The following is a 115,343-nucleotide window of genomic DNA, read 5'->3' as shown; positions in this document are numbered from 1 at the left end:
CAGTTAAAGTTTTACCTGAAATTCGATAAACTTCCAATGCCCTTGATAGTCTTTGAGGGTCATTTGGGTGGATTCTCTGTGCCGATACGGGATCAAGATCTCGTAATTGCTGATGAAGGGTGTCCCAACCTAACGTTAAGGCCTCCTCTTCGATTTGCTTACGAATATCTTGATCCGCCGCAGGGAGAGGAGAAAGCCCTTCTAATAGAGCCTTATAATAGAGCATAGTTCCCCCTACAAGCAGAGGAATTTTACCTTCAGAAACAATATCACTCATTTGCTGCAAGGCATCTCGTCGGAAATCCGCAGCAGAGTACGCATCTATTGGGTCGAGAATATCGATCAATCGATGTGGGGCGAGTGCTAACTCACGCGCATCCGGTTTAGCCGTACCAATATCCATACCTTTATAGATAAGAGCAGAATCAACGCTAATAATTTCAACTGGAAATTTCTGCCTTAATTTTATCGCCAATTCTGTTTTACCAGATGCGGTTGGCCCCATCAAAAATAGAGCTAAAGGTAATTCATTCTTCATTTTCAAAATATGTTCATCAGTGAGTGCGAGTTATAGATCCGTTTCAAATAGCGAAACTTTGTAATTGTTAACAATTAGCTTTTAACAAACATCGAAATCGTGTCCTTAAAATTAACCGTTTGGACAAAAGTTGAGTCATGTAGAGGTAATATTCCGTTCCATAACTGTTCTAATTCGGACAACAGTTGTATACCTTCAGATAAAGTGTAGCTACTTTTAACCAGAGTAATCTGATCCGCGAGCCAATTCGCAACGTCAGTAGTGGATGAAGCACTCTCCATCAAGGTTAAGAACGATAACAGTTCTGGTATGATCTTTTGTAAGTTTTGTTGTCGTAGAGGTTGAGGGACTGCCATAACCAATATGCTCGAACTGTTTTTCTCTTTAAGTTGTATCGCAAACGAATCTAACAGGTCTTGATACTTTTTATACGCTGTTAAGTCTTGCTTGGTAATCTTTATTGACAACGGAACCAACAATGGCTGCGGAGTCAAAAAATGCTTGTCTGTTTGTAGCTGTCCAAGTATCCGATACCACTCGGCTTTCATAAGCGAGATCAATACTTCACCGATATCTGATTGCGTGAGTAAAAACTGTTGTCCTACAATCGAAAACGCCTTACCTATAGAGCTCACTTGCGTTTCAATTGGCACTGAGATGACTTGTGGCTCAACCAAGGCCCGCTTTATTGGCTCTATATGTGGCGTAGCCAACAAATCATTGTAATTTTTTACCTCTCGCTTTGACGGTTTCGGCTCCGGTTTGTGATTCTCTGACCGCGAACGATCAGTTTTAACACGTGCCGCTTTTAAAGGCTCAGCCCAGTTTGTATTGGAATCCTCTTGAGAGGCGAGACTATCCCTCTCTTTTGTTTTACCTAATTCAACACTAGCTGCATAGTCTGGTCTTCCCGGGTATGCCGGAACATGATTAACCGCTTCCATCACCTGATTCTGAGTGTTATCAACTGGCTCGGTATGATATGCCGACTCTAACGTCTTGGGCTCATCAACACGAAAGCTTTGCGACAGCGAATCTGCTAACGCTTGATAAATAAAATCATGCACCAAACGCCCCTGATGAAAACGAACCTCATGCTTAGCCGGATGGACGTTAACATCGACTTGGTGGGGGTCAATTTCAATAAAAAGCACATAGCTGGCAAACTGTTCTGGGCGCAGACTGCTTGCATAGCTTTGGCGGATAGCATGATTAATCAATTTATCGCGCATCATTCGCCCATTAACGTAGCAGTACTGAAGATCGCTTTGTTGTCTTGCGCCTTCAGGTGAAGTAATCCAACCATGCAAGCGCAAACCATTATGTTCTAGCTCAATGTTCAACATATGACGAACAAAGTTCGAACCACATACTGCTGTAATTCTTTTTTGAGTTTGAACACTATTTTTTGCGGTACGGTATTGGCGTGCTAATTTACCGTTATGTTTTAAATTGATAGTGACATCAAATCGACTTAATGCGATACGTTTAAGAAGCTCGTCAATATGTGTAAATTCAGTTTTATCCGTTCGTAAAAACTTACGACGCGCAGGTGTATTAAAAAATAAGTCTAAAACCTCTACAGTAGAGCCAATAGGATGCGCCGTTGGTTGAAGTTTTACCTCCATGTCACGACCTTCACTATAAGCAGACCATGCTTGCTCTTGAGTTGCCGTACGAGAAGTCAACGTTAATCGTGATACGGCGCTGATACTTGCTAAGGCTTCACCACGAAACCCTAGGCTCATTATCGCTTCGAGGTCATCAAGTGTATGTATTTTTGATGTAGCGTGACGGCTAAGCGCCAGCGCCAATTCATCTTTAACAATACCTTTACCATTATCACGAACACGAATTAACTTACTGCCACCTTTCTCTATATCGATATCGATTCGAGTCGCACCAGAGTCTAAGCTATTTTCTACTAACTCTTTTACGACTGAAGCTGGTCTTTCAACCACTTCTCCTGCCGCGATTTGGTTTGCCAGGCGGGCTGGCAGAATTTTTATCGTCATTTATTTGGTATTAACAATATTTGTCCAACCGCTAAGGTATCTGAGCGTAACTTATTCGTTTTTCTTATGCTGTCGATCGTGACACCATACTTTTTAGCTATCTTACTCAAAAACTCACCCCGCTTCACTTTGTGTTTCCGAACCGGTAGATCTTTTAGCTTCACCGTAATCTTTAATTTTTGTCCAACCCACAGGGTTTCGCGTTTCAGACTATTTTGTTGTTTGATACTCGCAACTGACACTTTGTATTTACTGGCAATCTTGCCCAAATACTCACCAGATTTTACGGTATGAGTGACCTCTTCTGTTTCTATAGGGTTGCTCGCTTTAGCGATGGCTATCGGTTTACTGCTACCCGGTATTATCAGCGCTTGCCCAATTTTTAACCCTGAACTCTTTAGGTTATTCGCTTTCATTATCGCTTGTGTAGAGGAGCCATATTGTTTCGCAATGGCTGAAAGAGAATCACCTCTGACTACTCTGTGCTTTTTAGCGGTTTTGCGTTGTGCAAACAACGTCCCTTCTGGTGGGTTTTGTTCAAAATACTGAACTATCGATTTAGATAGCGCTCTAGCCAACTTGTCTTGATGGCTTCTCTGGAACAATAGTTTCTCTTCAGTTGGATTCGAAATAAAGCCAGTTTCAACTAGGACAGAGGGTATATCCGGTGATTTTAGAACCGCTAAGCTCGCGTGAACAGGTTCTTTTTTGTGCAGACGAGTAACTTTACCCATCTCTTTGAGTATATTCGTTGCAACTTTATAGCCTTCTTTTTGAGAATGACTAAATTGCAGATCGAGCAATGTTTGACTGACATTTTTATCGGTATTGGTTTTTGCCAATACTTCACCTGCCCCACCGAGTAATTCTGACTGTTCTTCATGTTTCTCTACCCATCTCGAAATTTCGGTATTGGCTCTGCGAGTATTGAGCACAAACACAGAACCACCTCTCGGTTTAGCGGATCGAAAACTATCAGCGTGTATAGAAACGAGTAAATGTGCTTTGCTGCTTCTAGCAATATCAGAACGTTTATTAAGATTAACAAAATAGTCTCCCTTTCGAGTCATTACTGCCTTAACTCCAGGAACACTATTGAGTTGCTCTGCTATCTTTCTAGAGATACTCAATGTCGCATGTTTTTCGTATTTTCTAGTGGGGCCTATAGAACCGGGATCTTCACCACCATGTCCAGCATCTATCGCGACAATAATGTCTGCATTTCCAGCCAATTGGGATGCATCTTTACTGACTGCTGTTGCAGAGGCGTTGCTTACTGGTTGATTCGGTTTTGAACTAGATTTTGACGAATGCGGCAAATCAACAACAAGACGATGACCATATTGTCCACCAGGTGTGGGCTTGAGTTTGAATAGATTTGGGGTGACTTTTGCTTTTAATTCAAAGACCAATCGGTATGTGCCTTTAGACGGCGCAGTGCTGCTTCTAATTTTCGCGAGTATCTTACTATCTTTAACTAAGACAGGTAGTTTAGCGGTAAGGTTGGTATTTTTTAAGTCAACCACCACTCTATATGGGCTAGATAGCGTAAAGTAACTGAAATCCACTTCGGATTTCAGATCGACGACGACTCGAGTTTCATCTGGCGAAGGCCAAACACGCACGCTTTCCAGTTCATTAGAAAAGGCATTTGATGTCACCATTAATAATAAACTGGTGATGAACACATAAAAGGCTCTGATTTGCTTACAGATCAAAACAACTCCAAACGATTAAGCAACATATTTCCATAGTCATTATTTGCTATCAAAAGTGCAGTTCTTTGCTCTCCTAGATAGCGTAATTCAATGTCCAAATCTGCTTTGGGCAATAAACCTTCACCTTTTTCAGGCCACTCAACCAAACAGATAGCGTCTGGTGTGAAATAATCTCTAATTCCCATAAACTCCAATTCTTCCGGATCCGCTAATCGATATAGATCAAAGTGATAAACTTGCCAATCCTGTAATTGATAAGGTTCGACCAACGTATAGGTAGGACTTTTCACATGACCTTGATGTCCAAGCGCTTTAACAAAACCACGGCTGAATGTCGTTTTACCCGCACCTAAATCACCATGTAAATAAATAGTGGTCTGTTTTGAACATAGCTGTGCGAGTTCGCTTCCCATTTTGATGGTAGCTTGTTCGTCTATTAAGTTAAATTGTTTTGTATTCATATTACACATTAAGCCACTGGTGATGATGGTAGTATTTTATCCTAATGAACGCCATTTCCAGCCTAGTTAGGAATAGTTTTTCAACTATTTATAAATCAAAAGTCACTATATATAAATCAAAAGTCACTGTATATAAATCAAAATTCAACTATATAAAAATCAAAAGGTTCAGAAAAGTAAATCGTGTTTGATTTGAGAGACAAGACCTGAAAGGAAAAAATGGTAAGCTTTGTTATATTTACTCACCTTTACCTTAACCCACGGAATAGCTCTATCACGCTAATTCAGGTAAAATTACTACTCCTTCATCTATCTAACTATCCTTATGAACTACCTAGCTTTAGCAGAAAAAATTAAACAATGGGGCAAAGAGCTTGGTTTTCAACAAATTGGTATTTGTGATGTTGACCTATCTCAGCATGAAGAGGCAATGCTTAATTGGTTAAAGGCAGGATATCATGGAGAGATGGAATGGATGTCACGCCATGGCACAATGCGTTCTCGCCCAGACGAACTTCTTCCGGGAACAGTCCGAGTAATCAGCGTTCGCATGGACTATCTTCCTCCAGAAGCCCAGTTTGCGAGTAACCTTAATAACCCTACGCAAGGGTACATTAGCCGGTATTCTTTAGGGCGCGATTATCACAAATTGGTAAGAAATAAGTTAAACCAATTAGGTAAGATGATAGAAATTGAAGTTGGCACTATGGGGTATCGCCCCTTTGTCGACTCCGCACCAATATTAGAACGACCTTTAGCCGAAAAAGCAGGCATCGGTTGGACAGGAAAGCACTCCCTCATTATTAATCGCACTGCGGGTTCGTGGTTTTTCCTAGGTGAACTTCTTGTCGATATCCCGCTACCTGTCGATGATGTAGTCGAAAATGAATGTGGTAAGTGTAATGCGTGTATCACTTCTTGTCCGACTCAAGCCATTATTGAGGATGGCGTTGTGGATGCTAGAAAATGTATCTCATATCTTACTATCGAATATGACGGCATTATTCCTACAGAGTATCGAAAGGCCATAGGTAATCGCATCTATGGTTGTGATGATTGTCAGCTTGTCTGCCCATGGAACCGTTTTTCAGATCTAACGCAACAAAAAGATTTTCATCGTCGAACCTATTTTTCGTCGCCCGATTTATTAACGCTGTTCTCTTGGAACGAAAAAGAGTTCCTTAAAAATATGGAAGGTTCCGCGATACGCCGAATTGGGCACACTCAATGGTTGCGTAATATTTCTATTGCCTTAGGCAACGCCCCATACTCCCAAGACATTGTTTGGGCATTGGAAGACAAACTGGGACTCACATCGACACTGGATGAGCATGTGAACTGGGCGATAGCAGAACAGATGAAACACGTACCAAGTGGAAATACGAATAGTGAACACTTATCAACCCTGTCCAATAAAACAAAACGCCTGATTAGAGTAGTACAAAAAGGATTGCCCAGAGATGCGTAGCTTAAGGGACTTGATTGATATCGTTCGCAAAGCTGAGAATGTGGAAAAAACCTTTTGCTTCCCCTCAAAACATTTCAATTAAAAAAGTTAAACACAAATCAAAGAAATGACGAAGATCAATAAACAACAAGTTAATGATCCTTTCTTTTTTTACCTTGATCTCGCCAAACTAACTAATAAACCTTATAAAACATACTCTTGCGGTAAAATAAGAAGATATGCAACTCTGTGTGGCAGATAGAGGATCTTGCGGAGTATTTGCTTTTTTTTAGTCGATCTGACTTTTACTCACTAGGTTATCCACAGAAAAAAATAAGTGGATAAGTCTGTTGATTATTTTTCTTAAATGATAGGAAACGTCCATTCCGCTTGAGTTTAAGCGGTGGAAAAGCTAGCAGTATAAAACTAGTGAGGTACATTTTCATGGGGAGTAATGCTTCACAGCATTAGGAAAAGAGCGTTTGAAATAAACTATTTAATAACAACTTGAAGGTTATGAAAATAACGCTTTCACATTGTTTAAAATTGGTTGCGGGGGCTGGATTTGAACCAACGACCTTCGGGTTATGAGCCCGACGAGCTACCAAACTGCTCCACCCCGCGTCCGTATACTTTTTGCAAAACTAAGCATCACCGTTAAAGTACCGTGAGAACTTGAAAATGGTTGCGGGGGCTGGATTTGAACCAACGACCTTCGGGTTATGAGCCCGACGAGCTACCAAACTGCTCCACCCCGCGTCCGTATACTTCTTACTTATAAAACTAAGCATCACCGTTAAGTACCGTGAGAACTTGAAATTGGTTGCGGGGGCTGGATTTGAACCAACGACCTTCGGGTTATGAGCCCGACGAGCTACCAAACTGCTCCACCCCGCGTCCGTATACTTCTTACTTATAAAAAACTAAGCATCACCGTTAAGTACCGTGAGAACTGTATTATCTATTTTTAACAACAAATAATTTGGAGCGACACATCGGGTTCGAACCGATGACCTCAACCTTGGCAAGGTTGCGCTCTACCAACTGAGCTAGTGTCGCAATGATAACCTGAACATATTCAAATCATCTAAAATTGGTTGCGGGGGCTGGATTTGAACCAACGACCTTCGGGTTATGAGCCCGACGAGCTACCAAACTGCTCCACCCCGCGTCCGTATACTTCTTACTTATAAAAAACTAAGCATCACCGTTAAGTACCGTGAGAACTGTATTATCTATTTTTAACAACAAATAATTTGGAGCGACACATCGGGTTCGAACCGATGACCTCAACCTTGGCAAGGTTGCGCTCTACCAACTGAGCTAGTGTCGCATTGATAACCTGAAAATATTCAAGCCATCTAAAATTGGTTGCGGGGGCTGGATTTGAACCAACGACCTTCGGGTTATGAGCCCGACGAGCTACCAAACTGCTCCACCCCGCGTCCGTATACTTCTTACTTATAAAACTAAGCATCACCGTTAAGTACCGTGAGAACTAATTACCTGAGACTGAAAGATTTTGGAGCGACACATCGGGTTCGAACCGATGACCTCAACCTTGGCAAGGTTGCGCTCTACCAACTGAGCTAGTGTCGCATTCTGTACGTCTTTCATCGTTCAGGGCTGCGAATTATAAGAGCATTTTTTTGTGATGCAAGTCCTTATTACAAAAATAATTCATTTTCTTGCTGTTTGATGAAAAATGAACCAATAAAAACAGAAATGCATCAATAATCACGATAAGCAAATTATATATTCATAAATTGCAACGTAAAAAACAGCTTAACGACGCCATTTTTGCATTAAAAATTGGGGTCGTTAAAACAATATCAATTTGTTAGATAGAGAAAATCGTACTTCTGTAATATTTTAGTTCCGCAATAGATTCTTTAATATCATCTAAAGCTAAATGGCTTCCGGTTTTCTCAAAACCATCCAATACTTCGGGTTTCCAGCGACGAGTCAGCTCTTTCAATGTACTCACATCGACATAACGATAGTGGAAATATTCTTCGAGTAAAGGCATGTGTTTGTATAAAAAACGTCGATCTTGCCCAATACTATTTCCACAAATAGGCGACTTACCTTTCGGTACCCATTTTTCTAAGAAAGTGATGGTTTGCTTTATTGCTTCGCTTTCATCAATGTCGCTCGCTTTTACACGGGTAACTAATCCGCTATTGGTGTGTGTATTTGTGCACCAATCGTCCATTTTCTCTAATTCTTGATCCGATTGATGGATTGCAAGGACAGGGCCTTGAGCAAGAATGTTTAACTCGCTATCAGTAACAATTGTCGCTATTTCAATGATCTTGTGTTGCTCCGGGTCTAAACCCGTCATTTCAAGATCGACCCAAATTAAGTTTTGATCGCTGAATGACATAGATGAATTGCCTATTTTGCCTGTAAAAGAGGTATCATACTCGTCCAACAGATAGTGATAAAGCCTAGAATGAGCTAAAGGTAAACGTGACTAAGAAGAATAAGCTAACCAAAGGTCAGGTTCGACGTGTTCGTTCCAACCAGAGCAAAAGACTAAAGCAAGAAAAAACCATCCAGTGGGATGAAGAGATGCTAGGCACTACGAAAGTAGGCTTGGTCATCACTCGCTTTGGCCAACATGCTGATATTGAAGACCTAGAAACAAAAGAAATTCATCGCTGTAATTTGCGTCGAGGAATTGAAAGCTTAGTTTCTGGTGACAAGGTTATTTGGCGCGCTGGACTTGAATCTATGGCTGGCATTTCAGGTGTCGTAGAAGCGGTCGAGCCAAGAGTGTCTGTTTTAACTCGACCAGATTACTATGATGGCCTAAAGCCAGTCGCCGCCAACGTTGACCAGATGGTTATTGTATCTTCTGTTTTACCTGAATTGTCTCTCAATATTATTGACCGATATTTGATCGCTTCTGAAACACTAAAAATATCGCCTTTAATCGTACTGAACAAGATTGATCTTCTAAACGAAGAACAGATAAAAGAGTATGCAATTCAGCTACAAACCTACGAAAAGATCGGCTATAAAGTGCTCTTTGTCAGTAAAGAAACTGGCTATGGTATCGACGCTTTTGAGGCTGAACTACAAAATAGAATTAACGTTTTCGTCGGCCAATCAGGGGTTGGTAAATCCAGCTTAGTCAACGCACTAATGCCAGAGGTTGATATAGAGGAAGGGGCTGTCTCTACTAACTCTGGATTAGGTCAACACACGACGACAGCTGCACGCTTGTACCATATATCAACAGGTGGTGACCTTATTGATTCACCTGGCATCAGAGAGTTTGGATTATGGCACCTCGAAGCAGATGAAGTTACCCAAGCCTTTGTTGAATTTAAGTCTCGCTTAGGTGAATGCAAATTTAGAGATTGCAAACATCTTGATGATCCCGGCTGCATGCTCAAAAAAGCGGTAGAGGCAGGCGAAATAAGTCGTGAACGATTTAACAGCTATCACCGAATAATTGACAGCATGGGTGAAAACAAAGCCAACCGCCAATACTCTCGAAACAAAAAAGCAGATTAATAAGTATTGTCTATACTCTGCACGTTACGTTTTAGATACAAATACCATGGCACGATGTGACATCGCAGAAATACTGACAATTTCTCATAAATTGAGTAACATCTGCGTCTAAACAATGAGTTTTTAAATTAGATATGACTTTATCAGACAAAATTAAAATTTGGTTTCAATTGTGGGCACCAAAACACGCGATCACTCGAGTAGTAGGTAAATTGGCATCGGCCAAATTAGGTCGTGTTACGACCGCAGTGATCACCATGTTTATTAAACAATACAAAATAAATATGGATGAGGCGCTGCATTCCGATCCCGCTTACTTTAAAACATTCAATGATTTCTTTGTACGTGAACTTAAAACAGACGCACGTCCCTTGAATGATGATGCACAGGTAATAACGCATCCAGCAGATGCTTGTGTCAGTCAGTTCGGTCCTATCGAAAATGGCCAGATAATCCAAGCTAAATCCCATAATTTTTCAGCACTAGAACTCCTAGGTGGAGATACAGCGCTGTATGATGAATTTGAAGACGGTAGCTTTGCGACTCTTTATCTTTCTCCTAGCGATTATCACCGTGTTCATATGCCCTGCGACGGCGTACTGCGCAAAATGATCTATGTACCGGGTGACTTATATTCCGTAAACCCATTAACCGCTGAAAACATCCCAAATTTATTTGCTCGTAATGAACGGGTTGTCTGTATTTTTGACACCAAATTCGGCCCGTTAGCACAGGTATTAGTTGGCGCCACGATTGTTGGTAGCATTGAGCTCATTTGGGCAGGAACGGTCACTCCACCAAGGGGCAACACTGTATATTGCTGGGATTATCCCGCAAATGGTAATACCTCAGTCGCTCTGAAGAAAGGAGATGAAATGGGTCGATTTAAACTTGGCTCTACTGTAATCAACTTATTCAGCAAAGATGCTATCGACTTTGACGCTAGCATGGGCAATGGTATTTCAACGAAGTTGGGTACGGCGTACGCCAACATCAAATAGATGCAAAATCACCTGAATGTCGGGTTACGTGCAATAATGTAACCTGACACCTACTTCATTATTAATACCTACTGTACCCCCGTTACAAAACCTGACTAAAATTCGTCTTATAATTTGACTAAAAACACATCCCTTACAAAAAATCTATTTTCATTTTCAAAACACCAAGCTGATCTTAGTAACAAAAAACCGCTTACTTTATGCTAGGTTGCAGACACTTTTAACTTTCTGCCTTAGGCTACGTCGCGAAATAGAAATATGAGAATGCAAACTTAGCTGCTGGGTCACACTTATGGGGTTGTATGTAAGATGAAGAAAAAATTTGATATTGGGATTTTGATCAAGCTACTCATTTGCTTTGCCATACCTTCGCTTGTTCTCATGCTACCAATAGATTCGATTCCGATAGATAACCTTACCCTTATTCAACATCGGTTACTTGCCATATTTCTTCTAGCCGCTCTACTTTGGGTGTTGGAACCTGTACCTGTATTTGCAACCTCTATATTAATCATTGCCCTAGAACTGATCATGATTTCAAATAAAGGTTTGCATCTATTTCGAACCCCTCCTGAAGGTCATGAACTAGGAGAGTTGATGAAATACACCGATATTTTTAGTGCATTTTCATCACCAATCATCATCCTTTTTATGGGTGGATTCGCACTAGCGATTGCGGCGTCCAAATACGAGCTTGATAACAACCTAGCGCGTGTTTTATTAAAACCATTTGGAACAGAACCTCGCTTCATCATGCTTGGTTTAATGCTTATTACCGCTGTTTTCTCCATGTTTATGTCCAACACAGCAACAACCGTAATGATGCTCGCATTGCTAGGTCCTATTGTTGCGTCAGCGCCTAAAGGGGACTTAGGCATTAAAGCCCTCGTTCTATGTGTACCGATTGCTGCCAATACAGGTGGTATCGCGACACCGATCGGCACCCCACCAAACGCCATAGCGCTTCAGTACCTCACTGGAGAGAACAGTATTGATTTCTTATCCTGGATGATGATGGGCTTACCGTTTGTCGTTATCCAGTTAACACTGGCTTGGTTCTTATTACAGAAGTTTTTTCCTTCATCGCAGAAAACAATGGTTCTCAAATTGGATGGTACGTTTAAAAAAAGTTGGCGAGCTATCGTCGTTTACATCACCTTTGCTGCGACAATATTACTTTGGATGACCACCAAGCTTCACGGCATGAATACGTACGTGGTCTCTATTATTCCGTTGGCCGTATTTACGCTAACAGGCATCATGGGTAAACAAGAACTTAAACAGATTAACTGGGATGTACTGTGGTTAGTAGCAGGGGGTATTGCTATCGGTATTGGCTTAGATAAGACAGGTCTTGCCGTGGCACTTGCTCATGCTATTGACTATAGCGCATTGTCGCCCTTTGCTGTTGTTATCACGCTTTCTCTTGTCTGTTGGCTCATGGCTAACTTTATGTCCAATACCGCAACAGCTAACCTGCTTATGCCTATCGCCGCGGCTATCGGTGCCTCTATGGAGAGCTTATCTGCAATAGGCGGAATACAAGGCCTGCTCGTCGTCGTCGCGTTCTCTGCGTCACTCGGTATGATACTGCCGGTTTCTACCCCACCTAACTCGCTTGCTTATTCCACAGGACTTATTGAAAGTAAGGATATGGCAAAAATGGGGATTATTATGGGGATAGTCGGGTTGCTTATTGTTTATGTCGCCGTACTCATTATGACTTAGAGTCTTTTAGTAGTCGACAGACGAAGCCAGTAGCAAACATCTACTGGCTTCGTCTATTTTATCTGCTGTATTGTAAGGAATGGTTCATACCTATTTGCGTCTATAATCCATTTTGCGCTTAAACACATTCTCCTTAAAACTAAAACTATTACTCACTCGGATCTAGTTGTGGCGTGATTTTTACGGCATAGTTGGTCCATTCAATATAATGCTTAGAAATCACTATGTCATATGAGTGGCTAGCCCTAGCCGCAGCTTTTTTGTGGGCAATCTCCAGTATCATCTCTGTCGTCCCAGCCCGCCACTTGGGTGCGTTTTCTTATAGTCGATGGCGTATGGGTTGTACGGCCATAATTTTAACTATTATGGCTTCCTTTACTGGTGGCTGGTTCACAGTAACATCGGTTCATATTACCCCCATGGTTTTGTCTGGATTGATTGGTATTTTTATCGGAGATACCGCACTATTTGCCTGTATGAATAGAATGGGGCCAAGGCAAGCCGGGCTATTATTCGCCTGTCACGCCGTATTCTCTTCTATTCTCGGCTATTTTCTTTTCAGCGAAACGATGAGTACCATTGAATTTGTAGGGGCAAGTTTAGTTTTCGCTGGCGTTCTTACCGCTATATTCTTTGGTAAGAAAAAACAAGGTCAGCACGACTGGGAAGCGATTAAAGGCAATGTATGGATTGGTGTTTCTCTTGGCTTACTCGCGGCAATTTGTCAGGCTCTTGGTGGTATCATTGCCAAACCCGTTATGCAAACCGCCATTGATCCTGTTGCTGCATCCGCCATCCGAATGATCGCTGCGTTTATAGCGCATGCATTATTTAGGGCGACAGGATCTAAAATAGCGAGGTCAAGTAAACCAATAACGGTAAGGGTATTGGGAGTGACTTTTATCAGCGGCTTCTTAGCGATGGCGATTGGAATGACGCTCATTCTTTATGCGCTAAGAGACGGCAATGTAGGAATGGTCGCCTTACTCTCTTCAACGACCCCGATTATGATTCTACCCATCTTATGGCTCTATCTAAGACAGAGACCAAATCGATTCGCATGGTTAGGTGCCATTTTGGCCGTTGTAGGCACAGGAATACTAGTAAGTTAGCCCTAAGATGATTGAACGATGCGCTTTCACGATCTTATATCTATCATCAGGCTCTTGGAAAAGAAAACGCGGTTACTTCGTCAATATGTTCCTTTCCCTGAGCGAGCATCAGTAGCCTATCAATACCCAATGCAACGCCAGCACAAGCTGGCAAACCTGCCTTTAATGCATCAATAAGATGATAATCAATAGGCTGCATTTCTAAACCTTGTTCTCTACGTTTTTGATTATCTTCTATGAACCTAGAGAGTTGCTCTTGTGGGTCGTCCAATTCATGAAAACCGTTCGCTAATTCAACACCTTTAAAATAAACCTCAAACCGATCAGCGACCCTAGGATCACTTGGATTAATTTTGGCCAAAGCTGCTTGTGTAGCAGGGAAATCATAAACAAATACGGGACTTTGCAAACCAATTTTAGATTCAACACCTAAGCTAAACAGCAACTGTAATAAGGTGTCTCTGTTTTGTTCAGGGCCCGCAATATCACCTAAACCCAATGTAGCTGCTGCCTCTTTTAGTTCCTGCATAGAGGCTTCAAGCGGACACACCTCTAAAGTACTCAAAAACGCTTGTTGATAAGTAATCCGAACCGATTTCCCAGTATTCAATACAAGCTGTAATAACTCGTCCATTTCATCCATTAAATCGTGATGATCAAACCCTACTCGATACCATTCCAACATGGTGAATTCCGGATTATGATAGCGCCCATTTTCCTCATTTCGAAAAGACTTACACATCTGATAAATAGAGCCACTGCCCGCCGCTAATAACCTTTTCATATGAAATTCTGGGCTTGTCATTAGATATAATGCTTGCCCACCGGCATAACCAGGACCAATAAAGTCGGTTTTAAAGGTATGTAAATGTATATCCGTCACGGTCGCATGACTGATTGCTGGCGTATCCACTTCAAGTACGCCCCTAGTGACAAAGAAATGTCGAATATCAGCAATCAATTTCGCTCTTAATTTGAGCGAATCGATACTCGCACTAGGTTGCCAGCTCTCGTTATTCATATTTCGAAGTCCGTGTAAGTGATTGGTATGTATTCAAAGCCAAATGACACACGTTGAAAATTAAATTCATAAAACGCATCTCAGTGATGAGCATCACACATTCAATAAATGCCAAGTTTGCTGTCATATTTCTACGATAAAAAACCGCCAATATCAATTTATTCCTGACATCGCTCCCGTAAACTAGTTTCAGGTCAAAAAATAATTTAAAACTAAATACGCATCGCATACAGTGATGGGCTTAAGTTCATCTCTATTACTTTGCAAATACACACACTGGAGGATAACTGTGCAAATAATTACCACAGATATCGCAGTGATCGGCGCCGGTGGCGCTGGTCTTCGAACTGCAATCGCAGCGGCTGAAGCAAATCCTGAGCTAGAAGTAGCCCTGATTTCTAAAGTCTACCCAATGCGTTCACATACTGTCGCCGCTGAAGGTGGCTCTGCCGCCGTCATCAAAGATGAAGATTCACTTGATAACCACTTCAACGATACGGTTGGTGGTGGTGACTGGTTATGTGAACAGAATGTCGTTGAATATTTTGTTGAAAACGCAACAAAAGAAATGATCCAAATGGAGCAATGGGGTTGTCCATGGAGCCGGAAAGAAAACGGTGAAGTGAACGTCCGTCGCTTTGGCGGAATGAAAGTAGAACGCACATGGTTTGCCGCCGATAAAACGGGCTTCCATATGTTGCATACGCTTTTCCAAACCTCTATCAAGTACAATCAAATCAAACGCTTTGATGAGTACTTCGTGGTTGACCTACTGGTTGAAAACGACGAGATTCAGGGTCTGGTTGCGATTCACATGTCCGAAGGCGAGCTTGTTACGATTAAAGCGAAGTCTGTTGTACTGGCGACAGGTGGCGCGGGACGGGTTTATAACACCAACACCAACGGCGGCATTGTTACCGGCGACGGTATGGCATTAGCGTATCGCCACGGTGTTCCTTTGCGTGATATGGAATTTGTTCAATATCACCCAACCGGCCTTCCTGGTACAGGTATCTTGATGACCGAAGGTTGTCGTGGCGAAGGCGGCATCATCGTCAACAAAAATGGCTACCGTTATCTGCAAGATTACGGCATGGGACCGGAAACCCCGGTTGGAGAGCCGAAAAACAAATATATGGAATTGGGTCCTCGAGACAAAGTTTCTCAAGCGTTTTGGCACGAGCAGCAAAAAGGCAACACCATCGACCATCCCCTTGGCGATGTGGTGCATCTAGACCTGAGACACTTAGGTGAAGAATACCTTCAAGAGCGTCTGCCGTTTATTTGTGAGCTGTCGAAGGCGTATGTTAACGTCGATCCGGCAAAAGAGCCGATCCCAATTCGTCCAACGGTTCACTACACCATGGGTGGGATTGAAACCGATCCGAGTTGCGAAACGAAAATCAAAGGTCTCTTCGCCGTGGGTGAATGTGCCTCTTCTGGTCTACATGGTGCAAACCGCTTAGGCTCAAACTCGCTGGCGGAGTTCGTGGTATTTGGTCGCGTGGCGGGCGAAAGTGCGGTGAAACGCGCGGAAACGTTTACCGGCTGGAACGACGACGCGATTGAAAAACAAGTGAAAGCGGTCGAAGCACGTATCCAAGGCTTGATGGACCAAGAAGGCGATGAAAGCTGGTCGACCATTCGAACAGAAATGGGCCACTCTATGGAAGCGGGCTGTGGTATTTACCGCCGCGAAGACCTCATTCAAGAGACCATGAATAAGCTGACCGAGCTGAAAGAGCGTTATAAGAAAATCAGCATTAAAGACCGAGGAAAGGTGTTCAACACCGATCTTCTTTATGCCATTGAGATTGGTTATGGCCTTGAAGTGGCAGAAGCAATGGCTCACTCGGCTATTCTTCGTCGTGAATCTCGCGGGGCGCATCAACGTTTAGATGAAGGCTGTACCGAACGTGATGATGTGAACTACTTGAAACACTCACTGGCGCTCTTCAACGAAGGACGCGCACCAACGATTGAATACAGTGATGTTACTATCACGAAATCTCAACCTAAAGCTCGCCTGTATGGGGCAGCAGCAGAAGAAGCGGCGGCGAAAGAAGCCGCAGACGCACAAGCCGCAGAGGAGCAGAAGTAATGACGGGTACTAGAATTCAAAAAGTCGATATTCTGCGTTACGATCCAGAAAAAGACGCCGAGCCTTATAAACAAACCTTCGAAGTTCCTTTCGATGACACAATGTCCGTGCTTGACGCACTGGGTTACATCAAAGATAACCTAGATAAAGACCTGTCCTATCGCTGGTCTTGTCGTATGGCTATCTGTGGCTCATGTGGCATGATGGTGAACAACTATCCTAAGCTGGCCTGCAAAACGTTCTTACGTGATTACCCTGATGGCCTTTTGATTGAGCCGTTAGCCAACTTCCCTATCGAGAAAGACTTAATCGTCGACATGACGCCGTTCATCGAACGTCTTGAAGCACTTAAGCCTTATATTATCGGTAATGACCGCACACCGGAAGATGGTCCAAACAACCAAACACCACAGCAAATGGCAAAATATAAGCAGTTTGCTGCTTGTATCAACTGTGGCCTTTGTTACGCCGCCTGTCCTCAGTTTGGTCTGAATCCAGAGTTCCTTGGCCCTGCGGCCATCGCACTTGCTCATCGCTACAACCTAGATAGCCGTGACAATGGTAAAGAAGAGCGCATGGAACTGCTTAACGGTGACAATGGCGTGTGGGGCTGTACGTTTGTCGGCTTCTGCTCTGATGTCTGTCCGAAGAGTGTTGATCCTGCCGCGGCGGTAAACCAAGGTAAAGTTGAGTCTTCTAAAGACTTTGTGATTGCTATGCTTAAACCTCAGGAGAACTAAGGATGAGTAACCGTAAACCTTACGTTCGCGAAATGAAAGCAACATGGTGGCAGAAGAGCAATTTCTACCGCATGTACATGATCCGTGAAGCGACTGTATTACCCATTATATTTTTCACACTGTGCCTAACTTTCGGGCTAGGCAGCTTAGTTAAGGGCCCCGAATCATGGGACGCTTGGCTAACCTTTATGGCAAACCCTGTTGTCGTGGCGATCAATATCGTCTCGTTAGCCGGGAGCCTGTACCACGCACACACATTCTTTACGATGTTCCCACAAGTAATGCCGATTCGATTGAAAGGCAAACTCGTGGACACGAAGATCATTGTGCTTGGTCAGTGGGCAGCCGTTGCTGCTATCTCATTAATCGTACTCATCATCGTATAAGGAGCTCATTGTGGTTAATAAACATCCAAAACGTTCAGACGAGCCCGTATGGTGGGGTCTATTCGGTGCCGGCGGTACCTGGTTTGCTATGATCACCCCCATTACCGTATTGGTGATAGGTATCCTTGCGCCCCTCGGTATTATTGATGCAGAAGCGATGAGCTATGAGCGCGTTGCCGATTTTGCAACCAGCTTTATTGGCGCTCTCTTTATCATCGGAACGCTGGCCCTTCCAATGTGGCATGCCATGCACCGTGTTCACCACGGTATGCATGACCTGAAACTGCACACTGGTGTGGTTGGTAAGATTGTTTGCTACTTTATCGCTGGTTTGATTTCAGCATTGAGTGTGATTTTTATCTTTATGATTTAAATCTTATGACGATAAAAAAGGGATTGATGTTTTACCATCAATCCCTTTTTTCTTTCTAAAAACCCGCTTACTTAACGCGTCCTACATATTCACCAGAACGAGTATCAACTTTAATTATTTCACCAATTTGGATAAATAAAGGAACACGAACGACGGCACCTGTAATGAGTGTTGCAGGTTTACCACCCGTACCAGCAGTATCACCTTTAAGGCCGGGATCGGTTTCAGTGACTTCTAGTTCAACGAAGTTAGGTGGCGTTATCGTGATAGGATTGCCATTCCATAAAGTAACCATACAAGTGTTGTTCTCAACCAACCATTTAGCGCTATCACCAACTGCTTTTACATCTGCCGCAGTTTGTTCGAATGTTTCTGCGTCCATAAAGTGATAGAATTCACCATCTGAGTACAAGTAGTCTAGATCAATATCCATCACGTCTGCTTGTTCAAAACTTTCGCCAGACTTAAATGTTTTCTCTAGCACCTTACCAGAAAGAAGTTTACGAATTTTCACACGGTTAAATGCTTGTCCTTTACCCGGTTTTACGTATTCGTTTTCAAGGATTACACTAGGCTCGTTATCAAGCATTAGCTTAAGACCGCCTTTGAATTCATTAGTGCTAACTGTAGCCATTTTGTCCTCTTAAATTTTCTTCGAGTTAAACTTTAATGTCGCATATCATACCCCTAAAAACCGTCGCTGTTGAGAAAAACTGGCTGATTGAATTAACGAATGCGATCTCCGATCCTGAAATATTACTTAAAAAGCTTGGAATCCCTCAATCTCAGTGGCCTAAAGATAAAAATGGCCAGATAAACTTCACCGCAAGAAAGCAGTTCTCACAAAGAATTCCTCAAAGCTTTGTCGACAAAATGGAGAAAGGAAATATCCATGATCCACTTCTTCGCCAAGTTCTGCCCGTTAGTGAAGAGTTAGAGATTCATGATGGTTACTCTTCTGATCCGTTGGAAGAGCAGGGAAATGAAAATCCAGGCATTTTACACAAGTACCGTAACCGAGCCTTACTGATACTAAAAGGTGGCTGCGCGATTAACTGTCGATATTGTTTTAGACGACATTTTCCTTACAGCGACAATAAAGGAAACAAAGTTGTCTGGCAGCAAAGCCTTAACTATATAGCCAAGCATACAGAACTTAACGAAGTGATATTATCTGGTGGCGACCCATTGATGGCAAAAGACCATGAATTAGAGTGGCTCATTGATGCACTAGGGGAGTTCAAGCATATCAAGCGTTTGAGAATTCACTCCCGTTTGCCTGTTGTCATCCCTTCCCGAATCACCGAAAAGCTCTGCCAAATTTTTCGCAATACAAGATTACAGGTTGTCTTTGTTTCTCATATTAATCATGCCAATGAGATCGATGAACCACTCGCTAATGCCTTAGGTAAGCTAAGATCTTCTGGTGTACATTTACTCAATCAATCCGTCTTGCTAAAAGGGGTTAATGACAGTGTCGACGCTCAAGTTAATCTCAATGAAACGTTATTTGATGTGGGTGTCCAACCATACTATTTACATGTATTGGACAAGGTTCAAGGGGCTGCTCACTTCTATGTCAGTGACCAAGAAGCAAAACAGATTATGGCAGAGGTCATTACTCGTGTTTCTGGGTATATCGTACCGAAGCTAACCAGAGAGATCGGTGGTAGACCAAGCAAAACACCATTAGATTTGGGGTTGGAATAACCCCCCCATCTTACGTATCCGTACTCTCAAATATCTTATCGGCAGAAGCCGCAACGAAGCCTTGATACAGTTCGCCGTTGTTCATCGGATACCTTAAAGCAAATTCATAGAACCCACCGGGAATGATCTGCTTTCCATCAGAAAATAATACGGGGACTTTGTCAGCCATTGTAGAAGACTGTTCTAACAGCACTTCCGCTGAACCTTTTACTTCCCCACCTGACTCATTAATAGCAAAGCCCGCAACTCTTAAATGATCATTAACGGCTTTCACGCTAGAGAAGGCATTAAGCTGATTCACGCTCACTGTAAAATGATTCGCGCCATAACCATGGGCAGCTAGCCAAGCCGCGTATTCGCTTTCTTTGGATAACAGTAAATAATCCTCATGGCTGATATTCCACAAACGGCCATGATGAAGAAAATCGCTACTGGCTAGCTTTTCAGAATCGACCTGAAGAACTAATTTTTCTACAATTGATTGCAATTGCGGTGAGCATAATCCCACCTCTAATTGACTAATAAACACTTTAGGTTGAGTCTTATCAGGATGCTCGTAATGCTTTGCTGTCAGGTTTTTGCTTTCAAAAACATAGTCACCGCACGCTTTATAACCAAGATCCAGAAATGGTTTTGCTAACACTTCCAATCCAAGTGGAGCCAATGAGAAAGTACGTAAAGCAATATGGTCATTGATAAGATCCTCTCCCTCTTCAAGCAGGTCATGAACGTTGTCTGCAGAAGGGCAAAGTCGTTCAATATAATCGTTCCATAAGGACTGAAACAGAATGCTAGGTGACATAATACCTCCTTGGTTTAAATCAAAAATGAATATTGAGCGCTCTAAAACTTAACTATTATAGTTTGACACCCGGGCTCAACGTTGTGGGCAGTACTGTTTCACTTCCTTCCATTGAAGCCATTGGATACGCACAATAGTCAGCGGCATAATAGGCACTTGGTCGTAGGTTACCCGAGGCTCCGGGCCCACCAAACGGTGCATCACCGCTTGCTCCAGTTAATTGACGATTGCGGTTTACGATACCAGCTCGTATATGGTCAACAAAATACGTCCACTCACCGTCGTCAGTAGACACTAACCCTGCTGACAAGCCAAAACGAGTATCATTGGCAAGCTCAACGGCTTTCTCTAGCCCTTCATAACGCACAACTTGTAGAAGCGGTCCAAAATATTCTTCATCTGGCAAAGATTTAATATTGGTAACATCAATTAGGCCCGGCGTTACAAAGGCTGCGCTAGTATGCTTTGCTTCAACAATCGATTCTGCACCTAGCTTTATGAGGTTGGCTTGAGCATTTATTATAAATGCTGCGGCTTGGACAGAGATCTGCGGCCCCATAAAAGGTTGAGGCTCAGCAAATGGCTCATCAACCAAAATATTATTCGTCGCTTCAGTCAATTTTTTGATTAATACATCGCCTTTTTCGCCTACCGGTACATATAAGCGACGAGCACAAGTACAGCGTTGACCTGCACTGATAAATGCGGATTGCACAATGGTATAGACCGTAGAATCAAGATCACCATAATTCTCTGAGATCACCATCGGGTTATTCCCGCCCATCTCTAGAGCAAGCATCTTGTCAGGTTGACCAGCAAACTGTCGATGAAGAATATGGCCAGTATTTGCACTTCCGGTAAAGAGTAAACCGTCGATGCCTTTCGATTCGGCAAGTGCTACACCGGTCTCCTTTGCCCCCTGCACAAGGTTAATAACCCCTGTTGGTAACCCAGCTCTCTCCCATAATTTAACGATGAGTTCGGCTGTCGCAGGTGTCTGTTCAGACGGTTTATAAACCATCGTATTCCCTGCCAAAAGAGCAGGTACCATATGTCCGTTAGGCAGATGAGCAGGGAAATTATACGGGCCAAATATAGCCATAACACCAAGTGGTTTGTGACGAAGTACAATTTGGTTATCACCAACTTCACGCTGTGTGTTTCCAGTACGCTCATGATAGGCACGGATAGATATCGCGATTTTACCTGCAACCGCACCCGCTTCAGTACGAGTTTCCCAGATAGGTTTCCCTGTCTCTTTAGCAATAATTTGAGCAATCTCTTCGCTGTTTGCCTTCACTTCTTCAGCAAAAGCAAGAATATAAGTCTCTCGCTCTGAATAGCTTAATTTTTTCCAATCAACAAATGCAGTGCGCGCGGCTTTTACTGCTTGCTCTACCTGTGCAGACGTCGCACTAACACCTTGCCAAATAACGTTACCGTTATAAGGAGAGGTCGAATTCATTGCTTCGCCTTGACCAGCAACCCATTGATTTGCAATCCATTGAACTGAAGAACACTGTTCCATCTTTTTTCCTTAATCTTTACGGTTTCACTTTACTCAATCAAGCGTCACTATTGGGTGAGCATCCGAACGTATTCATCATCTTTAACTTCTAATACCTTCGCCACTTCAGGTGATATAAGTACGGTGTTCGTCTCTTTATCAAAAGCACCTTTCGCCGCTGTGCCACGGAAGTTCTCAAAAGAAGTGTTAATCATCAGATAATCTTGCGAACTAGTATGTTCTCTCACTTTTACCTTGGCTTTAAATGAATCTCGCACGGACACAATATTCATTAGGTCGCATTCAACGGTCGGACCTGCATCAAAGATATCGACATAGTCTCGACAAACAAAACCTTCTCTTTTTAAGAGCTTAAGTGCGGGTACTGTATTCTCGTGAACTTTACCAATAACCGCTTGTGCTTCTTTACTTAGCAAGTTGATATAAATTGGTAGCTTAGGCATAAGGTCTGCAATAAACCCTTTTTTCCCAATACCTGTAAGATAATCAGCTAAGGTGAAGTCAATGGAGAAGAAGTGTTCTTGCAACCACTGCCAGAATGGCGAGTTACCATCAGCATCAGATACACCACGCATTTCAGCGAATACTGTTTCAGAAAAACGCTCTGGATGCTCTGCCATGATCAAAAATCGGCACTTAGACATCAAACGTCCATTGAGGCCCGCACGAAAACTTGGTCTTAAAAATAGTGTGCAGACTTCCGAACAACCCGTGTAGTTGTTGCCAAATGTCAGTAACTTAACAATATTATTCACACCAAGCTTAGGTGATGAGTGGACTATTTTACTAATATGGTAGGTATAGAATGGAACATCCCACCCAATCGATGCCTCTATGCCAGTTGTACCGCCTATTTCGCCTGTTTCTGAATCAAAGCCAACCATTAGGTACCCTTCATCACCGGGTTCCGTCACATTGGGTTTACTAAAGCTCTCTACCGAATTATTGATTCGATTAGTCAGCAATTCTTCATTTACAGGAAGGGATGTGAATCCATGACCAGACTCGACAGCGCATACATGTAGCGCTTCATAGTCCGTATTTTTTATTGGCCTAACAACCAGCATCTGCAATACTCCTCGCAGTTATGGTTCCTAGACTCTAGATTGTCACCAGAGACTAGGTACTCAAAGTTCCATTTTTCTTACACGATTGAAGCGATAGCCTTATCCAACTTCGCTAGACCTTCTTCAATATCTTTTTTGTCAATAACAAGTGAAGGTGTGAAACGTACAACGCTTGCTCCAGCCACTAACAACATCAAGCCTTCTTTTCCTGCAGCAACAAGCACATCGCGCGCCCTGCCCTGCCACTCATCATTCAACGCAGCACCTATAAGAAGGCCTTGCCCTCGAATTTCAGCAAAAATATTGTATTTCTCATTAATTTTAGCCAACCCGTCGCGGAAAAGAACCTCTCTTTCTTTTACTCCAGCAAGTGTTTCAGGTTTGCTGACAAGGTTTACCACCGCTTCGGCAACGGCACACGCTAATGGGTTACCACCGTATGTTGAACCGTGCGTACCGACTTTTAAGTGAGGTGCAAATTCATCCGTTGTTAACATGGCACCAATAGGGATACCACCACCCAACGATTTTGCTGTGCTCAAGATATCTGGCGTTACACCCAAACCTTCATAGGCATAAAAGGTACCGGTACGGCCATTACCCGTTTGGACTTCATCAAAAATGAGAAGTGCATTGTGTTTATCACACAATTCACGAACGGTTTGAGCAAATTCTTTACTCGGAGAGACAATACCGCCTTCCCCTTGAAGAGGCTCCATCATAACGGCGCAGGTTTTATCCGATATTTGCGCTTTAAACGCTTCAATATCGTTATAATCTAGGTGAGTAACATTGCCAGGTTTCGGACCAAAGCCATCGGAATAGGCGGCTTGACCACCGACAGTTACGGTGAAGAATGTTCGCCCATGGAAGCCTTGTTTAAAGGCGATAATCTCTGATTTATCATCACCGTATTTGTCCGCGGCAACGCGTCGAGCAAGCTTGAGAGCCGCTTCGTTCGCTTCTGCACCAGAGTTAGCAAAAAACACTTTGTCCGCAAATGAGATCTCGGTGAGCTTTCTTGCTAAACGTAACGCAGGCTCATTGGTCATAACGTTACTTAAGTGCCAAATCTTATTCGCTTGCTCTGTTATCGCATTCACCATTACCGGGTGACAATGACCCAAACAACTAACCGCAATTCCCCCCGCGAAGTCGATATACTCATTACCTTGTTGATCCCATACTCGAGAGCCAACACCTTTAACAGGAATCATCTCCATCGGGTTGTAACAAGGTACCATCACGTCATTGAACCAATTACGTTCGACTTTCTTATCCATTGATTAACACTCCATATTCGCGCTATTGGCCATTTTTAATTCCACAAATGAATTAGCCAACTGGTGATTTATTCTACTCTCGCATTGTATTAACAATTTATTAACTAATTCAATAGCTATTGATACTTATTTTCCAATTACTGCTCAGCGAGAAAGGCCCATTATTGACGATTTATTCATTAATTAGTCACTGTTATAAATATAATCCCCCAAAATATTACTGTCTAAATCACTTTCTACAGCAATTTCATACAGTTTATCTACGGCAGTATTTTTAACTGCGCATAAATTTTCATATTTGGATTTTTTTATTTTAGAGAAAAAAAATGTTAAGAAAAGAGATCTTTGACAATTACGAAGAGATTAATAACTCAAAATATAACCAGTAATGAATCTAGTTATTAAGTTAGCGACGTAGGAAATTAGCCAACAGTTCGTGACCTTGTTCTGTTTTAATTGACTCTGGATGGAATTGGACGGCATCGATAGGTAACGTTTTGTGCTGAAAACCCATAATTTCATCCACAGAACCATCTTTTTTTTCAGTCCACGCGGTCAGTTCAAAGCAGTCTGAAAGTGAATCTGCATCAACAATAAGTGAATGATATCGAGTCACGGTTAAAGGGTCATTCAAGCCTTTAAATACACTTTTATTGTTATGCCTAATAATAGATGTTTTCCCATGCATGACTTTACTTGCACGAATAATATCAGCACCAAAGGCTTGAGCGATGGCTTGATGCCCTAAGCAGACGCCTAATATAGGTAACTTCCCAGAGAAGTATTTTATCACCTCTAATGATATACCGGCCTCATTTGGCGTACATGGACCCGGTGAGATAACAAGGTGAGAAGGGTTAAGCGTATTAATACCTTGAAGATCAATTTGATCATTTCTTATCACTTTCACGTCAGCACCAAGCTCGCAAAAATATTGATACAAGTTGTAGGTAAATGAATCGTAGTTATCGATAATGAGTAACATAATGGTCATATAGGCAGTTTTACTAAGGCAGTATTGTGCTATAGGCAAAATGAAAGGCAAGAAAAAACGAACAAAAGAAAAGTAAGGCCAGCCGTGCTGGCCTTTATTAACAAACTAAGAGGGCTTACTTATAAGCTTGCTCACGAGAACGAACAAAGCCAAAACCCGCTAAACCAATAAGTAGAGCAAAACCAACACCGCCTCCTTTCATGTCTAGCTCGAGCACGGCAGGATCATGATCTGATGAACGATAATGGTCTGCGTACTTAGGAAGGTCACCAGTGTACTTACTGCTGTATTCAAATAAAGTCGATTCCCCACCATTAATATGCCAATCCACAGCATCGACAACTTTAGCTTCTAAAGAATCACTGACTAAGATGTGATCCAGAGAACCCACTTCATCATTGTACGAATAGCTCCATGCTTCTGGGTGGAAAAGAGAGATGGCATTTATATAACCATAACTTTTATTGATCACCTCACCTTCATCACCATGCAACTCAACACCATCTATGTAGGTATTTCTTGCTGCACGAATATCACGACCGAGACTTTGTGAATCAAATTCCGTTAGAACAAGCATCGGGTCTTCTTTCGCGTAAGAGTTCATATCACCAAGAATGACTTTATGCCCATCAATTTGACTAAGCGCCTCACCCAATGCAACGGCAGCGGAAACACGGAAGTTTTCACATGACCCTTGACGATCTAGGTCTTTGGTTGCTTGTCCACCATCTTCAATAGGAGCGGCATCTTCCCAGCATTTAGAGCCTTTCGATTTAAAGTGGTTTATGGCGATAGTCAGCTTATTGTTGCCATGCTTACCTTTCATACCTTTTACTTTAAACGTTGGCGCTAAAGAATCACGTTGATAATTCTTACCGTCCTCAATGACTTTACCCTCTGAATCTTTTACTTCTGGAGCTTGCTGAGATGGCATTAGGATGACTCTAGATTCAACTAACTTCACCGCTTTAGGACGATATATAACGCCAACAGCAATGGCGTCGGTTCCCACAGAATCATTCGCATCTATAACACCGTCAGCATTGCCATCGTATGAAACAAAAGCATACTTATTTTTTTTCTTAGAGATGTGGCTATTAACTTGATCGAGCAATTGCTTGATAGCTGATTTATCACCAAACCCATTGTTCTCAATTTCCATAAGACCAATGATATCTGCATCTAATCGAAGAATAGCTTGAACAATTTTCTCCTGTTGCAACTCAAAATCTTCTTGCGTTGTCGCACCACGGTTACTGCCAAATTGATTACTATCTCCACCAAAAGGCGAGTTAAAGTAGTTAAGTACGTTAAATGTTGCTATTCGAAGATCACCTTCATATAGCTCAGGCGAATCGGTTCTCGGTGATAGATGTTCAAAGTTTTCTGCCGTTACCGTATTGGTAACGATCATACGAAAATCGCCATATGTGTAAGCAAGTACACCTTCTAAACCATCAACTCTGTCATTGATTCGAATATAGTCTTCTGTAGAACCATCTGAGTCCGCATCGGTTCTAGCAAAGTCAGGATAATATGGAATCACACCATTTGGCGCTTTTTCATCTGAGTCGACAAATAGACGTTTAATCGCATTCTGTTCAGATTGGTCATCCGCTTCTTCAGACCCTGCCACATATAATTGGTTAGGCTGCATATTAGGGCGACCCTGTGCAAGAACCATGTTATTTCGGCGTGAACCGTAATCATAACCAAAGGTTCTCGTCACACGCATATCAAGGTTGGCATCGGTTTTCACCAACATACCTTCATAGCGTTCAAGTGTTTGCTCAAAATCCTGATCTGTGTTGCTCACTTTCATTGCTGTTGCTTCAGGTACCGCTTGTTCAGAAAGCTTAACCCAATCATCCTTATCAATAGAAAGCTGCGTATTTGAGTAGTACTCTTTCACTTTGCCGTAAGCACAAATCACATCACCGGCAACCACTTCTGATGACGAACTATTGGTGAAGACAAATAAGCCTTCAGAGGTTTTTGGGTTGGAATCAGCGGCCAATGATTGTATGAAGAAGCCTTTAGTAATGGAACTGGTAACTGCTGTCACAACACCTTTAACAAAATAGCTATCACTACTGCTGTATGAGTCTTCAGCCAACAAAGGGGATGCATCCCCCTCACCCTGAATATCGGAAATACGGGTATATAATGGCTCCTGTCCATCAACCTTACAGTCGAATGCGACAGGCATAGGCAGTTCTTCTAAAAGGCCTAGATTGGTAATATCATCTTTTTCTAAAGAGTCCCAATCACTTGCAGAATAGTTAGCAGAAGGGTTATGAGCAGAAGACTTTCTAACTAATGTGACATCTTTCCCCCAATCTACATCTCCCATCACGCCGATGACATCATGCACGCTACGGTCAGAAGCGTTGAGTATTGCAATAGGGTCATCTCCATTATGGTTAATGACTCCGTTGTCTGTAAAATCGGTTACGGCTTGAATTTCAGCGTTTGCTTGAGAGTTTGAAAACACCACCACATCATTGGCGCCGATGGTTACATCATCTAGTATGTAATCATTCCCCCAAATCCCATTTCCGTTTGCAGATTTAGCGAGAATATAGCCTTCTAACGTCACCGCCTCCGAGTCGGTATTCGCAATCTCAATCGCTTTATTATGATTCCCACCCTCAACATACTGAGAAATAAAAATCTCGGCCGATGCGGAATATGAAACAGCACATAGCGCTGTAGCTAAGACACTCTTTTTAAAAAAGTTATTATCCATAATTCACCTTCTAACTCGCCACACATGAAACACAGTGTTGGTTAGCTAATCTCTTTATTGTTGTATTTAATTCGAACAGCTCAATCGAATTACTAGTATTTGTGATGTAAATCAATCCTAGAATTTACATCACAAATACTAGAGCAAAGTTCAACAAGGTAATGTGAATGTAATGCTTTACTTTTTTGACAATTTTAAATTTGGAACCAATTTCATTAAATATGAGAAAGCAATCGATAACTTTTACGTCAAAAGGGCAATCTAGCCTCTAATAATTTCGCGTATTATCAATATTGAGAATCCTATTTTTCCGGATTGATTCAATACATTGTAAAAAAGGGATTTTTAGATATAAAAAAACCACCGTTTAAGGTGGCTTCCACTGATGTAGTAACTAATTCGCTCGATGAAAGGTCAACAAGCCCTAAGGACGAGTAACGAATCCCACCGCTTCATAGACTTTCTTCAACGTGATAGCAGCGCGCTCAGACGCCTTGTCCGCGCCCATTTTCATCACTGAATCAAGGTAGGCTCTATCATTTCGAATACGTTTGTATTCGGCTTGCACAGGCTCAAGCATTGAAACCACCGCTTCTGCTACGTCACCCTTCAAGTGGCCATACATCTTGCCTTGATATTCGGCTTCAATTTCTGCAAAAGTTTTACCCGTTGCTCCAGACATAAGGCCCATCAGGTTAGCGATACCCGGCTTATTTTCAATATCGTAAATCACGCGTGGCGGATCTTCTGGGTCAGTAACCGCGCTCTTTATCTTCTTCGTGATCGACTTTGGATCTTCAAGAAGCGTAATAACGTTTTTACGATTATCATCCGATTTCGACATTTTCTTCGTCGCATCTTGAAGACTCATTACGCGTGAACCGACCTCAGGAATGTAAGGTTCAGGCACGACAAAGGTTTTACCATAGATATTATTAAAGCGATTTGCGATATCACGTGCGAGTTCTAGGTGTTGCTTTTGGTCACTACCAACAGGAACTTGCTCAGCCTGATAGACGAGAATATCCGCCGCCATTAATACTGGGTAGTCATATAGGCCCACGTTGATATCATTCGCATAACGCTTTGATTTATCTTTAAACTGAGTCATGCGATTTAGCTCACCCATTTGGGTATAGCAGTTAAGAATCCAACCGAGTTGTGCATGCTCAGGAACGTGAGACTGAACAAACAACGTGCTTTTTTCTGGTGTTACACCAACAGCAAGGCAAATCGACAGTGCGTCTAAGGTTGCTTGATAAAGCTTTTTCGCATCTTGACGAACGGTAATCGCATGCAGATCCACAACACAATATTGGCAATCATAATCGTCTTGCATTCGCTGCCACTGACGTAGAGCACCTAAGTAGTTACCAATACTTAGTTCACCTGATGGTTGAACACCACTTAATACGATAGGTTTGCTCATTTTATGATTTCCTTTGCTTACTTATAAACTTTAGTTAATTGCCGTCATATCTAGCTAAACGCTTTAATATTCCGGAGTATTATCTTGATTTTCAATAACATTACACCCAAGCACCTTGCCGTAACTTGGGTGTAATCCAGTGTACTCATTGAGGCGCATAATTCCAGAGTTTTACACTGCCTCTGGCAATATTTCTAATAATGTCGAGAGTTGGTCTGCAACTATATCCGGATTGGAATCAGAAAGGGGCTCGCCATGGTTATAACCATACGTCAGACCAAACGAAAGGCAACGTGCATTTTTCGCGGCTAATATATCGTGTTTTGAATCCCCTACCATGAGCATCTCGTCCGCCGAAAAACCATGTTTTTCGAGCAGCCAGTTCAATGCCATAGGATCGGGTTTACGTTTGGGGAAGTCTTCACCACCAATGACATCGGAAAAGAAGTGTGTAAGCCCATGTTGTTCTAGAATTTCAGGCACGAACTTGGAAGGCTTATTGGTAACCAATGACATGATATACCCACGCTGTTGCAACTGACACAAAGTATCAAAAACAGTAGGGTAAAGAGGGCTCAGTTTATGACCACTTTCCGCATAAAAACAATCAAACATCTCACGCGCCTTCTTAATCTCATCTGAGCTTAAGTTTTCATCTACGTGAATATCTCGGCTAAGACCTCTAGCAATAAGTACGTCAGCACCATTTCCTACCCAATCACGTACTTGAATCTCTTCGATAGGGTCATGACCTAACGCTTGTACTGTTTGATCTACCGCGAAGGCTAAATCCGGCACGCTATCTAATAACGTTCCATCTAAATCAAAGGCGATGAATTTTACTTTCTCAAATGACATTTTGTTCTCCATAACGAGAGTCATACATCTTATTTTTACCAAAATCCTTCGCCATTCCCGTAAGAACAGAAATCTCGGTGGAATTAGATCCCCACTTTCGTGAGGATGACGAATTTCGATTACATTAACGACTCGTCATTCCCGTGAAAACGGGAATCTTGGTGTTTCTAGATCCCCACTTTCTTGAGGGTGACGAATTTCGAATACATTAACGACTCGTCATTCCCGTGAAAATGGGAATCTTGGTGTTTCTAGATCCCCACTTTCTTGAGGGTGACGAATTTCGAATACATTAACGACTCGTCATTCCCGTGAAAATGGGAATCTCGGTGTTTCTAGATCCCCATTTTCGTGAGGATGACGAATTTCGATTACATTAACGACTCGTCATTCCCGTGAAAACGGGAATCTCGGTGTTTCTAGATCCCCACTTTCTTGAGGATGACGAATTTCGATTACATTAACGACTCGCCATTCCCGTAAGAACAGGAATCTTGGTGGAACTAGATCCCCACTTTCGTGAGGATGACGAATTTCGATTACATTAACGACTCGTCATTCCCGTGAAAACGGGAATCTCGGTGTTTCTAGATCCCCACTTTCGTGAGGATGACGAATTTTGATTACATTAACTACTCGTCATTCCCGTGAAAACGGGAATCTTGGTGTTTCTAGATCCCCACTTTCGTGAGGATGACGAATTTCGAATACATTAACAACTCGTCATTCCCGTGAAAACGGGAATCTCGGTGTTTCTAGATCCTCATTTTCGTGGGGATGACGTTGTTTTTCGTGAAGTTAATGAACCTCTAGCTTTTCACTTTAGCTAACTCTGCACGCATCTCATCAATGACCGCTTTATAATCAGGCTGATTAAAGATTGCAGAACCAGCAACAAACATATCGGCACCGGCTTCCGCTATCTCACGGATATTATCGACCTTAACTCCGCCATCAATTTCCAATCGAATATCACGACCAGATGCTTTAATACGCTGGCGAATATCATTCAATTTATCTAGAGAGCTTGGAATAAATGATTGACCACCAAAGCCAGGGTTAACCGACATCAATAGAATCATATCCACCTTGTCCATCAGGTAGTCAAGATAGTGTAAAGGGGTCGCTGGGTTAAACACCACTCCAGCTTGGCAGCCACATTCTTTGATTAGCTGAATGCTTCTATCTAGATGATCGGTCGCTTCTGCATGCACGGTAATCATGGTTGCACCAGCTTTTGCAAAATCGGGGATAATTCGGTCAACAGGCTTAACCATTAAATGCACATCAATTGGAGCGGTAATACCATAGTCTCTTAGTGCTTTACAGATTGGCGCGCCGAACGTGAGGTTTGGTACGAAATGATTGTCCATTACATCAAAATGCACAACATCAGCACCTGCTGCGAGCACTTTTTCTACATCTTGACCTAAACGGGCAAAATCTGCAGATAAAATTGAAGGGGCAATAAGAAAATCTTTCATACTCGGTCTCTTTATAGAATTGGGCGAAATGTGGTCGCAATTCTACCTAAGGAAACCAAGAGATCATAGTGCTAAGTGGCCTGAATTGGGTATAAGTGATAACCCTTATACAAGGCTCATTTTAACCCTATCGTCTGATATCTCTTCTGGTGGCGTAAACAGAGCAAAAAGTTCATCCACTTTCTTTCGACCTGCACCATTTCGACTGATAGTGCGCTTTACCTGAATGGTATCTAGCTCTGCACCTTTGTATAGGCGGCGAGTATGAGCCGTATCGTGATTTGAGATAAGCACTGGGATACCACGTTTTTTAGCTGTACGTTCAGAGATTTCAGCTAAGGTCGCTTGATCATCAAGCGTAAATCCATTGCCTGAATAGGAAGTAAAGTTTGCCGTATTGGATAGTGGAGCGTAAGGCGGATCGCAATAAATAACGCTGCCCTTTCGTGCTCGTGAAAAAGTATCGGTATAACTTTCACATACAAACGTTGCTTTTTTTGCCTTTTCAGCAAAAAAAATCAGCTCTTTTTCAGGGAAATAAGGTTTTTTATAAGAACCAAACGGAACATTAAATCCGCCTTTTTTGTTGTATCGACATAGCCCATTAAAGCCAAATCTATTCATATACAAGAAAGCGGTAGACCGGAACCAGACATCGTCAGTTGCATTGAATTGCGCTCGAATATCGAGATAAAACTCTTTTCGATTACTCGAAGGTTTAAAGAACCTTTTGGATTCTTCGATATACTTTTCTGGTTCTGTTTTTACCAAATTATAGATATTAATCAGATCCAGATTTATATCCGCAAGCAGATATTCTTCATAATCGGTATTCAAAAAAACAGAACCCGCACCAACAAATGGTTCGATCAATTTTTTTGCAGGTGGCAGGTGGCTTTGTATATTTTCAATAAGCCCATATTTCCCACCAGCCCATTTCAGAAAGGCACGTTGCTTCTTCATTTACCGCTTCAAACCACCGACTAATTCACAAGGTTGCGGACTGTAACACATTTTAAGCTTAGCGTTAATTTGCACGCTCAATTTCTCTGTGTACTTGAAGCATAGATTTGGCCCACGGCTCTAAATCTTGCACGGCTTGAGGTAACTCAACCCTTGCGTTACGTGCTTCTTGAATGGTGGTGAAATCCTTATAGGTGACGATAAACCATTGGGTATCACCACGACTTGTAGGGTAAATTCTAACGTCTTTTTCTATACCGTACTTGGTGATAAATCTTTGTGTTTCATCCAAAGACTGAAGTGCAGCAATTTGCAGCGTATAATTTCTGTCAGACACCGCCATTAACTCTTGTTTAGAAAACGAAAAGGTCACTAGAGGTGGCGCACCCTTGTCTCGTTTAAATTCAGTTTGGGCAACAGGAGGCGCTTGCTCTAGCTGGGCTTGAAGCACAGCATCATCGATAACTTGCGAATTTGATGTGTCACCTTCTAACAGAGCGTCAACCACCACTGAAGGCACTACCACTCGTTGACCATCATCAGATTGACCGACAGTCGCAGAACTATTGGTTATTGCAGGCGGTAAAGATTTGGAATCGTCAACGGCTCCAGTCTCGTCAATCATTTCTTGATTGCCTGATAACGATGCACCACCGTCTTCGAGGGTTTCAATTGTTGGTATGACGGTTTGCTCCACTGGCTGGCTATCAATGTTAGTCGAGTCTTCTGTTGTTGGCCCAGATTGGCTATAAAACCAAAAGTAGCCACCAAGGATAAGCAAAAATAAAATAAGTACCAATGCCGCTATTTTCATTGGTGAACCAATAATTGAGCGAATGATTATTCGTTTTTCCACTTTACTCTCTCCTAATGCCATCAAAGCACCTGGTAGCGGTGGCGTTTTTTTAACTTTATTCCGAACCTTTCTTTTCTCGTCTTCTCCCGGTACATATTTTAATACCAAGAGTTCCATAAACATTTCTATTTCTTTAGCCGACAGCGGCTCTACCTCTAATGAGAGGGGTTTTGTTTCTTGGCCATAGCTCAAACGAGATAAAACACTATCCAAATCATTACCTGTAGTAAACAACACTACATTAATATTCCATTGCGGGTTAACTTGCGCCTGTAATACCAGCGTCCATAACTCTGCTAATAATGCTTCGCTTAATAACTGCGCGTCATCAATAACTATAACAACATCGCACGGGTTATCTTCAATCATTCGACTGAAGCTATCGGCAATGGCATCATTTTCATTAAAAAGTGGATTGGGGACTATCTGATTTAACAGTATGGCTCGCTTTTGTGCATCCGTCTGGTTGGCATGGCACATAACAAGGGATTGATTTTTATCTTGAGCCCAAGCTTCTAAATAGCGTTGTGCTATCCAAGATTTACCGGAGTTTTTATCTCCGGTAATATTGGTTAAGTTAGAACCAAATCGCGTTAGTAGTCGTAAACGATCCAGCAATTCTATTTGCGACTCTAAATCTAAAACACGCAACTCGTGGGCCAAACTCATTCAAGCTATCCTATTAAGTTCAAGTTAATGAATTAGATAATAAATCAACGCCGACAAAAATCTATCGCTTGCTCAATCTTCTCACTTGGAACATTAGACACGACATCAGCACAACCAATACCCGTTGGAAGAACAAGGCGTAGTTGACCAGATAGTACTTTTTTATCACGCATCATATGTTTCATAAAGTCATCAAAAGACATCGACTCTGGTGTGTGCACTGGTAACTTTGCTTGCTTAAGTATAGCGATTATTCTTTCAAGTTGCTGTTCTGTAATCAAACTCTGTAGCTGAGCTGTCTTAGCCGCCATCACAGTTCCAGAAGAAACAGCTTCTCCATGTAACCAATTGCCATAACCCAATTCAGCTTCTATCGCGTGTCCGAACGTATGACCAAGGTTAAGCAGAGCTCTAATACCCGCCTCCTTTTCATCTTGCTCGACAACTTCGGCTTTAATTGCACAGCAACGAGCAATAGCATAAGTAAGTGCTTGCTTATCTTGTGCATAAAGATTATCCATGTTTTCTTCTAGCCAAACAAAGAAGTCTTGATCATAAATGATGCCATATTTAATGACTTCGGCCATACCCGCTGCAAACTCTCTATCTGGAAGCGTCGCCAAACAATTGGTATCAATAATGACGGATTTAGGCTGATAAAACGCCCCAATCATATTTTTGCCAAGAGAATGATTAACGGCGGTTTTACCACCAACAGATGAATCTACCTGTGATAATAACGTGGTTGGTACCTGGACAAAATCAACACCGCGTTGGTAACAAGCCGCTACAAAGCCGACTAAATCACCGATAACTCCGCCACCTAACGCAACGAGGGTTACATCTCGTGAGAAATTACCTTCCAACAAAAAGCCCATTACGGTCTCAAATGTTTCAAGCGTTTTATATTTTTCGCCATCAGGTAGCTCTAGCACTGAAACGTCACAACCTTGCTTCTCTATAAGCGAAACAACTTTATCTGCGTATAGCGGAGCAACCGTCACATTACTGACAACAACAACTTTTTTGTTAGGGGATAAAAAAGAAAAGTACGCCGAGTTATTAAATAACTCGGCGCCGATAGAGATAGGGTAGCTTCGTTCACCAAGATCAACCGTGATCTTTTCCATGGTTTGCTCTCCGTAATTGAACTTAACGTTCTTCTAGCATTTTTACGATTTGATTTGCTACTACTTTAGCACTTTGATCATCAGTACGAACAGTATAGTCCGCCACTTCTTCATACAAAGTATTACGCTCACCCGCGAGTGATTCCAAAACTTCTTTTGGGTCATCCGTTTGCAATAGTGGACGTTTTTTGTCTCTGTTTGTACGAGCTAATTGCTTTTCGATTGTTGTTTCAAGATACACAACAATGCCTCGAGCAGATAGACGATTGCGGTTATCTTTACTTTTAACCGAACCACCCCCCGTCGCTAGAACAATACCTTGTTGTTCAGTTAGGTCGTTAATAACCGTTTCTTCGCGTATGCGGAAACCATCTTCACCTTCAACATCAAATACCCAGGCAATGTCTGCGCCTGTGCGTTCTTCGATAACTGTATCTGAGTCCAAAAACTCCATATGCAGTTGCGATGCTAGGTGTCTACCTATTGTACTTTTGCCGGCGCCCATTGGGCCAACAAGAAAAATATTACGTTTTTCAGCCATGTTCAACATTAATTTACAGCGTTAATTCAATGTCATTGCCACTCGTTAGGTTGCTAATTAATTTCAGCGAACTTCATTGGTGACACCGATCCCTCACAGTACTGTCGTGATAAGACCCGAAATTATCTAGATCTGCTGACCGTAATGCAACCTAATTTTACTTTGTTTTCTTAATTTCATCAAAAATCATCTAATAAACACACACAAATAAATCAACAAAAACAATTCAAATCAAATGATTAGAACCTAATTATCGATTATTTTTGGTGTGACAAATATAAGTAATTCTCTTTTCATTTCATTGTCATAATTGCGCCTAAATAGCCTTCCCACTATCGGTATATCACCAAGCAACGGCACTTTATCAACGGAACGTATGCTGGTGGTTTGGAAGATACCACCTAAAACAATTGTTTCACCATTGTTCACAATGACCTGCGTATCGATCCTTTGTGTATCAACCGCAACCGCTTCACCCGTTCCGGTTTTGACAATCTGACCCGGTCTATCTTGAGTGACAAGTAAATCTAAGATGATCTGATTCTTTTCTACCACTTGGGGGGTTACCTTTAAACTCAACACCGCTTTTCTAAATTTAACCGTTGCGGCTCCACTTTCGCTCGACTCTAGATAGGGAATCTCTGTTCCTTGCTCAATATAAGCTGGCTTTTTATTCATAGTCAGTAGCCTAGGGCTTGAAATAACCTCTGCCTTAGATTCTGACTGAAGTGCCGAAAGCTCTAGATCAAGCAAAGTGGCGGAGCTTAATTTCGCAATCTGAAATGCGATACTCGATGAGTTAACCGATGTACTACCAAGATTCACATTGAGATAATCGCTAATATCCGATCCGGAAGATTCGTCACCAGATGAGCCAATATCAGCAATGCCTTCAATCGAGCCACCGATAACGAGATGGTCTTTTTTTGATGACACTCCCCAACGCACACCGAGCTCTTCGATGTTACCTTCATTGATGATCGCTATACGTGCTTCAATCTGGATCTGCCTCACTGGAACATCAATTTGATGGATAATTTCTGTAATTTCATTAATCGGTTCTGGCCCCTCTTTCAAGATGATAATATTCGTTCTTTCATCAAAACTGATACTGCCTTGCTCACTGAGCAGGCTTTTGCCACCATTGCGCTCAATTAACTGCACAACGTTCACTGCATTCGCATAACGCAGTTTGATAAATAGGGTTTCTAGATCTTTCTCCTTAACTTTTTTGTTACGTTTAAACAACGGTTTGCTTAGAGTAGGAGAAATTAATGAGACAGTACTTTCTGTTGCAAAGGGATCTCTTATTTTTTCCACTTGGTTTATCTTGGTGGCGTTCTTAACATGGATAGCATTGGTTTTGATCTCTTTTCCATGCAGCCTCTCAAGGTAGTAGGCTTGAGCCGCTAGTATCAACAAACCTGATAGCAGATAACGTTTTTTCTCATTCATTCGCACTTACCACGGCTTGATGTTGGAACGTATACGCTGTCATCGTCGCTTTCAACATCCCTCGACTGCTCCGCTCTTTTTCTAAATGAAACTGGTCAAGTACTACCACCGTTTTTAGCTGTGCTATTGCCAGTGAAAGAGAAATAAAATCGCCGTATCGTCCACTTAATTCAACGTGAATAGGTATTCGATATAGGAAACGAAAAGGCTCTTTGGGGCCCCATTTTATCTGAATAAGCTCAAGGTTCTCTCGCTTAGAAAGTTCGCTTATCGAAGCGAGTACGTTTGAGAGGCTATTCTCGTCAACCAGACTGTCTAAAAATAGGGCGAGTTGTTTATCTTGGGCATCAATGGTTTGATTTAAAAACGGCATTTGCGTCAAGTGTTTCTTTTTAGCCGCTATCATCGTTTGCATTTCAATATATGAATCGGTTAGACCATCAAATTCATTTATCTTGGGAACGATGAAAAACCAACACATTATCGCTTGAGAAATAAGAGATATAACCCCCAACAAACTCGCTTTAAAAAAAAGGGGCCACTGCACAATATCTTCTATTCTCAGCTGTTTCAGTTGTAGGATGTACGCTGTCCAACTCATTCTGCAACTATTCATTGATTGCCTCTCCTTTTCTGATCAAAACGAAATGAAAGCGAGAAGTCATGTTGTTCAGGGTTTTGGTTCTTTGCTGTAATGGAGTTAACTTCAAACTCAAAGACAGCTGAACTGCTTTTCAATGCCTCTGCAAATACGTTTACCAGATTCACTTCATTTGTGACTCCTTTCAAAATTATATCGTCACGTTGAATACCTAACTCTTCTAAAAAAAGAGCATCAGGAATAAGCGGTGGTAGTTGTTGTAAAGCAAGGGCAGTAAGATACCTACTCTCTTGTATTTCTAAAATATGACTGAGGTTTTCACTTGTTTTTTGTCGCTGTGCCTCTAAGGAAACTAACTGAGTCAAACGTTGATTTAACGCTTGTTGAAGGGCGTTGAGTTCAGCCAATGACGTTTGAATTTCTGTTACCTTAGATTGGAAGTAACGATTAATGAAAAACGGTGAAAAGACCGTGACAACAGCAACCACAACCATCAACCGCAAGAAACGTCGTTTACTCTGTCTCTTCTCTTCTTCGCGCCACGGGAAAAAATTGATTCTATGCATCGCATTGGCCCTTATTCCAGATATCGTAGCCAACCGCGATTCCAATTGCCTTTGCATAACCATTAAGCTCTGTAACATCTTTTTCTGAATCAACGAGGTCTGTCAGCTTTAGCAACTCTATTTCAATGATTAGTGTCTCAAACTGATTTTGTTGGTTGGGGTAATTGCGGTTCCTCACATTATTGAAGCGTTGGACGATTTGAAAACAAGGATAAACTGAGTCATCTGCTTCAGCATTCAACCAAAACTTGAACTCATCAAAGACCAGCCCAGAAATAAGCATCGATTCCAGTTCACAAGATAGGCCCTGACTCAATTGTTCAAAGAATTGCTCACCACCTAACACCTTCATAGTCGATAGCCCAAACGGCAATGATTTAATATGAGTGAAGTTGTCTTGATTCAAACAGCACATGGTTGTGATCTCTTCTTCGATATGGAGCAAACCATGTCGAATTTTTTTTGCCTCAATTAGTGTCTTTGGTTCTGCTTCACTTAATCGTTCAGCAGTGGCTCGTTTTTCTATTAAGTACAGTAACGCGGATAAACATTGACCTTCACTGCTTATGAATACAGGTTTGAAGCCGGCCTGGTGTAGTGCATTTATTCGAATTTCTACGCCTTCACGAGAGGTCGCATAAACCGCCATTTCTATCGTCGATGAATTTATTCCGTTTTTACCATCAATTTTCACAAAATCAATGTTAAGATCTTGTATAGGTATTGTGAATTCTATAGATAACGCTTGTTCAACCGCGAACTGAATTTCAGCCGCTATTAATTTCGAATCAATATTGATAATGCTATGAAATACCTCGTTATCAGGTATAAAAACGGCGACATTTGAAGGGAATCTAGGTAACTTCTGTTTTAAAACTTGGAGTTTTTTTACAATTTCTTGATGATTAAACAGATTAGTTTCAGAAAATAGCGCAGTGGACGTGATGATTTGTTGATAAGACTTTAGAATATACCGTTCGCTACTTGCGCTCAGCACAATAGCTTTTAGGTGAAAGCGACCAATATCAATACCTATTATCAATGATTCTCCCATGTTGATCTTGCTCCATTTAAAGGTCTTGAGTGAGACAGAAAATAAATTTTGAGGTCATAGCTAAATGCCTTGTGCTAAGCTCTCGCCTTAATGTACTCGGATTCGTAACTAGACGACCTCAACCAATCAGGAAATTTTCGGTGAAGTTCATAAAGCGATTACTCATACTTTCAGTGATTTGCATCATTCTTGGAGTGACGACAATCTTTGGCTTCTATTTTTATTTGAAGCCTCAACTTCCAGATGTGGCAACATTAAAAGATGTCGAGTTACAAACACCCATGCAGGTGTATAGCAAAGACAATAAACTCATCGCTCAATTTGGTGAAAAGCGCCGAATCCCTCTTAGATTGGAGGACATGCCAGACGAACTTCTAGAAGCGATAATTGCAACGGAAGATAGTCGCTTTTACTCACATTTTGGCATAGACCCAATCGGTATCACCCGTGCAGCTGTCGTTGTGATCATGTCCGGTTCAGCAAAACAGGGGGCGAGTACCATTACGCAACAGCTCGCTCGAAATTTTTTCTTATCTAACGAAAAGAAATTGATCCGTAAAATCAAAGAAATGTTCATTGCATTTCATATTGAGCAGTTGCTGACAAAAGATGAGATTTTAGAGCTCTATTTAAACAAGATTTACTTGGGTCACCGTTCTTATGGTGTCGGTGCCGCCGCACAAGTCTATTTTGGAAAGGAAGCAAAAGACCTTTCACTAAGTGAAGTCGCACTAATCGCAGGCTTACCTAAAGCCCCTTCCACGATGAACCCTATCTACTCGATTGACCGCGCAACGACGCGACGCAATGTTGTACTGTCTCGAATGCTCGATGAAAAATACATCACTCAAGAAGAGTTTGAAGCAGCACGAAACGAAGAACTGACTGGACGCTCCTTCGGAGCAGAAATAGAGGTTAATGCTCCGTATATTGCAGAGATTGCGCGTGCATGGATGGTAGATAAATATGGTGAGGATGCGTATACCTCCGGAATGCGAGTGTTTACATCCATTGACTCTACGTTACAAAAGACCGCTCAAACCGCGGCTATTAAAAATTTACTTAACTATGATGAAAGGCATGGTTATCGAGGTGCAGAGCAAGAAGTGTGGGCACAAGGTGCAACATCCCTTACTGAAGATGAATTGGAGCGCCACCTAAAGAGTCAGCCAAGCTACGGCGAACTAAGACCCGCGATAGTGACGTCGGTAGACTCAAAAACAGCTCAAATTTATATCAAGAGCCGTGGATATTCGGAGCTCTCTTGGGACGCAATGAAGTGGGCGAGAAGATTCATCACCGACGATCGACAAGGACCTGCCCCCAAAAAGGCATCAGAAATCTTAGCTACTGGTGAGCAGATCTGGGTGAGGCCACTCATAGTAAAGGAATCGTCTGGCGATAAGAATGAAGCGGAAGGTACAACGCAAGAAACCGCTTGGAAACTCAGCCAGGTTCCTAACGCTAACACCGCTTTTGTTGCCATCAACCCTAACGATGGCGCGGTTTTATCCCTCGTTGGTGGCTTCAACTTCGTCCATAACAAGTTCAACCGAGCAACACAATCTGTTCGACAGGTTGGTTCTGGTATCAAACCTTTCATCTACTCTGCGGCAATTGATAAGGGCATGTCATTGGCAACCCTAATTAACGATGCACCAATCAATAAATGGGATGAAAGTGGAGGCACCGCATGGCGACCAAAGAATTCACCGCCAACATACGTAGGGCCAGCGCGCATGCGCATTGGCTTGGCGCAGTCTAAAAATGTCATGGCAGTCAGAGTGCTTCGAGCGGTTGGCTTAGAGGATACTCGTCATTTTTTAACTCGCTTTGGTTTTGAGCTAGATAAGATACCGAAATCGGAGACCATTGCTCTTGGGGCTGGCAGTCTAACGCCGGTCAAATTGGCCCAAGGATATTCCGTATTCGCTAATGGGGGCTACTATGTTGAGCCTTATTATATCTCGAAAATAGAAGGTCCTTTTGGCGATTTAGAATACCAAGTAGAACCGACGGTAGTGTGTAAACATAACTGTGACAATCAAACCGTTGATGTTACTTCTGCCAATGATTCAAGCTCAGAGTTTAATGAAGTTGACGTCACAGACGAAGAAGAGCAACAGCACTATGCACCACAAGTGATTACAGAGCAGAATGCATTCTTGGTCAGAGAACTGCTTTACAGTAACGTTTGGGGTGGGGGTGACTGGTCGAAAGGAACGGGTTGGAATGGCACAGGTTTCAGAGCTCAAAAATTGGGCCGAAGAGATATAGGTGGTAAAACAGGTACAACCAACGACTCCAAAGATGCTTGGTACAACGGCTTTGGTCCGGGTGTTGTCGCGGTATCATGGGTTGGATTTGATAACCATAATCGAAAACTAGGCCGCACCAGCAAAAATGCTAATTTAAGCAAAAATGAGCAAGCTCCAGGTGGAGAAGCGGGTGCAAAAACGGCCCAATACGCTTGGATCGACTTCATGAGAGTGGCGTTAGAAAATGTGCCACAAGAAAGAAAAGTGACCCCTCCAGGGATTATCCGTATTCGTATCGATAGAGATTCTGGGCTTCTAACCAAAAAGTCAGGCTCTTCTTCTATGTTTGAATACTTCGAAAAAGGTACAGAACCCAAAGAGTATATCGAAGACTCCAACCGCGATGAGTTGGACCTCTACTCAGCCCAAGGTGAATCAGGTGAAGAAGAGTCGCTCTTCTAAACTCTGAACATAAAAGTGTCATACTGCTCGTTTGAGGAGACTAAACTCCATTATCCCCACGAAAGTGGGGATAAAATTCACTTATACCAAATAACTCGCGATCGAATTTGCCAGTTCTTCGAAACGATGTCGCAACGGGGAACCCGGCCGATAAACAAGAACAATTTGACGCGATGGTACGGGCTTTTTAGCTTTCAAATACTTCACACCGTCTTGAAGCTTGTTTTCTGGAATCGAAAGCTCGGGTAACAATGTTATCCCTCCACCCGCGGCAACCATATTTCGAAGTGTTTCTAGGCTTGTCGCCTTAAAACGCTCATCATCTTTCGCTCCAGCAGCAAAACAGAAACCTAACGCCTGATCTCTCAAGCAATGCCCATCCCCTAGCGACAGCACGGTATGCCCATTAAGCATCTGCATATCTAATTCATCTTGGTTTGCCCATTCGTGTCCACATGGAACGGCTACATAGAGAGGTTCCGTATAAAGTTCTATCTCTTTAAACGGCTCCGTTTCAGCGACGGAAGCCAGTACCAAGCAATCCAACCGCCCCTCTTCCAATTGATTAACTAACTGGTTAGTTTGCGCCTCATGTAAAAAGAGATCGAGATCAGGAAAGTCGTCTTTTAACTTAGGTACAATTTTTGGCATCAAATACGGACCGACCGTAGGAATGAAACCAATATGTAGCGGACCACTCATTTCTTTACCCTGCAAACTCGCCATATCGGTAAAGGTTTTTACTTCACTTAGGATTTTTTTTGCTTGATCGACTAACTGCAAACCAGATTCGGTAAACAGAACTCGGCGACTGCTTCGCTCCAATAGCGTGGTCCCTAACCCGTCTTCTAATTTCCTAATTTGACCACTTAACGTAGGTTGGCTCACAAAACAGGCTTCTGCTGCTTTACGGAAATGTTTATGTTCAGCTAAAGCTACAAGATACTCAAAGTCTCGAATGTTCATTTTTTATACCCAAGATAGAAGTTAACTATCGTTACTATAGTATTAAACGATTAGAACTATCAAACGAAATATCTAATAATAGCGTCAACGAAACGGAGACGTCTCCGCTAAATTAATTATTTTTTCTGCCAAATTAGGCTTTAAACTTAATCTACAATCTATATTTAAACCCAAGGAAATTATTATGTTAGCATCTAAAGAAGGTCAAAACGTACCACAAGTTACTTTCCCAGCTCGTCAAGGTGATGCTTGGATCAGTATGACAACGGATGAGCTTTTTAAAGACAAAACGGTGATTGTATTCAGCCTACCGGGTGCATTTACTCCTACGTGTTCTTCAAGCCACTTACCTCGCTATAACGAGCTAAACTCTGTATTCAAAGACCATGGTGTCGACGACATCCTTTGCGTCTCCGTCAACGATACATTCGTTATGAACGCATGGAAAGATGACCAAGAAGCAGAAAACATTACCTTTATCCCTGATGGCAACGGTGACTTCACAGACGGCATGGGCATGTTGGTAGACAAAAGTGAGATCGGATTTGGCAAGCGTTCATGGCGTTACAGCATGCTAGTTAAGAATGGGGTTGTTGAAAAAATGTTCATCGAACCAAACGAACCTGGCGACCCGTTCAAAGTTTCTGATGCAGATACGATGCTTAAATACGTCGCACCTGAATACAAAACTCAAGAATCTATCACTGTATTTACGAAACCAGGCTGTCCGTTCTGTTCTAAAGCGAAACAAGATCTAAAAGCGAAGGGCCTTCAGTTTGAAGAAGTGGTACTTGGTAAAGATGCAACGACCGTTACATTACGTGCCGTAACAGGACAAACAACGGTACCTCAAGTCTACATTGGTGGTAAGCACATTGGTGGAAGTGAAGAGTTAGAGGCATTCTTAGGCTAATCATTCAAACCGAGAGCGTTCATTCACGCTCTCTACATTGTGCGTAATCCTAGTTCACGGTTACGCACAATACTCTATAGAAAAAGTCACCATTCAAACAAAGCACAAGCTAACAAAAGAGATCTCTCATGAAAAAAATCAGTGTAGATGTGGCCATCATTGGCGGTGGTACAGCGGGTCTTGGCGCCTATCGTGCAGCAAAAGCACATAATAAAAACGTCGTGATAATTGAAGGCGGTCCTTTTGGGACAACATGTGCCCGAGTTGGATGCATGCCATCTAAACTGCTTATCGCAGCCGCAGAAAGTGTTCATCAGATTGAAAAAGCCCCTGCATTCGGCGTTCACCCTCAAGGCGAAATAGTGATTAATGGCCGTGAAGTGATGGACAGAATAAAAAGAGAAAGAGATCGCTTTGTAGGCTTTGTACTTGAAGGGGTAGATGAGATCCCTTCTGAAGATAAAGTTGTAGGTTATGCCAAATTTATCGATAACAGCACCTTGATCGTCGATGAGCATACGGAAATAAAAGCAGACCGTATCATTATCGCAACAGGTTCTCGACCTGCATACCCCGCAGTTTGGAATGACCTTGGCGACCGATTAGTTATCAATGATGATGTGTTTGATTGGGACGATCTACCTGAATCGGTCGCCGTATTTGGTCCCGGAGTAATTGGCCTTGAGCTAGGTCAGGCATTGCATCGTTTAGGTGTCAAAATAAAACTATTCGGTGTTGGCGGACAAGTCGGCCCTATCACTGACCCAGAAGTCATGGCATACGCTAACAACGCCTTTAAAGAAGAATTTTACTTAAACGCCGACGTAAAAGTTGAAAGCATGAAGCGCGTTGACGATAAAGTGGAAATACAGTTCATCAACCAAGACGATGAACTAGAACTATTTATTGTCGATTATGTTCTCGCGGCCACCGGTCGTAGAGCCAATGTGGATAAACTGGATATTGAGAACACGGATATCGAATTAGACGCTCGGGGAATACCAACGGCGGATCACTTCACATTACAAACCTCTGTCGCCAGTATTTTTGTTGCAGGTGATGCAAGCAATCAAATACCGTTGTTACATGAAGCGGCAGATCAAGGTCGTATAGCGGGAGATAACGCTGGTCGTCATCCTGATATCCGGGCCGGGCTTCGACGCTCATCTATTTCTGCTGTTTTTACTGACCCACAGATTGCGATGGTTGGCGAAACGTATAAGCAGATAACGGAACGTTTGGGTAACTGTGGCTGCTTTGCGACGGGGAAAGTGTCGTTTGAAGGTCAGGGTCGGTCACGTGTAATGCTTCGCAATAAGGGTTTATTGCATGTCTATGGTGAACAAGGTACAGGGCGATTCTTAGGCGCTGAAATGATAGGGCCTAGCGCAGAACATCTTGCCCATTTACTCGCATGGGCACACCAAAATAAAATGACGGTTTCTGACATGCTAGACATGCCTTATTATCATCCTGTCATAGAAGAAGGCGTTCGTACCGCACTTAGAGACCTAAACGCCAAATTACATCTTGGTCCAGAGACAATTGAACATTGTCTGGATTGTGGTCCGGGTTGTTAATCTAACGAATACTTTGTTTTGGGTTTTGAGCCACTAAGGGGCTTCGGACTCAAAACTCTCAACACATTGTGATCTTTTAAAAATCCCCTTCTATGAGAACCCCAAAAAAAACGGTATCCTAGCTACCCAATCCCCTTTGTGAATATTGCATGCAAGATAGACACGGGCTGTTAACGGCACCGATACCTCAAGTTCTTCGAAACATGACCGTACCTATGGTGTTTGGTTTAGTTGCGATCTTGATGTTTAATGTTGTTGATACCTTTTTTATCTCCTTGCTTGGCACTGATGCACTTGCCGCAATAAGTTTTACTTTCCCGGTCACCTTCGGCGTCAACTGTATTACCATGGGGATAGGCATTGGCCTATCAACGAATATTGCACGTCTATTAGGTCAGGGCGAAAACAAACATGCGGCACATTTTACTTCCCATGGTTTACTACTCGCAATACTACTTATTTCAATCGCCTCGCTCTTTGGTCTATTTACTATTGAGCTTCTGTTTGGTTTTTTAGGCGCTGAAGATAAACTCATACCGCTTATTAAAGAGTACATGCTGATCTGGTATGTCACGATTCCTTTGCTGGTCATTCCGATGGCTGGTAATAGCGCTATTCGAGCAACAGGCGATACCAAGACCCCCGCCAAAATTATGATTGTGGCGGGACTGATTAACGGCATTCTGGATCCGCTATTGATATTTGGCTATGGCCCCTTCCCTGAGTTAGGTATTCAAGGTGCCGCAATTGCCAGTGGTGTAAGCTGGTTTGGCGCCCTTCTCTGCTCACTCTATCTTTTGATCAAGAGAGAAAAACTACTTAGTCTACCCAATTTTTCATACATTATTGCCGACTGGAAACAGGTTTTGAAAATAGGTACGCCTGCTGGTATTTCTACTGCAATGACTCCCATTTCAGGTGCCGTTCTAATGATGCTTTTAGCCAATCATGGTACTGCTGCCGTTGCGGCTTATGGCGCCGCTCAACGTATTGAGTCGTTATTGTTATTGGTTGTCATGTCCTTAACTTCCGCCCTCACACCTTTTATGGCGCAAAATTTAGGTGCAAAAAACTACGAACGTAGCTTTGAAGCCATGTTTATGTCGATGCGTTTTTCATTGGTATTTCAGTTTTTTATTTTCATCATGATGATTCCTCTCAGTATTCCTATCGCGGCTCTGTTTGGTCGAGAAGAAGCGGTGAATGATTTGATTTGGCTCTACCTCATCATCGTGCCTTTTAGTTATGGTTTCCAAGGCATTATTATGTTGCTCGTCAGCAGCCTAAATGCGATGCATCAACCACTACAGGCATTTTACTGGAGTTTTATGAGGTTGTTTATTTTCACCCTTCCTGCTGCTTGGATAGGCAGTTGGCTATATGGCATTCAAGGGCTATTCGCGGGTGTGTTGATAGGTAATATGGTCGGTGGTGTGTGTGGGTATTTATACGCGCTTAGACTACGGAGAGAGATGTTAGCTTTGAGTGTTGAGTGTTGAGTCTGGGACCACTCACCATGTTCGCTTCTCGAGTCTAGAAACGAACGCAGTGCGTGTATAAAAAGTGACGCGTGGCTAAATCAACTAAATCCCAGCACCATCAGTGTAAACATTAGATTTACCGTTGAATGCCTGATCCATATCCTCAGAAGGTTTGTCGGTTGTCGGTCGCCCTACTATTTTTGCAGGTACGCCAGCAACAGTAGTGTGCTCAGGGACGGATTGAAGCACCACGGAACCAGAACCTATCTTCGCTCCTCGGCCCACCTCAATATTGCCTAAGATTTTAGAACCCGCACCAATCATCACGCCCTCACGAATCTTAGGATGTCGATCGCCGCCTTCTTTACCCGTACCACCCAATGTTACGTTTTGCAGTATCGACACATCATCTTCAACCACAGCCGTTTCACCAATAACAATACCAGTAGCATGGTCAAGCATGATACCTTTGCCTATCGTCGCCGCAGGGTGTGCATCTACTTGGCATGCAACAGAAATTTGGTTCTGTAAATAGGTAGCAAGAGCATAACGTTTTTGCTTCCATAGATAATTAGCAACCCGATAACCTTGTAACGCATGAAACCCTTTCAGGTAAAGTAGAGGGATAGAATAAAGACTTACCGCAGGATCTCGGTTTACCGTTGCACAGATATCAGACGCGGCTGATTCTGTAATTTCAGGATCCGCCGCCAACGCTTTTTCAACCACCTCTCTAACCGCCATTGCGGGCATCGAAGCGGTTTTTAATTTGTTTGCCAATATATAGCTTAACGCGGCACAAAGACTGTCATGATTTATAATGGTTGCGTGGTAAAAACTGGCCAGCATTGGCTCTTGTACGGCCTGCTCGCGTGCTTCCTTTACAATCGTCTGCCATACATTACTTGGCTTGCAGTGTTTCATACTTATCCTTCCGCTTTTTTATCTCTCGCCAATAGGTCTTGCGCTGCCAATCGAGCATCTTTACTTTGGTATAATACTTGATATATTTGGTCAACTATTGGCATTTCAACACCCATTCTTTGCGAAAGCAACCAAACTTCTTTCGTATTTCGGTATCCTTCGACAACTTGGCCTATCTCTACCTGTGCGGTATCAATATCCTTGCCTTGTCCCAATGCGAGACCAAATCGGCGATTACGGGATTGATTATCGGTACAGGTCAACACCAAATCACCCAAACCAGCCATTCCCATAAAGGTTTCTTGTTGTGCACCTAATGCTGTGCCCAAACGTGTCATTTCAGCTAAGCCACGAGTGATCAATGCCGTACGGGCGTTAGCACCAAAGCCAATACCATCCGACATCCCAGCACCAATAGCGATCACATTCTTGACCGCACCACCAAGTTGCATGCCAATAAAATCGTTATTCGCATACACTCGGAAGGTCTTACTACAGTGTATTTTTTCTTGAAGTTGCTCGACAAATTCAGCATCAGGGGATGCCACCGAAATCGCAGTTGGCATACCGGCTGCGAGCTCTTTAGCAAAGGTTGGCCCTGACAAAACCGCAAGCGAATAGCTATCACCGATAACATCGTACGCAACCTCTTGAAGTAATCGGCCCGTTTCTGGCTCTAAACCTTTGGTTGCCCAACAGATTCTAGATTCTTCTTTTAGAAAAGGCTTTAGGCTTTTAAGTACAATGCCAAACACATGACTTGGTACGACGACGAGAAGGTCTCTGCTTGCTTGAACCGCTTTCTTTAAATCAGATTCAACAATCAATGTGTCAGGAAACGTAATATCAGGTAAAAATTCTTGGTTAGCTCGGTCACTTTCAAGACGCTGCATATGCTCAGGATCATGCCCCCACAAAACCACATTATCGCCATTTCGAGCTAACGAAATCGCCAGTGATGACCCATATGAACCGGCTCCGATCACTGTCATTGCAATCTCTTTTCCATAGGCATTGTGAGAATTAATCATATGCACTTTTCCTGTCTGTGTTGTCGGTCTTAAGTTAGCTTAAGCAAAAAATGCACAAGCATAAAGCATTGTGCATTTTTATATCGAATCTTGAGCGTTCTCTTTTCTCTTTAGCAGAATCTAGAAGAGAGAAAAGCGAATGCTCTAAACCTAAGGTATAAGTCTACGCGTCAGTTGGCGTTTCTTCAGCTTGGGTTTGATTCTGTAGGTAGTTCATAAACAAAGCATCGAAGTTTACAGGTGCTAGGTTTAATTGTGGGAATGTCCCTTTAACCACTAAGCTAGAAATTGTTTCACGAGCATATGGGAAAAGGATATTAGGGCAGAAAGCACCTAAACAATGTGCAAGTTGTCCTGCTTCCATTTTCTCAGCAGTGAAAATACCACCTTGTTGAACTTCACATAGGAAGCCAGTCTCTTCTTCGTTTTTAACCGTCACAGTTAAACGTAGAACTACTTCGTAGACACCTTCACCAAGCTCACGGCTTTGAGTATCAAGATCAAGCTTAACGTCTGGAACCCACTCTTTTTGAAAAATAGTAGGAGAATTAGGCGCTTCAAAAGAGAGGTCTTTTAAGAAGATACGTTGGATAGTAAAGTTCTGTTGGTTTTCTTGCGGTGCTGCTTCAGCCATGTTGTTTTCCTTAAACCTTTTTTCAAAGAATTCTGTAAGTCCATTAATAGGACGAAAATTGAGAATGCACTGAGACTAACTGAGCAAGTCGACAAAAACTAGATGAACAACTTATTTCGTGCTCGCTATCACATCTAATTCGGCAAAATGCTCTAAAACTATTCGTCGAATTAAAACCTATTTAGCGTATTAAACTGTTTAGCGTATAAAACTAAGTAGTGTAATAAAACATCCAGTGCAATAAATTTTATTTTTTACCACGAACGAGTGGCATTTTTGCTTCGCTCCAAGACAGAATGCCACCTTTTAACAAGTTAACATTCTCATAACCCGCTTTCGCTAACAGGTTTGCATTCTCGGTAGCAGCTTGGCCACTTTTACATACCACTGTAATTGGGCTCTCTTTGTATTTTTCAAGGTTTGGTACCGTTCCAGATTTGATTTCAGACGGTAAAATGTGAAGTGCACCAGTGATATGACCTTGTTTGAATTCGTCCTTCGTACGAATATCGATCACCACTCCTTCATCTCTGTTGATGAATTGAGTTAACTGAGCGGGTGATATTTCTTTGTATTTAGCCGTCGAGGTTTTATAGATGTTTAAAATAAGCGCCACAACGATACCAACAAAAGCCATAGCCAGCAGCATGTTGCCCTGTACAAAATCAATATATTCTTGCATTTCTAAAGTGCTCTTCGCGTTAGTTTTTCAAGTAGTGTGAGAGTATAACGAGTAACGCAAGCCGATGCTAGAATCTTAATAAATTTGCGCGGTCGCGAACGCCCGTCATTACTAAACAACCACTATTTCAAACTATCAGTAATGGCAGTTCTGGCCTTCGAACAACAAACCACAAACCTCGCACCAACAAAAAATCTGCGCTTAGTCTCAAAACTGTAGTAAAATCACACTAATTTATTTTCTAGAATCTTTTAAAAATTTGACGAGGTCATAAGTATGTCAGCTAAAAATATGCCAACTAAGAAGCCGATGGCGCTAGTGATTCTTGACGGTTGGGGATACCGTGAAGAAAGCGCAAGCAATGCTATCAATAATGCAAATACGCCGTTCATGGATAGCTTGTTTGCAAATCAGCCTAATACTCTTATTTCTGCTTCTGGTTTAGATGTTGGCTTACCTGATGGTCAAATGGGCAACTCTGAAGTTGGTCATACCAACATTGGTGCTGGTCGAGTGGTATATCAAGATCTTACACGCATCACTAAATCTATTGCTGACGGTGAATTCCAACACAATGAAACCCTTGTTGCGGCCATCGACAAAGCCGCGAAAACTGGCAATGCCGTACACATAATGGGGCTGATGTCTCCAGGTGGTGTTCACAGCCATGAAGACCACATCTACGCAGCTATTAAAATGGCCGCAGAACGTGGTGTTGAAAAAGTTTACCTTCACTGTTTCCTAGACGGACGTGATACCCCACCGCGTAGCGCAGAAAAATCACTTCAACGCTTCCAAGACCTATTTGCAGAGCTAGGTAAAGGCCGCGTTGCTTCTCTAGTGGGTCGTTACTACGCCATGGACCGCGACAATAACTGGGATCGTGTAGAGCAAGCTTATAACCTATTAACGGATGCGAAATCTGAGTTTACTTATGACTCTGCTGTTGAAGGCCTTGCAGCCGCTTACGTTCGCGATGAAAACGATGAGTTTGTTAAGCCAACAGAACTAAAAACAGAAGGTCAAGAATCGGCGGCTATTGAAGATGGCGATGCGGTTATCTTTATGAACTATCGTGCTGACCGTGCTCGTGAGATTACGCGCACATTTGTACCAGCATTTACAGACTTCGAACGTGCTAAGTTTCCAGCCGTTGATTTCGTTATGTTGACTCAATACGCTGCAGACATTCCTCTACTTTGTGCATTCCCACCAGCGACGCTAGAAAACACCTACGGCGAATGGCTATCTAAAGCAGGTAAAACCCAGCTACGTATCTCTGAAACAGAAAAATACGCACACGTAACCTTCTTCTTCAACGGTGGCGTAGAGGATGAATTTGAAGGCGAAGTTCGCAGCCTCGTTGCTTCACCAAAGGTGGCAACATATGACCTTCAACCAGAAATGAGCTCTGAAGAGCTTACTGAGAAACTGGTCGCCGCCATTAAGTCAGGTGAGTATGACAATATCATCTGTAACTACCCTAACCCTGACATGGTAGGTCACACTGGTGTTTATGAAGCAGCAGAGCAGGCAATTGAAGCTATCGATGGTTGTGTGGCACAGGTTGTAGCTGCAATCAAAGAAGTGGATGGCCAACTACTCATCACTGCCGACCACGGTAATGCAGAAATGATGGTAGACCCAGAAACAGGTGGTGTTCACACTGCGCACACAAATCTACCTGTTCCACTTATCTATGTTGGTAACAAAGACGTTGCGTTTAAAGAAGGTGGCAAACTGTCTGACCTTGCTCCAACGATGCTTAAACTAACCGATATGGAAATTCCTGCGGAAATGACAGGTGAAGTCCTAGTTTAATTTAAAGCACTAAGATACTTAAGCGCTCAAGATTCTTGAATTTTGAGCGCTTTTTCGTTGGTACGCCGATTCTTTTATCACTCTCCGCTCTATCCTCACTTTCATCGTCCTCTTCCCCTTCTAACTAATTGAAGTATACTACCCTCTACTAATGCTTTCTTTTCAAGATGATAATCTTCGAATGACTCAACACTCATATAGCATCAAATCCAACCGATTAATTTGGCTCAGCAGAGCCTGTTACCTGTTGTGCTTCAGCAGCATGGCATTCGCGCCTTCAAGCTACGCTAGTCAAGACGAACTAACTGGCGTAAAAAGTGAAATTTCTCGCCAAAAAAATGCCGTCACCTCTCAACAGAAAGAGTTAAACAAGCTGCAAAAATCCTTGAAGAAGCAAGAATTATCTATTTCTTCTTTGGGAAGTGACATTAAGAAAACACAAAGCCTGCTAAAAAAATCCAATCAAAATCTTGATCAGTTTAAGCAACAAAAAATAGATCTAGAACAGAAAAAACAAGAACAGCAAAGCACATTAGAAGAACTGATTAAAACCTATTACATCACCAAGAGAAATAACGATGTAGGCGCAATGTTAAATCAGGGAAAAAGCGATGAGCAAGATAGAATAAGCCAATATTTTCAACACCTCGCCAAAGCGAGGTCGGAAACGATTACAGCGCTCGATGCCACCAGTAAAAAGTTGGATGAAAAAAATACGCAACTAGTGCAAGAGCAAAAACAAATTGAAGCGCTACTGGCGCAAAAAACCAAGAAAAGAGATGCCCTCGCCTCTTCGCAGAATCAGCGTAAAAAAACCGTTGGTAAGATAAAAGGCAACATCTCCAATGACAAAAGTTACCTAGCGGAATTACAACGAAACGAAACGCGCTTAAAATCTGAGATCGCGAAAGCCGCAAAACGTAACACCGTTCCAATGGATGGGCTTGCAAGACAGAAAGGCAAGCTACCGTGGCCACTTAAAGGCCGAGTACTACACAGCTATGGCACAAAACAGAGCGGCCAGGTCAACTGGAAAGGCTTAGTAATAGATGCCAAATACGAACAACCCGTAAAAGCGGTCTATTCTGGTACCGTCGTATTTGCCGAGTATCTGCGAGGCTATGGCTTAGTTGTACTGCTGGATCACGGCAAAGGGGATATGACACTTTATGGCTACAACCAAACGCTACTCAAGATAGAGGGCGATAAAATTAAGGCTGGTGAAACCATCGCACTCGCGGGCGATACCGGCGGGCGGGCACAAGCCTCTTTGTACTTTGAGATCCGCAGAAATAGCAAAACCCAGAACCCGAAAAGCTGGTTGCTTCGTTGATAACGGGCAATGAGTAACTACAAATGAATGGAATACGAGGGTAGAAGATTTTCGTTTTCACATAATGCTGTTCAGTTAGTGCTCAATACTTCGTCATTCCCGTAAAAACGGGAATCTTGGTGATATTAGATCCCCATTTTCATGGGGATGACGTCGGTTTTCGTGAAAAAGGTCAGTTTTCATCGGGATGGCAGATTTAAATAACCTTAACCGAACAGCACTCTGTTTTCACGGGAGTGACGGGAGTCAGTTTAGATTAAACGTTCTTCGGCAGAGCCTTCATGAACGACCACCAGCTTCATAGAAGAAAGTGTTTTATGACTGACAACAAATTAGAATTGACGAGATGAGACCAGAGAAATGAATAAAATTGATAACCTTTCTTGCTTCAAAGCCTACGATATAAGAGGCAAGTTAGGAGAGCAATTGAATGAAGATATTGCCTATAGAATCGGCCGTGCTTTTGGTCAGCTACTTAAACCCAAGACCGTTGTTGTGGGTGGCGATGTCAGGCTTACATCTGAGGCCTTGAAACTGGCTATTGCTAACGGGCTGCGAGATGCAGGAACTGACGTGATAGACATTGGCATGACCGGCACAGAAGAAATTTATTTTGCGACCAGTTTTTTAAAGGTAGACGGCGGTGTAGAAGTAACAGCAAGTCACAACCCGGTTGATTATAATGGCATGAAGTTAGTTCGTGAGGAATCAAGACCTATTAGTGGTGATAGTGGACTCAACGACATTCAGGCCCTAGCCGAGAGCGGCGAGTTTATCGATGTTGTTCAGCGTGGTAACTATAGTAAAAAATCGGTTCTATCTGACTATGTAGAGCATCTATTAAGCTATATCTCTCCTGAAAATTTCCGCCCGATGAAGCTGGTTGTAAATTCGGGTAATGGCGCTGCAGGTCATGTAGTCGATGCGATAGAAGCGCAATTCAAAAGCCTAAATATTCCAGTTCAGTTTATTAAGGTACACCACGAAGCAGATGGTACTTTTCCAAATGGTATCCCTAACCCAATATTGCAGGAGAACCGTGAAGATACGGCCGCTGCTGTGAAAAAACATGGTGCTGATTTAGGTATCGCTTGGGACGGTGATTTCGATCGCTGCTTCTTATTCGACGAAAAAGGCCATTTTGTAGAAGGTTACTACATCGTTGGCATGCTAGCGGAAGCATTTTTGAAGAAAACACCCAATGCTAAAATAATCCACGACCCTCGTGTTTATTGGAATACCGCTGAGATCGCTGAATCAGAAGGCGGAACACTCGTCATGTCTAAATCTGGGCACGCGTTTATAAAAGAAAGAATGCGAGAAGAAGACGCTGTATATGGTGGCGAAATGAGCGCACACCATTATTTCCGCGATTTTGCCTATTGCGATAGCGGCATGATCCCATGGCTGCTTGTGGCAGAGTTACTCTGTGTTAACAATAAAACACTATCCGAAACACTGAACGAACGTATTCAATCCTTCCCTGTTTCTGGCGAAATCAATTCTCGTATTGCCGATCCAATAACGGCGATACAGAGAGTAAGAGAGGCCTATGAGCCAAGCGCTCTTTTGGTTGACGAAACCGATGGATTGAATTTTGAATATAAAGAGTGGCGATTTAACCTGCGCACTTCAAACACAGAACCCGTTGTTCGATTGAACGTTGAATCCAGAGGTGATGTGGCATTGATGGAAAGAAAAACCAAAGAGCTGTTGGCAATGTTAAGAGCCGAGTAAGCTTCTGACGGGCTTTATTTCCGTGCAAGCGTAATGCTGTTCGGTTAGTGCTAAATACTTCGTCATTCCCGTGAAAACGGGAATCTTCGTGGGTTAGATCTCCACTTTCGTGGAGATGACGTAGGTTTCATGGAGATGACGTAGGTTTCATGGAGATAACGTTGGTTTTTCTTTGGGTCGTATATTTATACCTCAAACCCTCGTTCCAATGCTCCGTGTTGGAATGCATATCTGACTTGAAGCATCAGTCAACGTAATGCTGTTCGGTTAGTGCTAAATACTTCGTCATTCCCGTGAAAACGGGAATCTTCGTGGGTTAGATCTCCACTTTCGTGGAGATGACGTAGGTTTCATGGAGATAACGTTGGTTTGGTGGGGATGCCGTTGGAATGACTCACGACTGATTGTATTCTTTATACCACTCGACAAACTTAGCCACGCCTTCTTTTACGCCCACTTGAGGCTTATAGCCTGTCGCTTCAAACAGATCTTGTGTATCTGCATAGGTTTTATAGACATCACCCGCTTGCATTTCACGAAAATTCTTTTTCGCCTCTATTCCTAAAGCCGATTCGATCTCGGAAATAAAGTCCATTAGACTTATAGGGCTGCCATGACCGATATTATAAACTCGGTAAGGTGCCGAGCTCGTCGCTGGGCTCCCCGCTTCTACTGTCCAGTTGTTATTCTTTTCTGGGATGACGTCTGCAATCCGGATAACACCTTCAACGATGTCGTCGACGTAGGTGAAATCACGCCACATATCGCCATTGTTGTTGATATCAATCGTGTCGCCATCCAAGATACGCTTGGTGAAAATAAACGGGGCCATATCTGGGCGACCCCAAGGGCCATATACAGTGAAAAATCGAAGCCCAGTGGTTGGAATATCATAAAGATGGGAGTAAGAATGAGACATCAGTTCGTTAGATTTTTTTGTCGCGGCATAAAGGGATACCGGATGGTCAACGGAATCGGTAGTCTTAAATGGTGTGCTTGCGTTTAAGCCATAGACCGAACTAGAAGACGCATAGACCAGATGTTCGACCTTCGTGGCTCTACAGCCCTCTAAGACATTCAAATGACCTATCAAGTTACTATTGGCGTAAGCGTGTGGGTTATCTAAGGAATATCGAACGCCCGCTTGAGCCGCGAGATGAACAACCCTATCAAATTGCTCTCTTTCAAACAAAGCCGTCATTGCGCTGGTATCAGCTATGTCCATCTTAATAAACGTAAACTGAGGATGTTCTACTCGGGAAAGTCGCGCTTGTTTCAGAGAGACATCGTAGTAGTCATTATTATTATCGATACCAACAACGAAATGCCCTTTCTTACATAACTCTTCGACTGTTTTTGCTCCAATAAACCCGGAAGCACCTGTCACTAAATATTTCATATCGGTTCTCTGTTGAAAATAGTTGGTTTTAATCTTGAATCTATTAGAGTCGTCTGCGATGTCAACTTTGGTAATAGCTTTCTACTTTTTGAATTAACAGTGTCAATTCTGAAGACGGCAACGCATTGATACCCGCCGCGGCTTCTCGACCACCACCGGTTAAGAATTGACTACATATCGTACTTGCACCCTGTTTATTGTTGAGAGGGGCTCGTAAAGAGACAGTATAGGTATTATCACCATTTGATGTCAGTACCGCGTGGGCGGAGTTTGGGGCTTGGTTCGCTAACCAGTTACCATAGACACCACTAATTCGTCTCGATGCGGCATCATCTGGTAGCTCAAAAACACTTAACACAGTACTGCTGTGCATCGCGTCAACTGCAAGCGCTTTATTCATATCTTCTTGATACGCTTTCTGCAATGTATAAAACGGCGAAGCTTTATCTGAAATGACATCAAAAGGCGAAGGATAATCTAACAACGCTGTATATAAATCTGCCGGATGAAAGTGTAGATCATCTACTTTTGCGCCATACCCATTGTAATTAATCAGTGTGCCAAGTTCTTTCAAGGCATTCTTTCGTTCTGCATCTAATGACGCGTTATCTGCAAGCTCATCCGCCCTTGCGATAAGGTTGTCACCATACGCGGCAGTAATCGCCCACAAATGAAACCTTCCATCGAGCAGGTTATCTATAATCAATGCCGTACAGGTATTTGCGTCCAAATCGATATGCGCATCTAGATTTTCATTGTCTGGAATATTGCCTGACTGATGATGGTCAGCATAAAAAATTTTCACGCCTTTATTTAAGACGGCCTCTAATGCTTGTATATTTTTTGCCATCGATACATCAAGAACGGTAAGGCTATCTTCTGCATTCACCTCAATTTTTTCAACAAGATTTATATCTCTCTTTATACCCGTCACTAAGGTACTTTTTTTCGGTTGAGCCATTCTAAGCTGCAAAAGAGCAATTATACCATCGGCATCCCCGTTAAAAACATCGTAATGCATTGTTCTTCCTAGTTGTTCATTGCCTTTATGCCATCTTCTAGAAGTTGAATTTGATCCCTTCCCATCACCGTTGTGTGAGGTTTAACAATTGCGATCATCTGCAACACACCTTGATGGATGATCTTCTCTGTAATACCGGTTCTTGGCGACATCGCAGATTGATATCCAAGCCAACTTGAAGCCACAAGGTGTAGAGTCGTAACGAGTGATTTAGCTTCTTCTTCATTAACCTTCAATAGCTTGAGATCAACAAATCCATAAAAAATAGTTTCTAGGTTTTTGCGTAGCTTTTCTTGAACACCCAAATAGCGTTCATGCAACATTTCATCTCGCTGTAATATCTCTGGTAGATTTGAATAGAAAAACCGATATTTCCACATAAGCGTGAATATTGAATCCAGATAGCGTTTAAGTAAAACCAAACTCTCTTCTTTTGATTCTACTGGGGTAAAACGCTCCAACAACTCAGTTGAATAGCAATCAAAGATATCACGCACAATTTCTTGTTTGTTTCTGAAATGGTAATACAGATTGCCGGGGCTGATTTCTATATGCGCTGCGATGTGATTGGTGGTGATATTCCTTTCACCGCTTTCATTAAATAGCTCGAGACTTGCGGAAACAATTCTTTCTCTCGTTTTCATTTTTATTATCCATTGTGCTAACAATTGCAAGTATAAGCAGAAATCATTGATTCTTAAAGGGGGGAGCGTCTCTAGCACTCTATGGACTCAATTATTGATCGTTCACGTTACTCACTTCTGGACTATCGATGCAATAAGTAATCAAGATTCTAGCTTCTAGAAGCCGAAGGCGCTCCATCTTTTGAATAAGGGATTATGATTTCTCTGGGAACATCTTCTTGGTATGGATAACTCGATGGATTCTAATTAAATCACCATCGAACTCATAAGATAGTAGCATTGAAATTTCTGGAATAATTAGGTAGCGCCCTCTCCTATCTTCTCTTTCTATCCCCATGAGTAGGTGTTCTAACAACAACATCGCTCTATTCACTATAGTAGCGTCTGTTTTTTCAGCGGCTAAAGCGTTAAATTCATATAAATATTCAAAAATATCATAGCGGTCATCTAGAGATTGATGTTCCCACTTTAATTTCATACCTATATTGCCTTATTTCTAATCTTATTTTTTCTATCTTCCATTATTCTTTCGGCTTCATCGTGAGAAAAGAATTTGGCTTCTCCCTGGTCGTACTTATCAAACGCCGTGTTAATTTGATCGGTAAGCCATGAATCATGGTTTTCAAACTGACGCTGCTCTTGAGCCAAGTCTTCTGCTAATTTTCGACAAGCGTCACTTAGTGTTCCACCTTTTCTTTCAATTGCTTTTTGCGCTAATGACTTTGTTTGTTCATCTATTCTGAATTGAACTCTGGTTTCCATATTTATCACCTCAAATAACTCATTGTCATCACATATGTTAGTACGTAATAACGACCAAGACAAGAATCAATAGGAGTCATCATTGCAAGTCAGTGATCAACAGTTGAACGTCTATTATATGCATTCAAAACCTGAACCCTTTTTTTAATGACGGCTAAAAGTGACGCTCTATTTTTTCGTTTCATACCCAGTTGAAGCTTTAACCCATCGTCTAACATCAACGGCATCAGTTCAGCCGTTGCCTCGGCGCACATTATCGGCCCAGAAAAACCTGCCGCCAATAACCATGGATTTCGGCCAATATGATCGATATGGGCATGCGTGATAACAAGGGCTGTGATTTTATGTACAGGAAAATCAACCTTTAAAGGTCGAACATCGTTGCCTTGAAACTGACCGCAGTCAATTAGGATACTTTGCTTCGCCCTATAGAACAGTTCATGGCAGGAACCGGTAACGGTATCTTTGCCACCATGGTGGATGACTTTCATGGTTTTCTCCTGATTGTTGCGTCAGGATAACGATAAATGAATTTGCTGACAGGACGGAAAATGAAGTGAATATTTTGGAGGCATCTCTTTTTGAAGATAATAAATTTAAATTTGAGCACTCACTTCTGAATCAGGAAACCGCAAGTGCTCTATATCGAATGCTTTTTAGTCCGAACCAAACAGGTCTCGCGTATAGACCTTGTCTTCAACATCTCGAATCTCATCGACCATACGATTAGAAACAATGACATCAGACATCGCTTTGAACGCTTCAAGATCAGTAATCACTTTAGAGTGAAAGAAGTGCTCCTCATTAAGAACAGGCTCATAGACAACGACCACTATTCCTTTTGCCTTTAATCGCTTCATTATTCCCTGAATAGAAGAGGCACGGAAGTTATCTGAACCTGCTTTCATTATCAGGCGATAAATACCAACCACTTTAGGTTTTCGGCTGATTATAGAGTCCGCAACAAAATCTTTACGCGTTCTGTTCGCGTCAACAATGGCGCCAATAATATTATTGGGCACTTCCTGGTAATTAGCCAACAGTTGCTTGGTGTCTTTAGGTAGACAATAACCGCCATAACCAAATGAAGGGTTGTTGTAGTGATTACCAATACGAGGGTCTAAACCTACCCCTTCGATAATTTGACGAGAATTTAAACCATGTGCTTCCGCGTAGGAATCAAGCTCGTTAAAATAGGCGACACGGAGAGCAAGGTAGGTATTAGAAAACAGTTTTACGGCTTCGGCTTCTGTTGAATCGGTAAACAGAACTTGAATATCTTGCTTCTCTGCGCCTTCAACTAACAAGCCTGCAAAAACCTTCGCTCGCTTACTTTGCTCGCCCACGATGATTCGTGAGGGATGTAAGTTATCGTACAGAGCGCTACCTTCTCGCAAAAATTCAGGTGAGAACATAATATTCTCGCAACCGAGTTCTTGTTTTATCCTTTCAGTGTAACCCACAGGAACTGTCGACTTGATTACCATCACGGCATCAACGTTGATTGCCATTACCTGCTTAATCACCGCTTCTACAGAAGACGTATTAAAATAGTTGGTAATTGGATCGTAATCAGTCGGCGTCGCGATAATGACATAACTAGCATTTTTATAGGCTAAATTGCCATCTAGTGTCGCGGTGAAGTTTAATGCTTTGTTAACTAAAAAATCTTCTATTTCTGCATCAACAATAGGAGACTGCTTGTTGTTCAGCATTTCTACTTTTTCAGCAATGATATCTACCGCAACCACTTCATGCTGTTGAGCGAGTAACATTGCGTTTGATAGGCCAACGTAGCCCGTTCCTGCGATTGCGATTTTCATCTGGACTCTCAAAAAATAATTACATTATGATCTAGTGTATGTTTTATTCTTCAACAATAACATTTTTTTGCCAAACCAAATCACCGATACCATCCGTAGGATTAAATCCCGTTGGAGCATCCAAAAGCAGTTGCCTAATACGTTCATGCTCGAAGTGATGGCATGCATTATCTAAGTCATCTAGAAGTACCTTATATTCATCAAATGGCAAAAATGTTTCTTTTGCTGACATGATTCGCTCATGGGCCGTAGTTTCTACGTTGTCACCAATAAGTAACTCTTCAAATAATTTTTCGCCAGGACGCAATCCAGAGAACTGAATTTCAATATCGCCATAAGGATTAGAATCACTTTTTACCTCCAACCCAGATAAATTAACTAAATTTTCAGCCAAATCTACAATTTTAACTGGTTCCCCCATGTCTAATACAAACACATCGCCACCTTTACCCATGGCTCCAGCTTGAATCACAAGTTGTGCTGCTTCAGGGATCGTCATGAAATAACGAATAATGTCAGGATGGGTAACAGTAATGGGCCCTCCTTGAGCAATTTGACGCTTGAATAGAGGTATAACTGAGCCTGAAGACCCTAGAACATTGCCAAAACGAACCATACAAAACCGAGTACCCTGTTCTTTGTTATTTTCTATCTGAGCAAGTGCTTGCAAACCTAATTCTGCAATTCTTTTTGTTGTGCCCATTACATTTGTAGGTCTAACCGCTTTATCCGTAGATATAAGAACAAATGACTCAACTCCAGATTCTATCGCGGCCTTTGCAGTATAGTACGTACCAAACACATTATTTCTAACACCTTCAACAACATTATGCTCGACTAAAGGAACATGTTTGTATGCGGCTGCGTGATAAACAGTATCAACCTTGAAAGCTTTCATTGTTGCTGCTAATCGGTTTATCCGTTGAACAGAACCAAGAAGAGGGGCTATTTCTACTTCTAAACCATCCACCTTTACTAAAGAATTTAGCTCTCTATCTATTTGATACAAAGCAAATTCTGACAATTCGAAGAGTACAATCGTTTTGGGTTTCTGTTTGATTATTTGTCGGCACAATTCGGAACCAATGGAGCCACCGGCCCCTGTGACCATTACAACTTTATCTTTAATATTAGCTTGAAGCAGTGATTGCTGGGGGGTCACTGGATCTCGCCCTAATAAATCTTCGATTGCGACATCTTTTAACTCATCAATACTTGCCTCTCCGGATACGATGTCACCCATATCTGGGATGGTCAACACTTCTGCCGGTAGATGAACAAGTGTATCGATAATTTCTTTTCGTCGGACCCGTGTTGCGCTAGGCACTGCCATCAAAATTTGATCAATATCATGTTTCTTTATCAAATTTTCAGCTTTTTTTACGGGTTCTACCGTTAAACCTAATATAACCGTATTTTCAAGTGTACTATCTTTATCTATAAAGCTAATCACTCGGTGCGTTTCAGATGATCTGAGTGTCAAAGCCAACTGCCGACCAGCAGCTCCTGCTCCGTAAATTAAGACCTTTTTCTTTCCTTTTGCATGAGATTGAGCAACTAAAGTTCTTACAATTAAACGAGAACCACCACACAAGATACAAAGATAGGCGCCATAGATTAGTGGCACAGATCTTGGAACAGAAGCATCGAAATAATACGCCAATAAACCTACAGCTGATGCTGAGATAATGGTACCAATACTTACTACAGCCAATGCATGGAATGTGAGATAGCGCAAAATTGCTCTATATAACCCGAGCTTAGTAAAAGTAGCTAATGTAATTACTAATGTAATAGCAATTACATATTGATTAAGACTATCTTCAAGAGGTTTTATGTGACCGATGCGCGTCCAATAAGCCGCATAAAACGAACAAATTACAAACATAGAATCAATAACTAAGCTAATGAGACGTTTTTTAAATCTCGATAAGTTCCAAATAAATTTCAATCTAGCCATCTGATTTTTATTATTAAAAGTAATATAAGTATTGTACTGTCGTTTATTAAAAAAGTCTGTTTTAGTTGACTAATGTTTAAACGCTACTTTTGTCATGATGATCAATTCTAACAGTGACGATAGTAATGTATTTACAAAATCGACAAAAAAACTCTATTCTTTTTGAGCTTGAACTAACACACTTCGGACAACCAATGTCATTTTTTCTATTTCTGAAGGTAATAAAGTTGGATGGACTAAGAACATTAGGCTTGTGTCACCGAGTTCAACTGCATTTTCTAACCTTCGTTTCGGGCGCCAGGAAGTATTATCAAATGCTTTTTCTAAATAAATCTCTGAACAGCTGCCCTGAAAAGCAGGAACACCCTGCTCAACGATTAGATCAACTATTTTGTCTCTTGTCCAACCTTCCTTCAAGTTCTCAGGTTGTACAAAAAGATAATGTTTATATTCTGCATGTAGAATATAACAAGGAACTCGAACCGTTCGAACTACGTTTAAATCACGAACAACGTCATCAAGAGCTCTACCATTAATTTGACGTTTTCTAGTCCACTCATTCATTCGCGTCAACTGAATACGCCCAATAACAGCCTGCATTTCTGTCATTCGCCAGTTGGTACCAAAACTTTCATGTAGCCATCGAAAACCTGGTGAGTGTTTCCGATTATAAATAGCATCGTAGCTCTTCCCATGGTCTTTGTAAGACCACATTTTCAGCCATAGCTCTTTATTATTGGTGGTAACCATGCCCCCCTCTCCACCTGTTGTCATGATTTTATCTTGGCAAAATGACCAGGCACCAATATGACCTATAGAACCTACTGATTTTCCTTTGTATTTAGCTCCATGAGCTTGAGCGCAATCCTCGATAACGTAAAATCCATATTTCTTAGATAATGCCATTATTTCGTCCATCTCTGCAGGTAATCCAGCCAAGTGAACAACAATGACGGCCTTAGTTTTCTTTGATAATACTTTTTCTATCGTGTTTGATGTTATGTTCTGGCTATTTTTGTCTACATCCGCAAATATAGGCGTGGCCCCCACTGTAATAATTGATGAGGCGGACGCTAAAAATGTCCTTGGTGTAGTTATAACTTCGTCATTTTTCCCTATGCCTAGTGCCACTAGAGCTAAATCTAAAGCAAGCGTACCGTTAGCAACAGCTATCGCGTATTTGGAATCAGCCCACGTTGCAAATTCTTCTTCAAACTTTCTACATTCTATACCAGTCCAATAATTTACTTTATTGCTTAGCAATACTCGACTTACAGCAACGGCCTCTTCTTCCGTATATGATGGCCATGGAGAAAATGGAGTGTTTAGCACTGGATTATCCTTTATTTTTAATTGGCTTAGCTGGAGTACCAATTATGGTTTGATTACTTTTAATATTTGATACAACTGTCGAATTAGCTCCAGCCATGACATCTTTACCTATATTAATCATTTGGTTAACTTGACTTCCTATACCAAGCCAAGAAGCGCGCCCTATATTCACTCCTCCGGCCAAATTCACTCCCGGACTAAGATGAACGCCATCTGAAATTCGGCAATCATGATCAACAGTGGCAGATGTATTGACGATACAGGATTTTCCGATTACAGCAAAAGGACCAATTACTGCATTAGCCATAACAATGGACCCACTCCCTATATTAGCGAAACAACTCACCACTGCACTAGGATGGAGAAGAGGTTTGAAAAATGCCCCTGCACCTTCTAATAACGTTTGCTTTTCAAGGCGAATTCTATTTTGACCAATAGCAACAATCACTAAAGAATAGTCAATACAAGATAATAACAATTTGTCAGTATCTCCAATTACAGGCCAAATCTCTATAGCTTTCAGGTTCGGCCAGCGATCGTCGTAGAAATGAATTTCATCATATTGATTGAGTTCTGCAATTTCAGCGACAACTTTACCGTGACCACTTGCACCCAAAATTGCGCATCTACTCACTGTCGTTTCCTCTAAATGGCTCTATAGTCACATGTCCTACAGCTGATATTCCTTCTTTTAAGAATACTTTCTTAACAGTTAATAGCATTATTTTTATATCAAGCCACAAAGTTTGATTTTCTATGTACCACACATCAAATTCGAATTTTTTTTGCCAACTAATTGCATTTCTACCATTTACCTGGGCCCACCCCGTTAAACCCGGCCTTACATCATGTCTCTTTAGTTGTTCGTCATTATATAAGGGAAGATATTCTACAAGCAATGGCCGCGGCCCTACCAAACTCATCTCACCTTTCAATACGTTAACTAAACTAGGAAGCTCATCTAAACTAGTTGATCTCAAAAACACGCCAAATCTCGTTAAACGTTTTTCATCTGAAGCTAACTGCCCTCCATCATGTTGTGCATCTCGCATTGTTCTAAATTTCATAAGTTCAAATGTTTTAGAATTTTTACCTGGACGAAATTGTCTAAAGAATATGGGGCTTCCCAAAAAAATATATACCAAAAAGCTAGTCAACAACATAATTGGAAAAAACAACAATAACAATAATATAGATACAACTATATCTAAAAATCGTTTGACCATAATTAACCTTCTATAATATTAAGGAATTTTTTAGCTAGGACCCGATATTCGAAATTTTCAACTGCGTATAAATAACCATTTCGTCCGAGTTTTTGTCTTTCAGCCTTAGGCATTCTTGATATTTCGACAATTGCCGAAGATATTTTGATAGGGTCTTCAGCTGGTACAGTTATACCTGCTTTAGCAATATCAACCGGCTTATATGGTGAGCTTACCGAATATACAATAGGTTTTCCACTAGCTAGATATTCAGGTAACTTATTTAAAGAGTTCCCATATTCATATAATGAACTTTTTCTAAAACCAACGTAACAAAGATCAGCTAAAGCTAATACTGATGGAATCTGTTTTTTTCTTACGGTTCCTAAATACAAAACGTTATCGAGATTTCGTGATTGAAGTGACAGTTCGAATTCCGACTTATCCTTTCCTCCACCAACAACCAAAAATACGATATTTTCATTATTTTTCAACAACTCAGCCACATCTAATAGCACGTCAATTGCATTAGCCTTACCTAATGTTCCTGTATAAACGACCAAAAACTTGGATTTCGGCACGTTTTTTAAGAAGTCGGTATCCAAATCATCTTGATCTTCAAACTCCTCAATGGAAAATCCATTGGGGATCCATGTGAAATTATCTTTCTCTAATCCTCTTTTTTCAAGGTGATGATTAGCATATGGCCAATTAGAGGTAATATAATCAGCATGTTTACAAGCAAAGTTCTCTATATATTGTAGCAACTGAATAAAAGGATGCCTTTTATTAATACTCCCCATTTTAGTTAAAGTTAGAGGCCAAATATCACGAATATCCCAGATTAATTTTGCCGAATATTTTCTTGCTAAATATTTCGCCCCCAAAACAGAAACTAACGATGGTGTAGACACAATTATCACATCAGGTCTTTCCTCAATAAATTGGCGTAATTTACAAATCTTATAAGAAAACCGAAACCAACCAAGCACTCTTTTTTTACTGTGAGCGTGTGAATACCTAGGCATATCAATTGAAATATATTTAAAACCATCGACTTCTTTTGATTCTATAGGTTTTGTATTCGTTTCGGGATTGGTTAACAAATGATGATAACTAGCACCAATCAAATATACATTATGACCCTCCTTTGCGAACTCTCGCGAAAAATAATAATGCCTCCCTCCCATCCCTGTTTCTAAGGTCGATGCGTACTGATTAATGATCCAAATAACTTTTTTATTTTTCATCTAAAAACCTTTGAACAATAAGCTCACTAGCTTGACCATTACCGTATAACTCTTGATCAAACATCAAACCTGAAAAACCTTGATGGAAGGAATTCAATATATCTGTCTTACATGCCCCAACAAGCTTATTGTAACCTTGCTCTATTAATTCAACCCATTCTGTTTCGTCTCTCACGGTAATGCACGGCTTCTTAAAGAAAAATGCTTCCTTCTGCAGACCTCCACTATCTGTGATAACGCTGTCACAATGATTGATTAGCCATAACATGTTCAAGTATCCGACTGGTTCAATAAACGTAATGTTTTTGACTTTAGCATTCATACTTTTCAAAACAGATGCAGTTCTTGGATGTAATGGTAAATATACTCGTTTATCCATCGCTATTTCATCTAGCGCTTGAATTATCGCTCTTAATTTATTTTCATCATTAGTATTTTCAGCACGATGGATGGTCGCCAAGACAAAAGGTTCTCCATCCATAATTGTGTCTGGAGGAGAAGAAAATTGACTATAATAATTGACTCCATCTAACATAACATCACCAGTATATAACACTTCAGAATTGCCCCACAACGCAACACCTTCGTCTTCCAAATTTTGCACTGCTATTTCGGTCGGGCAAAACAGAAGTTTACTAATCCGGTCAGTCAAAATTCTATTTATTTCTTCAGGCATATCTTTATTGAAGCTTCTCAATCCCGCCTCAACATGAGCAATTTTTATACCTAACTTAGATGCTGCTATTGCACCTGCTAATGTAGAATTAGTATCACCATAAACCATCAAAAAATCTGGTTTTTCTTTTAATAAGACCTGCTCTATTTTTTTAATCATCTCACCGGTCATCTCACCATGCATTCCACCTCCAATTCCGAGATAATAATTGGGCTTGGGGATTCGCATCTCGTCAAAGAAAACATCGCTCATATTAAAATCATAATGTTGACCCGTGTGAACGATAACTTCGGAAATATCAGCTCCTCGATTTGCTGCACGTAATATTTCACGACTAACTGTACCTGCTTTGATAAATTGAGGTCGAGCCCCCAGAACTGTAACAATTTTCATTTTATTCAACCACCCAGTACTTGAAACCATCTACCATTTTCGACGAACCATCGTTGCTATCGATTAAATTAAGATCAATATTAGGTAACCTTAGCGACGTCGGTGTATTTGATTTCCCATTAGAAACAATCCATCCGTACTGTACTTTCTCGGCGGTCTCAGGAACATCTATTGATACAGAAGGTTTATCTTCCGTATTTTTTAATGTGAATGATTCCCTAGACCATTTACCTTCATTTTTAAACTGAACATACAGTCGAACTGTAAAGTCTAAAACATCAATACCTTGCTGTGGAACCAGAAAAACAGTTTGGCCTTTTACTGCATTAAGATGTTCAGAAGATGAGTAATCAAGCTGGATCAAAAAATCTTTCTCAACATCAGGTATCAGTTCAAAAATAGTTTCATTAGATTGGCTGACTTTTGTTATCGTAGCATTTCCAACAAGACCACCAACGCTGACGCCATATTGAGGTATTGCATTGATTCCTTTTATATCCAACTGCAAATTCTCATCTACGTTCGATGAACTTTTCGGCTCAATACGCTTAAAATCATTTCCTTGGTTACTGTATATCTCCGAACTTGTCGTAATTAGAACGTCATATTCTTTTCGAGGGTCTCTACCGAAATAAGCATCACCAACACCATCATAGTAAAGCGCATCGAATATCATTTTTAGGCGTGCAGTACCGGTGTCTATATCTGAACGATTCAGCTTGACGTATGTCCAAACCGATTTGCCTTGGTCGAGAAATGATTGAATGTATTGTGACGTTACATGATACCCGCGATTGTATTCTCGACGAAATTTAGCATCCGAAACACCTTCATTGATTCTGACTAAAGAGACAAAAACAACAGAACTTAAAATGACGACCAATTTTGACTTCGAAAGTACTTTCTTAGATAGAATTAACATCGTGATGCTAAGTATCATTATGCTCCAAAGAACAATATTAAATGTGCTCTCGTATTTAAGATGTAGTGGTGTGTATACCGTATTTTTATACTTCATTGTAACTGCTAAATACTCTAAATATACAAAAGAAGTAACTAATAATAAATAAGCATACACATCAGTTATAGTTCGCTTTTCAATTGAATGCCCAAAACATATTGAGAAACACAGTAATCCGACAACATAGGAATCTAAAAAATAATTTGCTATAACAGGCCCACCACGCTGAGTGATGATATAAATCAAGAGTAAACCAATTAATTGACAAACCCCAATAATCGATATTTCTTTAATTAATCTGAATTTTTTAAAAAAAATCGGCAATAACAGTCCAATGATTGCTATTACTGCTGTTGGTTCTGCAAGAAAAAAGTAAAACGGTGGCAGACCACCTAAAGCTCTACCTGAAAATTGAGTTTCTGCTCCTCCAGATAAATATGAGGCGAATAAACCAATCAACGTGTCATAGCCATCGTATATAAATATAAACCCAAAAACTAAACTCAAAGTCAACGCGCAACCAAAACTGGAAATGAAACCAAACCTAATAAAGTCTTTAATATTCTTTGAGTTTGTAACAATTAGATAAAAAATATAAAATACGAAAGCGTAGCCTTGAATTTTGCTGAGCAGCATAATCCCTAAAAAACATCCAGAGATAAAGATTTTTTTAGCTGAACCATTAACACCATCTAATATTATTATAGATAAAACAATGGCTATTGTTAACATATGCATCGGATATGTATATGATGCTACTCCTAATATGGTGGGAGACGAAATATACAATATTGTGAACAATATTCCCGATATTACCCCCCACTTCTTATATAAATACGCAGTGACTAATGCCAATGTTAGAGTACTAAGTAGGAGTGTCGCAATCCCACCGATTTGACCTACAGAGATTGGTAAAACTGAGATTACTCTTATCCACAACCATAACAAAACTCTGTCCGTATATGGAAAACCGTCGATGGGATGAAGAGCGGGTTCAACATATTGTAGAGGATCACTAGATGCTGTAAGAGAAAACAAATGACTATAATTTATCAAAAAATAGAAAAATGACACTACAAGAGGGAAAGAATAATCAACCAGAAATTTAAATAATCTATTTTTCATATACACCACCAACTACTGCCTTATTAAAAATCGTAAATTATAAAAAATGAAGTTCGTTACTTAATACCTTTTATTTATTTTATGAATTTTAATCAAAGCTTCATCAAGGTTAAAACCTACTGTATTAGCATACCACCGTAAAGACTCCCATCTTGGTTCATTATCCTGTTTTGCCAAAGCTAAAGCTTCATCTCTCGTTAGTACGCCCTCTCTAACTTGGTTTGATCTGAATGTATCATGCTCTGTAAAACCACACACTACGTAATATATATAATTATAAAAAGCAGCAGTTCCATCTCCAACTCGCCAAGTTGTCGACGTATCACCAGAACCCTCCCAGTCATAAACATCTTTTAACGTGGAATTGACTACTTCTTCATTCCACGGAAAATAGTGATATAAATATGAGTAATCATCTTTTAAAAAATAACTAGAATAAAAAGCATGGAAGCTATCAAATAGTGAACTATTAAGGTAGCTAGGATTGGACAAAAATCGCAACCCATAACTTCCCATCAATTTCGCTTTATTAAAGCTAGATATCTGAGTTAATATTCCATTACCAGAATTACCTTGAAGACCAGAAAAGGCCAGTTTAAAATCAGTACGTTCCAAATTATTTCCAGCTGCAAACATAAAAAGATCAACACCAGTTTGCTTTCTCAATTGATGAGCATAATAATAAAATTGTTTATCTCCGGCCATAAATAAAGGAATCATCGCCAAATCTGGTTTTTTCAACCAGGCCTGAATATTTTTTCGTACATTCTCCCTTTTCTTAGCCAAATCAGCTGAAACCAATATATGCTCAACACCAAGTTGTCCACACATTCTAGCAATATTTCGTCTTGCTAAATCAGTTACAAGCCCCCAGTCGTACGTATACGCGATTGGATTTAAACCTAGCTCATTTTTTATCACATGTAAGCCATAACAACTATCTCGCCCACCACTCAGGCCAACTAAACAATCCGGACTTCCGTCCTTACTCTTATATTTACTTATCAGTTCCAACAATTCATTTTTATCTTTTAGCACAGTTTTTTTATGTTCATGGCATTTATTACAAATACCATTTATATCAAACTCTATTCCAGGAAACGAAAACGGTAATATACATTTTGTGCAGCGTTTTATTTTTACTCCGTCAGGGTAGTCTTTATCAGATCGATCTAATATTCGTCCACAAGTACGTTCTTTGGTATTATTTGTAGTTGACAATAAATGATCAGCATTATCATTCATAACAAAACTTTCAACATCTAAAGAATCCAAATTTATAGAAAGTGCTGTGTTAGCAAAGAGATGATTAACTGACATTTTACTAATCTTTTTATTCTTTTTTAAAACTTCTGATAAAATAAAAAATTCAGATGCAAATACAAAAATATCCAATGTTTTATCAAAAGCATAATATAGAGAGCCATTATCGGTTGCAAGTATTGCGTTTTCACCTTCTGAGTTAAGAATGCAAATTGACGCATTACCCTTCAACTCAGAAAATGTATTTGAAATAGCAATATTTCGTTGCTCTTTTTCTGCTTTGTGTTGAAATAAAGCTAATAGAGCTTCCGTATCAACTCCAGAGGTTGGTTTGGATTCTAAACCTGACCAAATCTCTTCATCATTTACTATAATACCGTTATGTATTATTACATCAGAATGACGTGTTACAGGTTGGTTATTATTGTTTAATGCACCTAAGCCATTAGTGACTAGGCGAGAGTGACCAATTGCTATGAATGGCGAATCACCAGAAACGACATCCGACAATAAACTTTGGTATTGCTCTGTATGTAAAAATTCCGAAGCGGAAACTGCGCTTTTTAATACAACAAGGTCTTCTTCTAAAACAACTGACAGACCTGAACACTCTTTACCTCTCGCTTCCGACATTAAAAACACATCTTCAAATATGGAAAGCACCTCATTTTTAGCTAATGAAGTTGTCTTACTTGAAAAAACACCAAAAATCCCACACACTTGCGTTCACTCCAATTTTTACTTCCCTAAAAAAGGGACTAAATTTAATTTTAGAAACCGAATAGCAGAACAATTTAACATTATAGTAAATATAACCCAAGATAGAACAGTTGCAAAAGCAGCGCCTTTCAAGCCCCAAATAGGTATAAATAAGTAATTAAAAAATATGTTCGCTAAAACCATCAAAAAATACATCTTAGAACTAACTTCTGGCTTACCACAAATAGCTAGCAGTTGATCAAGACATAGCCAACCTGACAACGCAGCCATAAACCCTATAAGTATCAAAAATATTATTGATACAGTCGTTAAACGTGGATCAAGATTGAACAAGTCAACCATTAACGGAAATAAATAATACGCCAATGCTGCCATTAATGAAAAAGAAGATGTCACAATTAGCACCACCTTTTTAATGAATTTTTCTAATGGTTCTTTTTCACCACTCGCATAGAGCTTTACTATTTTGGGATTTATATAATTCTTTACAACAACAATTAATTGATAAAAACCTTCAATTAACATTGCAACAAATGAATATAAACCAACAGACGACGACGATACAAAAGCACTTAGTACCAAAACATCAACTCTGGCATTCAACTCAATACTGATACCAGAAATGACCACTCGCTTACCATAATTATAATGTTCTATAGCCGACTTTTTTAACCTACAATTAAATGAAACCGATGAAATATCTCGTAAAAAATAAATCATGAACATTAAAAATAAACTAAATTCAGAGAAAAGAAATGTCGAAACTAACGGTTTTTTCGATTCAATATTAAAAAGTAAGACAACAAAAGCTAACATTGAAACAGCCCTAAACCCACCAATAAGTGCATATAATCGCATTCTAGATAAGCCATTAATAGTAAATGAAAACACTTTATTAAGAGAGAAAAAAACCAACGCTAAACATATATAATTAGCACCGTGTTCCAGATCACTCACATTCAACACAGAAAGGAGTGGAGAAGCAACGTATATCAAAAGTGACATTGAGGATGAAATAAAACCAGTAACCAGTAAGCCTGAAGCCAGTATATATCGATAATTTTCAGGATTTAGAGCACACAACCTAAGACATGAAAGATGAACTCCAAACACAGTAATTTGTGACATTAATACAAATATAGCGTAAGACAGATTAAATACACCTAGTTCTTCCAATCCGAATAATCGAATGATAAGAATATTTAATATAATCCCTGATCCCGCAGCTATAATCAAACCAATGTAATTTATAGTTAGATCTATAACCGCATCATAGCTTTTCATTATGAACTCTTGCTCTGATGAACTTGGCCGGTACGCCTCCTACTATCGTATATGGCTTCACATCAGTAGTAACAACTGCCCCAGCAGCCAAAATAGAACCAGTTCCGACCGTTACGCCAGCAAGTATTGTTACATTAGCACCAATCCATACATCATTGCCAATATCTACTTTTTTCGCTACAACTCCTTGGCTACGAATAGTTTGTTCAGTACTTAAATGAACGTGCTCACTAGAAAGTATTGATACACGGTGTCCAATAAGAACATTTTCCCCTATTGATACACAACCGTAACCTGAAATATACGTGTATTCATTAATAGTAACATTCTTACCAATTGATATTCGATAGGGGTACCACAACGTCACGCCTTCGTATATTCTCACCCTATTTTTAGCCATAAGAAAAGGCTTACTAATTACCCATCGTAAAAGATCACCAATAGGCGATGGGATGTATTTCACTAAACCATATAGTAAAAAATAAATCCCATGCATTATATAGTCCGAGTATTTATAGTCCTTATCAGTGGCCATTCTCGACATCCGTCAAATGTTTATTTGCCTCCATATCCATCCACATAGCAAAAAACAGTGAAAGGAAAGCATTTGTTACCGAAAAAGACATCAAAATCAAAGTGGTAGTTGGTATATACCCAACAGTCATATCTTTATATATCAGGCGAATGAACAATGGCAAAGCTAAAAGAACACCATTAACAAATGCGAATAAATAAAATAAAACTAATGGATTGAAATCTCTCAATATGTACTTGTGCAGTAAGCGCTTGTGAAATAGTCCTAAAAGCAACTTACAAACTGTAGGTATATATGTTTTCAATTTTATTTTACTTTGTTCTTCACCATATACAGGCTCAATTTCTACATCTTTTATTTTAAAATTATTAATATTGAGCATCCAAAGAATATGAGCATTGTAACCATATCCTTTAATCATGCTTTCAATTGGTATTATTTCTAATGCCTTTCTCGAAATAACAGTATAACCACATTGAGGATCAATACTTTGCCAATATCCAGTAGCAAATTTAGTCAATAGCGACAATCCAGAATTACCAATGAGTCTATGCCTTGGCATTCTTTCAACCACTTCCTCTCGGAGCAACCGGTTACCTTTGGTATAGTCGACTTTTCCAGTAACTATTGGGTCTAGGAGTGCTGGTAGGTCATCTGGGTTCATCTGCGCATCTCCAGCCATTACCGCAACAGCATCAATTTCCATTTCCTTAGCTTTTAAATAGCCATCAATAAGCGACTGACCTAGACCCTTATTAATAACATGATTAACCAGTACAATTCTTGAATCGGTTTTGGCATAACCTTCTATGATTTCGAAGGTTTTATCCATACTACCATCATTGACAATGATCATATGATCTACATAATCTGGCATTGTCTCAATGACCCGACCAATTAACAGTTCTTCATTATAAGCTGGAACTACTACAGCTACAGTTTTAGAATTATACATTTGGAACTAACCTTTTTTATCACTGAAATGATTTTTGCTCCAGTTTAGAGTTTTAGTTAAGCCTTCGGGAAAATCTAAATATTGGAATTTGAATCCCATATTAACTAGTTTATCATGACTCACGTCAAAATCTTTAATATCGCCAATTTTCCAATCTTTATATTCGATGGCCAGTTCTTTCTTGTCGAGTTCATGTAAAACACTTTCTGCTAATTCCTTAATCGATACCGATAAACCTGATGCACAGTTAAAGTCCTCTCCTCTTGCTTCTTCAGTAATTGCTACAAATTTATTTATATCAACAACATCTTGAACATAAGTAAACGATCTAATTTGTGAACCGTCACCGTAAATTGTTAAATCTTTATTTTCTAATGCTCGTCTTGCAAAAATAGAAACCACACCGCCAACATCACTACTTTCTTGCCTTGGTCCATACACATGATAATATCGAAGTATGCTGACATTCATATCATATAAATCTTTGAAAGCGCGCACATATTTTTCACCAGCCAATTTACTCACTCCATAATAAGAACTCGGATTGAGTGGATGCTTTTCGTCCGTTGGGTAATATTGTGCTTTACCAAAAACTGAACCAGTGGAAACATGAACAAATTTCTTAACATTGTGGTCTCTTGCGAGTTCCAACATGTTGAAGGTACCGCCTGCATTAATTTGTAAATCACGTCGTGGATCTTTCAAGCAAACTGTCATTTTTGAACAAGCTTGGTGGAACACAACATCTACACCATCAAAGTAGGTTTTGAGTTTATCATAATCCGTTACATCACAGTTCACCTCTTGTAAATTTCCACCATATTTACGATGTAATTCGCTCAAATTTTCTGTCTTTCCCGCACTATAATCATCAATACTAATGACTTCCAATCCATCTGCTAGTAAGCTTTCTACTAAGTGACTACCAATAAATCCGGCTCCACCTGTTACCATGGCTTTGTTATAAATTCCTGACAGTGAATAACGTTTCATACATACACCTTAAGTTTTAATTATTGTAGTTATATTAAATTATTAGATTAGCTCTCTATACAATCGTATAAGCTTCGATTCTTCTTGATTCCAATTATAAATTCTGTTTACAGCATCAAATCCATTTTTGCCCATTTTTTGTGCAACCTCTGGATTATCGACTAAATACTGGATAGCCACCGCTATCTCTTTCGGACTGTCGGGATCTACGCACAAACCACATTCATTACCAATAATAATTTGCCTCCAAAGAGGAAAATTCGATGCAATAACAGGAATACCGGCACTCATATACTCAAACATCTTATTTGGTTGCGCCTCTATATGATTTGGATATGGCAAAAATGTGACTATTCCAGCTATTGAACTATTCAATACAGAAGCGACATTTTTGCGATCTAAATAGCCCAACTCTATGACTCTATCCCATGAACTTAGTGACATAACGTTCATATGAGTTTTCACTTCAGAGAATGAACCTACAAGATTGAGCTCCGCTCCATTAACATATTTAAACGCCTCAACAACATTTTCGATACCTCTAATCCTAGATACACCACCAACATATGCAATTTTTGCTTCACGTTTATTATTTTTAGATACTGTTGTTAGCTCTCCTAAAATAGGATAATTATTTATTATACTGACTTTTTTACATTTTCTAGAAAAATTCAAACCTATACTGTTAGTCGCACAAATTATCGCATCAAATCGAGGAGTTAAAAGTGACTCATATAACTTAAAGTAAAATGACGCCAACTTAGCTACTAAAAAATTCAAGTAAGGTTTACTAAGTAATTGTTTAGAAAAGTCTTCATGTGAATCAAATATGACACATTTACCTAGTTTTTTTAATTTAATCCCTATGGAAATTAATTCAGGGTCATGGAAATGATATATGTCTCCATCTAGAGTAACTGCTTTTCTGAACACGTCTTTTCGAACTCTCAACCATCTATCAATCCGGCTTTTTGAGCCTCCAACGTCATGTATACTTACTTCATTTTTACACTCATTTCCCGCACCATCGGCTACGATGAGGTGAACGTCATAATTATTGTTGACTAGACTCTGACACTCTTTTAAGAAAATCCTTGTGTCATACCTTGGATGAACCGAAGTCATTTGAATGACTCTTTTCCGCCTTTTCATTCACTTTCCTACTAAAAAAATATATTACATAAATCATGCTTATAGCAAAGATTTGAGGCACAACACCCCAAAGAAAATTGACAAACATAGTCGAGTCAACTTTAGGATACATAAAAACAAACCGACTCAAAAAAATTGAATATATCATAGCAATTAACAAATTCGAGGATTTCATGGCAAAATTTGCAATAAAAGCAAACAATGCTCCTACGAAACACATTACTAATGGTGCTATCAATGAAAAATTTGCATACATCTCGCCAATAGCTCCAGGAGTTGGAGCTCCGGAGCTTTCAGGTACATATAATTCTTTTATGAGCAAACCTATTGATGATGGCGACAATCCAACATATTTTCCAACCATATTTCTAAACCAGTCAATAAAAGTGCTTCCAATTAATGAATCATCGTAGCTAAATGTATGAAATATTAAAACGAGTTGTTGCAAATCCGTTACATTACCACCACCTATAATGGTATTCAATATTCCACTACCGACATCAGAGATATCTAAACCCAAATAAAGATAATTACTAATAATACGTAAAAAATAGACAACAAAAGCCGATAAAAATAAGGATGTAAGTAAAATAAGAAGCTTAAATACAATCTTAGGGCGGCAAATAGCCACGAAAATTATTTGTGACATCAAAAATGTTACGGCAAGAGAAATTCGGCCTTGAGATAAATTCATTACAAACCCGACAATACTAAACGTAACAAAATAAAATGACAATTCTCTATTTGATGAAATTATTCCTATTAGCCACAAATAAATACCAGCATAGTATAGGTGATATGGCAAAGTAGATATTTCTGCTGCTTTTGCCAAATGTGGGAAAACCTGAAAATATAAAAGAAAGTTAATCATACCCCCACTCAATAAATTCCCGAGATAGAACCAATACCCAAGACCTGAAGTCAATAAGATGGCTACAAAAATAAAATAATTCCTGGCATAAAAAGCAAAAAAACCATTGTTTTCTCTAAGAATAAATTGTCTACTTTTGACTACTGAACAATATCCTAAATAAAGAGCTATATAACATACAAGCGCATATAACAAACCCTTCTGCATATAAGTAACGATTACTTCAGGTGGGATGTTAACAAACCCTAAAAACTTCCCAAAATTTGACGTAGAAAATGAATAATACAAACCACCCAAAGGATAGCCCATGTACATTATGGAAAAAAGAAACAGAGGAGAATAGAAAGTGTTTCCTACAGTCCAAAAATTAAAGTGAATCGCACATATTATGATACACCAAGAAATAAGCACCATTAATTTGTCATTCGTATATAGTGAAAGGTAAATTATCACACTGGAAGATATGAAAATTAAAAATAAATATAGTGCAATATTAGTAGTATGGTTTTTAAAGAGCACTCTTTACACCTTAACTTTAAAGTAATTTATATATATATAAAACATGCAAATAACAACATTAAGTCCGAAAAAGTATCTTACTTCGTCACGTTCAAAAACAGTTCCTATAATAGAAAGAAATATCGTGAAAATGTAGACAAAAACAATCAAATTATCTGTTTTTATTTTGTATAAAAGATTAGAACTAATTTTTGTTCTGACGAGCAAATACACACAAAATGACAAAAGCGACGCAACAGAGGCACCGGAAGCACCGTATATTGGTATCAGTAAATAATTCCCCAATGCATTACAGATTAACGCAGTAATAGATACTAATAATGTATATTGGGTTTTTCTTTTTAATGAAATACCTATTCCAAATATTTCAGACAATAGAAAAATCAGTGGACAACCTACAGAAGACATTATCATGTATTCTATACTTTTATATTCATAGGGAAAAACATACGGAATGATCCAAGAAAATAAACTTACTAAAGACCATAATATAAGAATGGCAGGAAACGCAATGTTAGCCACCCGTTGAATATTGTCCTTGTCTTGATTAGTCTCATACCATTTATATACAATAGGAGCCCATACATTTGAAAAAACTCCTTTTAATAACATTACTGCGGATACTAATCCCATCAAAATTGAGTATGTACCAACTTCGTTAAGATCTGATTGCCAAGCTAGAAAGTACCGATCCAGAGAACTAATACCCCAATAAGCGACGCCACCTATTAAAGCGGGTGTTCCGAAGCGCATCATAGAAAAGACAAGTTCAGTATCAATTAGGGATGGTTTAGAGCCTTGTTCTAACCATAAGCTTCGTTTATAAATACTAAAAATGACCAATACCAAAAATCCGACTAAAAAATTTATAAGTAATAGATAATATAATCTAATTTCAATGTCTAAAGACCATCCTATCAATACTAAAAGTAAAAATAGAAGTTTAGGTACCGATTGGATTAAAGAAAAAGAAATACCTAATTCGTTCATTCTAAACAATAGTGACAACAACTTCAGAAAAAAATTAGTAAAAACTAGCCCAATAAATGTAATTAATACCAAGTGGCCATTTGACGCATTCTCTTCTAACGTTAATATATCTGCCTCATAAAACAATATCAGAATAACTAATACAAGAATAACCACACATATGGTAGGCAGAAAAGCCGTTCTTAAGAGTAAATTTTTATCCTTATATGTATGGAATTCTCTTACGTACGCCTGATCCATCCCAAACATAGAAATCATAATAACCAAATTCGTTGCCAAAATAGCCAAACTATATTGACCAATGATTTCAGACGGGATAAACCAAGCAAATATAGGTAGTGTGAACGCACCAATAATACCAGTTAGCATTGAGCCAATTATAAAATGGGAAAGGGTTCTACGTTCCAAAGTCAATTGCCTTTTTGTAGATGTTTTCTATTTTTTCTAACACATGCTCCTGGCTGTATTGTCCTATATTCTTATGATAGCTCATTTTTGAATCAATCGTTTCGGATAACATATTTATAATGTCACTTTCGCTTTCACTCTTTAAAGTCATTCCAATGCTATGTTGTATGAAATTTTTATAGGGCAATATATCACTAACAATGGGTATACTGCCTAATTGTAAAGGTTCGATAACTCCCCCACCTAGGCTATCAGATAACGGTAGCGACAAGTGGTAAGCACTACGACCATAAAGTGAATATAATTCAGTGTCGTTTAGTAATCTATTGATATAATGAAAAGAAGACCTGTCAACTTTTGACAAAAATTTATTTTCTTCTTTATCATTTGAGAATGCCTTTAAGACTACTACACTTTTATTCAACTTCATGCCTGACATTATATTTATAATCTTTGCGACCAAGTCCGGATTATATACTGGAGCTAAACCGCGAGGAAATATATAAAAACCATTCCCTTTTAATCCGAATTCAATCTCTAATGCCTTTTCTACTATTAATAATGCATCGCCATCAGGTTCATCAATAGATAGCCCCCAATAAAACGCCTCGCTTTTCTTCTCTATTTGTGCGCAGAGCAAAATAGATTTATCAATAACAGACATAGATGAACTGTGCACAAAATTAGCTCTATATAATATAATTTTGTTTATCATCATTAATACTGTTTTTTTTATTCTTCCAATTTTTTTAGAGGGCATTAATATATCAGATCCCCACAATGCAACAACGAGAGGAACAGGAATAAATAATGACATTAAACCATAATGGTTTGTATAATGTGCATGTACGACATCTGGCCTATACTTATTAACAAGTTTATTTATCTTCCAAAATTTAAAGTAATCTAAGTGACTCCGAAGTTCCCCAAGATCTTCAAATATAATTCCTTTTATTTTTTCTGTACTTGACAGCTCAAAGGAAGCGATGATGATATCATGCCCTCTAGCCATCATTTTTTTCGCAAGTCGTTTAACTATTGGTGCCTTCCAATTACCTGCAATTATAATTTTCATCTAATTATGCTCAATATGAGTTCCAATTCATCATTTTTCATATAAGGGTGCATAGGTAAACTAAATACTTCTTTCGAGAGAATATTAGCTATTGGAAAATCACAACTATTATCAGATAGATATTCAAACGCAGTTTGGTCATGCATGCAAGTATTATAATAAATCATCGTAGGAATATCCTTTTTTCGATATTCGCTCATATGAAAATTTCTTTTGGGGCTTCTCAATGTAAATTGAGCCCAAGAGCTCACATAACCTTCTGGGGTTTTAGGTGTAACCAATTCTTCGGATAATCTAGATCTGTAAGTATCAGCTAATTGATTTCTATTTTTTATTTCATCAGGGAAGGCATTTAGTTTTTCAATTAATATTGCACTTTGAATAGTATCTAAACGACTATTTATACCAATTCTTACATTGTCATACTTATCGACACCCTTACCGTGAATACGAAGAGAGCGTAGTAAATCAGCATAGTGGTCATTATTGGTAAAAACTGCACCACCATCACCATAACAACCTAGCGGTTTGGCAGGAAAAAAACTCGTCGTTGCAATATCACCAAAAGAGCCTGCCATTTTCCCATCAATTGACCCACCAAATCCTTGAGCCGCATCTTCTATTATTTTGATGCCGTACTTTTGTGCTATAGCTTCGATTTTAGAATAATTTGCAGGTAAACCAAATAAATCGACAGCAACAATAGCTTTGGGAATTAGTTTCCCTTCCACAATAACATTTTGAATTCGTTTTTCGAGGTCTTTGGGACAAATATTAAATGTTGCTTCATCTGAATCCACGAATATTGGGGTAGCGTGAGCGAAAGCAATAGTTTCAGCGGATGCAAAGAAGGTGAAAGTTGGACAAAATACTGCATCACCCTCTTGAATTCCCAGCGCCATCATCGCTAACGTAAGGGCATCTGTTCCATTTGCACAAGTAATTACATGTTTTACTCCAATATACTCGGCAAGCTTAGTCTCCAACTCAAATACTTCAGGTCCCATGATGTATTTACCGTGACTAAGCACGTTATGAATACGAGTATCGATTTTCTCTTTAAGGTGTTTATATTGCGCTTCTAGATCAATAAATTGCATAGCTAACTACTCTTTTGTACTAGAGATAATGTATCGCCTTCTAATCGATACGATTGATCCGTGTGTGAACACTTAACTGTTATTTGTCCGTTAATCGGCAACTCCAACTGCTCCCCAAAGGTGCTCATCCAGCCAATCTGTTTTGCAGGGACACCTACCATTAGAGCGAATGGTTTTACATCTCGATTCACGACAGAACCTGCACCAATGAATGCATATTCGCCAACAGTAATTCCACATATGATGGTGCAGTTAGCTCCTAGCGTTGCACCTTTCTCAACAATCGTCGTCCGATATTGATCTTTGCGCTCAATGAGTGACCGTGGGTTATAAACATTAGTAAATACCATGCTAGGCCCGCAGAACACGCCTTCCCTTAAGTGCACATTATCGTACACCGATACATTATTCTGTATTTTACAGTAATCACCGATCGTAACTTTATTTCCTACAAATGTATTTTGTCCTAATGATACACCATCACCCACTTTGGCTCCGCTACACACATGAGCCCAATGCCAAACGCGACTGTCGGCACCAATTTGGGCTCCATCGTCGACAATTGCTGTTTCGTGTTTAAAATATTTCATCTGATACCTTACACAAGAAGGGGAGTTTCCTCCCTTTCTAATTACAAACGGATGTCAGCGTCATTTAGACTTAGAACATGCTTTACGTCATAAAGAACATGTGCGTTTTTGCCTAGACTACGTATCTTGTCAACACCCATTTGTTTAATTTCACTATGATCTACCGCGAGAACTATAGCATCATATTGCCCATTTTTTAGTTCATTAATGAGTTCAATACCGTATTCATGTTTAACCTCTTCTTTCGATGCCCAATCATCATAAACATCCACTGACATATTAAAATCTCGTAGTTCATGGATCACATCGATAATTTTTGTATTTCTGACATCAGGACAATCACCTTTAAAGGTAAATCCCATAATCAAAACTTTAGCTTCATCAATATGAATCTTATTGCTTGCCAGTTTTTTGACAAGTTGAGTAGCAACATACTCACCCATACCATCGTTGATACGGCGACCAGCAAGAATCACTTCAGGTCGATAACCAACTTCTTGAGCTTTGTGAGTTAAATAGTAAGGATCAACGCTTATACAGTGTCCTCCAACCAATCCAGGTTTGAATGGCAAAAAGTTCCATTTGGTACCTGCGGCTTTAAGTACTTCTTCTGTATCGATATCTAATTTATTAAATATTTTAGCGAATTCATTGATAATAGCTATATTCAAATCACGCTGAGTATTTTCGATAACCTTTGCTGCCTCTGCAACTTTTATTGAGGAAGCTTTATGAGTTCCAGCATTTATAATTGAAGAATATACACCGTCTACAAAATCAGCTACGCCTGGAGTAGAACCAGACGTAATTTTAGTTATTGTAGTTAAGCGGTTTATTTTGTCACCAGGATTGATACGTTCAGGGCTATAACCTGCAAAAAAATCAACGTTGAAAATTAACCCCGACAACTTTTGAATTATTGGAATACAGACTTCTTCTGTTGCTCCAGGATAAACTGTCGATTCAAATACAATAGTATCTCCTTTGGAAACAACTTTTGATAATGCTTCTGAAGCTCTACAAAGAGGATTCAGATCTGGGGTGTTTTCTTCTGTTATTGGTGTAGGGACTGTAACAACATAAAAGTTACATTCACTTATATCTTCAAGTTTTTCTGTATAAGATAAATGTATTGCTTCTTGCAATTCCTCTGGTGAACACTCGAGCGTCGCATCACGGCCGGATTTCAATTCATCAACTCGATGTTTATTTAAATCAAAACCAACTGTAGGGTATTGTTTGCCAAATTCGACAGCTAATGGGAGGCCAACATAGCCTAATCCAACAATTCCAATATTTAACTTGTTCAATTTCATTGTTATCATCTCAAAAGATATTATAAGTTTAACGGTAAGCCAACTTCTCTGCTATCCCTAGCGGAAATATAAGTGCTAATTAGTAGTTCTAATGATTTTAGGCCTTCTCTTCCATCTGTTTCTGGTTCCGCTTTTCCTCTTAATACATCTGCTACGTTTTGGAAGTATGGTGGATGCCCAAAACCGTATACTGAAGTGGTTTGGTAATTAGCGTTCTCAATCTCAGAATCGTACTCTCGTTCATCTTCAAAAGACCATTCTTGAATATGGTTTACTGCAACACCCCCAATGCGGACTGTGCCTTTCTCTCCAAGGATGGTTATGGAACCCTCCAAATTCTGAGGGTAAGTACACATAGTCACAGCCATTGACCCTAGTGCACCACTTCGCCATTTTATATTTACTACTCCAGTATCTTCAACTTCGATATCACGATTTGTTGATGTGATAGCATGTATTTTTTCTACTGGTCCAAACAACCAATGCAGCAAATCAACATAGTGAGTGGCTTGGTTCATAAATGCCCCACCATCCATATCCCAGGTACCTGACCAAGGTGCGCGATCATAATATTCTTGTGGTCTAGTCCAAAACACATTCAAATGTACAAGGTGTACTTTCCCAAATCGCTTGCCAGACACTGCTCTTTTCAGTAATTGTAGAGTGGAATTGCGTCTATTTTGTTTCACAACAAATAATCTTACGCCGGCTGCATCACAGGCACTTACCATGGCTAATCCATCATGCCATTTTGTTGCCATAGGTTTCTCTGTGATTACGTGAACATTTGACTCTGCCACTTTGATAGCTTGTCGCGAATGTAAGCCACTAGGCGTACATAGAGAAACAACGTCTAATTTTTCATTCGCAAGCATTTCATCAATACTTAGATATCCTGGAACATTATATTGAGAAGAGTGTTTTTCCATTACTTTTAGATCATTATCACATATAGCCACCAATTCGAATTCAGTACTTAATGTTTCAATACTTCCAAAATGATTTTTTGAAATTCTACCGCAACCAACAATAGCAATTCTTATTTTTCTATTTTCAATCATAACATTGACCTAATATATTAATTTTAAATAACTATAAAATTTATTCATGAATAATAATAACAAATCGATGATATATTCCTTACACCCTCGACACCAAATAAATACAAACAAGAACAGATAAATATCACTCTTTACTGCTCATTTGATCTTAATATATGCTTCATCATTACGATTAGAAAACTCAATCCACTGCCTAATATTAATCCAAGTATGATGATGACTAACCTGTTAGGTTTATCTCTAGAAATTGGCTGGCTCGGTTCTTCTAAAAACCTGTATGTTAGAAATTTAATATCTCTATTCAATTTTGACGATTGTATCAAGTCTAACTTTGCACCTAGTTGTTGTAATCTTGGTTCTATAACACTCAAGTTCTTCATTTCTTTTAGAGCTATTATTTTGGCACCTAAAGCATCACTACCTAACCCTATAACGAATATATCTTCACCTCTAATATTCTGAATCGGTTTATCAACACCTGCTGCCAATGCTATTTCATGGGAAAATTGAGCGCGCTTTATTTCTACTTCAATTTTTAATTTTGCTTGTTTTTCAAGTGCAAAAAGCTGCTGAGACAATTCATTTTTTTTAGAAAATATTTTGGAGTCAAGATTATTAAGAGCATCGCTATGAACAATTTCATTGACGAACAATACATAATCACTCAGCATTTTAAGTGCAATTTCTTTAGAGGTAGATTGTAAGCTTAATATAAATTCGCTTTTGTCATTTTTATATACTGGAGTGGCCGATATTTTCTTATACCAGCCACTATAAACTCTACGCAGAGAATCTTCTGAAATATCGCTTCCATCAATTTTTATTTTATGATCTTGAAATAACTCATTTTTGTTTAAAAAACTTTTTTTATTAAAATTAGAATTAAATGCTCTGATAAACATTTGAAAAAGCTCTTCACGATCTACTAAATCATTGAGTTGGTCATCAATGAGAACCGTACCATCTTCTTGATATGTGTCAAAAATAGGTTGGTAATTTTTCACCTGTAATTCATAATTGGAAAAATCTTGAACTTGTGGAAGTACTACCTTCGCCTTCGCAGACCACCATTCTTGTGCAGTAAAAGCATAAATCATTGCAAAAATAGTGAAAACACTTGTTATCATTACAATAAGCCATTTTTCTTTCCATAGCGTCAATATTATACCTTTAAAGTCAGTATAATTTTCCACTCTATCTCTAGGATCTATAACAGCCGTATTACTTCTAGCTATTTTTGATTCCGATAATATTTCTTTCACCAAGATCCCCTGTTAGTTTCTACGCTACCGCTCTTAGGTCAAACTCCTAATCGCAGATATGAAATTTTTTAGTAGCCAATTGTACAATAGCGAGACCTTATATGCGAACTTGTAAGCGTCGATTAATTCAAATAATCGAGATCAAATCACCACTATCCCCCCAACCTATCCTTGTAATGTAAGAGTCCATTGGACCCATATTTAATGAATATATCATCAGCTCATAGATTAGCAGCTGAAATTATAATGGGATAAAAAGGAACTATTTGGTATTGAATTAACACGGAGACTATGGCGTCGGTTCAAAATCAACTACTTAATTTAATAATGGTGCAGACATAAACGTGAGTAAATCAAGTAAAGGCATAAAAGCGTTCACCTGTATGTTATTCGCAGCGGATTTGGCAGAGCGTAACACGCGACCAAAAAGTTTACAGTTCTACTGACGTTAACCTTACTGAGCAATGTGCATCGATAAAAAATTGACAGAACCATAGTATTTGCATTATTTATGAAGTGTTCAATATTCATAGCAAACGATAGACGGATCATTGTTATTGAAAATTGATACATTCTTAGTTAAACGACGTCTATGATAATAATCTAGTCTTCAAGAAGTTGACGAGATCTAGAGCTGACTCCAAAATTACAGACATGTAGGAAGCGGTATAAATCTGAAAAGACATATTGCACACCTAACAGAAATCTTCGAGAAGATTTTTGATACCATCTAAACAAACTGAACCTTTAGATTACATGTCCCAAAGTTTCAGGAGTGTACGGGAATTGTTGAAGTTTACTGATACTAATATAACCTGTGACAACTAGTTGTCTAAATGCACTTTTGACCACCATCACATTGAAACAGAATGTTACAGCCGATGTAAAAATGCCCCACTAACGCCGATTTAAAATCGCCCCACCTGAGGCACAATGTTCGTACATTTAATGGATAAAGCGGCGGACTATGATTAATCAGGAGCAACTAGTGGAAATTCAAGTGTTACATCGACAAGGATACAGTATCCGCCGTATCGCCAAGGAACTTGAAATATCAAGAAATACAGTGAGACATTATTTACGGGAAAAAGTTGCAATACCAACGTATTTCCAACGAGATAAAAAACCGCCGAAACTAGCTCCATACAAAGCTTATTTACTCGAACGTATTGAAGCGGCTAATCCACATTGGATCCCCGTAACTGTGCTGCTACGTGTAATCATTTTATCTAAATCCGCAATCTCGTCATGAAGCTCAAGATATCGACGAGCTAAGGATTTAAATACGATCCTATATGCACTAGAAATATTTTTGTAAGCTGTTAAATCAGGTCTGCTTGATGCTAGGGTGCGAATCAAAGTCATACGAGTCATATGTCTTAATGTATCTCTTATTTCATCGGAGGTAGATGCAATACTCGTTCTAATCATCTGAAGCACAACAGTGTGAGCTGCCATTGCTGTTTTACGGCAACCTTTAAGTATTACTCAACCATCCCGTCCCGCGTCTTTGGCGTCACCGTGCGTAATTTATTATACGCTGCGTGAGCAGCATTTTCAGCGTCTATTTTGTCATCCTTGCCCCGTTTTCTTCGATCAATCTTATCTGGTGCTGTTACTTCCAATACTTCAATGCCACCGCTTTGTATATACCGAAGCAAGCCCAAACCATACGTCCCTGAACACTCAATACCCACACGTGACATTTTACCAAATGAAGACATCCACTTTAGCATTTCCTTATATCCATGACGCGTTGTTGGGAAGTATTCACTTGATAATACTTGGTTAAAATCATTGACGATTGCAGCTACGTGGATGTCCTTATGAGTATCCACTCCACCAATAACATAAGATGAAATTGTACTTTTATTCATTGTTGACGCCTTCACTATGTGAGTATGGACAAGCGTCAGGCCCTTCTTGAGTTACAAATATTGGCGTGGCTACCCTCACCAAATAATGATACTAAGCAATCGACAGAACCAAGGAAGGACACATAAGGTCGATCGCTATGTGGGTCAGAAAGCTCAGCGCATTATTGATACCATCTTTCAAGCATGAACCAATTTTCCTGTTAGTGTATGATGAAATCTAGCCAACACATTATTACTGTCACTGTGGAACATGACTCCTTGGGGCTTACCACGAGATTCCTAGGCCATTGAAAGCGCCTTACCCGTTAATCGACTATTGGGTGATAATGACATTGCCCAACCAATCGTTTTTCTAGCAAACAGGTCAATAACCACGGCCAGGTACATCCAACGATTACCTATCCAAACATAAGCAACATCACCAACTCAAACTTCGTTTGGCTCCGTAACCGCAAACTGTCGGCCTAAATGATTTGGGGTCTCAATATGTTCCTGTGAAGCCTTTCGATACCGATGTTTTGGTAATTGACAACTCACTAGCCCAAGTGTTTTCATGGACTTTGTTGCTCTATAAAGACTCCACTTTGTTCCTAGATTTGTTTCTATGTCAGCAATGGTTCTCGCTCCCGCCGAGCCATTGCTAGCGGCGTGAGCCTCGCTAACCAAGCTACGAAGTTTTACTGTTTCAGTATCAATTTTCACTGGGCGTTTTTGCCAGTAGTTATAACTGCTTCGGTGAACAATAAAAACTTCGCATAATGTTTTTATGCAGTGACTCTGCTTGAGTTTCTTGATTATCAAGAATTGTTCAGTGAATCCGACATCAACAGTGGCTTTTTTTAATATTCCATTATGCTCTTCAAGGCGAGCTAACTTCTTTTTTAATTCACGAATATCAATTAGCTCAGGCGTCATAGCTGATGCTTTAGGTGTTTTCCCCAGGCGCTCTTTTTTTAGTTGGCGAACCCACTTATCCATGGTGGATTTTCCCACATTCATGGCTTGAGCGGCCTCCGTCACTGAGTATTTTTGATCGAGGACTAGTTGTGCAGCTTCTAATTTGAATTCAGAGCCAAATAGTCTTCTTTTACGTTTTTTTTATAATGCCACCTGTTAACTTATGAGGTGATGATATCACCTCTAACTAAGTGACCAAATTCAGCGTACCACTACAATCGCTTGTTACATCATTCACACATTGTTCAGATAAGCGGAGAGAGTTATCAGTTGAAAGGGAAAAGAGCAGCAGGTGTCGTACCAACGATGCTAACATAGGCTGTCCCGCTAGAAAAATATCGGAATACGTCTTAACTTTTAGCACATATGTGATATTAACTATATAATACATTTTTACCTAATATGTAGTTAGCAAAACTCTATGAAGAAACGTCAAGATTTGGATGTTAAAGCCCACAATCCTAAATTCCAATGGCAGTTCCTTTCGCCAAAATATTTTGGGACATGGTTCTCTGTGTTAGCAGCATCTATTTTCAGCTTCACCCCTGTATTATTTAGATACCTTATTGCTAAGTTGTTAGCAAATGGGGCTATAAGGATAAAAAACAAAGCAAATCACAGAGCTAGAGTAAATTTAGATATGTGTTTCCCTAATATGTCTACTAGTGAAAAAGAAAAAATTCTTTTTAGCGCCTATGTTACATCTATTTCTTACATGATGAGCTTTGCATCTTTGACACTGAGAAAAGCAAAATGGTTAGAGAGTAACGTATCTATAAACGGCTTCGAGAACCTGCAAAACCTAACACGTAATAATGAAAATGTGATTTTGCTAGTCCCTCATACATGGGCGATCGATATACCTGCAATATTCTTTGCATCAAAGGGGTTGCCGGTTTCAGCGATGGCGAAGAAACAAAAAAACCTAGTCTCTGATTGGTTGATGCACAAACAAAGAGTACAATATGGTGGTAAAATATATGATCGCAGCGTAGGAATAAAGCCATTTATAAAATCAATACGTAAAGGATACTTAGGCTATTATTTACCAGATGAAGACCTAGGGCCTGAACACAGTGTATTCGTGGATTTTTTTGCTACAAAAAAAGCCACTATATCTGGCTTGGGGAAATTATCTACTCTTGCCAAAGCTAAGATTGTTCCATTATTTGTTAGTTATAATGGGAAAACAGGTGCGTACCAGTTAGATATATACCCTGCGTTACCATTCCCAACTAATTCTGAACATGAAGATGCTCGTATGATGAATAAATGTATTGAGGATTATGTTAGTCAAAAACCTGAGCAATATATGTGGATATTGAGGCTTTTAAAAACACGCCCAAACACAAATGTAAACCCTTATAAGCAGTAGATATGAACGTAAATAAAAAAATAGATATTATAAATATAATTCATTACATCCCCTTATACTGGGTATTGAGCGGGCTTTTTTTAATTCATAAAGGTGACAAAATATTGGTTGGATTAATATTACTGTCCATTATTTTAAAAATTTCTCTACATATATTACGCATTCAAAAAATTAATGTTAACATTTCAAAATTTATCTTAATTATTTTAATATCGACGATTTATAGCTCTTTGTCTTATTACTTAAATGGCTATAGCTCATCTGAAATAAGGGTGGTAACCTCAAGTTTCTTATACTTTTTGATTTCAGCTCCTTTATATTCAAAAGTAAATCCGAAGACTATTTTGATTACTATATTTATTTCAACTTTAAGCATATTAACAATAACATTAAATGTATTTTTAATCGAACAGTCAGGACGTTCTGGCCTGCCTCTTAACGCAATTCCCTATGCAAACTTTCTTAGTATATTAGCACTAACTAGCCTATACATAACGGCACTCACAAAAGAAATTAAATATAAAATACTAAGTTACATTAACATCATTGGACTTCTATCATGTGTTATTTTAACAGACACGAGAGGCACATGGTTAGCGATATTAATTTCTGGAATAATATTGTTTTTTATGACATTAAAATATCTAACTTTCAAATCAAAAAAATCACCCTTCGTTTCTATTATTCTCATCTTTTGTTTCTGTGGGCTATCTTATGAACATATTTTAGAACGATATGAAAAAACGATATATGAAATAGAGTTGGTACAAGAAAATAAGCTCTATACATCCTGGGGGATTAGGCTTCAACTATGGAGAGTTGGTTATAACATTATAATCAATTCTCCATCTTTAGTTGGACTCGGACAAACAGAACATATTACGATTATTCAAGATAAATTTAAAAAAGATGAAGTTACTAAGTACCTCGCACAATTTGACAACAAAAACTTCCACAATTCCTACATAGATAGAACTGTAAAATACGGGTTCATCGGATTGGGTATTTTCTTAGCTTTCCTGGGATATCCGCTCTATAGAGGCCTCAAAGAGAAAGATCCTCGGTTGAAAATCCCGTTGGTTACACTGCCCATATTTATATCAGTAGCGGCATTGACCTATGTGCCTCTTTCGCACCCTGGTACCTTCTTTTTGTATATTTTTATCATGCACTACTATATACAGGCCTCAGATATGGCGAGAGAGAAAGCCAATAAAAACAGTGTTATTATAGACTAGACTGCAATTCTATATATAAAAGGTTAAATTCGTGAACTCAAAAGCTATTCGAATTCTTTGCGAAAAATGGGCGTCGTCAGGGGTTGATAAGGGTGACACACTTTTACTGCATAGCAATATTAAACGAACCCTTATTGAAGCAAGAAGAGCTGGGTACAAAATCACACCCCATGATATTTTAGATAGCCTTCTACTATCACTTGGTAAAGATGGCACTCTTGTTCTCCCATTGTTCAATTTTGATTTTACTCAAGGTGTAAATTTTGATATCAGAACAACTCCCTCACATATGGGTGCTTTAACAGAAATTGGCCGTACTTTTAATGAGAGTGTTCGAACGGGACACCCAATTTATTCATTTTCTGTAATAGGTAAAAATGCCAAGTTTTTCGAAGGTGTCGATAACGTCAGCGGCTATGCCGAGGATTCCCCTTTCGGTATCTTGAAATCGCTAAATGGCAAAATAGCTTCTCTCGATTTAGAAGACCAAAGTAGTATGACGTACTACCACCATATTGAAGAAATTAAACAAGTTAACTATCGTTACTTTAAAACATTCAGTGGTAACTATACCGATGCACAAGGGCTTCAATCTTTAAAAAAATATAAATTATTTGTTAGAGATATAGAAAAAAGGGTTATTACAAACGTAAACCCTGCTGGTGAATTACTTTGGAAGAATGGACTATACGCTGGCTCTAGACCTAAAGTTGAATCTGGTATGCGAATTATAAATGCACAGAAAATGTTCAATTTCGTGTCAGAAATAATCGATAAAAACGAAGCACTAGATGTTCTTTATTCTATAGAGGCACAATTATGATCGGAAATGATATCCATAACCTTGCTTGTACTCTTTGGGGTATAAACCGAAGTCTCACAGGTGAAGGAGTGAGAGAAACCTTAGGCATACTTCGCGATATTTTACCAAAGCTTACCCTTCATGAAGTACCTACAGGCACAAAGGTTTTTGATTGGACAATTCCTAGGGAATGGAAAGTCAATGATGCATATATCATTGACCCTGAAGGTAAAAAAATATGTTCATTTAAAGAAAATAACCTTCATTTACTTGGCTATAGCACTCCGATACAAAAAGATTTTCATTTAGATGAACTTCAAGATCACTTATATTCTTTACCTGACCAGCCAACGGCCATCCCATATGTTACTTCCTATTATAAAGATAGGTGGGGGTTCTGTATTTCAGAAGAAGAAAGACAGACTTTAAAAGATGGTCTTTATCATGTTCATATTGATACAGAACTGTTTGAAGGCAACTTAACATATGGTGAACTGTTAATAAAAGGGCAGTCATCTGAAGAAGTCTTCATTTCTACCTATATCTGTCACCCTTCTATGGCAAACAATGAATTATCCGGCCCAACCGTAACGACATTTTTGGCTAAATGGCTTTTAGAGCAAGATAGCTTGAGGTACTCGTACCGAATAGTATTTATTCCTGAAACAATTGGGTCGATTGTTTACCTAAGTGAACACTTGGATAAACTAAAGAAGAATGTCTTTTCTGGATTTAATATTACTTGTATTGGCGACAACCGAACATATTCATATCTGCCATCTAGAGATGGTGACACGATAAGTGACCATATCGCCCAACATGTATTAAAGTGGATTGAGCCCAACTATAAGAAATATACTTGGAATGATCGAGGTAGTGACGAAAGGCAATATTGCGCACCAAAAGTGGACCTTCCAATCGCTACGATAATGCGCACAAAATACGGTCAATATCCTGAATACCACACATCCTTAGACAACTTAACAGATGTCGTAACACCTGAAGGATTACAGGGCGGATATACAGCCCTTAAACGTGCATTAGAAGCAATCGAAAAGAACATCTATCCTGAAGTTCAAGTTTTTGGAGAGCCACAGCTAGGTAAGCGAGGTTTATACCCTACTTTATCTCAAAAAAATGGTAGTGATGAAGTCAGATTAATGATGAATTTAATTTCCTATTCGGATGGCAAGAAAAGCTTGCTAGACATTGCAGATTTATGTGGTGTTCCTATTTGGGATTTATATCCTATTGTGGATAAATTAAAACAACATAGCTTATTGTCTTGGTAATAAAATGTTCCACAGATATAACCATTGATTATTAGGAAATTAGGATGAGAAAAAGTCTGTATATATGCTCGACACTAAGGCATCTTTTGTTTGCTTTATCTAAAGCAAATGATGACCCAGAAGTATCTTCCGCTATTCTTTTTTTTACAGATTTTCAGGGTATTGATGAGAGCACTTTGGACAACTCTGATCTCCCTCCTAATATTCAATTATTTTTTCTATCCCGTAAAAAATTGAGTACATACATTAATAAAACCCTTGTGGGTAAAATTATTTACTCTTCTGCTATGCGAAAATTTAACCTTGGTCATTACTTCAGAAATAAGCTCTGCTTTTACTTAAATTCTTACATTCAAACATTATGCCTTACACCGCAAGATGTAGATATTTTCGTATACAACGATAGAAATAAAATGGCACGTTTATTTCGACTCTTGGCAGATGATTACCAAATGATGGAGGATGGTGTTGGTAATTATTATAAGATCCCTGTATTTAAGCAATTCAAAAAAGTCGGTCGATTCATCGCTGGATTACCTTTAAACTATTGGGTATTTGGCGAAGATCCTCGATGTAAAGCTATCCACGTTGTCTTTCCAGAAAAACTACCTAAAGATGTCCGTGATAAAGGGGTCACTATAGATTTTCTTGGCAAAAAAGATAGCATGAAAATTGTAAATACTGTGTTTAGATTTTCATCATCAATAAATCAAGATTTGGATATCATTCTCGCTACACAACCGACATCTAAAACCTTTAGTCCATTATTTAAAGACGCTGAGTTTTTGGTTAGGCTCAATCAGTATATTTTAAAATATTGTCAAGAACGCAATCTCAATATCGCAATAAAGCTTCACCCAAGTGAGTTAATAGAGCAATATCAACAATATTATCCTAATGAACAATACTTGGCAGTAAAACAACCTTTAGAATTACAACTACTTAACTGTTCTACTAAGCCATTGATAGTTTCTATAAATTCAACCGCTGGGCTTGGTTTTGAGTCTTTCTGTGAGAGAAGAAAATTAGTTTTAGATGAAGATATGGGTAGATTCGCGGAAATAGTGACGGCTTGGGAGAAAGAGCCTGAACTTCTTAAAAAGAGAATTGAAGAGCTACTTAGTTAGTCAACACTCGAGATCTCAATTGATTCGCTTCGTAAAACCAGATCCTCCACTTTCGTGCAATGCTGTTCGGTTAAGGTTATTTAAACCTGTCATCCTGACGAAAACTGACGTCATCCCCATGAAAATGGGGATCTAAACTCACCAAGATTCCCGTTTTCACGGGAATGACGAAGTATTTAGCACTAACCGAACAGCATTACACTTTCGTGGGAATGACATCGGATTGAGTACTTACTTAAAATGCCCAAATTTTAACGGCGTACCAAATGTTAGATCTTCCGTCGCTGTACTACCAATAACATTATCAAGGTATTTAGGCAGTATGCCATTGCCCGGTCGAATCGACCTGACATGCTCGTCAGTAAATATTTCACCTTTTGCTATGTCTTTGACTATGTACAATGAGCGGCGGTGAGGTTTCGTTTGAGATTCTGCTTCGGTACTAATAAAGTTAGGCTGACCTAACGACTCAAATGCCATCGCACAGTTATCGACTAAAGACTTTAACTCTTCTTTTTCCAATGAGAATGCAGAGTCAGGGCCACCATCAGCTCTTGCAAGAGTGAAGTGCTTTTCAATGACACACGCCCCAAGTGCAACGGCGGCAATAGAAACACCAATGCCCATGGTATGGTCGGATAAACCAACCTCGCAGTTAAACGCTCCTCTCATGACAGACATCGTCGAGATGTTCGCTTGATCGGCAGGTGTCGGATAACCACTTGTACAATGCAGTAATACTAACTCTTTTGCACCAGCACCTTTCGCGGCTAATACGGCTTCTTCAATTTCCGCCAGGTTCGCATTCCCTGTCGACATAATGATAGGTTTGCCCGTCGATGCGACCTTTCGAATTAACGGTAAATCAATAAGTTCAAATGACGCAATTTTGTAAGCAGGGGCATCAAGTGCTTCTAAAAAATCGACTGCCGTATGATCAAAAGGAGAGCTAAATATTGTAATACCTAGTTTTTTTGCTTCATCAAACAATACCTTATGCCAATCCCAAGGGGTATGGGCATCTTGATATAAGTCATATAGTCGAGAGCCATCCCACAAACCACCTTTGATCAGAAATTCATCGCCGTCGTGGTCGATGGTGATCGTGTCTGCGGTATACGTTTGCAGTTTAACCGCATCTGCGCCTGCTTCTTTTGCAGCTTTGATGAGCTCTATCGCCCTTTTAATATCACCATTATGATTACCCGACATTTCTGCGATGATATATGGCTTATGTCCTGCACCAATCTTTCTGCCTGCGATTTGCATATTTTATTCTCTATTTTAATTTACTATCAATGTAGCGATTTATCTTGGTTAAATCATCAAGCTCAGACATCTGACTCGCAGGTATGCTTATCTCGAACTGTTTCTCAATCTCCATTATTAATAATAGATGTTTGAATGAGTCCCACTCGGCGCATACCTTCATTGATACTTCGCCCATGTCGCTATAGTTCGTTTCCATCAATTGATTATAAACCGTGAGCACCTGTCCTGAAGCCTCTGCTTCATTCGAAACAACGGGTGTTATCACCGGTGACCATCGCTCAAAAGACGGTGGATAGGCTTCTAGCACCTCAAACAAGCCGTGATCGGGATGGATTAAAAAAGCGACTCTTCGGCCATCGAAGGCACCATCTGCTCTGGGTTCAACAACGAGTTTAGCGTTACTTTCTTGAGCTTTGGCCACCGCGACTTCAATATCCGCCACAGCATAACAAAGATGATACGCCCCGCTACCTTGTTTAATATGGCTTAAGATAGGTGATTCATCATTCAACGGAGACAGTATTTCAACCGTTCCCATCCCATTCAGTTCAACGAAAGCATAATATACACCTTGGGCTGGGTTTTTTCCCGGCCCGCGTAGAAGCTTACTTCCTGGAATAGATAAGAAGTCTCTCAAGGTTTTTTCTAGATTTAACGTTGTTACTGCATAATGATCGACATGTAACACGCCAATAGTTGAAAACAGGGGATCCACTTTATTGCTCCTTAATTAACCCAGTCGGACTTAATAATCTGATCATAGCTTTGAATATTGTCTTGGGTAAGACTAAACAGCCACTTTTCATTCGCATTCTGAAAACTATTCGTCGAATACAGTGATTCTACCGGCATGTTTTTCTTACTCGCAATAAAACGACCTTCTACCTGTTGAACGCCAGATTGCATCGCCTTTTCAAGCAGTTTCGATAGTATCGCTTTTTCAATATCTCGCCCCATTACTCTGCAAGACATAACAAAATTATCAATCGTCCACGATGATTCTGTTTTAAGAACGACTAAGGCAGCCACGCCTTCAAAGTCAGACGAGTATTTGTCCTTGGTCTTGATGTGAATGACCAAAGAGTTCTCACTATCAGAGTACGCTTTGAGCTGCTCTTTACTGTACCTTGTCGTGGTGGTATTAAACTGATTTGTCTTGCTAAACAGCTGATACGTGCGGTCAAAATTGTCGGCATTTAGAGATTCAAATCGAGCTTCCATCTCTAAACTTTTCAAAAAGCTCTCTCTATCTCCAAAGCTCGATTCTGCTTTTTTAATATTGACTCGTTTTTTATATAATTCCGCTCGGCGCTTATCAGAATCATTCACACTTGCCACCCATAATTCCGGTAACTGCGAGATAAACTCAAACCATTCTGCTGGGTCTTCTGGCAACTCAGGGACAAAAACATTGGGTAGGTGGCGTCTTACTTCTGCCCTTTCTACTGGATTATCATCGATAAAACATAATGACGACTCACCGATGTTAAGCTCTTGTGCTAATGCTTGTATATTTGAAGTTTTGCTTTCCCAGTTAATTCTCCAGGTCACAAAGTCATCTTTACGCAAACGCATATTGGTATGCTTTTCAATCGCTTCTAACGCCACACTTTCCGTATTCTTACTGCATACCGTAAGCAAAATGCCTTTCTCTTTAAGGGAGAGGAATAATGATTGAAGATCCCGATAGATATTACCAGGGTAATCACCACCAAGTGCGATGCCTTCTATTCCATCATCACCGATGATGCCACCCCAAAGGGTGTTATCAAGGTCGAGAACTAAAGCCCTTGCTGTTAGTATATTTGAAGCCATCACACTGCCAATAATAGCCTTAGAATACGCTTGCAAATATTGAGCACTAAAAGGCGCTCTTGCCACATACCAGAATTTATTGGAAAAGGCATTGGCAGAGCCGTTTCGCTTAATTTGATCGCTATAAGGAATAATATGTATTCCGTTATCAGCCACCAGTTGATACAAACGTTGATTCCAGCTCGCAATCAAACACTCTAATTCAGAACCCGATAGCCTTTCTGACAATGTGTGTGGGTAGCCTTTCTGCAGAGCAAAATCGGCAACATAGATCGGATTTTTCCTACTGGAAGCCAACTGCGCAATAAACTCAATATACTGCAATAGCCTTTCTTCTATGCTGACCAATGAGTCATACGTCGACGCGGTATATATATCCGGATAAAAGTCTTCTATACGCTCGATGAATAAATACGCGGCATCGTCTACGTTTAACTCTCGATTATTTGGGTCAAGCAGATCCAGCATATAGCGACCAAATTCGCTCTGCTTAACCTGATAAGGGAATTGAGGGTAGATTTCGCATTCTCTACGAAGTTTATCAGCTAAAAAATCCGTATTATGAGAGGCAAACAGATAAAGACTCGCTCTTGAATCTATTCGATTGTGTGGGTATTCATATTTCATATACACCACTTTTTTACCTGTCTCAGTAGCTGAGTCTGGTGCTTGGCATTCTGTAAAACCACACTTTTTATGCAGTGTCCAAGCAAGCTGATTATCTTTCAATGACTCACAATACAATTCATGCAGTTTGAGTGTTTTATCCGCATAACCGATCACGGCCTGCTCTAACTCTAGCCACACCGAGGTGCGTTCTGCCTGGTCAAGGTTGGCATTGTCTAAGTAAAAACCCCACCATCCCGTCGCGGTCTTGATATCTCGCTCATAGATAGTCACCACACCTACTGGCTTGTCATTGCTCTCAAAGATCAGGATTTCCCGCTCTTCCATCTGCATGGTTTTATCCCACCATCCAGAATGTTCATCTTTAGAAATAAGATGGTTTGTCAGCATCACCGATCTTACATCATGATGATTGCGCCATTCTAAGACCATCCATTTATCGGCTTCAACAGCAGGGCGAATTCTATAGTTTTTCATTTTCTGACATCTCAATTAATTCTTTACACACTTTTTGACAGCCAATTCCATCAATCATTTCTGCACAAATTTCAGATTGCGTATACAGAGCAACATAATTCGATTTAAATGACTCATAAGCCCTTTTATAGTCCTTGGAAGAAAGTGTTTCGCTCAACCCTAAAAAGTTATGCCCATTTACTTCATTCAAATCTTTTGCTAATTGTGTTTGATTATCTGCGACAGAACAAACGATACCGGGCAATGCCAATACGCATCGCTCCCATGTCGTCGCGCCTACCGCGCCCACATAAAGATACGAATTTGAAAAATAGTCCATCATATTAGAAACTTGGATATGTAAATCCACTCGGTCGCTGTTATTTTTTATCAACTTTTTGAGCGACTCAATATTCGGGTTATTCATCCCAACAATGACATCAAAATGATCATTATTATCTGGAACATCTAATAAACCGGAAAGTGCTTTTTCTGTCTCGTTGCCAATATCAATACCACCAAAAAATAGAACCACATTTCTACTGTCATATCTTGACGAGTAATCTTGAAGTTCATCCCTTACTGATTTGAATTCTGGGCGAAGTAAAGCAAAAGATGGTCCAGTTAATAACATTGATGCCTGAGGGACTAGACCGCTATAGCGACTTGAACCGTTAATATAGAAATTCTGATCAAGTAATAAATCGCATTCATGCATCCGATCAGCTAGATCATCGATCTGCATAATATGCCGAGTATACGGTCTTACCGCTGAATGCCATTGACGTTCAATCGCGTAATTATCGGCGATAATCCAATCAAATTTGCTGGACAAACTTGTTGATAGGTAGGCTTGTATCGCCTCTGTTATCTGATCAATTTCCTCTTTATAACTCACTTCTAGCCAAGCGGCATGCGGGCAATGCTTTTCATTCGATAAGTTAACATCTTCTTTAACCGACAAAGGCACAACTTGATGTTGTGTCTTAAGCATCTCAATCAAGTTTCCTTGCATTTTTCTACAGAAAAAGACCACTTCGTGGCCTTCTTCTTTAAGTTGGTTCGCTAATGTAAGCGTACGGTACACGTGCCCCGTACCCATTTTTAATGAGGCATCGACTCTACATCCAAATAACACATTCAACCTCAACCATTAAAAGAAGTAAAAAACCACCTACAGATAAGGTGGGATTAGACCCTCACTTTCGTGAGGGTGACAGGTTTTAATAACCGTAACTAACCCCTTCGTCATTCCCGTGAAAACGGGAATCTTGCTGGAATCAGATCCCCACTTTCGTGGGGATGACGCTAATCGGTTTGTACTTAACGTCCTTCCGGCATAAACCAAAAAAAGATCATCACCTTCTAGGAAGATGGTTTAGGGTTAGCATAAATAAAGGCTTATTATTACCAAGCAGTCCAACCACCATCAACAGCCAAGTTGCAACCGTTAACGTAAGAGCTCGCCTTACTTGCCAAGAAAACAACCGGCCCTTGGATCTCTTCTGGACTCCCGACTCTTTTCATAGGCACTTTGTTTGCCAGAACATTCAAAAATGGTTCAGCGTTGTTCGCTATATTTGGAAAAGGCCCAGGTGATATACTGTTAAAGCGAATATTTTCCTTTCCAAACTCACAGGCACCATATTTACTCCACTGAATCAAAGCGGCTTTCGCAGCACCATAAAACGGTGGGTTAGTACCTTCGGCGGTATTGTAAATACCTAAATCTGGGGCAACACAGCCATACATTGAAGAAATATTAACAACAGATGCGTATCCAACACGTTTTACAGACGCTCTTAACAGTGGCAATGCCGCCTGAAATAGATTGTTGGCTGACTCTACCGTTATTTTATAAGCATTGGTAAAATCGCTGCTTTCACTGCATTCAATTGTGCCCCCCTTGCCTGCATACGCATTGTTTATAATGACGGCCAGAGTGCCTTTATATTGAGCAAAAAACTGATTGATAGAATTAGTATCGGTTACATCAAAGACCGCCGCTTCTGCTCTATATCCTAATTCGGCTAGTTCCGAGATCGTTCTATTCGCATTCTCTTCGTTCCTAGAGTTCACAAGTACATTCGCTCCTGATGAAGCTAAGCCGATACACATTTCTTTACCAAGGTATCCAGTGGCCCCCGTGACTAATACGGTTATTTCTTTTAAATCAAACATATTATTCTCGTTCATTATGTCCACAACGCTGGGTTCAGAAGCTTGTCATTTATACTTTCAGGTCGAGAGGTATCGATAGAAGCAAGTTGCGTAACACTTAATGCCGGAAGCGCCATCATGTTGGCATTCTCAATAACTTGCTCAACATTGTCACTCCCTAACACTAACCCATCAATCCAAGTTTGAGACAAAACGTAGCGAATACAGAGTTGATGTACATTGTTAGAGTTGGTTTCTTCAACGTGTCTTTTTAGCCAATCGGGTATTTGTGTTTGATTATCACATGCCTTTGCCCAAAGCTCTTTTTTATCCGTTAACAGCAGCCCTTGTAGAAAAACACTTCTTACATGAATAATAAGGTCACGTTTTTTCTTCTCTTGAAGAATCAGAGGGATTAAGTCATTCCAACGATAGTCGAGTATGTTAAATGGCAATTGGATGATTGAAATATCAGCGTTAGAAAGCGCGAGCTCCAACTCCTTTGCCGATTGTACAGACGCACCTAATTTTTCAATATAACCTTCAGATTTGAGTGCTTTAAGTTTTTCAAAAATCACACCATTAAATGCCGTAATATGAGATGTTCTGTGTAACATCAATACATCCAGCTTATCTAATTTTAGATTTTTACAAGAACGTAAGACAGAATTTTCGACCAAGCTTTGCGCTAGTACTTCACTGGTATTTTCATTTATCGATGCAAGCGGATCTAATTTCGTGATGACGGTCTGTCGACCCTGCCAACCTTGTGTTAACCACTTACCGATTACAGCTTCACTTTCACCGTAAGCGCGAGCGGTATCGATATAGGAAACACCTAAATTAATCGCGCTAGACAACATGTCATGAGCCTGTTCTATATTCGGTTGGCCAGCATCATTATTGATACCATAGTTAAGACCTAATTGAACACTCCCCAATACAAGCTTTTCAGCCTTGCCTGCTCCCTTAAAATCCGCTTTCAACCTATCGACCAGTTCCCAACAAGACACATCCAAAGGATTTTCAATTGAGTCGAATAATGTAGACATGTGTATATAGTCATCAAAGCTGTCTACCGTACAACGCAGGTGGCCTAACTGCTTATCAGCATAGGTGGTTAAATAGCGGTCACCATATTTACGGCGTACGTAAGGTGTCACATGCTCTTGGTCAAAACCCTCTGACGTCGACGCATTCGCTTCACGTAGACAAGATAGATAAGTAACCTCTACAGACATACCATAAGGAAGACCAGAGGCTTCTCCGTTTGCACAGAGATAATGTAATGACGAACCTATAAGCTCTTGAATGACTTCAGTAATGAGTTCTGCGTCTGGAACAACATTATCGGCGGTTAAGCGAACCACGATGGTTTCATCGTCATAATCTGCAAACGCTTTAACAAATCGATCTAATACATTATTTAAACTCCCTCGAAAATAAGGGACGTTGTGAGACTCTAACGTATGGCATAAGTGATCATCCGTTGCTTCTTCAGAGGTAAGAACTTTAAGATCAAATTGTTTGTTATTAACCGCTCTTTTCGCAGCCAGTACCGATAAAGGCATCCCCCCAATCGGTAACAACACTTTTCCCGGAAGGCGACTAGAATTTGTTCTTGCTTGCAACCCAACTACAACTTTCATTTTAGGGTCCCTTTAATGGCAGTAACCACGTCACTTTGCTGTTTTTCTGACATCAAATGGAACATAGGCAAAGAAATCGCTTCTTGATAGTAGCGCTCTGATTCAGGAAAATCGCCCCATTTAAAGCCCATTTTCTGATAGTACGGTTGAGTATGTACCGGGATATAGTGAAGATTGACACCAATGCCTTTTTCTCGCAGTTCGTTAAATACCTGCAGATGGGTTTTAGATATCTCATCAAGTTTTAGGCGAATAACATACAGATGCAACCCCGAATAGGTACCTTCTAATTGGATTGGAAGCACGATGGGTAAACCAGATAAAAGCTGATAGTACTTGTCCGCGAGCTTGTGTCTCTCACGAACAAAAACACTTAAACGTTCCATTTGAGAAACACCTAAAGCCGCTTGTAACTCCGTCATTCTATAATTATAGCCAAGTTCTACCTGCTCATAGTACCAACCACCATGAGACTCACCTTCCATTAGTTCAGGATCCCGTGTCACACCATGGCTTCTAAACAGATTCATCTTTTCAGCGAGGGTTTTATCATTGGTGAGCGCAGCACCACCTTCCGCGGTCGTTACAATTTTTACCGGATGAAAACTAAATACAGTAATATCCGAAAAATCACAACTTCCTACGACACTTTCTTTATACCGTCCACCTATCGCATGCGAGGCATCTTCTATTATTTTAAAGCCAAACTCTATAGACAATGCATGTATCGCCTCCATGTCACAAGACTGCCCGCACAAATGTACCGGGACAACGACTTTAGGCAAACACTTCGCTTTTTTTGCTTCAATAAGCTTTTGCTCTAATTTTTTCGGACACATATTGTAGGTATCCGGATCGATATCCACAAAATCGACCGTAGCACCACAATAAAGTCCGCAATTTGCAGAGGCGACAAAGGTGGTTGGAGAAGTCCAAAGAATATCTCCTTCGCCAAGCTCGAGAGCCAAACACGCGATATGCAGAGCCGATGTCGCACTGTTTACCGCTAGCGCATAGTTTGCACCTGTCACATTCGTCAGCGATTTTTCAAACGCAGGAACCTTTGGTCCTTGCGTTAAAAAATCCGATTTCAGTACTTCAACAACCGCATCGATATCCTGTTGAGTAATATCTTGTCTACCGTATGGAATCACAGCCTTTCCTCACACTGAAAAATTAGGGTCAACATGTTCTACTATTAGGTCACGTAAACCTTGAATGGTTTCCCATTCGGTGTTGGTTCCAGAATTGTACTTAAACCCAAACGGTACTTTTTCGGCCTTATGATGGTCCATATATTCGTCTTCAGAATAGTGAAGCGAAACCGACGGTAAAATCACATAATACTTACCAAGATCAATGGTATTGAGAGAATCTGTATCTGTAATCATCTCTTCATGAAGCTTCTCACCAGGACGAATACCCACCACCTTCGTTTTGCATTCAGGTGCAATCGCTTCGGCTATATCTAATATTTTGTAAGACGGGATCTTGGGAATGAAGATTTCACCTCCAATATGATGCTGAATCGCATACATCACCATGTTTACACCATCTTGAAGAGATATATTGAAACGGGTCATATCTTCATGCGTGATAGGTAACAAACCTTCTTTTTTTCTGTCCATAAAAAATGGAATGACAGAACCTCGTGAACCCATTACGTTACCGTAACGAACCACACTGAACTTGATGTCTTTCGAACCACGGATATTATTTGCGGCTGTAAATAATTTATCAGAAGCAAGCTTTGTTGCGCCATATAGATTGATCGGTGCACACGCTTTATCAGTAGACAACGCAACCACATCTTTTACACCGCAATGAAGCGCCGCTTGAATTACATTCTCTGCACCATCAATATTGGTACGTATACATTCCGTTGGGTTGTATTCAGCGGTATCTACTTGCTTAATAGCAGCAGCATGGATAATAACATCAACACCTTCACAGGCTTGGATTATACGTAAACGGTCACGCACATCACCGATAAAGAAACGAAGTTGAGGATAATCTTTATGAGGGTATTTTTGCTTCAACTCAAACTGCTTTAATTCATCACGAGAATAAATAATGATTTTTTTAACATCTTGATATCGTTCCAGTATGGTTTTAATGAACTGTTTACCAAAGGATCCGGTTCCGCCTGTGATGAGTACTGTTTTATTGTTTAGCATAGGTAATTTAACTCTTATCAATTTTTCAATTCGATCTTCACAAAGTAATCTAATATTAGCATGCCGCTTAGCGTAATTGCGACGATGACATAACGTTACCTATGAAGCTCACGTTGTTATTTAGTCAAGCATTTAGCTATTTTCGTTCAACAATATTTCGAAGAAATCCAAATGCTTCTTAACCGTTACCTGAGAAGTAAAGTTACTCTGCAACCGTTGCTTTGCCGCTTCTCCCATTTCCAGGCATTTATTCTTATCTTGGGCCAATATATTCATCGCTTCACCAAGCAATTTGGCATCAGCGGTTGGCACGATATAACCTGTACTTCCATCAACAACTAGCTCTGGTCCACCACCCGTTGTCGTAACCACAGAAGTAGTACCATTAGCCATCGCTTCAATAATCGTTCTTGGCAAGCCTTCTCCACTTACCGATGGCTGTATCTGAAAATCAGCCATACACATCAAAGAAGGTATATCGGTTCGGTGACCAATGTAATGTATTCTGTCACTCATCGGGCTGTCTTTCATTTCTTGAAAATGAGGTTCAAAACCGCTGCCCGCTAAGATTAGATGAAAATTAGGCGCTGTTATATATTTGCTCGCCTGCAAAAGAATTGAAATACCTTTACTCGGTCGTACATGCGCAGCCGTTATCGCGACAACATCGGTCTCTTTTAATCCCAAAGAGCCTCTATCCGTTGCGGGGACTTTATACCAATCGAGTTCGTGACCTTTATAGATTGTCACCACATTATCTCTATTCTTCCATACTCGCTTTACCACATCCTGTCTTACAGCGTCGGACACACAAACGATACCGTCAACTCGTGGATGCAATTGCGTGAGATACGCACTTGGGTCATGTCGATAAAGACCACCAGTAGTGCCGCGATAAACAACAAGCTTGACGTCTATCCCGATACAAGCAAACGCAGCATTAGGGATGGTTTTAGAATTAAACGCATAACAGACATCATAATTACCCGCTTTAAGCTCTGTTCTGATTTTTTTTATCGTTTGTAAACAGATCTTACGTTTAGGATAAGCATCGATGACTTTAATGCCACTCTCTTCAAGCTTACTCACATGCTCAGACTCACCTTGAGTCATAATAGTCACTTGGTGACCTTGACGGACCATTTCCATAAAAATGGCCGATTCTGGTCGCAAACTATTCCATGCATGTAGATAAGAAGCACACACTAATACTTTCATTTTATTCTCTTATTATTTTTTAACTCGAGACTCATTTTCCAATACCCATAAACCAGCATACTTATTAAAGTTAACCTGCGCATACGTCATTGCCACTATAAACCCTACACCACCGTCTAAGAACCCTCTTCTCAACACGTAGATTAAGAAAAACGTCCAAATAGCTCTTAATAGCGCAATAACTAAACCGTGCGACTTTCTTCCTTTTCGTTGATACTTTTGCGAGCCGAGCCATGCATAATTCGCGGCTTTATCCAAACCGTGGCCAAAATCCCGATGGGTATAGTGCAGTAAAAACCCTTTCAGCACACCAGTACTTCCTGCCACTGGAATGACCGTTTCATGCACTTCATCCAAAGTATATCTCGCACCGTCACGTTTGAATAATCTTAATACTGAACGGGCACTTCTTCCGTAACGAAGTGTCTTGCCATACAAGGTGACTCCCCAGGGCAGTTTATAGGCGCTATGCTTAATGCTTTCTTGCTCAAGTAAGGATTGTAAAGCGTGCGCCATCGTCTCATCTAGCGCTTCATCCGCATCAATCGATAACACCCAATCACACGTCGCCTTTTCAAGTGCACGTTGCTTTTGTCTGCCAAAACCGGGCCAGTCAGTGACCTCGACATGATCGGTATACTTTTTACAAAGCTCAACTGTGTTGTCCGTTGAACCACTATCTAAAACGATAAGCTCGTCAGCAATACCAACCACAGACTTTAAACAGGCTTCAATTCGGTCCTCTTCATTTTTTGTAATAACGATGACCGATAAAGTGTGCTTTTTCATTAAATTATCCTAACTTATATAAACTTAAAGCTTCCAATAACCCAGCTTTTTACGCATCTTAAACGCTCTCACTATATTGAAAGGCTTGGCTTTACGTCTTAATGATCCATCATCCAAAAGTGAATTCGCAGCGTCCAACACTCGTCGACTAGAATGTCCATCGCTATAGGGATGAATAAACTGGCAATATTTCTCTATTTCGCCCAACAACGCTTTCGGTCTAGATAACGCGTCTTCTAGTGATCTTTCTACGAGTTCCGCATCACTTATATCTAACAAATGCGGCATAGGTGATTGATTTCGAAAAGTAACCACCGGCTTTCTTTGTAATAAAAACATTAACAAAACTGAAGAGGTATCACAAAGCATTACATCAGCTGCCTGTAGCAGAGGAAGTACATTGTCTGTCTCTATAAATATCAAATTATCATTCTGTAACGCTTTATATTTACTCACTATATCTTCAGACATTTTCGGATGGAATTGTATCAACCATCGCCACTTTCCGCTTTGCGACATCTCTTTTATTTTCTCATAAAGATGCGGAGCACACGTTAGATTGCGAGAAAAAGTTGAACACATCAAAACCGTCGGCCTTTCATCCAATTTATTTATATATGGATTACTTTCAGGTGAAGAAAAAAGGGGGTCTAGCATCGTCCATCCCGTTTCCTTGACCATGAAATGCTTATGTTGTTGCTCAAGTACTTTAAAAGGCCCAGTTGTCTGAGGTCCTTGCGTACAATACAAATCAAAGCAGTTACGAATCTCGAAATGGTCTTCTCTGCCACGACGATTCAACTTCCCAGAATTAAACCCATGAAATATATCGACTTTAAGTCCTGGTATGAATCGCGGCACGACATTTCCAGGCACAAACACAACATCAGGATTCCACTGCCTCACATCATCAATTGATTCCAAAAGCGTTTCTGACTCTAAGAGGTACTTAGGGTTTACCTCTGCTCCTTCTAGAAACCATCTGACTTCCCCACCTTGAGCAAGAATCTCAGACTGCAAAGGCCTACAAATAGAGTATGAATAATTTTGAGCAATATACATTAAATAGCGGCGGTTCTGCGTTGTCACTAAAAGCCTCATGAATTAGCTGGTTTACACGTTTATTCTAACTTAATATAGCGTGAATAAACGATGAGTCTAGACTCTATTTATCCTATATTACAGCAATCAACGTTAGATTATTATGCTTATCCGTCTACTCTATACATTCGTTCTTTTCCTTGCCTGCCCTTTTCTTCTTATCAGTTTATATAAGAAAAAGCCGGGTAAACCGTCCTTTGGTGTTCGGTGGAAAGAGCATTGGGGAATAACGCGCAAAACCAATGCCGTCGCGCCGATCTGGATTCACGCGGTATCGGTAGGGGAAACTATTGCTATAACACCCGTAATTAAAGCGATTAAAAAGCAAAACCCAGCTCAGTCTATTGTCCTTACTACCACGACAAGCACTGGCGCTGAACAGGCCGAAAAGTTAGGTGACCTAGTTGAACATAGGTACATGCCTATTGACTTCTCTTGGTGTGTAAGAGGTTTTCTACGTGCAGTGAAACCAAAACAGATGCTCATTGTAGAAACGGAATTGTGGCCAAACACTTTGCATACCGTAGCAAAAGCAAATATCCCTATCACAGTACTAAATGCCCGCCTATCAGAAAAATCTTGCCAACGTTATGCAAAATTCCAAGCGGTGTTCACCCTATTGGCGAGCAATATTTCTCAAATTCTTTGTCAGCACGAGAGTGATGCAGAGCGATTCATACGCCTTGGTTTCCCGAAAGAAACGATTAATGTGACTGGCTCCATCAAATTCGACATCACGGTTCCAGAAAAGACGGTCAAAGAGAGTCAGGCATTAAGAATCGAGCTCAATGAAACGCGACCTATTTGGATTGCAGCCAGCACGCATTCTGGAGAGGACGAGTTATTGCTGCAAGCACATAAGACACTATTAAAAACACAACCTGATGCCCTGATGCTACTGGTTCCAAGGCACCCAGAGAGATTTGCGTCAGTAACCGAACTGGCACTGCAACAAGGGTTAAAGACAGTAACTCGAACCAACAACGTCGCTGTACACGCAGAAACTCAAGTCTATATTGGCGATACCATGGGAGAAATGCTGGTATTGCTAGGGTCAGCCGATGTCTGCTTTATGGCTGGTAGCTTAATTGGAGAGAAGGTTGGAGGGCATAACTTACTTGAACCTGCGGCGTTAGCTAAACCGCTCATTAATGGCCCAAGTTATTTTAATTTTGCAGAGATTACTAAACAGCTAATAGAAAACCATGCTGTGGTTATCTGCGAAACACCCGATGAAATTGCAGAACAACTTCATCAGCTTTTTTCAGATAAAGAGAAGTCAATATCGATGGGACAAGCGGCTCTTGATGTTGTTGAGCGTAATCGTGGCGCACTGAGCAATACGCTTAAATACCTGAGCTTTTGATATAGAATCCACAGAGTACTCACTTCTTACCTTATCCTCTCTCTCTGTCATCCTCACGAAAGTGGGGATCTAATTCCATCAAGATTCCCGTTTTCACGGGAATGACGAAGTATTTAGCACTAACCGAACAGCATTACGTTTCCACGGGAATGACGAGCAGAGGGGAATAAAGAGCAGAAAAAGTCACCTTCGCCTGCTTATGCGGAACGCCCTTCGGGCACAGCCTCATACCCTTCAACCAACGCTTCCCATTCATCCTCATTCCAATGAATATTCCGCTTACCTTGTTCTTTCAAAAATGAACGCTTTAGTCTTTCTAGATTAGCTGCTTTCCACTCTTCACCGGTTTGCGAATAGCATTTATCAAAATCGATAATCCATACCTTTTGCTCGTTATCGAGCAAGATGTTATGAATATTCAGGTCCGTATGGTTCACACTGGCGTCATGCATCTTTCGGATCTCTCGTCCAATACTTTGGTAAACGAGCTTACTCAATGGTTTTTCTTGTAAGATATCAACAAGATCACAAGCGTTTGGTACTTTTTCACTTAATAAATCCGCTCGATAGAGAAAACCTATTTTTATTGCTCCCGCCGCAATGGGTCTTGGAACATTCACCCCCGCGGCACGAAGCTTTGTTAGTAACGTAAATTCCTGATAACTTCTTGTCTGTTCCCACGCTTTGAATAGGTACTGATCTTTCACTATCTTTCCAAATAACCCTCCTCGACGATAATGTCTGAGTGCACCTTGAATGTCATCCAGTTGTACAAACCAAGTGGTTCCCCGCCCTTGAGCAGAGCCTACCACTCTGTTTTGCAAATACCAGTAAGGTGCATTCGTACACATTTCAGCAGGGACCGACAGCAGATCAGAGTCGTACCAGATGGTTTCATTCTTATTTTTGTAAACTTGCACGACGACCTCTTATTTGAAAATATTGAATCTTTATAGCATGGTATTCGGCCATTAACTTTCAAGCTTCGAGAAGCGAAGCGATCAAAGCCCAAGCACTACGATAGTTTACATTTAACCATGGCAACTGCATAATTCGACTTAACTCTTTTACTGGTAAAGTGCTTATGGCTCTTTTTTCTTCTGCCCCAAAATCTCTTTGTATATTAAGACTTTCTGCTATTGGCGACGTTTGTCATGCTATCTCTGTTGTTCAAGCGATTCAAGCCTACTGGCCTGAATCCAAGATCACTTGGATAACAGGGAAAATAGAAGCTCAGTTAATTGGCCATCTATCCAATATCAATGTTGTGGTATTTGATAAAAAAGAAGGCTTTGCTGGCATGAAAAAAGTTTGGCGTCAGCTTTCCGGTCAACGCTTTGACGCATTATTGCATATGCAGGCGGCGATAAGGTCAAGCGCACTTTCTTTCGGTATAAAGGCAAAATATAAAATCGGTTTTGGTAAAAATAGAACCCGAGAGGGCCAGCGGTTTTTCACGAATAAACACCTACCCAAGACAGAATGTTTCCACGTATTAGATAATTTTGCAGAGTTTGCTAGATATATAGGTGTACCATTTGACACCCCTACTTGGACGATTCCACTTAGCCAAGAAGATATCGAATTTGCACAATCTCACTTAACAAACATGCCGACACTGGTTATTTCACCGGCAGCAAGCAAAGACGAACGAAACTGGTTAACAGAGAGATATGCTCAACTGGCTGAATACGCAAATGAGCAAGGATTACAGATTGTATTGTGCGGTTCGCCTGCACCGAGAGAAGTGAAACTTGGTGAAGACATAGAGGCTTTATGCCAATGCCCTGTAAAAAACCTAATCGGCAAAACCAATTTAATGCAATTAACGTCCATACTTAAACAGGCCGATATCGTTCTTGCTCCTGACACTGGCCCTGCACATTTAGCGACCACTCAGGGAACACCTGTCATTGGGTTATACGCCCATAGCAACCCATTACGAACTGGCCCCTATAATAGCTTAGAATACATTGCTAGTGTTTATCAAAAGCATGTCGAAGAGCAACAGGGAAAACCTATCGAAAGTTTACGTTGGGGCGTAAGGGCAAAAGGAGATAACCTGATGCAAGATATTAGTCTAGATATGGTGAAACAGAGCCTAAACAAGGTACTCATCAAACTTAAGGAAGGCAGCCATGAATAATCACGTTCTATATCCCGGTACGTTTGATCCTGTCACTAATGGACACATGGATATCATCATTCGTGCGGCAAAGATGTTTGATCTAGTCACTGTTGCCGTGGCCTATAGCCCGAGTAAAAAAACCATGTTCTCGCTTGAAGAGCGGGTCTCCATGTTGCAAGAATCGGTTAAAGAACTCCATAATGTCTCTGTTGAAGGGTTTTCTGGCCTTCTTGTTGATTTCGCCAAACAAAAAAAAGCGAACCTACTCATTCGAGGATTAAGAACGACGGTTGATTTCGAGTACGAATTTGGCTTAACCAATATGTATCGTAAGCTATTGCCGGATCTAGAAAGTATCTTTCTTACCCCCGCGGAAGAGTTTGCATTCCTCTCCTCCACCATCGTAAGAGAAGTGGCTATTCATGGCGGAGATATAGATCAATTTGTCCCCGTTGCCGTTGCCATTAAACTAAAAGAAAAAGCAGAGCATTCTTCTTAAATTATTCTTTTAGCTAAATAATACCATTTACATTAATTATGTAATCAAAATGAATTCGATTCCGCAGACCGCACAAGACATCCTTGTTCGCTTAGCAAAGGTCATCCATAGCCTTTGATGTTTGCTCCATCGAACACATTTAATCTACCCAGTTATTCAATGACATTGGTACAACTATTCTTTTTCTAAATAACTATTTTTCTGGTTGGCAGTCTGCACAAAAATAGCTATTTCTTTGTCCTATTTTCAGTTGTTGGATATCTTCACCGCAGATAGGACAAGGTTGACCCGCCTTACCATAGACACGTAGTTCCTGCGCAAAATAGCCAGGTTTACCATCCGCCTGATTAAAGTCTTTAAGTGTTGTACCACCTTGCTTAATCGCGGTAGCAAGTACTTGCTTAATGACTTCCACTAACGCTTTCCATTCATTCAACTTTAATTTACCGGCGGCAGTTTGAGGATGAATGTTGGCTAAAAATAACGATTCATTTGCGTAGATATTACCAACACCAACCACCACTTTGTTATCCATAATAAACTGCTTCATGCAAACACGCTTTCCTCGAGCTTTTTCGAATATATAATCGGCATTGAAGAGCTCTTCTAAAGGTTCGGGACCAAGGTGCTTGAATAATTCATGCTCTTGTTCTTTATCTTGCCAGAGCCAAGCACCAAACCTTCTCGGGTCGTTATAGCGGAGTAATGTTCCGTCGGTTAGCAGTAGATCGACATGATCGTGCTTACCTGCTTCATGCCCTTCATTCAATATGCGCAAAGATCCAGACATCCCCAAATGAACAATAATGCTGCCTTTTTCGGTTTTTAACAGAAGGTATTTTGCTCTGCGTTGAATTCCTAAAATGACCTGTCCAGTAAGCTGGCTCAGTTCTTCTGGAATCATCCAACGAAGTTTCGGTTGACGAATGGTGATGTGTTTTATGGTTTTACCAGACAAATGAGGTGTAATACCCATTCGACTAACTTCTACTTCTGGGAGTTCAGGCATGGGGTATAGGTTATCGGCTAGATAATTTATAGATAAGGGAAAAGGTAGTCCTCTTCTACAGAAACCGCAATCCATTTCTGTTCCCAACTTTTCATAAGCCAGAATTGAGGGGTTTGATAGTAGGTCACTCTTTGAGGCTCTTCCTTGTCTAAATACCAAATTTCTAACGTGTTCGCTTTTGGTAGCTGCTCTTTTAACTGTGCAAAAGTCACTTCATCCACTTCTGTACCAGCAAGAAAATGCCATCTCTGCACGAGCTCTAGAGGTGAAATGGAGAGCTCTTTATTGGCAACCCATTCAAGATTATGTCTTTGAATGGACAGAGTAGCAAAGTGCATCTCTCTAATATCCGATTGAGGATCCATCACGTAGGGATAAATGCTCTGCGCTGGTTCCATGAAGTTGTTCTTAATGATTGTTGGTAGATTCAATATCAGCATAAAAGCAATAACAGCGAAAATAAGAACATTGTTCCAGCCACGACGGGTGAATTTTTTCATAGAATAATACCTAACAACACGACGATGAGAACTTAGCGATAATTTATCAATTTATGAACTAAACTGCTAGCGATGGATCAAGAGACAAAAATCCCCACGCAGGTGTATACGGTTCGGTTAGTGCTAACTACTTCGTCATTCCCGTGAAAACGGGAATCTTGGGGGTATTAGATCCCCATTTTCATGGGGATGACGTTAGTTAGGCACTGATCGCCCACATAGGTAACAGATCTGACCGGGCACATGGGTAACATGTAGAAGATTCCCGTTTTCACGGGAATGACGGTGGCTTTATTTACGTTTTCTATTTCTTTACACCAGAAAACAAAAAACCCAGCTATAAGAGCTGGGTTTTTATTGAAACTGTCAATCAATTACTTGATTTTTGCTTCTTTGTACATAACGTGCTTACGAACAACTGGATCAAATTTCTTGATCTCAAATTTGCCCGGCATGTTACGTTTGTTCTTATCAGTGGTATAGAAGTGTCCTGTACCAGCTGAAGAAACTAGCTTAATTTTCTCACGAATGCCTTTAGCCATCGTTCAATTCCTCTTAAACTTTTTCGCCAGAAGCTCGTACATCAACAAGAACAGCATCAATGCCTTTCTTATCAATAATACGCATACCTTTAGCAGTTAGACGTAGTTTAACAAAGCGTTTTTCGCTCTCTACCCAGAAACGATGAGTTTGTAGGTTCGGCAGAAAACGACGCTTAGTAGCATTTCGTGCGTGTGAACGGTTATTACCCGCTACTGGACGCTTACCAGTTACTTGGCATACTCGGGACATTTAAGTCTCTCCAAAATCGTTTCAGCTCGATATCAACCTTGGTGGCCGAACCTCTCTACATCTACTATATAAGTAAAGAATTGAGGTTAAAAACCGCTATGGAAATCCATACAAGGCTATCAAAGGTCGCGCATTATACTAACTTGACGTACATTGCTCAAGACCTGAATAGATCCTTTTGCAGGATTTCGTGATCTTTTTTTGAGCAGAGCTGATTTGTGTTCAAAAAATAGTGCGCGAATCATAGCAGAAAATTTGAAAAAGATAAGTGTTTTTTTGATTTTAGAGAAATAAGCTAAATATCGTCACTGCGACTGACGCTAACTGATTCAAAAAACCATTAACAATCTGAGTTCTCGATGACAATGAATCGGGCACAGGTAAGTGAAAAACGAAGAGACGAGTATAAAGATAAGTATTAGCGCTCAAAAGTTTAGCGCGGTTTAGGCTTATGCTAAACTCCATCCCAGTATTAATATTTGGAAACGTGTATGAAACCTATTTTGCCTGAATATAGCCAATCGAATGTTTTAGTTATTGGTGATGTAATGCTTGATCGTTATTGGAACGGTCCAACTGGACGTATTTCACCAGAAGCGCCAGTACCCGTTGTCAAAGTAGAGAATAATGAAGAACGGCCCGGTGGCGCTGCGAACGTGGCAATGAATATTGCTTCTTTACGCGGTCATGTCCATATCATCGGTTTAACAGGTGATGATGAGCCTGCAAGAGTTTTACACGACAC

General features: G+C 40.3%; 96 protein-coding genes, 8 tRNA genes and 7 pseudogenes (2 of these 111 only partly in view). 28 read left to right on the top strand and 83 right to left on the bottom strand.

The genetic code is table 11. The features are described 5' to 3' along the window. The 4 genes from miaA to tsaE form a co-directional block, all read right to left on the bottom strand. A protein-coding gene (gene miaA / locus IUZ65_RS01355; RefSeq protein ID WP_195706608.1) for a tRNA (adenosine(37)-N6)-dimethylallyltransferase MiaA crosses the window boundary here: on the bottom strand, positions 1-538 show its 5' portion. Its footprint begins 395 nt before the window's first position; 538 of the gene's 933 nt are visible here — the first part of the coding sequence; the start codon lies at positions 536-538; its stop codon lies beyond the left edge, outside the window. Positions 539-612: 74 nt separating this feature from the next. Next, positions 613-2,553: a DNA mismatch repair endonuclease MutL gene (gene mutL / locus IUZ65_RS01350; RefSeq protein ID WP_195706507.1), complete on the bottom strand. Its 1,941-nt coding sequence runs from the start codon at positions 2,551-2,553 to the stop codon at positions 613-615. Further along, a complete protein-coding gene (locus tag IUZ65_RS01345; protein ID WP_195706607.1) occupies positions 2,550-4,217 on the bottom strand; it encodes an N-acetylmuramoyl-L-alanine amidase in 1,668 nt (555 codons plus the stop codon). The genes mutL and IUZ65_RS01345 overlap by 4 nt, the downstream gene beginning before the upstream one ends. A gap of 50 nt (positions 4,218-4,267) precedes the next feature. Next, positions 4,268-4,732, bottom strand: coding sequence for a tRNA (adenosine(37)-N6)-threonylcarbamoyltransferase complex ATPase subunit type 1 TsaE (tsaE, locus tag IUZ65_RS01340; RefSeq protein ID WP_195706506.1), 465 nt, complete (start codon positions 4,730-4,732; stop codon positions 4,268-4,270). Positions 4,733-5,057: 325 nt separating this feature from the next. On the opposite strand from tsaE, the gene queG reads away from it, so the two are divergent. Then, positions 5,058-6,200, top strand: coding sequence for a tRNA epoxyqueuosine(34) reductase QueG (queG, locus tag IUZ65_RS01335; protein ID WP_195706505.1), 1,143 nt, complete (start codon positions 5,058-5,060; stop codon positions 6,198-6,200). Positions 6,201-6,726: 526 nt separating this feature from the next. Here queG and IUZ65_RS01330 read toward each other — a convergent pair. The 9 genes from IUZ65_RS01330 to orn form a co-directional block, all read right to left on the bottom strand. Then, a tRNA-Met gene (locus IUZ65_RS01330) sits at positions 6,727-6,803 on the bottom strand. A 58-nt stretch (positions 6,804-6,861) separates the two neighbouring features. Next, a tRNA-Met gene (locus tag IUZ65_RS01325) sits at positions 6,862-6,938 on the bottom strand. 61 nt (positions 6,939-6,999) lie between these two features. Next, positions 7,000-7,076, bottom strand: a tRNA-Met gene (locus IUZ65_RS01320). 86 nt (positions 7,077-7,162) lie between these two features. Then, positions 7,163-7,238 (bottom strand) — tRNA-Gly (locus tag IUZ65_RS01315). 35 nt (positions 7,239-7,273) lie between these two features. Then, a tRNA-Met gene (locus IUZ65_RS01310) sits at positions 7,274-7,350 on the bottom strand. Positions 7,351-7,436: 86 nt separating this feature from the next. Continuing rightward, positions 7,437-7,512 (bottom strand) — tRNA-Gly (locus IUZ65_RS01305). Positions 7,513-7,547: 35 nt separating this feature from the next. Next, a tRNA-Met gene (locus IUZ65_RS01300) sits at positions 7,548-7,624 on the bottom strand. Between the two features lie 78 nt (positions 7,625-7,702). Then, positions 7,703-7,778 (bottom strand) — tRNA-Gly (locus IUZ65_RS01295). 241 nt (positions 7,779-8,019) lie between these two features. Continuing rightward, entirely contained in the window at positions 8,020-8,565 is a 546-nt protein-coding gene (gene orn, locus IUZ65_RS01290; protein ID WP_195704972.1) for an oligoribonuclease, read from the bottom strand. A gap of 86 nt (positions 8,566-8,651) precedes the next feature. On the opposite strand from orn, the gene rsgA reads away from it, so the two are divergent. The 4 genes from rsgA to IUZ65_RS01270 all read left to right on the top strand — a co-directional run bounded on the left by rsgA (position 8,652) and on the right by IUZ65_RS01270 (position 13,545). Then, complete coding sequence (gene rsgA, locus IUZ65_RS01285) at positions 8,652-9,704, top strand: small ribosomal subunit biogenesis GTPase RsgA (RefSeq protein ID WP_195704971.1); 1,053 nt, start codon at positions 8,652-8,654, stop codon at positions 9,702-9,704. 134 nt (positions 9,705-9,838) lie between these two features. Then, positions 9,839-10,705, top strand: coding sequence for an archaetidylserine decarboxylase (gene asd, locus IUZ65_RS01280; RefSeq protein ID WP_195704970.1), 867 nt, complete (start codon positions 9,839-9,841; stop codon positions 10,703-10,705). A gap of 309 nt (positions 10,706-11,014) precedes the next feature. Next, positions 11,015-12,433: an SLC13 family permease gene (locus IUZ65_RS01275; protein ID WP_195704969.1), complete on the top strand. Its 1,419-nt coding sequence runs from the start codon at positions 11,015-11,017 to the stop codon at positions 12,431-12,433. A 224-nt stretch (positions 12,434-12,657) separates the two neighbouring features. After that, complete coding sequence (locus IUZ65_RS01270) at positions 12,658-13,545, top strand: DMT family transporter (RefSeq protein ID WP_195704968.1); 888 nt, start codon at positions 12,658-12,660, stop codon at positions 13,543-13,545. Between the two features lie 46 nt (positions 13,546-13,591). Here IUZ65_RS01270 and epmA read toward each other — a convergent pair whose 3' ends face one another. After that, on the bottom strand, positions 13,592-14,566 hold the full coding sequence (epmA, locus tag IUZ65_RS01265) for an elongation factor P--(R)-beta-lysine ligase (protein ID WP_195704967.1): 975 nt from the start codon (positions 14,564-14,566) through the stop codon (positions 13,592-13,594). A gap of 289 nt (positions 14,567-14,855) precedes the next feature. On the opposite strand from epmA, the gene frdA reads away from it, so the two are divergent. From frdA to frdD, 4 genes are read left to right on the top strand one after another with little or no spacing between them, the layout of a single operon-like run. Next, positions 14,856-16,667 carry a fumarate reductase (quinol) flavoprotein subunit gene (frdA, locus tag IUZ65_RS01260; RefSeq protein WP_195704024.1) on the top strand — a complete coding sequence of 604 codons (1,812 nt, stop codon included), beginning with the start codon at positions 14,856-14,858 and terminating at the stop codon, positions 16,665-16,667. Further along, the gene (locus IUZ65_RS01255) at positions 16,667-17,407 is read left to right on the top strand and encodes a succinate dehydrogenase/fumarate reductase iron-sulfur subunit (protein ID WP_195704023.1); all 741 of its coding nucleotides are present in this window, start codon (positions 16,667-16,669) and stop codon (positions 17,405-17,407) included. The genes frdA and IUZ65_RS01255 overlap by 1 nt, the downstream gene beginning before the upstream one ends. 2 nt (positions 17,408-17,409) lie before the next feature. Continuing rightward, complete coding sequence (gene frdC / locus IUZ65_RS01250; protein WP_195704022.1) at positions 17,410-17,793, top strand: fumarate reductase subunit FrdC; 384 nt, start codon at positions 17,410-17,412, stop codon at positions 17,791-17,793. A 10-nt stretch (positions 17,794-17,803) separates the two neighbouring features. Further along, positions 17,804-18,166 (top strand): fumarate reductase subunit FrdD, encoded by a 363-nt coding sequence (gene frdD, locus IUZ65_RS01245; RefSeq protein WP_331275669.1) that lies wholly within the window; start codon positions 17,804-17,806, stop codon positions 18,164-18,166. 67 nt (positions 18,167-18,233) lie between these two features. Here the strand turns inward: frdD and efp are convergent, their stop codons facing one another. Next, positions 18,234-18,800, bottom strand: coding sequence for an elongation factor P (efp, locus tag IUZ65_RS01240; RefSeq protein WP_195704966.1), 567 nt, complete (start codon positions 18,798-18,800; stop codon positions 18,234-18,236). A gap of 35 nt (positions 18,801-18,835) precedes the next feature. Between efp and epmB the strand changes: the two genes are divergently transcribed. Continuing rightward, on the top strand, positions 18,836-19,876 hold the full coding sequence (epmB, locus tag IUZ65_RS01235) for an EF-P beta-lysylation protein EpmB (RefSeq protein ID WP_195704965.1): 1,041 nt from the start codon (positions 18,836-18,838) through the stop codon (positions 19,874-19,876). Between the two features lie 10 nt (positions 19,877-19,886). On the opposite strand, the gene IUZ65_RS01230 is transcribed toward epmB, so the two are convergent. The 17 genes and pseudogenes from IUZ65_RS01230 to pilM form a co-directional block, all read right to left on the bottom strand. Continuing rightward, on the bottom strand, positions 19,887-20,678 hold the full coding sequence (locus IUZ65_RS01230) for a DUF1338 domain-containing protein (RefSeq protein ID WP_195704964.1): 792 nt from the start codon (positions 20,676-20,678) through the stop codon (positions 19,887-19,889). Positions 20,679-20,733: 55 nt separating this feature from the next. Then, a complete protein-coding gene (astD, locus tag IUZ65_RS01225; protein ID WP_195704963.1) occupies positions 20,734-22,206 on the bottom strand; it encodes a succinylglutamate-semialdehyde dehydrogenase in 1,473 nt (490 codons plus the stop codon). Between the two features lie 47 nt (positions 22,207-22,253). Then, positions 22,254-23,273 carry an arginine N-succinyltransferase gene (gene astA, locus IUZ65_RS01220; protein WP_195704962.1) on the bottom strand — a complete coding sequence of 340 codons (1,020 nt, stop codon included), beginning with the start codon at positions 23,271-23,273 and terminating at the stop codon, positions 22,254-22,256. 77 nt (positions 23,274-23,350) lie between these two features. Next, a complete protein-coding gene (locus IUZ65_RS01215; RefSeq protein WP_195704961.1) occupies positions 23,351-24,556 on the bottom strand; it encodes an aspartate aminotransferase family protein in 1,206 nt (401 codons plus the stop codon). 406 nt (positions 24,557-24,962) lie between these two features. Beyond that, the gene (locus IUZ65_RS01210) at positions 24,963-25,541 is read right to left on the bottom strand and encodes an aminodeoxychorismate/anthranilate synthase component II (protein WP_195705163.1); all 579 of its coding nucleotides are present in this window, start codon (positions 25,539-25,541) and stop codon (positions 24,963-24,965) included. 124 nt (positions 25,542-25,665) lie between these two features. Then, the gene (locus IUZ65_RS01205; protein WP_195704960.1) at positions 25,666-28,299 is read right to left on the bottom strand and encodes an ExeM/NucH family extracellular endonuclease; all 2,634 of its coding nucleotides are present in this window, start codon (positions 28,297-28,299) and stop codon (positions 25,666-25,668) included. Positions 28,300-28,723: 424 nt separating this feature from the next. Continuing rightward, positions 28,724-29,728: a tryptophan--tRNA ligase gene (gene trpS / locus IUZ65_RS01200; protein WP_195704959.1), complete on the bottom strand. Its 1,005-nt coding sequence runs from the start codon at positions 29,726-29,728 to the stop codon at positions 28,724-28,726. Between the two features lie 171 nt (positions 29,729-29,899). Then, positions 29,900-30,586, bottom strand: coding sequence for a phosphoglycolate phosphatase (locus tag IUZ65_RS01195; protein WP_195704958.1), 687 nt, complete (start codon positions 30,584-30,586; stop codon positions 29,900-29,902). An 809-nt stretch (positions 30,587-31,395) separates the two neighbouring features. Then, on the bottom strand, positions 31,396-32,070 hold the full coding sequence (gene rpe, locus IUZ65_RS01190) for a ribulose-phosphate 3-epimerase (protein WP_195704957.1): 675 nt from the start codon (positions 32,068-32,070) through the stop codon (positions 31,396-31,398). Positions 32,071-32,175: 105 nt separating this feature from the next. Next, complete coding sequence (locus IUZ65_RS01185; protein WP_195704956.1) at positions 32,176-33,033, bottom strand: Dam family site-specific DNA-(adenine-N6)-methyltransferase; 858 nt, start codon at positions 33,031-33,033, stop codon at positions 32,176-32,178. 64 nt (positions 33,034-33,097) lie between these two features. Beyond that, the gene (locus tag IUZ65_RS01180; protein ID WP_195704955.1) at positions 33,098-34,558 is read right to left on the bottom strand and encodes an AAA family ATPase; all 1,461 of its coding nucleotides are present in this window, start codon (positions 34,556-34,558) and stop codon (positions 33,098-33,100) included. Positions 34,559-34,602: 44 nt separating this feature from the next. Further along, positions 34,603-35,688 carry a 3-dehydroquinate synthase gene (gene aroB, locus IUZ65_RS01175; protein ID WP_195704954.1) on the bottom strand — a complete coding sequence of 362 codons (1,086 nt, stop codon included), beginning with the start codon at positions 35,686-35,688 and terminating at the stop codon, positions 34,603-34,605. Positions 35,689-35,710: 22 nt separating this feature from the next. Then, positions 35,711-36,229 (bottom strand): shikimate kinase AroK, encoded by a 519-nt coding sequence (gene aroK / locus IUZ65_RS01170; RefSeq protein ID WP_195704953.1) that lies wholly within the window; start codon positions 36,227-36,229, stop codon positions 35,711-35,713. 246 nt (positions 36,230-36,475) lie between these two features. After that, positions 36,476-37,519 (bottom strand): annotated as a pseudogene (gene pilQ, locus IUZ65_RS01165) (type IV pilus secretin PilQ); the annotation flags it as partial. A gap of 157 nt (positions 37,520-37,676) precedes the next feature. Continuing rightward, positions 37,677-38,300: a type 4a pilus biogenesis protein PilO gene (locus IUZ65_RS01160; RefSeq protein WP_195704951.1), complete on the bottom strand. Its 624-nt coding sequence runs from the start codon at positions 38,298-38,300 to the stop codon at positions 37,677-37,679. Continuing rightward, entirely contained in the window at positions 38,297-38,851 is a 555-nt protein-coding gene (locus tag IUZ65_RS01155) for a PilN domain-containing protein (RefSeq protein ID WP_195704950.1), read from the bottom strand. Before IUZ65_RS01155 ends, IUZ65_RS01160 begins: the two co-directional genes overlap by 4 nt. Next, positions 38,844-39,905, bottom strand: a complete 1,062-nt coding sequence (gene pilM, locus IUZ65_RS01150; protein WP_195704949.1) for a pilus assembly protein PilM — start codon at positions 39,903-39,905, stop codon at positions 38,844-38,846. Before pilM ends, IUZ65_RS01155 begins: the two co-directional genes overlap by 8 nt. Positions 39,906-40,045: 140 nt before the next feature. On the opposite strand from pilM, the gene IUZ65_RS01145 reads away from it, so the two are divergent. Then, complete coding sequence (locus tag IUZ65_RS01145; RefSeq protein ID WP_195704948.1) at positions 40,046-42,625, top strand: penicillin-binding protein 1A; 2,580 nt, start codon at positions 40,046-40,048, stop codon at positions 42,623-42,625. Positions 42,626-42,706: 81 nt separating this feature from the next. On the opposite strand, the gene oxyR is transcribed toward IUZ65_RS01145, so the two are convergent. Next, positions 42,707-43,591 carry a DNA-binding transcriptional regulator OxyR gene (oxyR, locus tag IUZ65_RS01140; RefSeq protein ID WP_195704947.1) on the bottom strand — a complete coding sequence of 295 codons (885 nt, stop codon included), beginning with the start codon at positions 43,589-43,591 and terminating at the stop codon, positions 42,707-42,709. A 184-nt stretch (positions 43,592-43,775) separates the two neighbouring features. Between oxyR and IUZ65_RS01135 the strand changes: the two genes are divergently transcribed. The 3 genes from IUZ65_RS01135 to IUZ65_RS01125 all read left to right on the top strand — a co-directional run bounded on the left by IUZ65_RS01135 (position 43,776) and on the right by IUZ65_RS01125 (position 47,583). Continuing rightward, a complete protein-coding gene (locus IUZ65_RS01135; RefSeq protein WP_195704946.1) occupies positions 43,776-44,504 on the top strand; it encodes a glutathione peroxidase in 729 nt (242 codons plus the stop codon). 128 nt (positions 44,505-44,632) lie between these two features. Next, entirely contained in the window at positions 44,633-46,084 is a 1,452-nt protein-coding gene (locus tag IUZ65_RS01130) for a dihydrolipoyl dehydrogenase (protein ID WP_195704945.1), read from the top strand. Between the two features lie 149 nt (positions 46,085-46,233). Further along, positions 46,234-47,583, top strand: a complete 1,350-nt coding sequence (locus IUZ65_RS01125; RefSeq protein WP_195704944.1) for an MATE family efflux transporter — start codon at positions 46,234-46,236, stop codon at positions 47,581-47,583. Between the two features lie 84 nt (positions 47,584-47,667). Here IUZ65_RS01125 and cysE read toward each other — a convergent pair whose 3' ends face one another. The 4 genes from cysE to IUZ65_RS01105 all read right to left on the bottom strand — a co-directional run bounded on the left by cysE (position 47,668) and on the right by IUZ65_RS01105 (position 50,836). Then, positions 47,668-48,489, bottom strand: coding sequence for a serine O-acetyltransferase (gene cysE, locus IUZ65_RS01120; RefSeq protein ID WP_195704943.1), 822 nt, complete (start codon positions 48,487-48,489; stop codon positions 47,668-47,670). 2 nt (positions 48,490-48,491) lie between these two features. After that, on the bottom strand, positions 48,492-49,520 hold the full coding sequence (gene gpsA, locus IUZ65_RS01115) for an NAD(P)H-dependent glycerol-3-phosphate dehydrogenase (protein WP_195704942.1): 1,029 nt from the start codon (positions 49,518-49,520) through the stop codon (positions 48,492-48,494). A gap of 163 nt (positions 49,521-49,683) precedes the next feature. Beyond that, the gene (gene secB, locus IUZ65_RS01110; RefSeq protein WP_195704941.1) at positions 49,684-50,154 is read right to left on the bottom strand and encodes a protein-export chaperone SecB; all 471 of its coding nucleotides are present in this window, start codon (positions 50,152-50,154) and stop codon (positions 49,684-49,686) included. A gap of 247 nt (positions 50,155-50,401) precedes the next feature. Further along, entirely contained in the window at positions 50,402-50,836 is a 435-nt protein-coding gene (locus tag IUZ65_RS01105) for a rhodanese-like domain-containing protein (protein ID WP_195704940.1), read from the bottom strand. Positions 50,837-51,127: 291 nt separating this feature from the next. On the opposite strand from IUZ65_RS01105, the gene gpmM reads away from it, so the two are divergent. The 3 genes from gpmM (at position 51,128) to IUZ65_RS01090 (ending at position 55,727) form a co-directional block, all read left to right on the top strand. Continuing rightward, a complete protein-coding gene (gpmM, locus tag IUZ65_RS01100) occupies positions 51,128-52,657 on the top strand; it encodes a 2,3-bisphosphoglycerate-independent phosphoglycerate mutase (RefSeq protein WP_195705162.1) in 1,530 nt (509 codons plus the stop codon). Between the two features lie 181 nt (positions 52,658-52,838). Continuing rightward, positions 52,839-53,990: a murein hydrolase activator EnvC family protein gene (locus IUZ65_RS01095; protein WP_195704939.1), complete on the top strand. Its 1,152-nt coding sequence runs from the start codon at positions 52,839-52,841 to the stop codon at positions 53,988-53,990. 369 nt (positions 53,991-54,359) lie between these two features. Beyond that, positions 54,360-55,727: a phosphomannomutase CpsG gene (locus IUZ65_RS01090; RefSeq protein ID WP_195705161.1), complete on the top strand. Its 1,368-nt coding sequence runs from the start codon at positions 54,360-54,362 to the stop codon at positions 55,725-55,727. A gap of 394 nt (positions 55,728-56,121) precedes the next feature. Here IUZ65_RS01090 and IUZ65_RS01085 read toward each other — a convergent pair whose 3' ends face one another. The 28 genes and pseudogenes from IUZ65_RS01085 to IUZ65_RS00950 form a co-directional block, all read right to left on the bottom strand. Further along, positions 56,122-57,126 (bottom strand): NAD-dependent epimerase, encoded by a 1,005-nt coding sequence (locus IUZ65_RS01085; protein ID WP_195704938.1) that lies wholly within the window; start codon positions 57,124-57,126, stop codon positions 56,122-56,124. Positions 57,127-57,187: 61 nt separating this feature from the next. Next, positions 57,188-58,147, bottom strand: coding sequence for a DHH family phosphoesterase (locus tag IUZ65_RS01080; RefSeq protein WP_195704937.1), 960 nt, complete (start codon positions 58,145-58,147; stop codon positions 57,188-57,190). A gap of 8 nt (positions 58,148-58,155) precedes the next feature. Next, positions 58,156-58,791, bottom strand: coding sequence for a TetR/AcrR family transcriptional regulator (locus IUZ65_RS01075; RefSeq protein ID WP_195704936.1), 636 nt, complete (start codon positions 58,789-58,791; stop codon positions 58,156-58,158). Between the two features lie 193 nt (positions 58,792-58,984). After that, on the bottom strand, positions 58,985-59,269 hold the full coding sequence (locus IUZ65_RS01070) for a type II toxin-antitoxin system RelE/ParE family toxin (protein ID WP_195704935.1): 285 nt from the start codon (positions 59,267-59,269) through the stop codon (positions 58,985-58,987). A gap of 2 nt (positions 59,270-59,271) precedes the next feature. Then, positions 59,272-59,553 carry a type II toxin-antitoxin system RelB/DinJ family antitoxin gene (locus IUZ65_RS01065; RefSeq protein WP_195704934.1) on the bottom strand — a complete coding sequence of 94 codons (282 nt, stop codon included), beginning with the start codon at positions 59,551-59,553 and terminating at the stop codon, positions 59,272-59,274. Positions 59,554-59,684: 131 nt separating this feature from the next. Further along, a pseudogene (locus IUZ65_RS01060) lies at positions 59,685-60,044 on the bottom strand (MBL fold metallo-hydrolase); the annotation flags it as partial. Between the two features lie 165 nt (positions 60,045-60,209). Continuing rightward, on the bottom strand, positions 60,210-61,376 hold the full coding sequence (locus IUZ65_RS01055; protein WP_195704932.1) for a nucleotide sugar dehydrogenase: 1,167 nt from the start codon (positions 61,374-61,376) through the stop codon (positions 60,210-60,212). A gap of 43 nt (positions 61,377-61,419) precedes the next feature. Then, complete coding sequence (locus IUZ65_RS01050; protein WP_195704931.1) at positions 61,420-63,336, bottom strand: polysaccharide biosynthesis protein; 1,917 nt, start codon at positions 63,334-63,336, stop codon at positions 61,420-61,422. Positions 63,337-63,489: 153 nt separating this feature from the next. Continuing rightward, positions 63,490-64,668: a DegT/DnrJ/EryC1/StrS family aminotransferase gene (locus IUZ65_RS01045; protein WP_195704930.1), complete on the bottom strand. Its 1,179-nt coding sequence runs from the start codon at positions 64,666-64,668 to the stop codon at positions 63,490-63,492. A gap of 4 nt (positions 64,669-64,672) precedes the next feature. Then, positions 64,673-65,302 (bottom strand): acetyltransferase, encoded by a 630-nt coding sequence (locus IUZ65_RS01040; RefSeq protein ID WP_195704929.1) that lies wholly within the window; start codon positions 65,300-65,302, stop codon positions 64,673-64,675. Continuing rightward, positions 65,295-65,894, bottom strand: coding sequence for a sugar transferase (locus IUZ65_RS01035; protein WP_195704928.1), 600 nt, complete (start codon positions 65,892-65,894; stop codon positions 65,295-65,297). The genes IUZ65_RS01040 and IUZ65_RS01035 overlap by 8 nt, the downstream gene beginning before the upstream one ends. 2 nt (positions 65,895-65,896) lie before the next feature. Then, the gene (locus IUZ65_RS01030; protein WP_195704927.1) at positions 65,897-67,123 is read right to left on the bottom strand and encodes a glycosyltransferase family 4 protein; all 1,227 of its coding nucleotides are present in this window, start codon (positions 67,121-67,123) and stop codon (positions 65,897-65,899) included. Further along, complete coding sequence (gene wecB / locus IUZ65_RS01025) at positions 67,113-68,192, bottom strand: non-hydrolyzing UDP-N-acetylglucosamine 2-epimerase (protein ID WP_195704926.1); 1,080 nt, start codon at positions 68,190-68,192, stop codon at positions 67,113-67,115. The genes IUZ65_RS01030 and wecB overlap by 11 nt, the downstream gene beginning before the upstream one ends. A 1-nt stretch (position 68,193) precedes the next feature. Continuing rightward, positions 68,194-70,278 carry a hypothetical protein gene (locus tag IUZ65_RS01020; protein WP_195704925.1) on the bottom strand — a complete coding sequence of 695 codons (2,085 nt, stop codon included), beginning with the start codon at positions 70,276-70,278 and terminating at the stop codon, positions 68,194-68,196. A gap of 60 nt (positions 70,279-70,338) precedes the next feature. Next, positions 70,339-72,261: a hypothetical protein gene (locus IUZ65_RS01015; protein WP_195704924.1), complete on the bottom strand. Its 1,923-nt coding sequence runs from the start codon at positions 72,259-72,261 to the stop codon at positions 70,339-70,341. A gap of 18 nt (positions 72,262-72,279) precedes the next feature. Further along, positions 72,280-73,545: an oligosaccharide flippase family protein gene (locus IUZ65_RS01010; protein ID WP_195704923.1), complete on the bottom strand. Its 1,266-nt coding sequence runs from the start codon at positions 73,543-73,545 to the stop codon at positions 72,280-72,282. After that, positions 73,532-73,714: pseudogene (locus tag IUZ65_RS23480) on the bottom strand (DapH/DapD/GlmU-related protein); the annotation flags it as partial. The gene IUZ65_RS01010 and the pseudogene IUZ65_RS23480, both read right to left, overlap by 14 nt. Positions 73,715-74,069: 355 nt before the next feature. After that, the gene (locus tag IUZ65_RS01000; RefSeq protein ID WP_195704921.1) at positions 74,070-75,035 is read right to left on the bottom strand and encodes a glycosyltransferase family 2 protein; all 966 of its coding nucleotides are present in this window, start codon (positions 75,033-75,035) and stop codon (positions 74,070-74,072) included. A 6-nt stretch (positions 75,036-75,041) separates the two neighbouring features. Further along, positions 75,042-76,028, bottom strand: coding sequence for an SDR family NAD(P)-dependent oxidoreductase (locus tag IUZ65_RS00995; protein WP_195704920.1), 987 nt, complete (start codon positions 76,026-76,028; stop codon positions 75,042-75,044). Positions 76,029-76,070: 42 nt separating this feature from the next. After that, positions 76,071-77,153: a glycosyltransferase family 4 protein gene (locus IUZ65_RS00990; protein WP_195704919.1), complete on the bottom strand. Its 1,083-nt coding sequence runs from the start codon at positions 77,151-77,153 to the stop codon at positions 76,071-76,073. Beyond that, positions 77,128-78,570 carry an O-antigen polymerase gene (locus tag IUZ65_RS00985; protein ID WP_195704918.1) on the bottom strand — a complete coding sequence of 481 codons (1,443 nt, stop codon included), beginning with the start codon at positions 78,568-78,570 and terminating at the stop codon, positions 77,128-77,130. Before IUZ65_RS00985 ends, IUZ65_RS00990 begins: the two co-directional genes overlap by 26 nt. 3 nt (positions 78,571-78,573) lie before the next feature. Continuing rightward, entirely contained in the window at positions 78,574-79,968 is a 1,395-nt protein-coding gene (locus IUZ65_RS00980; protein WP_195704917.1) for a lipopolysaccharide biosynthesis protein, read from the bottom strand. After that, entirely contained in the window at positions 79,958-81,043 is a 1,086-nt protein-coding gene (locus IUZ65_RS00975) for a glycosyltransferase (protein ID WP_195704916.1), read from the bottom strand. The genes IUZ65_RS00980 and IUZ65_RS00975 overlap by 11 nt, the downstream gene beginning before the upstream one ends. Beyond that, positions 81,040-82,143 (bottom strand): DegT/DnrJ/EryC1/StrS family aminotransferase, encoded by a 1,104-nt coding sequence (locus IUZ65_RS00970; RefSeq protein ID WP_195704915.1) that lies wholly within the window; start codon positions 82,141-82,143, stop codon positions 81,040-81,042. The genes IUZ65_RS00975 and IUZ65_RS00970 overlap by 4 nt, the downstream gene beginning before the upstream one ends. Before the next feature lie 2 nt (positions 82,144-82,145). Then, positions 82,146-82,733, bottom strand: a complete 588-nt coding sequence (locus IUZ65_RS00965) for an acyltransferase (RefSeq protein ID WP_195704914.1) — start codon at positions 82,731-82,733, stop codon at positions 82,146-82,148. A gap of 41 nt (positions 82,734-82,774) precedes the next feature. After that, on the bottom strand, positions 82,775-84,049 hold the full coding sequence (tviB, locus tag IUZ65_RS00960) for a Vi polysaccharide biosynthesis UDP-N-acetylglucosamine C-6 dehydrogenase TviB (protein WP_195704913.1): 1,275 nt from the start codon (positions 84,047-84,049) through the stop codon (positions 82,775-82,777). A 20-nt stretch (positions 84,050-84,069) separates the two neighbouring features. Beyond that, positions 84,070-85,110: a Gfo/Idh/MocA family protein gene (locus tag IUZ65_RS00955; RefSeq protein ID WP_195704912.1), complete on the bottom strand. Its 1,041-nt coding sequence runs from the start codon at positions 85,108-85,110 to the stop codon at positions 84,070-84,072. Positions 85,111-85,241: 131 nt separating this feature from the next. Continuing rightward, complete coding sequence (locus IUZ65_RS00950; RefSeq protein WP_195704911.1) at positions 85,242-86,372, bottom strand: Wzz/FepE/Etk N-terminal domain-containing protein; 1,131 nt, start codon at positions 86,370-86,372, stop codon at positions 85,242-85,244. Between the two features lie 967 nt (positions 86,373-87,339). Between IUZ65_RS00950 and IUZ65_RS00945 the strand changes: the two are divergent. Then, positions 87,340-87,594 (top strand): annotated as a pseudogene (locus tag IUZ65_RS00945) (helix-turn-helix domain-containing protein); the annotation flags it as partial. Here the strand turns inward: IUZ65_RS00945 and IUZ65_RS00940 are convergent. Then, positions 87,591-88,249, bottom strand: a pseudogene (locus tag IUZ65_RS00940) (IS110 family transposase); the annotation flags it as partial. The pseudogenes IUZ65_RS00945 and IUZ65_RS00940 overlap by 4 nt on opposite strands. Positions 88,250-88,531: 282 nt before the next feature. Next, positions 88,532-89,387, bottom strand: a pseudogene (locus tag IUZ65_RS00935) (IS3 family transposase); the annotation flags it as partial. Between the two features lie 35 nt (positions 89,388-89,422). Here IUZ65_RS00935 and IUZ65_RS00930 point away from each other — a divergent pair. From IUZ65_RS00930 to IUZ65_RS00905, 6 genes and pseudogenes are all read left to right on the top strand, one after another. Next, a pseudogene (locus IUZ65_RS00930) lies at positions 89,423-89,524 on the top strand (ATP-binding protein); the annotation flags it as partial. A 103-nt stretch (positions 89,525-89,627) separates the two neighbouring features. Next, a complete protein-coding gene (gene lpxM / locus IUZ65_RS00925; protein ID WP_195704908.1) occupies positions 89,628-90,581 on the top strand; it encodes a lauroyl-Kdo(2)-lipid IV(A) myristoyltransferase in 954 nt (317 codons plus the stop codon). Between the two features lie 2 nt (positions 90,582-90,583). Beyond that, positions 90,584-91,819 (top strand): O-antigen ligase family protein, encoded by a 1,236-nt coding sequence (locus tag IUZ65_RS00920; protein ID WP_195704907.1) that lies wholly within the window; start codon positions 90,584-90,586, stop codon positions 91,817-91,819. A gap of 31 nt (positions 91,820-91,850) precedes the next feature. Then, positions 91,851-92,642, top strand: a complete 792-nt coding sequence (locus IUZ65_RS00915; protein ID WP_195704906.1) for an AAC(3) family N-acetyltransferase — start codon at positions 91,851-91,853, stop codon at positions 92,640-92,642. Beyond that, positions 92,639-93,913, top strand: coding sequence for a DUF4910 domain-containing protein (locus tag IUZ65_RS00910; RefSeq protein ID WP_195704905.1), 1,275 nt, complete (start codon positions 92,639-92,641; stop codon positions 93,911-93,913). Before IUZ65_RS00915 ends, IUZ65_RS00910 begins: the two co-directional genes overlap by 4 nt. A gap of 44 nt (positions 93,914-93,957) precedes the next feature. Then, entirely contained in the window at positions 93,958-95,040 is a 1,083-nt protein-coding gene (locus tag IUZ65_RS00905) for a polysialyltransferase family glycosyltransferase (RefSeq protein WP_195704904.1), read from the top strand. A gap of 231 nt (positions 95,041-95,271) precedes the next feature. Here IUZ65_RS00905 and pseI read toward each other — a convergent pair whose 3' ends face one another. The 11 genes from pseI to IUZ65_RS00850 form a co-directional block, all read right to left on the bottom strand. Then, entirely contained in the window at positions 95,272-96,252 is a 981-nt protein-coding gene (gene pseI / locus IUZ65_RS00900; RefSeq protein ID WP_443083730.1) for a pseudaminic acid synthase, read from the bottom strand. A 67-nt stretch (positions 96,253-96,319) separates the two neighbouring features. Continuing rightward, positions 96,320-97,027, bottom strand: coding sequence for a VOC family protein (locus tag IUZ65_RS00895; RefSeq protein ID WP_231363597.1), 708 nt, complete (start codon positions 97,025-97,027; stop codon positions 96,320-96,322). Positions 97,028-97,038: 11 nt separating this feature from the next. Next, positions 97,039-99,231 carry a UDP-4-amino-4,6-dideoxy-N-acetyl-beta-L-altrosamine N-acetyltransferase gene (gene pseH, locus IUZ65_RS00890; protein ID WP_195704902.1) on the bottom strand — a complete coding sequence of 731 codons (2,193 nt, stop codon included), beginning with the start codon at positions 99,229-99,231 and terminating at the stop codon, positions 97,039-97,041. After that, positions 99,218-100,348 (bottom strand): UDP-2,4-diacetamido-2,4,6-trideoxy-beta-L-altropyranose hydrolase, encoded by a 1,131-nt coding sequence (pseG, locus tag IUZ65_RS00885; RefSeq protein WP_195704901.1) that lies wholly within the window; start codon positions 100,346-100,348, stop codon positions 99,218-99,220. The genes pseH and pseG overlap by 14 nt, the downstream gene beginning before the upstream one ends. Positions 100,349-100,617: 269 nt before the next feature. Further along, the gene (locus tag IUZ65_RS00880) at positions 100,618-101,391 is read right to left on the bottom strand and encodes an SDR family NAD(P)-dependent oxidoreductase (RefSeq protein ID WP_229638083.1); all 774 of its coding nucleotides are present in this window, start codon (positions 101,389-101,391) and stop codon (positions 100,618-100,620) included. Positions 101,392-101,405: 14 nt separating this feature from the next. Continuing rightward, a complete protein-coding gene (locus IUZ65_RS00875) occupies positions 101,406-103,019 on the bottom strand; it encodes an aldo/keto reductase (RefSeq protein WP_195704899.1) in 1,614 nt (537 codons plus the stop codon). Continuing rightward, complete coding sequence (pseC, locus tag IUZ65_RS00870) at positions 103,016-104,173, bottom strand: UDP-4-amino-4,6-dideoxy-N-acetyl-beta-L-altrosamine transaminase (RefSeq protein ID WP_195704898.1); 1,158 nt, start codon at positions 104,171-104,173, stop codon at positions 103,016-103,018. The genes IUZ65_RS00875 and pseC overlap by 4 nt, the downstream gene beginning before the upstream one ends. A 9-nt stretch (positions 104,174-104,182) precedes the next feature. Next, positions 104,183-105,196, bottom strand: coding sequence for a UDP-N-acetylglucosamine 4,6-dehydratase (inverting) (gene pseB, locus IUZ65_RS00865; protein WP_195704897.1), 1,014 nt, complete (start codon positions 105,194-105,196; stop codon positions 104,183-104,185). A gap of 132 nt (positions 105,197-105,328) precedes the next feature. Beyond that, entirely contained in the window at positions 105,329-106,414 is a 1,086-nt protein-coding gene (locus IUZ65_RS00860) for a glycosyltransferase family 4 protein (protein WP_195704896.1), read from the bottom strand. A 12-nt stretch (positions 106,415-106,426) separates the two neighbouring features. Next, on the bottom strand, positions 106,427-107,203 hold the full coding sequence (locus IUZ65_RS00855) for a glycosyltransferase family 2 protein (protein WP_195704895.1): 777 nt from the start codon (positions 107,201-107,203) through the stop codon (positions 106,427-106,429). A gap of 24 nt (positions 107,204-107,227) precedes the next feature. Continuing rightward, positions 107,228-108,292 (bottom strand): UDP-N-acetylglucosamine 2-epimerase, encoded by a 1,065-nt coding sequence (locus IUZ65_RS00850; protein WP_231363596.1) that lies wholly within the window; start codon positions 108,290-108,292, stop codon positions 107,228-107,230. A gap of 115 nt (positions 108,293-108,407) precedes the next feature. Here IUZ65_RS00850 and waaA point away from each other — a divergent pair, with 115 nt between their 5' ends. Then, positions 108,408-109,670, top strand: a complete 1,263-nt coding sequence (waaA, locus tag IUZ65_RS00845; RefSeq protein ID WP_195704894.1) for a lipid IV(A) 3-deoxy-D-manno-octulosonic acid transferase — start codon at positions 108,408-108,410, stop codon at positions 109,668-109,670. Positions 109,671-109,867: 197 nt separating this feature from the next. Here waaA and IUZ65_RS00840 read toward each other — a convergent pair whose 3' ends face one another. Continuing rightward, on the bottom strand, positions 109,868-110,590 hold the full coding sequence (locus IUZ65_RS00840) for a 3-deoxy-D-manno-octulosonic acid kinase (protein ID WP_195704893.1): 723 nt from the start codon (positions 110,588-110,590) through the stop codon (positions 109,868-109,870). A 164-nt stretch (positions 110,591-110,754) separates the two neighbouring features. Here IUZ65_RS00840 and IUZ65_RS00835 point away from each other — a divergent pair, with 164 nt between their 5' ends. Both IUZ65_RS00835 and coaD read left to right on the top strand, forming a co-directional pair. Then, entirely contained in the window at positions 110,755-111,816 is a 1,062-nt protein-coding gene (locus tag IUZ65_RS00835; RefSeq protein ID WP_195704892.1) for a glycosyltransferase family 9 protein, read from the top strand. Beyond that, positions 111,809-112,297 (top strand): pantetheine-phosphate adenylyltransferase, encoded by a 489-nt coding sequence (gene coaD, locus IUZ65_RS00830; protein WP_195704891.1) that lies wholly within the window; start codon positions 111,809-111,811, stop codon positions 112,295-112,297. The genes IUZ65_RS00835 and coaD overlap by 8 nt, the downstream gene beginning before the upstream one ends. Before the next feature lie 193 nt (positions 112,298-112,490). On the opposite strand, the gene mutM is transcribed toward coaD, so the two are convergent. The 4 genes from mutM to rpmB all read right to left on the bottom strand — a co-directional run bounded on the left by mutM (position 112,491) and on the right by rpmB (position 114,598). Beyond that, entirely contained in the window at positions 112,491-113,306 is an 816-nt protein-coding gene (mutM, locus tag IUZ65_RS00825) for a bifunctional DNA-formamidopyrimidine glycosylase/DNA-(apurinic or apyrimidinic site) lyase (RefSeq protein WP_195705158.1), read from the bottom strand. A 26-nt stretch (positions 113,307-113,332) separates the two neighbouring features. Beyond that, positions 113,333-113,806: a hypothetical protein gene (locus IUZ65_RS00820; protein ID WP_195704890.1), complete on the bottom strand. Its 474-nt coding sequence runs from the start codon at positions 113,804-113,806 to the stop codon at positions 113,333-113,335. 374 nt (positions 113,807-114,180) lie between these two features. Beyond that, positions 114,181-114,348: a 50S ribosomal protein L33 gene (gene rpmG / locus IUZ65_RS00815; RefSeq protein ID WP_084884015.1), complete on the bottom strand. Its 168-nt coding sequence runs from the start codon at positions 114,346-114,348 to the stop codon at positions 114,181-114,183. 13 nt (positions 114,349-114,361) lie between these two features. Further along, positions 114,362-114,598 carry a 50S ribosomal protein L28 gene (gene rpmB / locus IUZ65_RS00810; RefSeq protein WP_195704889.1) on the bottom strand — a complete coding sequence of 79 codons (237 nt, stop codon included), beginning with the start codon at positions 114,596-114,598 and terminating at the stop codon, positions 114,362-114,364. Positions 114,599-115,089: 491 nt separating this feature from the next. Here rpmB and hldE point away from each other — a divergent pair, with 491 nt between their 5' ends. Beyond that, on the top strand, positions 115,090-115,343 hold the beginning of the coding sequence (gene hldE / locus IUZ65_RS00805; protein ID WP_195704888.1) for a bifunctional D-glycero-beta-D-manno-heptose-7-phosphate kinase/D-glycero-beta-D-manno-heptose 1-phosphate adenylyltransferase HldE. It continues 1,174 nt past the right edge of the window; only the first 254 of its 1,428 coding nucleotides appear in the window; it begins with the start codon at positions 115,090-115,092; its stop codon lies off the right edge, out of view.

The organism is Vibrio sp. VB16, assembly GCF_015594925.2.
In the GTDB taxonomy this organism is placed as follows: Bacteria; Pseudomonadota; Gammaproteobacteria; order Enterobacterales; family Vibrionaceae; genus Vibrio.
The sequence above is the reverse complement of the archived record's forward strand: the minus strand, read 5'-3'. Positions and strand labels throughout refer to the sequence as shown.

Coding starts and splice junctions, on each gene's coding strand:
- IUZ65_RS00975 (WP_195704916.1), bottom strand. CDS start 81,043: ATGAAAATTATAATTGCAGGTAATTGGAAGGCACCAATAGTTAAACGA.
- secB (WP_195704941.1), bottom strand. CDS start 50,154: ATGGCTGAAGCAGCACCGCAAGAAAACCAACAGAACTTTACTATCCAA.
- pseB (WP_195704897.1), bottom strand. CDS start 105,196: ATGCTAAACAATAAAACAGTACTCATCACAGGCGGAACCGGATCCTTT.
- IUZ65_RS01345 (WP_195706607.1), bottom strand. CDS start 4,217: ATGGTGACATCAAATGCCTTTTCTAATGAACTGGAAAGCGTGCGTGTT.
- IUZ65_RS00970 (WP_195704915.1), bottom strand. CDS start 82,143: ATGCAATTTATTGATCTAGAAGCGCAATATAAACACCTTAAAGAGAAA.
- IUZ65_RS01085 (WP_195704938.1), bottom strand. CDS start 57,126: ATGAAATATTTAGTGACAGGTGCTTCCGGGTTTATTGGAGCAAAAACA.
- astD (WP_195704963.1), bottom strand. CDS start 22,206: ATGGAACAGTGTTCTTCAGTTCAATGGATTGCAAATCAATGGGTTGCT.
- coaD (WP_195704891.1), top strand. CDS start 111,809: ATGAATAATCACGTTCTATATCCCGGTACGTTTGATCCTGTCACTAAT.
- aroK (WP_195704953.1), bottom strand. CDS start 36,229: ATGGCTGAAAAACGTAATATTTTTCTTGTTGGCCCAATGGGCGCCGGC.
- aroB (WP_195704954.1), bottom strand. CDS start 35,688: ATGGAAAAGATCACGGTTGATCTTGGTGAACGAAGCTACCCTATCTCT.
- IUZ65_RS00995 (WP_195704920.1), bottom strand. CDS start 76,028: ATGAAACGTTATTCACTGTCAGGAATTTATAACAAAGCCATGGTAACA.
- IUZ65_RS01275 (WP_195704969.1), top strand. CDS start 11,015: ATGAAGAAAAAATTTGATATTGGGATTTTGATCAAGCTACTCATTTGC.
- IUZ65_RS01130 (WP_195704945.1), top strand. CDS start 44,633: ATGAAAAAAATCAGTGTAGATGTGGCCATCATTGGCGGTGGTACAGCG.
- IUZ65_RS01080 (WP_195704937.1), bottom strand. CDS start 58,147: ATGCATTACGATGTTTTTAACGGGGATGCCGATGGTATAATTGCTCTT.
- IUZ65_RS01210 (WP_195705163.1), bottom strand. CDS start 25,541: ATGTTACTCATTATCGATAACTACGATTCATTTACCTACAACTTGTAT.
- gpsA (WP_195704942.1), bottom strand. CDS start 49,520: ATGATTAATTCTCACAATGCCTATGGAAAAGAGATTGCAATGACAGTG.
- frdC (WP_195704022.1), top strand. CDS start 17,410: ATGAGTAACCGTAAACCTTACGTTCGCGAAATGAAAGCAACATGGTGG.
- IUZ65_RS01010 (WP_195704923.1), bottom strand. CDS start 73,545: ATGAAAAGCTATGATGCGGTTATAGATCTAACTATAAATTACATTGGT.
- IUZ65_RS00905 (WP_195704904.1), top strand. CDS start 93,958: ATGAGAAAAAGTCTGTATATATGCTCGACACTAAGGCATCTTTTGTTT.
- IUZ65_RS01105 (WP_195704940.1), bottom strand. CDS start 50,836: ATGCAAGAATATATTGATTTTGTACAGGGCAACATGCTGCTGGCTATG.
- IUZ65_RS00910 (WP_195704905.1), top strand. CDS start 92,639: ATGATCGGAAATGATATCCATAACCTTGCTTGTACTCTTTGGGGTATA.
- tsaE (WP_195706506.1), bottom strand. CDS start 4,732: ATGAATACAAAACAATTTAACTTAATAGACGAACAAGCTACCATCAAA.
- IUZ65_RS00955 (WP_195704912.1), bottom strand. CDS start 85,110: ATGATTGAAAATAGAAAAATAAGAATTGCTATTGTTGGTTGCGGTAGA.
- IUZ65_RS01205 (WP_195704960.1), bottom strand. CDS start 28,299: ATGGATAATAACTTTTTTAAAAAGAGTGTCTTAGCTACAGCGCTATGT.
- IUZ65_RS01195 (WP_195704958.1), bottom strand. CDS start 30,586: ATGTCATTTGAGAAAGTAAAATTCATCGCCTTTGATTTAGATGGAACG.
- IUZ65_RS01230 (WP_195704964.1), bottom strand. CDS start 20,678: ATGTCACCTAGCATTCTGTTTCAGTCCTTATGGAACGATTATATTGAA.
- efp (WP_195704966.1), bottom strand. CDS start 18,800: ATGGCTACAGTTAGCACTAATGAATTCAAAGGCGGTCTTAAGCTAATG.
- IUZ65_RS00920 (WP_195704907.1), top strand. CDS start 90,584: ATGAACGTAAATAAAAAAATAGATATTATAAATATAATTCATTACATC.
- tviB (WP_195704913.1), bottom strand. CDS start 84,049: ATGAAATTGAACAAGTTAAATATTGGAATTGTTGGATTAGGCTATGTT.
- IUZ65_RS01270 (WP_195704968.1), top strand. CDS start 12,658: ATGTCATATGAGTGGCTAGCCCTAGCCGCAGCTTTTTTGTGGGCAATC.
- epmA (WP_195704967.1), bottom strand. CDS start 14,566: ATGAATAACGAGAGCTGGCAACCTAGTGCGAGTATCGATTCGCTCAAA.
- IUZ65_RS01255 (WP_195704023.1), top strand. CDS start 16,667: ATGACGGGTACTAGAATTCAAAAAGTCGATATTCTGCGTTACGATCCA.
- IUZ65_RS01055 (WP_195704932.1), bottom strand. CDS start 61,376: ATGAAAATCGCAATCGCAGGAACGGGCTACGTTGGCCTATCAAACGCA.
- rpe (WP_195704957.1), bottom strand. CDS start 32,070: ATGAAAGATTTTCTTATTGCCCCTTCAATTTTATCTGCAGATTTTGCC.
- IUZ65_RS01155 (WP_195704950.1), bottom strand. CDS start 38,851: ATGCATAGAATCAATTTTTTCCCGTGGCGCGAAGAAGAGAAGAGACAG.
- IUZ65_RS01185 (WP_195704956.1), bottom strand. CDS start 33,033: ATGAAGAAGCAACGTGCCTTTCTGAAATGGGCTGGTGGGAAATATGGG.
- astA (WP_195704962.1), bottom strand. CDS start 23,273: ATGCTGGTTGTTAGGCCAATAAAAAATACGGACTATGAAGCGCTACAT.
- IUZ65_RS01070 (WP_195704935.1), bottom strand. CDS start 59,269: ATGAAATTAAAGTGGGAACATCAATCTCTAGATGACCGCTATGATATT.
- oxyR (WP_195704947.1), bottom strand. CDS start 43,591: ATGAACATTCGAGACTTTGAGTATCTTGTAGCTTTAGCTGAACATAAA.
- mutM (WP_195705158.1), bottom strand. CDS start 113,306: ATGCCTGAACTCCCAGAAGTAGAAGTTAGTCGAATGGGTATTACACCT.
- queG (WP_195706505.1), top strand. CDS start 5,058: ATGAACTACCTAGCTTTAGCAGAAAAAATTAAACAATGGGGCAAAGAG.
- rpmG (WP_084884015.1), bottom strand. CDS start 114,348: ATGGCTAAAGGCATTCGTGAGAAAATTAAGCTAGTTTCTTCAGCTGGT.
- IUZ65_RS01000 (WP_195704921.1), bottom strand. CDS start 75,035: ATGTATAATTCTAAAACTGTAGCTGTAGTAGTTCCAGCTTATAATGAA.
- IUZ65_RS00820 (WP_195704890.1), bottom strand. CDS start 113,806: ATGAAAAAATTCACCCGTCGTGGCTGGAACAATGTTCTTATTTTCGCT.
- IUZ65_RS01125 (WP_195704944.1), top strand. CDS start 46,234: ATGCAAGATAGACACGGGCTGTTAACGGCACCGATACCTCAAGTTCTT.
- IUZ65_RS00965 (WP_195704914.1), bottom strand. CDS start 82,733: ATGAAATATTTTAAACACGAAACAGCAATTGTCGACGATGGAGCCCAA.
- IUZ65_RS01035 (WP_195704928.1), bottom strand. CDS start 65,894: ATGGTCAAACGATTTTTAGATATAGTTGTATCTATATTATTGTTATTG.
- IUZ65_RS00855 (WP_195704895.1), bottom strand. CDS start 107,203: ATGAAAAAGCACACTTTATCGGTCATCGTTATTACAAAAAATGAAGAG.
- waaA (WP_195704894.1), top strand. CDS start 108,408: ATGCTTATCCGTCTACTCTATACATTCGTTCTTTTCCTTGCCTGCCCT.
- IUZ65_RS01215 (WP_195704961.1), bottom strand. CDS start 24,556: ATGGATAAGAAAGTCGAACGTAATTGGTTCAATGACGTGATGGTACCT.
- IUZ65_RS00990 (WP_195704919.1), bottom strand. CDS start 77,153: ATGACTTCGGTTCATCCAAGGTATGACACAAGGATTTTCTTAAAAGAG.
- IUZ65_RS00875 (WP_195704899.1), bottom strand. CDS start 103,019: ATGAAAGTTGTAGTTGGGTTGCAAGCAAGAACAAATTCTAGTCGCCTT.
- mutL (WP_195706507.1), bottom strand. CDS start 2,553: ATGACGATAAAAATTCTGCCAGCCCGCCTGGCAAACCAAATCGCGGCA.
- IUZ65_RS01160 (WP_195704951.1), bottom strand. CDS start 38,300: ATGAATAGTTGCAGAATGAGTTGGACAGCGTACATCCTACAACTGAAA.
- IUZ65_RS01180 (WP_195704955.1), bottom strand. CDS start 34,558: ATGAGTTTGGCCCACGAGTTGCGTGTTTTAGATTTAGAGTCGCAAATA.
- pseH (WP_195704902.1), bottom strand. CDS start 99,231: ATGAAAAACTATAGAATTCGCCCTGCTGTTGAAGCCGATAAATGGATG.
- trpS (WP_195704959.1), bottom strand. CDS start 29,728: ATGAGCAAACCTATCGTATTAAGTGGTGTTCAACCATCAGGTGAACTA.
- IUZ65_RS00880 (WP_229638083.1), bottom strand. CDS start 101,391: ATGTTTGATTTAAAAGAAATAACCGTATTAGTCACGGGGGCCACTGGA.
- IUZ65_RS00860 (WP_195704896.1), bottom strand. CDS start 106,414: ATGAAAGTATTAGTGTGTGCTTCTTATCTACATGCATGGAATAGTTTG.
- asd (WP_195704970.1), top strand. CDS start 9,839: ATGACTTTATCAGACAAAATTAAAATTTGGTTTCAATTGTGGGCACCA.
- pseI (WP_443083730.1), bottom strand. CDS start 96,252: ATGTCGGGTAATCATAATGGTGATATTAAAAGGGCGATAGAGCTCATC.
- IUZ65_RS00835 (WP_195704892.1), top strand. CDS start 110,755: ATGGCTCTTTTTTCTTCTGCCCCAAAATCTCTTTGTATATTAAGACTT.
- orn (WP_195704972.1), bottom strand. CDS start 8,565: ATGTCATTCAGCGATCAAAACTTAATTTGGGTCGATCTTGAAATGACG.
- cysE (WP_195704943.1), bottom strand. CDS start 48,489: ATGAAACACTGCAAGCCAAGTAATGTATGGCAGACGATTGTAAAGGAA.
- IUZ65_RS01075 (WP_195704936.1), bottom strand. CDS start 58,791: ATGAAAACGAGAGAAAGAATTGTTTCCGCAAGTCTCGAGCTATTTAAT.
- IUZ65_RS01020 (WP_195704925.1), bottom strand. CDS start 70,278: ATGAAAAATAGATTATTTAAATTTCTGGTTGATTATTCTTTCCCTCTT.
- gpmM (WP_195705162.1), top strand. CDS start 51,128: ATGCCAACTAAGAAGCCGATGGCGCTAGTGATTCTTGACGGTTGGGGA.
- epmB (WP_195704965.1), top strand. CDS start 18,836: ATGTCGCATATCATACCCCTAAAAACCGTCGCTGTTGAGAAAAACTGG.
- IUZ65_RS01135 (WP_195704946.1), top strand. CDS start 43,776: ATGTTAGCATCTAAAGAAGGTCAAAACGTACCACAAGTTACTTTCCCA.
- IUZ65_RS01050 (WP_195704931.1), bottom strand. CDS start 63,336: ATGGCTAGATTGAAATTTATTTGGAACTTATCGAGATTTAAAAAACGT.
- pilM (WP_195704949.1), bottom strand. CDS start 39,905: ATGGGAGAATCATTGATAATAGGTATTGATATTGGTCGCTTTCACCTA.
- IUZ65_RS01065 (WP_195704934.1), bottom strand. CDS start 59,553: ATGGAAACCAGAGTTCAATTCAGAATAGATGAACAAACAAAGTCATTA.
- IUZ65_RS01030 (WP_195704927.1), bottom strand. CDS start 67,123: ATGAAAAATAAAAAAGTTATTTGGATCATTAATCAGTACGCATCGACC.
- rpmB (WP_195704889.1), bottom strand. CDS start 114,598: ATGTCCCGAGTATGCCAAGTAACTGGTAAGCGTCCAGTAGCGGGTAAT.
- lpxM (WP_195704908.1), top strand. CDS start 89,628: ATGAAGAAACGTCAAGATTTGGATGTTAAAGCCCACAATCCTAAATTC.
- IUZ65_RS01095 (WP_195704939.1), top strand. CDS start 52,839: ATGACTCAACACTCATATAGCATCAAATCCAACCGATTAATTTGGCTC.
- wecB (WP_195704926.1), bottom strand. CDS start 68,192: ATGAAAATTGTTACAGTTCTGGGGGCTCGACCTCAATTTATCAAAGCA.